Consider the following 85,653-nt stretch of genomic DNA (forward strand, 5'->3'; position numbering starts at 1 on the left):
TTTAAACTCTATAAAACTCAAATGTATTTTTTTCTAGACATATTGCTTCATCGGAATTTTTGATAATAATATCAAAACATTGACTGTATGGATGCTCTTTAAAAAAGCATCCATTTTCAGGTTTTACAATTGATTAATTTTTTTCATTTCCTTTTTACGCTCAGCTCGCAGTTGCTCTAAAAAGCCTAAAAGTCCTAACAAAGTAGCGAAGATAGCTGCTTCAGCAAAAACGCAGTTGAACCAAGTAACCGTGTCAAGAATTCACTGAAAAATATTTGTAATTATATGAATGATTAGATATTTATTTATCAAATCCTGGATATGTAATATTTTAACTGAATATGTTAATTTTTAAACGTAAGTAAAATAAAAATATTAGGAGGATTTGCAATGTTCAAAAAAATTATTTTATCTAGTACTATTCTTTTGGGAACTTTAGTTATAACAACTTTGTCTTTTCCAGAATTAAGTTTAACAAAAGCAGAAGCTGCGATTAATGATGCGAAGATTCAAAAGGTTAAGGTTGCTGGTAGAGATTATGAAAATGGAACTAATGTACCAGCTTATATGACAGGTTCTTTTTCTATGGTAGGAGATAAAGGAGTAACATATACTATTAAACAATATGAGTTTAATAAAGTTATTGGTACGACAAATGTTACTACAAAGGGGTTATCTTCTCCAGTTGTTTTCCCTATGCCAATCACAGAGGGAAATAAATATGAGGTAACTTACAATGGCCGAGTGATTAGTACTTTTGTTGTCCGAGGACATTAATTAATCAAAAAGAACTGAAGTCAATTTTGACTTCAGTTCTTTTTCTGGAACCTTATAATCCATTTTTTATTTAATTCGACCATATCCTGCAATATATTTACTCCAATACGTACTATCTAAGCTAGCTTCACCTACTCCGGAATTACTAGCACTATAAAACTTGTTATTACCAATATACATACCAACATGAGTAATACCTGATTTGCCCGCGACCGTTCCTTTAAAGAAAACTAAATCTCCTGGTTGAAGAGCCTTTTTTTAAAACGCGTATTGTTTGATTATATTGATATCGTGATGTACGCGGTAATTTAATCCCTTGTGTTCCATATCCCCATTGCATTAATCCCGAACAATCAAATCCAGTTTTAGGATTATTTCCACCATATTTATATGGTTTACCTTCATATTTTTTCATCTCTGCATAGACTTTGCTAAACTGGCTCGCAGTTATTGATTTTGTGGTGGAAGCTGATATAGATTGTATAGTGTTTCCATTTTGAGAAACACTATCAAGTTCATCTGCAGATGCAAAACTACCACCCGATCCTAGCATGACACCTAACGTTAATGCCCCAATAATAATTTTCTTCATAAATTTCTCCTCCTATAATCTTTTGCAAGAATTTATTCTTCTCACCTAATAGATTAATTGGGATATACGGAGAAATAAACGCAGAGAATTAGACAATATTCAACATATTTTTCATATTTTGTATACTTATTAATGTTTCATTTTCCTATATTTGTTTAAATTTGATAAATACAGGAACTAGATTAATGAATTATGCAATAAAAGCATAAAAATTTTTTATTAAAACATTCAGATATTAATTGAGAAATAAAAATAACTCTTTTATTTATTCCTTTTTATTTTTAAGAAAAAGCATTAATTCTATTGGCGTTAGTGTTACAGATTCATTAGCTCCAATAATATGTAATTTGGTTTTTTGTGTGGTTGTTTTTCCAACAACTACGAGTTTAAACCCTTCTCCGGTTTTTATACAATTTATGATAATGGCTATTTATCAACGATTGTTCATGAGATTTTAGTTTAGACTATTATGTCTTTCTACATCAGATGTAAAAAGATATGAAACTGGAAACTTTTCAGACAAGAAAATGGGTACTAAATAAACTGTCTCCGTTGATAATTCAGCATTTCACACTATAAAGTAAGCTCATTCTTTCATTTTTAAAAGACTTAAATTCTATAACATACGCTTTAAAACCTTTAATACGTAGAACAAAGACTATAATTACAGAAATTATACTATAACGTTTTTATGTTTTTATAAAATAAAAAATAGGTGAATTGTAATCCGTGTTTGGGTATACATCCACCTATTCTTTTAATTTAATTAGCATGACCTAGTATTTGTATGATTTTATCAGCTTTGGAGTTTTGAATATGATAGTAAATCTCTAACCCTTTTCTTTCAGCTTTCAGTGCTTTCCCTTTCATTTTGGATAAATGTTGCGATACTGTTGATTGTGGAATATCCAAAATATTAGTTAATTGTGTTACATTTAATTTCTTGCTCTTAGCCAATTCACTAACAATTTGTAGACGTATTGGATGAGCCATAACTTTTAATAGTTCAACGTTTTCTTCAGAAACTAAACCTTGTACATTATCATTATTAAATTTGCTCATAATACAACCTCGCATTCAATTTATATTTTATTCGAATTTTCAATGTATATTCCTAATATCATTATATTAAAATTCTCTGTGCGTTTAAATATGAATTAATTATATAATTTCAACTTGTGCTATGTGCGGAGTTAATATGTGTTTGTCGTGAAGTTTTTTAGATGTGTTTAGTAATTAAAAAATCTACAAAGAAATTTTATCTCTTTGTAGATTTGAATTAATGAATTATGCAGTAAAAAAATACTAGTGCCATCAATATACCCATTTTTAAAGTAAAGATAAGTGAATCCGATTTTATGATTTTAAAAATGAATGTGTCTGTTATACCCCTATAACGCTGACTGATATGACCAGTATCATGATGAGTCTGATAATCTACAAGTTGCTTCCTTCCAGTGTCTTGATGATGATGCCATGTATAATGCTCTGGAGTTTTTCCTATTTTAAATAATTGAATTTCTTCATCCGTAAATTTTAAAGCCAATTCAGTCTTTTCATAATCTATTATTTTAGGATTTTGAAAATATTTTAGTTTACTATAATCTAAATATGTATACTATATTTCTTGTTTTTTCATAATTTATTATAGTTTGATATGCTGTTTTTTATTATGTAAATTTCAAATAAAGCTTGTATGCTTTTTGATGTATTCCGCGATATATGTCTGCCCGAACTCTCTAGCATTCTCATAGGCCTACCAAGTTCCAAATGAAGTCTTTGTATTTATAATCCTGGGATCCTTACCTCTCATTTCTTTCTTTACACTTTTTTCAACTTAAATAAAACGCTCTTAAAATTATCTGTTATCTTTCCCTCTATTTTCTATATTATATATATAAACCCTTTTTTGTAATTACAATGAATTTTTTCCGGAACGGACCCGGAAAAACGACCTCTCAAATTCATCTGTAAACAACATTGTCATCTTAGGTAATGTATTTAGACCTGATAGTTAAAAAGTCTCTTAAAAATAAAAATAGACCACTTAGAACGTTTTTGTGTTTTCTAGGGTCTATTCTTACTAGAATTTCTATTCTTCTATGTCTTCTTTTACTTCTGCGGATAAAATGTCTTCAGCAAACTTCTTGTAGCCATTATATCCTTTCTTTGCAGCCTTTTTCTTTATTGCTTCTACTACCTTTTCATCAAGATATAGACTTAAATGCTGCTTTTTTTCTTTCGACTCCTCTTTTGATCTATTTTCAATTCTTTCTTTGAAAATTTCCAGATCGTTTTTTAAGTACAATCGTTCAGTAGATTTCCCTTTAGCAATCTCTTTAAAGGGCAATATCCCATCTTTAGCTGCATTATGAACGTAAGTCTTAGATTTATTTAGAAATTCAGCCGCTTCTTTTAATGTTAAAGAGTCTTTGTATAATTCCTCTAACCTTTTTACATCTTCTTGCTCAAAACGATATCCACCGTCTGCTTTCCAGGTATCCAGATTGATAGGTTCGATGTGTTTATACTTAATTAAATAGCCTAATTGATTTTTTGTTAAACCTACCCTATCGCATACCTCTTCTAAAGATAAATAGTCCATTTCTCACCTCATCCGAAACTTTCATTCTAGCTGTTGTTTAAATTTTTTTTGTTGATACTTTGTTAAACCTGTTTCTTTTACTACATCTGTGATTGAGTACTCCTTATACTGCAGATACTTAAATGGATTTTCCATATAACGTTCTCGTACCTTATTAAATGTACTCTTTTTCGATAAAGAATTCAATTTCTCTCCTTTCTCTCGGATGGAATCGAAAATGGGACAACCTTTGCAATGTTTATAGTTTCTTTGTTTTGCCTGTTCTTGCTCATCTGTACAATTCACTGATAGGTTGTTCAGAGGGCAAATTGAACAATGGGTATCTTCTAAATTATAGATTTCATGTAAAATTTTCCGACGAAGATTAGTCAAAAAAATCTCCTCCTACCGCACTTGGATTGAAATGTACAAAAAAACAAATTAAACATTTCCATTATACATCAACTAAACAGAAACGTTAAATATTAAGGGAAATATATATATTTAAACATTTCATTTTATACCACAATAAATAATGCATTTATTGTGGTATAATTAGAATCATAAAAATTTATATACAAATTATTTGTTTAATATTTCATTCTACTAAAGGTTGTGTTTAAATTTGAATATTATAAATTACGAACATAGTAACCAACTTGTAAAATCAAAATCAGATTTTTTTGATAGCAGTCATTTTGAAAAAATTATGGGTATGGGCATCAGGAATATTGACTATTCTAAATTAAGTGAAGAATCATTGGTTTATTTATTTCTACACGATGAACCTTCTTTAACGAAAAAAAGAAGTGAACGAACAAAAAAGATTTATCTGCATGATTTGTCTCATTTTCTTCGCTACATAAAAGAAACAATCGGAACAATTCACGATTTATCCCATAATGAGATGGAAATCTACTTCTATCAACTAAGTAAGAAGTATGCTGCCACTACATTACGTCGAAAGAAAACGGTAGTCCAGCAGTTTCTAAAATACGTTTATGATAACACGGGTCTCTCAGATGACTATAGTAGTCGTCTCAAAAAAGTATCTGTAAAAAAAGAAGATCTGGTCAATCGTGACCTCTTTCCTGAAGAAGTAAATGAAATACTAGATGCACTGAAGAAAACAAGTTTCTTTATGTATACATTGTTTTTCCTTCTTACGACTACTGGACTCCGGATTGAGGAAGTTGCAAACGCAAAATGGGCAGATCTTGTATTCCATTCCTCATTAAATGCTTATCTCTTGCGTGTAGTTGGGAAAGGAAATAAAGCCAGGGAAGTTCGTATTTTTGAAGATGTACTCGACGATATCTGTCGCCTTCGTCAATTGCGTAAACAAACAAGTGAATTGGACGCCTCTAGTACATCTGCTTTTCTACCTAAAGCCGATGGCTCTTACTATAGGGCCGACTACTTATCAAAATATGTAGCAGAAAAGATTGAAGAAACAAACTTACCATTTTTACGTTACCGAAAGGATAGAATTACCCCCCATACCTGCAGACATTTCTTTGCGAATCATTTGATGGGAAAAGGTGTCGAACTTAAGAAAATACGTGACTATTTAGGACACGAATCTATTATGACGACGGAACGCTATTTAAGGGAACGTACAAGACGTCAAAACTTGGCCACAATAGATATAGGAAATTCATTGTTTTAGTAAACATATATAATAGGAAGATTCTCGATTTGATGTATCGATTTCTTCCTATTTTTTCGCGTATAGAATTATAAATGGCTTTCTATTATCACAACATTAAGACTAACTATTACAAATAAAAATAATTTATGACTTATTATAAGTCATAAGGATGCAATTTAACTTTTCTGTTTTACACTAACGTTATAAATCAGAAAGGAAATGTGATGATATGTCTCAACTAAGTAAGCGACTTGCTGAGTTGAGAAAAAACAGGGGTATACTCAATTCGATGTAGCATATCGCCTGAATATCGCACGTACCACATATGCCAATTGGGAATATGGAAAAACTGACCCAGACGCAGATTCAATCATGAGTATTGCAGACTTATACAATGTATCCATTAATGAATTGTTTGGACGAAACGCACCTCTAGAAAGTAAATTAGAATCAATTAAAGTAGCAGCGTCAGATCTATCCCCTAAAAAACAACAGGAAGTTTTTGATGTTCTTATTGATTATACTAATTTCATTAAAAAACATTTCACTAAATGAATTTAAATTTTTCGTATAGCACCTTTTATAGGTTCTGGTGCAAAAACTTCAAAATATCTAAAAAAAGTCTTTCAGACTTGGACATACTGATATTATTACTCTAAAAAAGGATGTGATTGGTATGGAAAAGCAAAATCTATTCAAGTGGAAACATTATCAACCGAATGTTATTTTATTAACCGTGAGATGGTACCTACGGCACAACCTCAGTTTTCGTGATTTAGTCGAAATGATGGAAGAACGCGGGCTATCCCTGGCTCATACAACTATCATGCGATGGGCTCATCAATATGGTCCCGAATTAGATAAGCGAGTACGACGTCATCTTAAGTCAACCAATGATTCTTGGCGAGTCGATGAGACGTATGTGAAAGTCAAAGGTCAATGGATGTACCTATATCGTGCTGTTGATTCAAAAGGATATACAATTGATTTTCATTTAAGCAAAACAAGAGATCATAGGGCTGCAAAGCGTTTTTTCAAGAAAGCTTTGCAGTCTTTTCATGTTTCAAAGCCCCGTGTGATTACAGTGGACAAAAACCCGGCCTATCCTATAGCGATTGAAGAGTTGAAGACAGAGAAAAAGATGCCTGTGGGCATCCAAATAAGGCAGGTAAAATACCTTAATAACATTGTAGAGAAAGATCATCGTTTTATTAAAAAGAGAGTTCATTCAATGCTAGGATTGAAATCTTTTCGTACAGCTAAATCTATTCTTTCAGGAATAGAAGCGATGCATATCATTAAAAAAGGCCAACTTATTTTACGGGAAAAGTCTGTCAAAAATGAAGTGGAGTTTATTCATCAACTATTCGGAATGGCTGCATAAGAATAGATTCCATTAGGAATCTATATACCTCTTTCAAATAAATACAATCTTTGCACCAGAACCGTTTCAAATCTATTTCACCCCTTATCTTTCCTTAACAAAAAACAAGACGCCACCCAGATTACAGTAACGCCTACGATAATTGCTATAAACTTAATCAAACTCATTTATCCTTACACTATTTATTTCTTTGCCTCCATACCCCATTCTCTTTACGATAAGTATTCTTACCATTCATGAAGTCAGCTGTATTATCAGGAATGCTATATTTCTTATTCTTTTTCTTAGCCTTCTTCTTCAGCCTCTTCTCTTCTTGAACAGCTTGCAAGTCCGCCTTCCATTGTATCAACAAATCCTTTTCACGTCGCATCGAATTTGTACCCCTTGGATTAAAATGCACATCATATAATTAGATTCTACCTATTTATATAATTATTTAATTCAAATGTCCATTTTGTACAAAATAAAAGAGCACCCATAATCGATAGGTGCTCAAATATATGAAGTGGGGCAACCCCATACTCCAATATATGCTTGTCCTTATTAAAAGGTGCAAAATAAAAAGAGTACCCGTCATTAGGTACCCTTCAACAAATAAGTATGGTGCCCCAAGTTTCACCTCATATGATAACTCGTCACGAATTCATCATATGCTTGTCTTATTAGAATGTTCACTGTTTTAATGTGTAATTTCTATATAACAAAGAAAAAAGCACCCGTTTTGGATGCTTAATGTATACTAATATTAATATTGAATAGCTCTATTGATAGACTTTCTAGAACAATGAATATACTAGCTGAAGCTGATCTATATCCAATATTATTTCCTGTAACATTAATAGTAATCTCCGCTAAATGGGTTTGCACATCATCTTTTTCAAAAATTTTATCTTCAACCTTTTCAATTATTGCTACATTATCTACTTCTTTAAAAGTTTTCAGCAATTTTGTTTCTAATAAAGTAAAATCAAAATTTTCATCTTTAACTACATCAAATTTAATCTTCATTTTTATTTCCCCATTTTTAACCAGTTAATATATTTACATCAGTATAATTATATATACTTTTATTATATAATTCAAAAATTACGTTTTATAAAAATCCCCATAGTTCACATATTTAATAGAGAGAAATAAAAAAACAAATGGCAAAAGTTCCTCTTCCAAGGTCAAGATAACTCCCAACCTTCTCCAAGTCACCGCAACACTATATATTAGCTACACGCTTCACATTTGGTTAGTTCGGTGACTTGGAGAAGACTAAGAATCTTCTTGTTTATACTCCGTAGAGTCGGCTACTTAATGTCATTTTCGCCAATTCCCTTTACACAACGTTGAAAGAATGTATATCAAGACGCGTGTATTTCTTCCTGCAGGTTCTGGTGCAAAAATAAAGTAAAAGAGAATAAGGCATATATATTCCTAACGGAATCGTATCTTATGCTACAAGTCCAAACAATTGATGGACGAATTCTTTCTGATTTTGGATAGACTGGTTCCGTAAATTAATCTGTTCTTTTTTAATCATATGCATTGCTTCTACTTCAGAAAGAATGGATATAGCTGTGTCAAAAGATTTGAGCCCTAGCATAGAACGGATACGCTTCTTTATAAAGCGATGATCTTGTTCTACTATATTATTCAAGTACTTTTGTTGTCTAAGTTGCATACCATCAGGTATGCTTTTTTCTTTTTTCAACAGTTCAATTGCTATAGGATAAGCCGGATTCTTATCGACTGTTATCACACGTGGCTTTGATACATGAAAAGACCGCAAAGCTTTTTTGAAAAAGCGCTTTGCAGCCTTTCGGTCTCTTGTTTTGCTTAGACAAAAATCGATTGTGTTTCCTTTCGAATCAACAGCACGGTACAGGTAAATCCATTGCCCTTTAACTTTTATATATGTTTCATCAACTCTCCAAGAGTCATTGGTTTGCTTGAGGTGACGACGAATTCGTTTGTCCAATTCAGGACCATACTGATGAACCCAACGCATAATCGTGGTATGAGAAATAGATAAGCCCCGTTCCTTCATCATTTCCACCAAATCACGAAAACTGAGGTTATACCGTAGGTACCATCTTACCGTTAACAAAATTAAATCAGGCTGATAATGCTTCCATTTGAATAAATTTTCCTTTTTTATACTGATCACACACCTTTTCTAGAGTAGTAATATCAGTATGTCCAAGTTTTATAGATTTTTTGCACCAGAACCAGATCAAGTTGTAAGAGAAAAAAGAAAGGAATGAAGTGTTCTCCTCGTAGTAAACGACTCAGTGGTATCAATGTATATATGACCAACACCCCTATAGATATTGTCCCGATGGGACAGGTACATGACTGATATTCTTTGCGTTGGCAAATCGAAATTTTATTTAAAACGTGGAAGTCATTCTTTCAAATCCATCATTGTAAAAAGATAAAACCAGAACGATTGGAGTGATTTATATGGTCAATTGATTGCCATTCTACTCTGTTCTTCTATCATGTTTCAAATGCGCCAATTACTCCTCATGAAGAAAAAACGAGAGCTTAGTGAGTATAAAGCCATATATATGATTAAAGACTATTTTCTTCTTCTATTCCAAACTATACAAAAAAACACCCAAGAGCTATCAAAGGTGTTACTTCGCCTGTTCAATCTCCTACAGCAAAACGGGCGGAAATCCCCTAGGTATGAGAAGAAAACAGTCTTTGATATATTAGGTGTCGTTTATAATTGTACCATGTCTGATAACCAAGCAGCTTAATTCAAAAAAGGAAACCCGTTAGGGTTTATTTCGTATGCAAATCTTTAAAGCATCTACGTATAGACTTTCGAAAAAAAGAAACAATCTTGCTTATCATTGACGTTACACGGGCTTAGCTTGATAGCGATGTGGCGATACCCCTTTAAAGACTATATAACTATACTGATTTTTATAGTATGTATAGTAAATAATGAAGGGAGGAATAATTGGAAATGGAAATTATTCTGCTAACTGGCAGAATTAATTGTTGAAGATAGAAAAGGGAGATATAAAGATAAAAGATTCCCATTTAAGGAACCTTTTGTGGTGGCAATTTCATTATGTCTTCTTTTTTATAAAATATATAATGAAATTGATAAATTGCAAATTGACATTATTCATATCTTAACAAAACGTTAAACAAAGTTGCTCCAAAATCATATCAGCCGAATAGCCACGGATTTCTCTTTGAAACAAATAGAAATCACTGCTCAAAGCAGCCAGTAACATATCAGCTCTAAAGACGCTGTTAGGTTGGTTTTTCTCGGTTCTATGCATCTCGTCAAATAATTCTACGAATAGCTGATGCAATTCATAATATAAAGGACTCTTATCCTTTGATCGTGGATTACTTGAAGTAGAATTCTCTACTCCTGTAAGCAATTGTGCCTTTTTTTCTCTGAAACGGACAAATAAGCTGAGTACGCCTTTTATTCGTTGATTTGGCGGCTCAGTCTGGTTCTGCTTCAAGTATGCTTCGATATTCTCAAAAAGCATATCAATATTATCTTTGATCAAATCAAGACACAACTCACTTTTATTTCTATAACGGCGATAAAGCGTTCCTGCACCAATTCCTGCCTCTGTTGCTATTTGATTCATACTGACTTGTTCAACACCATTGTGTTCAAATAGCCTAAGAGCCGTATTTAATATACGTTGGCGATTCTCGGCAGCGTCACGTCGCTCAGTCCGATTATGGGCTGTATTCTGATTATTTGCCATACCATCACTCCCTAACATTTATATCCCTTGACAAACGGAGAACTCTCCACTTATAATTCTTAAACGGAGAACTCTCCACTTGATTTTAACCTATTGTAAAGGAGTTATGCAAATATGCAAAATCAAAATAGTAAACCCTCATTATTAGTTATGGATTTACAAAATGGTATTGTATCACGTTTCTCAGAAAATAAAGATGTATTACTTCCATTCCAGAAAGCTGTTGAAGCGGCACGCCAAAATAATATTCCTGTTATTTTTATTCGATTAGGATTTAGCGAAGGCTATCCAGAAGTGAGTCCACAAAATAAAGGATTCTCAGCCATTACTAAAATGGGCGGAATGACTATCTCGGATGCGTGGACACAAATTCACGAATCTGTTCAGCCTGAAGCAAATGAACCTGTTGTAACGAAGTACAGATTTAGTGCATTCGCTGGTAGTAATCTGGAGGTTATCCTCCGTGCACAGCAAATCGATTCGCTTGTTCTCTGCGGTATTTCTACAAGCGGTGTGGTTCTATCCACTTTAAGGGAATCAGCAGACAAAGACTTTGCAATAACGGTACTTTCTGATGCTTGTCTAGATGCCGATTCTGAGGTTCACCGCGTTCTTATGGAAAAGGTATTCCCTCGTCAAGCAGATGTGGTTACTGTTGACGCTTGGATTAAAACACTGGATTAATATCATAACTAAGCAAACGCCTCTCAAGGATTTTCTCCTAAAGTGGCGTTTGTTTGATTTTACTCAGAACATCATTTGTTATAGAAATAAAAAAATGAAAGGACAGGTTATACTCATGCCGATTTGGAAAAGAAATTTAATTGTTTGCTGGTTTGGGATGTTTGTCACGGGTGTGGGAATGAGTCAGCTTGCACCAGTGTTGCCGCTTTATATCAAGCATCTTGGAGTTGATAATGCAGCTTTAATTGCACAGTTGTCCGGATTTTCTTTCGGCATAACCTTTATTATTTCTGCCATTTTTTCACCAATTTGGGGGCTTGCTGCGGATAAATACGGACGAAAACCAATGCTTTTGCGGGCGAGCCTTGGTATGGCAATAGTTATAGGTAGTATGGGTTTTGCTTCGAATGTATATGTATTGATAGGATTAAGATTATTACAGGGTGTAATAACAGGATACAGTTCAGCCTGTACTACACTAATTGCAACTCAGACGGAAAAGGAACATTCAGGGTGGGCTTTAGGTACCCTTTCAACGGCAAGTATTTCGGGTTCTTTACTTGGACCCATGATCGGTGGCTTCATGGCGGAGAATTTTGGATTACAAAATGTATTCTTTATAACGGGGGCAATGATGCTTATTGCATTTATTATTACCGCTTTATTTGTAAAGGAGTCCTTCAACCGCGAGGACAAAAAAGTGCTTAGTGCCAAGGAAACATGGAGGAATGTACCTGAAAAGAGCTTAACTCTTACCATGTTTGTGACTTTTTTTATAATATATATGGCATTGTATACAATGGAACCAATCATCACAGTATATGTGACTCAATTGTCCCGTGATACTAGTCATATTGCAATGATAGCTGGTATCGTATTCTCTGCTTCAGGGATGGCAAATATAATTGCCGCACCAAGATTGGGTAAAATTTCCGATAAAATAGGGCCCCAGAAAGTAATATTAGTCGCCCTTGTAGTAGCGGGACTCATTTTTATACCAGAAGCCTTTGTGAAAAATCCTTGGCAGTTAATGGTACTTCAATTTTTATTGGGATTAACCACAGCTGGCTTGGCTCCTGCAGTCAACGTTTTAATTAAGAAAATCACACCATCTGCTCTAACAGGTAGGGTTTTTGGCTTTAACATGTCAGCAGGATATATGGGTGTATTTGGAGGTTCTGTTCTAGGAGGGCAAGTGGCGGCCCATATAGGTATCCGATATGTATTTTTTATTACAAGTACATTGTTACTGATAAATGCTGTGTGGGTTTACTACAGAGTATATAAAAAGCTTAATTTAAAAGAAGAAGACTTATTAAGAAGAAAAACAATCACTTGATGGTCTCTAAATAAAGGTATTCTAAATCCTTGTTCACGGGGTTCTATAGTTCGATAAAATAGTATAAAAGATCGATTATTATATAAACCAATTTTACTTTGAATACATGTAAATGATGTGAGAACCATTGTTATTCCAATAGTTCTCACATCGAAGTTAAGATAATCGCGTGATGTAGGAGGGACCCCATGCCCATCAACTTAAGAAAAGTAGACACCCCCAAAAAGAAAAAATGAGCTGAATTCTCAAAATAACTAACTGTAGAGAAAGATAATTTTCATATAGGTGTACATCAAAACCTTAGCTTGGTGGACATGGGGATGGTACTTAGTATTGTAAAAAATGTTCTAATAGAGTAGTATAAATTTATATTTATTGGTCGGTTGACCAAACTAAAAGAGAAGGTGAAATACAATGTCTAATTCTAAAAAAACAGCTACTCGGGATCAAATACTAATGGCTACGTTTGAATGCTTAGCTGAAAAAGGCACAACCGCTATTACATTACGAGATATTGCTACAAAAGCGGGAATTACTTTAAGTTTAATTCATTATTATTTTCCAACAAAGGAGGGATTATTAGTTAACGCTACCTCCTATGTCATGCAAAAACAGATTAAAGAAATTCAGAAGGAACTCTCAAATATACAAGATTTCTCAGAGAAAATGAAAAAACTAATATTTGTAGTACATCACCAGTTCAAAAGTTCTGAATGGAGAAAAGTGTATTTTAGTTTATTGGCAGCAGCAGCTTGGTCACCGAAAATTATGGAAGAAATTCGAGTTCTACAGAACCAATTGATAGACCTAATTCAAGAATATGCTCAAACTTCCACTGTAGAAATCCCAGATCTAGAAGCGTTTTCTAGGGCTTTATTGGCTTCGATGAATGGATTAGCGTTACAAGTTATGCATGGGGCTTCAGAAGAACAAATTGCTCCGGCATATGCGATTATAGAAAAAGTATTTATTAACATCTGCAACCCAAAAAACGCAATGAGTGATTATTAAACTATATAATTCCAAATTCATGTGCCAATCCATTATTCCATGACACCAAATGGAATGAAGGATTGCAAAACATTATAAAGTGAGGTTACAGCATGACCGCATATGGATCATTTTATTTTTTTGCTATAGTGGGGATTTTATTGATACCTACTATCGTAGCTGGATTAAGAGGTAAAATGTTGCGCAAATATAATGCTATCTTAACGCTTATTATGCTTGCTATTATCTTCTCGGATAAGTCAAATCAAGCAATGATGTTAGTAGTATTTATTATTTGGCAATATGTCCTTATTAAAGGCTATTTACTACTAAGAAAACAAAATAATAATACGTTCATGTTTTGCATGGCTATTATTTTGTCGATTTTGCCATTGATTTTGGCAAAAGTCGCACCATTTGTACCTGAATTAAAATTCATTGTTTTTACTGGTATATCTTATGTAACATTCAGAGCAGTACAAATGGTATTTGAAATTCGCGATGGCTTAATTAAAGAATGCTCATTTTTTAATTTCTGGGAATTCATTTTGTTCTTCCCTGCTATTTCGACCGGACCTATCGATAGGTATCGCAGGTTCCAAAAAGATATTCAAAAACCACCAAGCGCTGAAGAATATCAAAACCTACTATACACGGGAATTAACCGTATTTTCCAAGGTTTTCTGTATAAGTTTATACTTGCTTACCTAATAAAAGAAAATATTATAGATGCAACATTAGCTCACCAAAACACAATTTCATCAAATATGATTTACATGTATAGCTATAGTTTATATCTATTTTTTGACTTCGCAGGTTATAGTTCATTCGTAATTGGTGTCAGTTATATGATGGGTATTAAAACACCAGAAAACTTTAATAAACCGTTTATCAGTCGTAATATTAAAGATTTCTGGAATCGTTGGCATATGAGCTTATCATTCTGGCTCCGTGATTTTATTTACATGCGCTTTGTCTTTTTTGCAACAAAGAAAAAGCTCATTAAAAATCGCTATATGATTTCATATATTGGCGTCTTTTTAAACTTTTTTGTCATGGGAATTTGGCACATTACTGGTCATGATATTGCTCAATATATTATTTATGCTCTATATCATATTTTTCTGTTTATTTCATTTGATATTTTCGAACGGAAAAATAAGAAGCATAAATTTTGGCCCAACAATACGTTCATGCATGTCCTTGCAATTGTGATTACATTCCATTTCGTATGTTTCGGTTTCCTAATCTTCTCTGGTCACCTAAACAATTTTTTTTAATGAATGACCTCTTTTCTCACAACTAAGAAGTTACACATATTTGCGCTTGTAAACATGGGAGTCAGTTTATTATTTAGATATTCTTCTATAATTCTTTTAATTATGGCTCTTATGATACTATTAATAACTATTATGTTTTTTAGTGTAGAGAAGAAATTGAAAGTATAGTATAGTGAGAATAAATTTTTTTTATAAACAGTTATCCTCCATTATTATTAAATTAAAAAGAATTTCTATCCATATTACGAAAAAAAACATTATTCTTTTTGTAGAAATATGCAGAAAGGATGGCGTTTTTTTTATCAATAACACATATATTTTTATTAACATAATCCATTATTCTCTGTATTAAATATATCTAGAAAAACCCCCTTCAGTTTGCTTACTGAAGGGGGTTCGTATTTACATAATTCCCGTTTTCGGCAATCAAAAACATTCGAATTCTATTATGTTGCCTTCAGGATTTAGTTCATGACTTCTAACTTTCTTAAATAGAGGTAATACCAGTACACCCACATATAAGGGATGATATAGGAAAAAAATGTCCAAATAATATTCCAGCCGTTACCATATACGATTTCTCCACTTAAAACTAATGTCATTTCAAGAAGGGTAGTAAATAGGGATATGAAAAAGACCATCAAGTAAGGTCTTTTGGTTTTCTTTATAAAGAATATCAAGTAACTTGCCAAAATCGGATAAATTCCTATATTAAAGGGTAACGCAGAAAAAGTTTTTTGATCAAGGAAAGGAGCAATCCTCCAAAAACCACAATAAAAGCCGAATTCATTTACGACAAAAGCAACGACACAAAAGAATGAGCCAATCAGAGGGATAATTCTTCTCTCTTTTTTGTAAAGGTGAAGAATTCCAACAGTCCAAGGTAACACAAATGCAATTAGAATATTAAATAACATCTTGACTCTACCTTCCTTTCCTTATAACCATCTTCACCTTACTCCTTATAATTTAAACTAAAAAAGTTTTCCAAACCAACGCAACATGATAATTACAATCAACTGAGTTATGATTAAATTATAAGGCTGCTTATCTCTTATTTTGTTCTCAAAAATATACCCCATATACACATCTAGTTTACATAAAACCACTTATCAGCAGTCAAGGTATCTAGAAACCTATGAAAGTCTCTTCCGATCTTCTTAAGAGACTCTTCGTTCACATAATTACCGTTATCAGTAGTTAGTCTGCCTAATTTAAAATGAGAATAAGCTCCTTTATATTCTTTAAGCATAGCATGTAAAAGAATATGAACTATTTATAAAAAGTAGGTGAAAACATGACATTAGATTCTCATCGTATTATAGGTTTCCCTGGTACAGGTATGGGTGGTTTTCCTGGAATGGGTATAGGCGGTTTCCCTGGTACAGGTATGGGCGGTTTCCCTAGAATGGATATACCAGTTATCTATAGCCTTGATTTCTAATACTTTATAATTGAATATAGATGACAATAGATAAGATTAACCCTTGCATCATCGGTTAGAGTCATCTTACCTATTGCCATCTATTAACTTGTACCAACCTTCTTACATAACATCACTTATCCATAACAAACCAACAGGAACTAGAACTATATCTTTTATTGATGTACATTTTAGTTAATTTAAAATAATAATAGAAAAAGAATGTTAGTACATTCATACGTACAGCAATTATTCCTTTTCATGCTATCATGTTATTTGTACAAATAACGTAAAAAAACAAATATCTCCAATGTTAATTAAAAGAATAAACAATACAATTATTAAAATAAATAGGCCACCAAATCCATATTTTTATGAAAATAAAAAAAGAGTACTTTTCTTCAAAGCACTCGTTCAAAGAGATTTAACAATCTCGACGATCATCACGATCACAGTCATGATGATGATTACGTCTACGACGACAATCATCACAATCGCAGTCACGGTCACGTCTACAACGACAGTCATCAAAATCTCTATGTCTGCGTCTGCAAAACATTAAATCATCCCAAAATCTATTACAATCTCTGCAATGTCTGAAATTACAATTACATCCCATAAATATGATTACCTCCTCTTAAGAATAGAATTCCTCATATTCTATGATTAAAAGTTAAAAACAGCTTGTTTATTAGTCTACTTTCTGCATTTTAAAGTAATAATATTATTATCTAATCTTCAAATTGCAAGTCTATTTCAGCCCTTATCACCCCTTAACAACAAACAAGACGCCACCCAGATCACGGCAGCGCCTACGATAATTGCTATTGGTTTAATCATTATTCCGCTAATAATCCTAATTCGTGTTGAATCCCTGAGAACGAATAGCCATATGCAAATCCAACAATACGAATACCTGGAGCGTATCTATATTCTAAATCCTCGTTGTACGTTTTCCTATAATACTCTAACTTAGTATCAATATTTTGCTTATGATTAATAATTACTTCATCACTAGGGAATCCGTCCATTTCGATTTGAACAGCTAAATACTCTGCACCTTCATTTACAGCCTCATTAAAACACCGCTCTAATCCATCTAATGTTAAATCTATTATTCATCCTCCTCCAAAATAAAAAGCACCCGAATGGATGCTTTTATAGCAATTATTGATTTGTGTTTTAATTACGGTAAATGAAGTTTTATTCTTCTTCCAATCACCAAATGTCGCTACACTATTCCAACAATATTAAGTAACTGGAAGAAGAGCAAAAGCTCTCCTTAATAACGGTATCATTCAATCACTACCATCTGCTGGTTTCGGATTTTATGTGCCGTCATTATGAAACCGTTTAGACAACATATAGATTATAAAGGAATCTTTATGAGTTGTGTTTTAAGCCACTTCTCACAATACAAATATATCACGTTAACTCCAAAACAACCGGCACATTTACTGCCAAAAAGCGGTCACGACTCTGCCATGTTTTTAATTAATTGTTGCTTTAATTCTGTTTAATAATTTTTGGTATAATTCGTTTTCTGTTGACCACTTAATATGACTAAATTGTCTAGTATCAAAATGAATATCTTTAAAATCGTCATCTTTACATGTCCATATAACAGTCTTACCTAGTCCCATCGCATAACCAGCTTCGAAATAAACTCCACCTCTGTGTCCGGTAAAATCTGCAATTACAAATTTACTTTGTCTTATTTTGACTATAATTTCATCAGTTATGTCATTATTATGTTCCGCTTCTTCAATTCTGATAGGCTGGTATCCTGCCTCTTTTATAGCTTTTGTGATTGCATTCTTATATGGACCATCCATTTTTGGACTAAACGACATCGCGACAAATGCCTGCTTATTATCCGCTTCTCTTCCTTTTTCTAATTCTGCAATACGATTCCACCCTTTCGCTGTAACTGTAATATGTGCAGGGAAATCTGCTGCCGATAGCTTAGATATCTCAATCAGTTCGTCCTGAAATAGTTGGGTCGCTATATATTTCATTTCCAACAAGTGAACACTCTGTACAAAAAATAGAGATTTATCTGATTCACGAATATATACTGGGTCACCTGGAAATTTGGACAATTTAGCTAAGTTTATTAATGATTCATCCAACCTATCAGAAGCACTATCTGGATATTCACTTAATAGATCCTCTAAAAGATAAATAGGATACGGAAATTCTGAAAGATTTTTATCTGGTCGATTAAGAAAAATCATTATTTTCCCCATCCCTCTAATGGTTCTCTTTCTTAAAATTGCAGAAAGTTTTCTCTTCTGCTCTACATTTAATTCAAATCTCGCTTCTTCAGCCATGGAAAATGTACCACAATTCTCACATTTATATTGCTCTACACGTCCTCCTCCCACTCCCACTAATTGTTGTTCCTCAATAGAGTTTTGACAAACCGGACATCTTTCACTCATCACAATCACTACTTTCTTTTTTATAGTATAATCTTAACATATAAATAATCGACTTACCCATATCTTATATTGTGCGTAACTGCCCCCTTCGCTAAATCCCTTGATATCATTGATTTCATTTAACTTTCTCTTTTGGGTTACACAGTACGAAAATTATGAGTAACTGTATAGGGATACCACCAACATTTTGTAAAATAACCTACGCTATGCGGAAAAATAAAATAAGCTGCCCATGTGGACAGCTTATTTACATAATTATCGATATGGGAAGTGAAATTTATACTTTTTCATTGGTCTTTTTTAATCTACTAGCCCTTAATTCTTTGAAATTCTTGATTAATTCTTCTCCGAAAATATAAATAACTTTTTCCCATGGATGCCCTAAATAACCCCACTTAAAGTCTTTTTGCAAAAAGAAATAATAATCTCCATCCGGAAAAAATGGGATTTTCCATTGATGAATCCTAGTTTAAATTTAAACTAGGATTCATCCAGTAGCTATCATGATGCCAATCTAACGCATATATATATTCATGTTTCTCGGTACATAAAATAAGAGCTTTCAATAATATATGATCAAAAATATAATCATCGTCATCAGTCCATTTTCCTTCAAAATAATTAGGTAAATCATAAGTAATATATGGACAAGAAAATTTAAATGACTGTTCACCATCTATATTAGGATTAAAAGCAAATTCATCATAAAATCTATCCCAAACATTCTCATATTCTTGTTCATTTAACAAAATCCATTCTTTCAAACTCCGTACCTACTTTCTAATATTATTATATAATTAAAATACCACGATGAAATTGTATATTTTATTCATTGCTAATTTACATAACACATTTTATTGGTAGCAAGGAAAAGGGAGGAAACCGTACTCTCACCAAGGAACCTTCTTTTTTTGTTCTATGGATCTATGCACTTTTTTATACATTCCTATCCTAGCACGGTTTTTGGATTCTTGTTTGTTACTAGAACTGTATAAAATCTTGCATACTCTTAGCATGAGTTTTTCCAAAATGCTGCAATACCCTAGATTTAAAAAGAAATAAGCAGTGATTAGATTTTAAACCTAGTCATTGCTTTATCCATTGCATCTTGATTTACACCTATATAACGTAACGTGACCTTCTCTGACGAGTGATTGAATATCTCCATAAGTAATGCTATGTTTTTCGTTTGCATGTACATGTGATACCCGTATGTTTTTCTTAACGTATGTGTTCCTATTTCATCTAACCCAAACTCTGCCGCTGCTCCGCTTAATATCTTATATGCCATGCTACGACCAATTGGACGATTCTTACCTTGTCTGCTTTGCAATAAATACTCATTGTCTTCTCTTTCTACAATAAACCATTTAAGTTCTCTTTTCAGCGCTGCAGTAATTTGTATTCGTTTCTCTTTCCCTGTTTTCTTTTCCCGCATAGATATATGGCTGCCTTTAACATCCCCTACCTTCAATTTCAAAATATCTGAGATTCTGAGACCTGTATTAATACCCATAATGAAGAGAATGTAATTACGTAAGCTCTTTTCCTTAAAATACTCTTTTAGCTGTTGTATTCGCTCTGGATCACGTATTGGCTAAACAAAATTCATTATTCATTACCTCCAGATTCTTCAGTCTCATAAACTTCTAATCTAAGAGCAAATGCTAATTTATAAAAAGCATTTGATTTATTTCTTCTATATGTACGTTCACTCATACCAATATCGTTATAAACCATATAATCAAAGACTTCCTCATCTTCCAAATATCGTTTTACAATGATATCTCGTTGATTTTTGCTAAATCGACTTAATGTTTATCAATTTGAAAAGATAAACGTTGTAATTTTAATTCTCTTTCACTCATTGCAACATTTGCTAAAGCAACATCTTCAGCTGGCTTGCCTACCATGTTTGTTGGGCCATGATATCTTACCTCGCAAGAAGCTGTGACCTTCACCTCATTTCTAATCATCCCAAATTTTCTATAAATACGAACATTTTCAAGAATCTCTTCTAAACGAACTTGTGTTGCTTTACGATCAATTTTAGGTAAGAAAGTTAATTGCGTCATATATAAAAACACTCCTTATCTATTTTATTAATAAAAAAACAAAAAGCGGACACCAAACCATAGAGCACTATCACTTATGCTCTTTATGGTTTGATGTCCGCTGGTTCTTCCAGTAGGACTAAATATTTAATTGGTATTATTATATCATTTTCTCATATTTTAGTAACTTTGTTATTTGAAAAGGATTATTTTATTAAGTCCTCTATGAAATACTTTCTTCTATCTCTTGGCTTTCTTCTCTTATTTGACCGATTAATGAAACTACTGAACCGACCGCTTGGACCCAACTCCCCGTAATCACTATAAGCTGCCCATCCTCCTCATCGTCTTCCGAAATTCCCTCCACTTTATCCCGACTAGCTTTCAATTCATCTATTCCACCTATTGCCTGTAATGAATTACCAGTCGCTTGTAACACATTCCCGATAATGATATACGATTCATCCATATTGGAACTATCTTCTATTTCCCCACCTATTGATGTAACACCACCTAATGCTTGTATCCAATTTCCTGCAATTACTAATTTTTTTTTTGTTTCATCTTCAAATTCTATAATGAGTCCTGTTAGAACCGTTACATTACCAATTGATTGGATTTCGTTCCCAATCAATTCAAGGGATATTTCTCCTTGTCCATCAGCTTCCAGACCATTCCCCGTTGCCTGTAATACATTCCCCCATACGCTCAAATCTTTTCTTAATTCGCTGTTCAATCTTTTTAAAGGTGTACTCCCAATCGCAGCAATAATTGTCCCTACTGCAACAAACCATGCGCCAACTATCTCCTTAATCGGATCATCCATTCTCAATCTACCCCGTCATTAATTTACTACTTGCAAGATATGTATTGGAGCATCTTCATGTTAATGGCCTACTTCTCTCCCTCCTGAATAAAGCTCAATATTTCGTCAATACTATACATACATCTAGAGTTACATCACTGTTTGGAGCAGTTAGCTACTTCAGCTAGCTGCTTTGTTGTGCCAAATTAATTTTGGGTTCAAATAATTCACACCTTTTGAAAAATACAGATCCGATATTACGTATTCTTTTACAGTAATGGTACTGGTCATAAGAGCATCCTCAAAGGTTGCTCTTTTAAATTTAATCTTCTCTTTAATCTTCTCTTTAATCTGTTCACAATTTTATGCGGTAGACATATTATTAACAAGACAAGACATAGTTTATATATAGTGGTGCACAAAAAACTTTGTGCACCATTTTTCATCTCGATAACTTAGTATTTAAATAGCTTTTTTGTTCAAATACTTCACGCCCATGAAAAAATTTCATTTGGTATCACGTACTCTTTTACACTAAGAGCTTTGATACGAAGAGCACTTATATATAGTGCTCTTTTTGGTATGGAATGCGAAATAAAGGCTTGCTCTTAAAACCTTTTATGTAATTATTATAGGTTTCCTCCTTACACCCGTGCGTCTGTTTACTCATAAGTTGTTAAAGTATAAATATAAATTGGTAGTTAATTTATAAGGGAGGTGTAAAAATGAGTAAATTTAAAAAGAATTGTCACATACCTTTTCCATGTTCCTTTCCTTTGCCTCAAATAGGGCCTACTGGAATAACTGGAGCTACTGGACCTTCTGGGCCAACCGGCATAACCGGAGCTACTGGACCTTCTGGTGGACCTCCGGGGCCTACTGGACCTACTGGACCTACTGGAATAACTGGAGTAACCGGACCTTCTGGTGGACCTCCGGGGCCTACTGGACCTACTGGAATAACTGGAGTAACCGGACCTTCTGGTGGACCTCCGGGGCCTACTGGACCTTCTGGAATAACTGGAGCAACCGGACCTTCTGGTGGACCTCCAGGGCCTACTGGACCTTCTGGAATAACTGGAGCAACCGGACCTTCTGGTGGACCTCCAGGGCCTACTGGACCTACTGGAATAACTGGAGTAACTGGAGTAACCGGACCTTCTGGTGGACCTCCGGGGCCTACTGGACCTACTGGAATAACTGGAGCAACCGGACCTTCTAGTGGACCTCCGGGGCCTACTGGACCTACTGGAATAACTGGAGCAACCGGACCTTCTGGTGGACCTCCGGGGCCTACTGGACCTACTGGAATAACTGGAGCAACCGGACCTTCTGGTGGACCTCCGGGGCCTACTGGACCTACCGGACTTACAGTATCTGGGTTATCTCATTATGCTTATGTTTTCAATACAGCAGCTCAAGTTGTTGCCTTAGAAGCACCTATTCTTTTTAATTCACATGGTAAAATGACACCTGGTTTTACTCATACGCTTGGAACTTCTCAATTGATGGTTCTTAATGCAGGAGATTATAAAATTTCTTTTTCTATATCAGGAGTTGAGCCTAATCAATTCACACTTTTTTTAAATGGTGCTCCGGTTACCAGCGCAGTTTATGGATCAGGTGCAGGAACTCAACCAAACAACGGCCAAACAATCCTCACTTTAGCTGCAGGTGATATTATTACCCTTAATAATCATACTTCCGCTGCTGCAGTTACTTTGCAGACTTTGGCAGGTGGAACACAAACAAATATAAATGCTTCGATTGTAATTGAAAAATTAAATTAATTTAATCATTTATTTCTTGAAACTCTGGCAGTAAATAACCTAGAGTGGATTCTTTTTTTAACAAGCAGTTAGCTTTTGCTAGCTGCTCTTTTAATTAAAATAACGATTTTATTTTAAAACTACACAAAGCGAAAGAAATACGCATACAATGTCGCGGATTCTTTTTCAATGTAAGTTTGGGTAGAAGAGCACCTTGGTAAGCGCTCTTTAATTTCTACTGTATATTTTTATACGCAATTCATATACTTTAAATAACCTGTTATGTCTTCAACAAATATTTTAGTGACATTCCACTTTTTTGAGACAACAAGCCCTCCGGTTGTTGTCTTTTTTCTCTATTCAAATAAGGATTTTGTTTTAAAATTGTACCTACCTAAATAGCACGTATACAATATCGTGTGTATTCATATTCAATATAAATTTTAGTCAGAGAGCTCTTTCCAAAGAGCTCTCTATTTTTCAAATCAGGACCTTGTTCTATTTTTTATTTAAAACGTATAAATCAAAATGGTGGTAAGTAATTATCTTGACAATTGAATAATTCTTATTTCGGCACCTATACGAAGTGCTCTTTTTTGATTATTACAAAATAACTATTTTATTAAAATCTTCACGAGCAATAACTTCGAATTCTTAGATCAAAATGAACCTCTAGATGATTACAACATATGCTAATTTAAATACTTTCTAGGAAATTAGGTGCGTACTATGCCCTCAGTTGTAGCAAACCTTGTCGCACAAAATAGTACTGGTTCTTTCAACTTAGGCGATTTTTATAATGTTTCTCCAAAAGAGAATACAAAATCTTATAATGGTTCAGGATCATCAAATGTTGGTTTTGTTATCAATACCTTTAGCGGTGTTAGGTTCGTTGTGTTATTATTTTTTATAATAAATACGGTACATGAAATTATTTTATTGATTTTAAAAAAAGCCCCTTGTAAGGGCCACTTATTTTACAAGGTACTGTTTTACTTCTTTTATTAATAGTTCCGCACCTTCTGGATTTAATGTTATCTTACCATTTGCTAATACTATGTTACGATTTGACACCTCTTCTGTTAATGCACAAACACCACCAGGCTGATACTTCTGTAAAACAATGTCTTCACCTTCTACAAAGATCTCTAATGGTGATTTTTCTTTCATACCTAGCGTATTTCTAAGTTCCTTTGGAATTACCACACGCCCTAACTCATCTACTTTTCTAGTTACTCCGGTTGCTTTCATCTAATATCTTTCCCCATACATGAAAATTTAGTTTCATTTACAAAAGAACAAGTAAAATAAATAGAGGATTTTTGGCACGATAACAAGATAAGTAATTGAAATGAAGCAATTCGTCAGCTAGTAGAAAAGGGTTAAGTCTTAAATAATGACTAGCCTTTTTATTCCCCCTAAAAACCCCAAAAACACATTTAAAGTCCTTATCTGTCTTTACATATGTTTTTAAAATGAACAAGACCTATTTTAACTTGTCCATCGAAACGCAAAATAAACAAACCTGAAAAGTCGTTTTTAAATTAAACTTCCTTTTTTTAATACACTCTTTAAAAAATTGAAAAAGAGCTGAATTTTTATCACAGCTCATGTATTTATTAGCTCTGTATGCGTACATGTAGAGTGTTGAGAACATCCAAAAATCTTGCTTCCTGTTTTATTTGATGTACAAAATCAGTCTTTTCTAAATCAGAAAGATTTAATTCACAGAATTTTTGGACTTATAGTATAAAATACGATTCCGTTAAAAATCTACTATCGTTCCTCTTCATATATTGGCACCAGAACCTCCTTTTTAACCAAAAAAGTTGAGGATTCCCCCAACTTTTTGATTCATCTATTGTCTTATTAGTCCTGTAGATGTAACCTGATATATTCTCTTCTTACCCATATATTCCTGTTTGCCATTCTCAAGGTTAGTTAAAGTAGCTCGTATCTTTTCCTTTTCTGCTTCCCCTTCTATATGGGTAAGTTCAATGTAATCCCCAACTTTTACAGGAACGGTTTGGGTTTCAGCAGTTCGTTGTCTATTTCCCACAATTTCTTTATTGTACACAACGCTACCCGATGAGTTCTGTACTTTTATACTTGCATACGTACTATTAAAGTAGGAATGTGGTATACCAGCTTCTAATTGTATCTGCATTTTTTCTATCTCTTTATTCAATGATGTTTCAACAGAACCTGTATTTTTCACCTTTAATATTTTTATTTTTCAACCATAAGTATACCTAGAAATATTCTAAAAACTAGTTGAAAATCTTTTAGATTCTAACTTTCTTATAATACCACTTGCTATTTCTTCAATATTTTCATTTAGAAAGAAATGATTACCTTCAAATGAATTGAAGGTACACGATTTACTTGTGTATTGTTTCCATTTTTTTACCTCATCATATGTAGTTAATTCATCTTTTTTTCCGTTCAATACAAGAAAATCAATGTCACATGCTCGTATATTGTTGTTATAGATATATGTCTCTACAATTTTAAAATCTGCTCTTAGAATGGGGAGAAAAATTCCCATTAATTCTTCTGATTGTAGTACCTCGGTTGATGTTCCCCCCATTGCAATAACTTCATTTTTGAATTGTTCATCGGGTAGGTTATGTCGAATATTTTTTATCTTACTATTAGGATGATTTCTACCGGATAAAACAAGAAATTCAGGCAATACATTATTAGAATCCTGTATTTTTCTAGCTAATTCATAGGCAATCAAGCTTCCCATGCTATGCCCATATAAAATATAGGGCGAATTATCTAGTTGCTTGACTATACTATTGTAGACATCATTTACAGCCTCTTCCATACTCTGGTACAGGCTTTCTTCAATTCTATATCCTCTACCGGCTAACTCTATTGGAACTACTTCAATATGTGGATTAAAGTAATTTTTCCATTTTGAGTAACTAAACGCAGAGCCACCAGCATGTGGAAAGCAAAAAAGTTTAGTCTTATTCATAGATTTTCTCCTTACTTTAAAATTTGTTTATATTTTGGCCAATTGTATAAAAGTCTTTAATTATTATCTCATTCGGTAATTCATCACGTGTTGCACAAGCAGATATCTTATAATTTGGATCAATATTATATTGTCTAAAGTAAAAGTTTTGAGGTATATTCGTGTATGAAATTAAAGTTCGTGACTCTTTTTTTACAGAGAATGAATTTAACGGGATATAAAGTCCTTTACCAATCATTTTTATATGGCTTTCTTTTAATGTCCATAAATCAAAAAAATAATTGATTTGTTCATCAGAATTCATATTAGATAAATCATAAAATTCTTCCTCTGAAAAAAATTCATTTGCTAATTTAAGAGCCTCTATGTCTGAAACTCTTTCAATATCAATACCTACATTAGAATTAGCAGTGGCACAGACCACCCATTCTCCTGAATGCGAAATATTAAAGTGAAAGTCAGAAAAATTTTGAACAAAAGGTTTTCCGTACTCATTATATATAAATTTAATTTCTTCATTATTCATTTTATATTTTTGGCAAACTAGGGAACGGATTAATAAATCTCCTATCAAAGTCCTATTAATATCACATAAATTTAATAAACGCTTCATTCGTTCTCTCTTCTCATTTGAAATCAAGTTACTAAATTGATTAAACAAATGATTTTCAATATTTTTTGGTATTTTCACAGCATGAATTTGTATGATAAATCACTTCCTTTTTAAAAGGATTTCTTCCTATGTATACGTTATAGAAATTCAATTTCATTTTCTAACTTGCATTTATTCAAGTGCAAATATAATAGAAAAGGTGCATATTTACATATCAATGAAAATATACACCTTTCCTCAGCAATATCATCAAAGCATTCGCTTCTGGTACAAAAACTTCAGAGAATTTACAGCATACTATGAACAACTCATATATGTTTCTATGTCCCTATCAAGCAAGCCCCTTAAAAAGTAATGCTCTTGATATATATATACATAATCTCCTACACTTGATGTGCAGTTATTGGACTGCTCTCTTTATTTACACTACTACTCACAAATAACAACTTTAATAATAACAATGTTTGTTTATAAAGTTGCCTCTTTTGTGCTCTCTACTTTTCCGTTAGCGAAAGGGATGTCTCTTTTATTCCTTCTAATTCATTTAGTAGATACTTAGCTAACTTTTCAACTGCGGGGGAAGCTACTATTTCTTCGTGTGATCCAGGGACCGAATACATATTCACTCTTCCTTTTAATAAAGGCTTCCAATCCGTAAACAATTCTTTACCTTCCTCAGCACTAAAGTAAATAACTTCCCCAAAATATGGTGTTAAATCATGCTCTGCCATTAAATTCAGACATTTCCTGTGAGCATTGATAATTTGCTTCAAATTCGTAAGATTTGCATCAGGCGGGAGCACTCCTTCCACAATTAATTGTTCAACAAGCATGTCCTGTTGATGAACAAGCTCTTCTTCCTGGTCCACTAGCTCTATATGGATGAAATGCTCCAATATATAAGATAGCATTTCATCCTCTGTCTTGTAATCCCGTTCTGAAGGCACCTTGGTATCCAATAGTACCAACACCTCAACTTCTTCTCCCTGGTTCCGTAGCATAGTTGCGATTTCATAGGCGATGGCACCGCCCAGAGACCATCCTCCCAGACGATACGGCCCCTCTGGCTGAGCCCGCTTCATTTCCTCGATGTAGAGTTGCACTACTTCCGATAAAATCAACCCGTTCATTCCTTCTTTCTCTACGAGAGGATTCTGTAGACCATAAAATGAGCAGTGATCCTTGAGTAACCTTGCTAGCTGAATGTAACAGAGTACATTACCCATAAATGGGTGAACACAGAAGAAAGGTCTTTTCTCTGATTCTTGTAATGGAACCAGAACCGATAATGATTCTTCCATACGATGATTCTCACGGATGAGACAAGCGATTCCTTCCACTGTCGGATTCTTAATTAGTGCGGGCACCTTAATCTCTTTTCCAAATTTCTCTCTGACCTTTGAAATCAATTTGATTACAAGGAGAGAGTGACCTCCTATATTGAAGAAATCATCGTTTACATGGATATCTTCTAACTGTAGCAAATCCTGCCAGATTGTAATCAGCTGATACTCGATTTCATCCCGTGGGATGATTGGTGTAGAAAAGGTACTTTCTCTTTGAATCGTTAAGCTGTTCAGTGCCTTTCGATCAACCTTCCCATTTGTTGTAAGCGGAATCGCATCCACCTCAATAAAGTGTGCAGGAATCATATAATTCGGTACTTGCCTCTTGAGATGCTCACGCCATTCATGCATACTTCCTTCACCCACCACATAGGCAACCATTCTCCGATCTCCTGGTTGGTCCTCTCTTATCAAGACTATAGCCTCTTTCACCGATGGATGACTTTCTAAATTCGCTTCAATCTCTCCAAGCTCAATCCGGAATCCTCGAATTTTCACTTGATTATCGATTCTTCCCAGATAATCCAAATGGCCATCAGCTAAATAGCGGACTAGATCTCCCGTCCGGTATAACCGTTCCCCTTCATTAAATGGATGAGGAATAAAACGTTCTAACGTTAACTCTGGACGATTCAAGTATCCTCTCGCTAGGCCTGCTCCACCGATATAAAGTTCACCCGTTACACCAACTGGAACAGGTAACAACTTCTCATCCAATACATAGGCTTGAACATTTGGCAACGGACGCCCAATGGTTACTCTCTTACTATCTTTTTTGATACGATAGCATGTCGCATCAACCGTACATTCCGTAGGACCATATACATTATAAAAATGGATATGGTCATTCTCTACTAGTTGTTCCCACAGTGATGGCATAATTGCTTCTCCACCGACCAGTACCTTGCTTGGAACATGAACACTATCGTTTTTTTCTAACAACCCCTCATCTATGAGTAATTGGAGTAGTGAAGGTGTTATATCAAACATTTCCAACTTATTCTCCCGAATATAAGATACAAACTTTTGAGGATCACTGCGAACTTCTGTTGAAATAATATATAAACTAGAACCATACAAAAGCATTTGTAATTGTTTAACGGATGAATCAAAGGCGATTGAGGCATTTAGACCAACGCGCATGTTATCATGTGCCCGATGTGAAAAAACCTCTTTCTGTAAACCATAGGATAGATTTAATACCGAATGATGCTGCACCATAACCCCTTTGGGATTCCCGGTCGAACCTGAAGTGTAGATAACATACGCCAAGTTTTCTCCTGTTACTTTACATATTGGTGAAAGGGTGTTTTCTTGCGAAATCATTGCTTGATCTCGGTCCAAACAAACTGTTTCAACTTCTTCAGGTATCCAACCTTGTGATACTTTGTTCGTAACCAATATTTGAATTCCTGTGTCCTCCAGAATATATCGTAGGTGACTTTCTGGATACGATGGATCCAGCGGAACATAGGCTGATCCAGCTTTCAAGATTCCCATGAGACCGACAATCATCTCAACTGAACGTTGGAAACAAAGCCCGACCAATGACTCCGTCCCAATCCCACATTTCTGAAGATAATGGGCCAATTGGTTTGCTTTCTCATTCAGCTCTCGATACGTCAACTGCTGCTTTTCATCTACCACTGCCACCGCATCAGGTGTACGATCCACTTGATCTTCAAACAGTTTGTGGATCACACTCTCACGTGGATACGCTGCTGCATTATCATTCCATTCTTCCAGTAGTTGTTTCTGTTCTATTTCCGTAACATACACCAGCTCCGACAGAGTTTGATCAACGTTCTCGATCATTTGCTTTAACACCTGGCTTAAATGACCCAGTATCCGTTCAATGGTGAGGCCATTAAACTTGCTACGATCATACTTCAACTTTAACAACAACTGGCTTTCTGGGACAACTGTCAATCCTAATGGATAATGAGTTTGCTCTACTCCTTCCAACCCACCAATTTCTAGATTTCCTGAGGACTCCTCTTTCACTGGGTAGTTTTCAAACACATACAAGCTATGGAACAGCGGGGTTCCTCTAGGAACTTCACTCCATCCTTGAATCTCTGTCAAAGAAGCATATTCATATTGTCTTCTTTCTATCTCTTCCTCTTGTATCTTCTGCAACCAATCCATTATTTTTATATTATCTATCAACTGAATTCGCGTCGGTGATGTGGTAATAAAAGGACCTACAATGTTTTCAACATCAATAATCTCCGTAGGGCGTCCTGAGCTAGTTACACCATAGACAATTTCATCTTCTCCACTATACCGGCTCATGAGATACGCCCACGCACCTTGAATTACTGTATTCAAAGTGAGCCTATTGCGCTTCGCCCAGTTTTGTAACGCTTGGGTTTGCTCTTCTGATAAATAAGTTACCTTCTCTGTGTAACCTTTTTCTTGCTCTTTACTTTCTAAGCCCAGCAGGGTTGGAGCTGTAAAACCTTTAAGTTTCTCTCTCCAGAATTGCTCCGCCTGCTCCTGATTCTGTTCTCTTAGCCATTGAATATATTTCTTGTATGGCGATGAATTAGGTAAATGCACGGCTTCTCCATTCATTCTCTTCTGGTACACTGTAAGCAATTCGTTAAAGACCAGTGGTAGGCTCCATCCATCCAACAGAATATGGTGATGTGTCCAAACAATTCGATATTCTTCCTCACCTTCTTGAATGACAGTCACCCGCATCAATGGCGCTTTATCAAAAAGAAAGGCTTGTTTTCGATCCAATGCCAAAAAGGCTTTTCTTTTCTCTTCTTTTTCTTCAGCAGTCAGCGTACGCCAATCTTCTACATTCACCTTAAATGGAACACTCTCATACACCACTTGTAAAGGCTCCTCAACTTCATTCCAAAGGAAAGCTGAGCGGAAAATTTCATGCCGCTGAATTATCGATTTCCACGCCTGTTCGAAAGTAGCAATATCCAATTCTCCTCTAATCATGAAACTTAATTGCACTATATACGGCGCTACATGTTCCTCCCCTTGGTCATGCAATGTATGGAAAATCATTCCTTCTTGCAAAGGCGATAGTGGATATAAATCGGTAATCGGATAATTATTTCCACGATTCATCTTGGTTAATACTTTTGTCAAACTGGCTTGGTCAAGATTAGCCATCACAAAATCTGAAACAGTCAGTGCAGATTCTCCATCCGCAGATTGAATCAATTTACTTAGTTGATGGAGCATATTCTCTGCAATACTTTGAATCGTTGATTTCGCATATTGTCCTACATTGTATACCCAAGTGAACTGAAGTTTCCCATCCGTTACCATTCCAATTACATCAATTAAATGCAATCGCTTGGAACCAGAAGCATGATCTAAGCGCTTAAATCCGTTCTCTGGAATAAGTATTGCATCGTCAGAAAACATTTGGTCAAATTGTCCAAGATAGTTAAAACTAATAGACGGTGTATGTTGAGACCCCCATTGCTCACACATTGTTGTGTTCAGATACCGCAAAATCCCATGGTCAACACCCTTATTAGGAATTTTACGCACTTGTTCTTTAACTGCTTTTAATGCTGCAATTGGCGTGTCGGCACCGGTAATATTTAAGTGAACAGGATAAATACTTGTAAACCACCCCACGGTTCTAGATAGGTCAACGTCTTCGATGATCTCTTCCCGACCATGCCCCTCCAAATCCACGGTCAGCGTCGGATGACCTGTCCATGCTGCCGTAGCCTGTACCAATGCTGTCAATAGTACTTCATTGATTTGGACACGATGAGTGCTTGAAATCTCTTTCAATAACGTACGGGTCTCTTTCTCATCTAGCACCACGGTAATCTCCTCGTTTCCTGTGTTTGCTGGAACTTCGAGGGTGGTATCCACTGGTAGCATAGCCACTTCTTGTTCGGATTGCTGCTCCCAGTAATCACGCACTTCTTGCACAATCCCAGCTTCAGCGTAATGATGCAATTTCTCCGACCACGCTTTAAAGGATGTACTCTTTGTAGGTAATTGGATCATCTGATCCTTGCTCGCTTGATTATACGCCGTTTGCAGATCCTCCAGTAAAATCCGCCAAGAAACACCATCCACTGCTAAGTGATGAATCACCCAGAATAATCGGCCGGCTCTTTTTTCACCTTCATCAAAATACACCATTCTCATTAGCGGTCCTGCGTGTAAGTGCAAGCTTGCTTGTGCAGTGTCAATCTCCGTTTGAATCACTTGATGCCATTCTGCTTGTGACACTTCGTCTAATGAAATAACGGTCAGCGTCGATTGTTCTTCGATTCCTTCGTTCCGCTGTTTCCATACTCCATTCGGTAACCGTTCATATCTTAAACGCAAAGCATCATGATGGATTAGAAGGGTACTCACAGCTTTCTCCAGTAATACTATATCCAGTCGCTCTTTTGTTCTAAAAAACATGGATTGATTCCAATGGTGTGGGTTTGGATGATCTTGTGCAAAAAACCATTGCTGGATTGGTGTAAGGATCAGTTCTCCAGTTACAACTCCCTGCTCTGCTTGTACACCCCGTTCTTCATTGACTACTTGCGCCAACTCGGCAATCGTTTGGTGTTCAAACATTTGCTTTGGCGTCAATTGCAAACCTGCTTGCTTCGCACGAGAGACAATCTGAATGCTGAGAATTGAGTCTCCACCAATTTCAAAGAAGTTATCATGGATTCCCACCTTTTTAATCCCTAATACTTGCTTCCAAATGGTGGCCAGTGTTTCTTCGTTACCATTCCGCGTGGCAACACATTCACTTTCGATTTTCCTCTCCTCTGGTACAGGTAAGGCCTCACGATCAACTTTTCCGTTAGCAGTTAGTGGAATGGCTTCCATCATCACAAATCCTGAAGGAACCATATGGCTTGGTAGTTCCGCCTTGAGATAATCTCTCCACTCACCTACATTCCCGTCACCCACGACATATGCCACCAACCGTTTATCACCCGGCTGATCTTCTCGAACAATTACAACAGCCTCTTTTATGGAGACATGTGCGTTTAAAGCAGATTCAATTTCTCCGAGCTCAATTCGGAAACCACGGATTTTCACCTGGTGATCAATCCGCCCAAGATAATCCAGATTTCCATCAGGTAAGTATCTCGCTAAGTCTCCTGTCCGATATAATCGCGCTCCTGGGTCACTACTGAATGGATGAGGAATGAAACGCTCTGCAGTCAATTCGGGTCTGTTTAAATATCCACGTGCAAGTCCTGCTCCACCAATATATAGTTCGCCAGCTACGCCAATAGGCACAGGTTGTTGACAAGTGTCTAGTACATACACTTCTAAATCTGGAATCTGTTTTCCTATATTACTTCTTGAAGCATGCTGCACATCATCTTGAGTAATTGGATAATACGTAACATGAACGGTAGTTTCTGTAATTCCATACATATTAATTAACTGTGGTTCCTGCTCTCCATACCTTTGAAACCATGGTACCAAGCTGGTAGGATCGAGTGCTTCCCCACCAAATATGACATAGCGCAGATGCAAGTCTTTCTTCTCATCTTCTTGTTCACACACTTGTATCAATTGTCGAAATGCGGATGGTGTCTGATTAAGAACCGTAACCTTTTCCTTTACTAACAGTTGATAGAAATCCTTGGGCGATCGACTAATCCAGTAAGGAACAACAATCAATCTTCCGCCATGGAGTAATGCCCCCCAAATCTCCCATACCGAGAAGTCAAACGCATAAGAATGGAAAAGCGTCCAAGTATCTTTTTCATCAAACTGATACCAACATTCCGTCGATTTAAATAAACGAATCACATTGTGATGCTCTACCATAACTCCCTTCGGATTCCCTGTTGATCCCGAAGTATAGATTACATACGCCAAGTTTTCTCCTGTCACTTCACATATTGGTGAAAGGGTGCTTTCTCGCGAAATCATCGCTTTATCCCGATCCAAACAAACTGTTTTGATTTCTTCAGTTATCCAACCTTCTAATGCTTCGTTCGTGACCAATACTTGAATCCCTGTGTCCTCCAGAATATATCGTAGGCGACTTTCTGGATACGATGGATCCAATGGAACATAGGCTGCCCCAGCTTTCAAGATCCCCATGAGACCGACAATCATCTCAACTGAACGCTGGAAGCAGAGACCAACCAATGACTCGCTCCCAATCCCACATTTCTGGAGATAATGTGCCAATTGGTTTGCTTTTTCATTCAGCTCTCGATAGGTTAACTGCTGTTTTTCATCTACCACTGCCACCGCGTCAGGTGTACGATTTACTTGCTCTTCATACAGCTGATGAATCCCAAATTCCTGTGGATATGCTACAGCATTATTATTCCACTCTTCTAACTGTTTTTGCTGTAATCCTGACAGTATCGGCAACTTAGCTAATGATTTATCAGGATGTTCCACGATTAAATTCAACCAGTTTCCAAAATTTTCGGCTATGGATTCAATAGTTAAACTGTCAAATAAATCAGTCCTATAAACAAAAGTAAGCAATAAGCCCTCTTCCACTTCTGCGGCAGTTAAACTTAAATCAAATTTGGCGATTGAAGCGTGGCTGTCCATTACTTCTATACTTCGTCCATGTAGCTGTGGTAGCTCTTGTCCCGTATTTTGCAAAGTAAACATGGTTTGGAAAATCGGAGAATGACTTGTACTTCGTTCAGGTTGGATAACCTCCACAATTTTCTCAAACGGAACATCTTGGTACTCATATGCCTTCAATGCTTTTATCCGCACTTGAGACAACAACTCTTTAAATGCCGGTGCGCCACTTAAATCAGCCCGATAGACTAACGTATTGACAAAGAAACCAATCAATCCTTCAATCTCTCGATAATTTCGATTCGCAATTGGGCTTCCAACAAGAATATCTGATTGTCCTGTATAACGGGCAAGGAAACTTTGATAAGATGCCAATAAGGTCATGAAAAGCGTTGCCCCTTCTTGACGACTAAGTTCGTTTAATTTATCCAGTAATGAGCGTGACAACAACACATTATGAGTTAATCCATGGTGGGTTTGTACCGGAGGACGGGGACGATCCATCGGCAACATTAAGACTGGTAACTCACCAGACAGTTCTTCCTTCCAATATGCAAGCTGTTGATTTAGTACTTCCTCTTTTAACCAATCCCTTTGCCATTGAGCAAAATCGGCATATTGAACTGGTAATGGTGCGAGCTCTGCTGGTTTTTCGCCAATCGCCTCCTCATAAAATACCATCCATTCTTGGAGCAAGATTTCCATCGACCATCCATCCGAGATAATATGATGCATATTACACAGAAGAACCCATTCTTCTTCTGAAATTTTCACGATTTGTCCACGGAACAATGGCCCTTGCTCTAAGTCAAATGGGGATTCGACTTCAGTTTGAATCCATTGCTCCACTTCTCTTTCTCTCTCTTCTGGAGAAATCTTAGTTAAATCAATTTGTGGAAGGGAACGGAAAGTATACGGTTGAATCTTCTGCACAGGATGACCGTCCACTTCATGAAATACTGTCCGCAATGATTCATGACGCTCTATCAACTGATTCCATCCCAACTCCAATGCTTCTAGTAACCAATTTCCTGTAAGACGGCATACCATCGGCATATTATAAAGTGCACTATTAGGTGTAAATTGATCGATAAACCATAAGCGCTGTTGAGCATAAGAAAGTGGAATGGCATTTCCTCGTTCCATAGGCATCAATGGTGGAGTTTCTCGTTTTTTGCCTCCCTTACGTAACTGATCTACTCGCTTCGCCAGTGCCTCCACCGTTGAATACTCGAACAGTTCACGCACCAGTAGTTTTATTTGAAAGACTTCTTGTAAACGTGAAACCACTTGAGTAGCAAGTAGAGAATGACCACCAAGTTCAAAGAAAGAATCCTGAACACCTATATTTTCTATTCCTAGCACTTGACTCCACACTGAAGCGATAAGTTCTTCTAGCGGAGTTCGTGCGTGAACGGTATTTTCAGTAGATAATTTGCTAGGTATTGGCAATGCCTTTAAATCAAGTTTTCCATTCGGTGTAAGTGGTAAAAATTCCATCTCAATAAAGTTTGTTGGGACCATATAATTTGGTAAATGTATTTGTAGATGCTCTCGCCATTCTTGGACACTTCCTTCACCAACTACATAAGCTACTAATCTCTTGTCGCCTGGATCATCCTCTCGTACCAATACAACCGCTTCTTTCACAGAAGAATGTGCCTGCAAAACTGCTTCTATTTCTCCCAATTCAATCCGGAAACCACGAATTTTCACTTGGTCATCTATACGACCATGGAACTGGAGAGCACCATCAGAAAGATAACTTGCTTTGTCTCCGGTGTAATAGAGACGCTCTCCTGACTTGAATGGATGCGAAATAAATTTTTCCTTTGTAAGGTCCGGACGATTAGCATATCCACGAGCAAGACTCTTCCCTCCAATATAGAGATCTCCAATCACACCACTTGGTACTAGCTGAAGATGAGAATCTAACACATAAACTTCTGTATTCGCAATCGGTCGACCAATCGATGGCGTACCTGTTGTCACTCCTACAGGTACATAACAATCCGTGGTAACAACGGTATTTTCCGATGGACCATACTGATTGATTACCGCAAAAGGAATATCGTTAGATGGATACTGCGTTAATTGATCCCCGCCGGTAATGATAAAACGAAGATCCGTTTTACCTGGCCAAGATAATTTCAAGAGTCTTTCCAGAATAGGCGTAGGTGCAAAACTAGCTGTTATTCGCGAATCAATGAGCCAGTCTCTTAGTGCTTCTGGATTAATTCTCAGTTCCTCTGTTGACAAGTAGAGTGCTGCACCAGCAGTTAGATACGGCCAAATCTCCTGGACAGCCGAATCAAAAGCAATCCCTGCAATCTGAGTCGCACGATCCTCTGCTGTAATACGATAAACTTCTTGATGCCAAGAAACCATATTCATTAATGAGCGATATTCAATCATGACACCCTTTGGCTTTCCTGTAGAACCAGAGGTATAGACAATGTAAGCTAAGTTCTCTGGATTTATCTGCCGTGTAGGTGCGATTACGCTTTCCACTGTTAACTCTTCTAACCTCACCATTTCGACCTGTTCGAAAAGGCCTTCTTGTCCTTCCGCCGTCACTACAAATTGAATTCCTGCATCTTCAATCATGTATTCTAACCTTGATTTTGGATACAACGGATCTAAAACGACATAAGCTCCACCAGCTTTTAATATGCCTAGTAAACTTACCATGAGCTCAGCCGACCTCGGAAGATAAACTCCCACGACTGACTCTGGAGCAACTCCTTTTCGCTGTAAAACATTTGCCAACTGATTTGCTTGTGCATCCAGTTCACCGTAAGTCCAATCTTTTGTTTGATCAACTACCGCAATCGCTTCAGGACGCTTTGCTACTCGTTCCTCAAATCTGTCGCAAATAAGACCCTGTGGGGGCATTTCCATTACAGTGTCATTCCATGTTTCTAATAACAAAGTACGCTCAGGTTCCGATAGCATGCTCAGACTATGCAACGGATTTTGCGGGTAATGGGAAACTTCGTGTAGCCATTTCTCAAAGTGCCCTGCCATCCGTTCAATAGTTGTGGCATTGAATAAATCCTTATTGTATTCAAAAGTAAAACGTACTCCCTCTTCCGTCTCAGCTACCATTACGCTTAAATCAAACTTTGCGATTGGACTATGGGTTTCTATCATTTCAATACTTCTACCAGATAACACCGGGAACTCTTGTTTCATATTTTGCAAGATGAACATAGTCTGGAAGATTGGCGAATGACTTGTACTCCGCTCTGGTTGTACAACTTCCACAATTTTTTCAAAAGGGATATCTTGATACTCATACGCCTTCAATGCTTTTTGACGAACCTGAGACAGAACATCCTGAAATGTCGGTCTACCACTTAGATTAGCCCGATATACCAAGGTGTTGACGAAGAAACCAATAAGTCCTTCAATTTCTCTATAATTTCGATTAGCAATTGGACTTCCGACCAGAATATCTTCTTGTCCCGTATAGCGGGATAGAAAACTTTGATATGCAGCTAACAGGGTCATGAAGAGTGTAGCCCCTTCTTGACGACTAAATTCATTTAATTTGTCATGTAGCGTGCTTGGCAGAACCAGGGTGTATGTCGACCCGTGATGAGTTTGTATTGCGGGACGCGGGCGATCCATAGGAAGTTGGAGTACAGGAAGCTCCCCAGACAATTCTTCCCTCCAATATTGGAGTTGTTGATCAAGCACTTCCGCCTTCAGCCATCCTTTTTGCCACTGAGCGAAGTCGGCATATTGAACCGGTAATGGTTCAAGTTCTGCTATCTTTCCATCCGTAGCTTTCTCATAGAATGCCATCCATTCTTCAAGTAGGACTCCCATTGACCATCCATCTGAAATGATATGATGTAAAGTACAAAGGAGAATCCATTCTTCCTCTCCCACTTGCAAAATACTTGTCCTGATTAGTGGGCCCTCTGTTAAATCAAATGGCACTTCTGTTTCTTGTTGAATCAAACGTTTAACTTCTTCTTCTCGGTCTTCTGGAGAAAGCATAGTTAAATCCGTTTTCGGAATTGATCGAAAAGCATACGGTTCAATTTGCTGCACGGGCTGACCGTTCACTTCATGAAAGACCGTCCGCAATGATTCATGACGCTCTATGAGCTGATTCCATCCCTTTTCCAATGCCTCAGGTAGCCAACTCCCTGTAAGGCGGCATACCATTGGCATATTGTAAAGGGCGCTATTAGGTGTAAATTGATCGATAAACCATAAGCGCTGTTGGGCATAAGAGAGCGGAATAGTTTCCCCTCTTTCCATCGGCATTAGTGGCGGAATCTCTCGTTTTCTATCTCCTTTACGTAACTGATCTAATCGCTTTGCCAGTGACTCCACCGTTGCATACTCAAATAGTTCACGTACCGGTAATTCGATTTGAAAGATTTTTTGTAAGCGTGAAACTACTTGAGTAGCTAGCAGCGAGTGACCACCAATCTCAAAAAAAGAATCCTGAACACTTATATTTTTTATACCTAACACTTGGCCCCATACGGAAACAATGAGCTCCTCTACTGGTGTTCGTGATGAAGTAGTAATATCTTCACTTATGAACTGTGCCTCCAATTCCAATAAAGCTTTCCGATTCACCTTACCATTTGGAGTGAGTGGCATCCCTTCAACTTGGAAGAAGTATGCCGGAACCATATAATGTGGCAATTGCTTCTTAAGATATTCACGCCACTCTCCAGTATCCCCTTCACCCACTACATAAGCTACTAACTGCTTATCTCCTGGTCGATCTTCCTTCACCAACACGACAGCCTCTTTTACAGATGAGTGATCATGTAAAGCTGCTTCGATTTCTCCCAGTTCAATTCGGAATCCTCTGATTTTGACTTGGTTATCCATTCTTCCAATATACTCCAAGTTACGATCATTCATATATCTCACCAGGTCACCCGTTCGATATAATCGTTCCCCTTCCTTAAAGGGATGCGGAATAAAACGCTCAGTAGTTAACTCTGGTCGATTGAAGTAGCCACGTGCCAATCCTACTCCTCCAAGGTAAAGTTCCCCCGCCACACCAATCGGTACCACCTGTTGATGTTGATCTAACACATACAACTCTGTATTATCAATTGGACGACCAATTGGAATAAGCATAGGTTCTTTTTCTAAATCACAATTATAATAAGTCACATCCACAGTCGCTTCGGTAGGACCATACAAGTTAATTAACTTTGTTTGCTGAACATCGTAAAATACCCCCTTAAAGCGGCGAACCTGTTCAGTATTTAATGCTTCTCCACTAGTAAAAACCTGATTTAAAGACGCTACATCCCTTTTCGAATTATATTGTTCCATATAATCCAAGAAAGTAGATAACATCGACGGAACAAAGTGAATGGTGTTCACACGATATCGTTCGATATACTCCTCAATCACCGCAGGATCTTTCTCTCCTCCTGGTGGAAGCAAACAAACACGTGCTCCTACAAATGACCACCAAAATAATTCCCAGACAGAAACATCAAACGAAAACGGTGTCTTTTGTAGAATTGTATCCTCCTCAGATAATGGATATTTTTTCTGCATCCACTGTAGGCGGTTGATAACCGAATGGTGTTCAATCATTACTCCCTTCGGATTTCCCGTCGAACCCGAAGTGTATATGATATAGGCTAAGTTATTTGCAGTTACTCCACTTACCGGAGCCAAATTACTCTCTTTAGAAATCATTACTTGATCCCGGTCTAAACAAATTGCTTGAATATCTTTAGGTAACCAGTCCTGTAGTGCCTCGTTTGTTAACAGCACTTGAATTTGTGAATTCTCTAAAATGTATCTCAGACGGTTTTCGGGATAACTTGGGTCCAGTGGGACATAAGCCCCTCCTGCTTTCAAAATCCCAAAGAGACCAATAATCATATCAGGAGAGCGTTCAACACATATACCAACCAATGATTCAGGTCCTATACCTCGTTTTTGTAGATAATGTGCCAATTGGTTCGATTTTTCATTGAGTTCTTGATACGTTAACTTTCCACCCTCATAAACTACCGCCACTGCATCAGGTGTACGTGCCACTTGCTGCTCAAATAGCTCATGAATCATACACTCATGACCATAAACTATGTCAGTATCATTCCATTCTTCTAGGAGTTGTTTCTGCTCTGTGTCCGATAACATTGACAGCTTTGTATATGATTCATCTGGATGATACGCGATTTCATTTAACCAGTTCTCAAAATGGCCTGCCATACGTGCAACGGTACTACTATCAAATAAATCCGTGTTGTATTCAAATGAGACAAATAGACCTTCTTCCACTTCGTAGGCAGTTAAACTCAGATCAAATTTTACAATAGACATATTACTTTCTACCATTTCGATACTTCTACCAGACAAATCTAGTCGTTCTTGTTTTATATTCTGTAGTGTAAACATGGTCTGAAAGATAGGAGAATGACTCATACTTCGTTCAGGTTGCACAGCTTCTACCACTTTTTCAAATGGTATATCTTGATATTCGTAAGCTTTTAACGCCTTTTTCTTTGTTTGGTTCAAAATCTCCCGAAAAGTAGGGGTGCCACTCAAATCTGATCGGTAAACCAACGTATTAACAAAGAAACCGATTAATCCTTCTACTCCCCTATGATTCCGATTTGCAATCGGACTTCCGACTAGAATATCTTTTTGCCCCGTATAACGAGCAAGAAAGCTCTGGTATGCAGCCATTAAAGTCATAAATAAGGTAGATCCTTCTTGTCGACTTATATCCTTTAATTGATTGAGTAATCTATAAGGAACAATCACGTGATGCGTATCCCCAGCGTAAGTTTGCGTAACCGGTCGAGGTCGGTCCACTGGCAGTTGTAATATAGGAAGCTCCCCAGACAATTCTTCCTCCCAATACGTAAGTTGACGATTTAACACATCACCTTGCAACCACTCCTTTTGCCACTTCGCAAAGTCTGCATATTGAATGGATAGTGAAGTTAATTTAGCAGGATTCCCGCCCGTTTCTTCTTCATAGAAAGTAAGTAATTCATTCATGAGTATACCGATGGACCAAGCATCAGAAATAATATGATGCATCGTACATAGTAATAACCATTCATCCTTCCCTAATTGAACAAGCTGATTACGAATTAAAGGGCCATTCATTAAATCAAATGGTTCTTGCGCTTCTCTCGCAATTAAACTATCTACCTCTTTTTCTTTTACTTCTAGAGGAAGTTGCGAGTAATCCCTTACAGGTAATGCTCTAGGAAGGAATTCGACAATTTGTTGTACAGGTTGTTCTCCTACTTCTTTAAAAACGGTTCGTAATGATTCATGACGTTCAATGAGTCGATTGAATCCCTTTTCTAATGCTTCAGGAATCCAATTTCCTTTTAGAAGCCATACCGTTGGAATATTATATAAAGAACTGTTTGGGTTAAATCTGTCCATAAACCACAAACGTTGTTGTGCATAAGACAACGGAAGTGCTTCTTTATTCTCCTTTTTTTGCATTTTCTTCTGAAGCCAAGCTCTTTTCTCAGGAGAAAGTGAACTCAGCTTTGCATGTAAATCACTTCTCATTTTTTTACCCCTTCCTCAACTAAATTACTCTCGAATATTCCTTGTGCTTCTTCCTCTGATAGCTCTTCTAATTGCTTAAGTAGTTCAAGTAATTCTTCATCATTACTCACTTCTGCTTCTTTTTGAATATAGTCTTGAAGACTTACATTCTCCTTACTATCATTCTGTATTTCTTGATTTTTGTTATAGAACAATTGATCAATCTGTTTTGCCAATTGTTGCACCGTATGAAACGTAAATAGATCATGCAATGGTAACTCGATTCCAAAAGCCTCTTTAAGATTGGAAACAGCTTGTGTAGCAAGTAATGAATGCCCACCTATTTCAAAAAACGAATCCTGCACTCCAATATTTTCTACACCTAAAACTTGATGCCATATTGAAACGATTGTTTTTTCCGTAGGTGTACGGGGAGCAATATACCCCCTTACTATCTCCTGTCTCTCTGGTACTGGTAAGGCCTTCCTATCAATCTTTCCATTTGGAGTGAGTGGAAATGCATTCAATCCGACAAAATAGGCTGGAATCATGTAATTTGGTAGCTGGTCCTTGAGATAATCACGCCACTTATGAGCATCCCCATCTCCCACAACATAGGCAATCAAACGTGGATCACCAAGATAATCTTCCCGCACCATCACAAGAACTTCGTTAACTAATGTATGCTTTTGCAATGTCACTTCAATTTCTCCTAGTTCAATCCGGAACCCACGAATTTTTACCTGATGATCGATTCGGCCAAGATACTCCAAATTTCCATCTGGCAGATACCTTACTAGGTCTCCAGTCCGGTATACTCGCTCTCCTTCTTTAAACGGATGCGGTATAAAACAATCTTGCGTTAAGTCAGGACGGTTTAAGTATCCACGTACTAATCCTGATCCACCAATGTAAAGCTCACCAACTACACCAATTGGAACCATTTTTTGTTCAGCACTCAGTACATATACTTCTGCATTGAAGACTGGTTTACCAATTGGTGGTACCCTATACATGACACCCTTTTCTAATTCCATATATGTGGAATACGTAGTATCTTCGGACGGTCCATATAGGTTGTACACCTTCTCAATCGTACTTCTCTCGTATAAATCTTGAACGAGTGAATATGGTAATGGTTCTCCAGCCAAATTCATCACCTTTACCGAAGAAGGAATTGTTTTTGCGCGAACCAGTTCCTTCGCTGCCGATGGCACAGTATTGACCAAAGTCACACCCTTGGTAGACAACTTGTCTAGATGTAGAGCATTTTCAGCGACAATCACCTTACCACCCATCGTTAAGGGAACAAACACTTCAAAAACGGATAGATCAAAGGATAGCGAAGTTGAAGCTAATACTCCCGCTAATTCCTTTTGGGAATATGTGTGATGCGCCCAATGAATCATTGTTACTGTATTCCTGTGCTCAATCATTACCCCCTTTGGATTTCCAGTGGAACCTGAAGTATAGATAATATAGGCTAAATTATCGCCCGTCACTTCACTGGTACACACTGTAGTTACTTCTTGTTCTATTTCTTCTCGATCACGATCAATACAAATCACGGCAACGGATTTAGTTATAACCATTTTTTGTTGTAACTTTTCCTGTGTCACCAGTACCTTTATTTGAGCATCCTCTAAAATGTATTGCAGTCGACTTTCCGGATACGCTGGATCAATTGGGACATATGCTCCTCCTGCCTTCATAATTCCTAAGAGGCCGACAATCATCTCGGATGAACGTGTAACGCAAATCCCAACCAATGATTCGCATGCAACACCATTTTTCTGTAAATAATGTGCCAGCTGATTCGAGCGTTCGTCCAACTCTCGATATGTTAGTTCTTCATCTTCGCACACTACTGCAATTGCTTCTGGTGTTTTTTTCACTTGTTCTTCAAACAATGTATGAATCGTGCTTTCTTGTATATCTACAACACCTGATTCATTCCATTCCTCTAGTAATTGCTTATATTCTGCTTTCGATAACATATTCAGTTCAGATAATAAATATTTTGGATGAGAGACACTTTGATTTAACCAATGTTCAAAATGACTTGCCATGCGTTCAATGGTTGTATCATTAAACAAATCAGTATTGTATTCAAAGGTTAGCGATAATCCTTCTTCCGTCTCAGAAGCAAATAAACTCAAATCAAATTTCGCAACAGAAGCATGACTTTCCATGAGTTCCATGTTTCTTTCAGATAGCTGAGGAAACGCTTGTTTCGTATTCTGTAAAGTAAACATGGTTTGAAATATCGGTGAATGACTTGTATTCCGTTCCGGTTTTACAGATTCCACCACTTTCTCAAATGGAATGTCCTGATACTCGTAGGCTTTTAGTGCTTTTTTTCGTACCTGCGACAAAAGTTCTTGGAACGTCGGATTTTCACTGAAATCAGCTCGATAAACCAACGTATTTGCAAAGAAACCTATTAATCCCTCAATCTCTTTAACATTTCGATTTGCAATTGGGCTTCCAACCAAGATGTCGTCTTGTCCTGTATAACGAGAAAGGAAGCTTTGATACGCTGCCATCAATGTCATAAATAAAGTGCATCCTTCTTGCAGACTTAAATCTTTGAGCTTTTCCAGTAGGGAATTCGCCACTAATAAGGATTGACTCGCACCACGGTGGGTTTGAACCGCAGGTCGAGGACGATCCATCGGTAATTGTAAAACCGGTAGCTCCCCAGACAATTCTTCCTTCCAATATTGGAGGTGCTGATCCAAATTCTCTTCATTTTGCCATGCCTTCTGCCACATGACAAAGTCTGCATATTGGACAGATAACTCCTTCAGTTCCGCCGGTTTTCCACTTAGTGCTCCTTCATAAAAAGCCATCCATTCTTCAAGTAAGATTCCCATTGACCACCCATCCGAAATAATATGATGCATCGTACAAAGGAGAATCCATTCTTCCCTGTCCACTTTCAATATTCGTGTTCGAATCAGAGGACCTTGTCCAAAGTGAAATGGCTCCTCCGCTTCGTTTTGAATGAGCCGTTTCATTTCTCTTTCCCTATCTTCCGAACAGAGGTCTGTTAGATTCGTTTGAGGGATGGGTCTGAATACATGAGATTGAACCTGTTGAAAAGGTTCACCTTCTTGTTCTAGAATTATCGTCCGTAATGATTCATGACGTTTCAACAACTGATTCCATCCGGCCTCCAATGCTTCAATTGACCATTTTCCTGTTAAACGACACGCTGCATGAATATTGTACATCTCACTATTTGGCATTAATTGATCAATAAACCATAGGCGTTTCTGTGCATAGGAAAGTGGAATAAATTCTTCCCGCATCATAGGTACAAGGGATGGAACCCCTCGTTTTTTATCTTCTTTGCGCAACTGATTTACTCGTTTCGCTAATGCTTCCACTGTATCGTGCTTGAAAAGTTCACGTAGCGGGATTTTAATCTGGAACAATTCTTGTAATCGAGAGACGATTTGAGTAGCGAGTAGTGAGTGCCCACCCCGTTCAAAAAAGGAATCCTGAATACCGATATTTTCTGTTCCTAACACTTGACTCCAAACCGAGGCAATAAGCTCTTCCGAAGGCGTCCGAGGTAGAACATTTAAATTCCCTATAGGTCGCTCATCAGGTGCTGGTAAGGCCTTTCGATTGATTTTCCCATTCGGAGTAAGCGGGAACTGTTCTAACTCTACAAGGTGCGCTGGAATCATGTGATTTGGCAATTGGTTTTGTAGATACTCTCGCCACTTTCGGGTATTTCCATCGCTTATTACATATGCAACCAATCGTTGATCACCTGGACGGTCTTCTCTAACTAATACGACAGCCTCTTTAATAAACGAACATTTTTCTAAAGTCGCTTCAATTTCTCCTAATTCAATCCTAAAACCGCGCATTTTTACTTGATGGTCCATTCTACCTATAAATTCTATATTTCCATCAGTTAGATATCTTACTGAATCTCCTGTTCGATATAGTCGTTCCCCCAATCGAAATGGATGCGAAACGAATTTTTCAGCAGTAAGATTCGGACGATTTAAGTATCCACGTGCTAAACCAGCACCACCAATATATAACTCACCCTCAATTCCTATTGATTGCAAGCGTTGATTTTGGTCTAATACATATAATTGCGTGTTCTGTATTGGCTGCCCAATAGAAACAAATTCTTGATTAGGCTGAATATCAAATGCATTTACATAAATAGTGGCTTCAGTTGGTCCATAAAAGTTGGTTAATTTCACTTGTCCACTATAATTCCATTTCTGTTGAAATCGTCTAACTAACCCTGAACTTAGTTCTTCTCCACCAGAAAATACATGGCGTACGGACGAACAATTCATGTTCAATTCAATATGATTGAAGTGATCTAAGAAAACAGATAACATCGAAGGTACAAATTGAACTATAGTAACCTGATGTTTTTTAATCACTTCAGCTATAATAGAAGGATCTTTTTCTCCACCTCGAGGTAGGAAAGATACACTTGCTCCAACGTGAATACCCCAAAATAACTCCCAAACAGATACATCAAATGAGAATGGGGTTTTCTGCAAGACCACATCCTTTTCAGAAAGTGGATATTTATGTTGCATCCATTCTAGGTAATTGATTACTGAATGATGCTCAATCATCACTCCCTTTGGATTACCTGTAGATCCTGAAGTATACATAACATACGCTAAACTTCTCCCTGTTACACCACTTATACATGGGATTGATTCTTCTTTTTTAATTGCAGTATAATCTTTATTCATACAAATCGTTTCAACATATTCAGATATATATAAATTTTTTGAATTTTCTTCCGTCACTAGTACTTCGATTCCAGCATCCTCTAATATATAACGAAGCCGACTCTCTGGATAAGTAGGATCAAGTGGAACATACGCCCCTCCTGATTTTAGAATACCTAATAACGCTATCATCATTTGTAATGAACGTTCCATATATACCCCGACTAGAGACTCTGAACCTACACCACGCTTTTGTAAATAATGTGCTAGCTGATTCGCACGCTCATCCAACTCTCTATAGGTAATTTGTTCATTTTCGTACATTGCTGCGATTGCTTCTGGATTTTTCTTGACTTGCTCCTCAAACACCGTATGAATCATGCCTTCAGCTGAATATTTTACTTGAGTATTATTCCATTCCTCTAGTAACTGTGTCTGCTCTTCCACTGTTAAATGAGTAATTTCAAAGAGTTTTGAATCTAAGCTCTTCGTCATCTGAATTAATATTTGCAATAAGTGACCCTGAATCCGATTTATTGTTTTTTCATTAAAATAGCTTCGATCATACATCAACTTTAAAGTAATTTTCTTACCGGGCATTACAATGAGTGTTAAAGGATAATTTGTTTGTTCCGCGCTTTTAACATCTAGTAATCTTAAATCATCATTTCTCTTACCTTGAATTGGATAATTTTCAAACACATACAAGGTATGAAATAAGGAACTATTCCGCGGAACCTCACTCCACCCTTGAATATCAACCAACGAATTATGCTCATATTGTCTTCGTTCCATTTCTTTCATCTGTATTTTACGAAGCCAATCTACTACTGATGTATCATCCGTTAATTGAATTCTCGTAGGTAATGTGTTAATAAATAGACCTACCATATTCTCTGCTCCTATCAAATCAGTAGGACGTCCAGAGCTAGTTATGCCAAATACGATGTCACTTTCACCGCTATACCTACTCATCAAATAGGCCCATGCGCCTTGTACTAACGTATTCAATGTTAATCGACTATTTCGTACCCACTCTTGTAAATTCTCAGTGAGTTCCTCAGATATCTGATAAACACACTCTCCATAGCCCTTCTCCTGTTCTTGATCCTTTCTTTCCATCGCTAATGGCGTAGGTGCATAAAACCCCTTTAATTCTTCTGTCCAAAATTCCTCTGCTTGACTTTGATCTTGTTTATTTATCCACTGGATATATTTTTTATAAGGAAGAGATTTAGGAAGATTCAACAATTCTCCCTTTATCATCTTGAGATAAACTTCCATCACTTCACTAAAGACCAATGACACACTCCACCCATCTAGCAAAATATGATGATGTGTCCAAATGATTCTCGTTTCCTCTTCTGCTTCTTTAATCGCAGTGACTCTCATCAACGGTGCTTCATCCAATAAAAATCCTTTTCTACGATCTGCAGTCAAAAACTGGTGTAATTTCTTCTCCCTCTCCTCATGCGAATGGGCACTCCAATCCTCTTGATGAATAGTAAAAGGAAGACGTTGGTAAACTGCTTGCAGAGGTTTTTCTACTTCCTCCCACACAAATACTGAGCGTAGAACTTCATGTCGATGAATAACATATTCCCAAGCCTTTTCAAAAGTAGCAACATCCAATTGCCCCCCGAGCAAGAAGCCTACTTGTACAATGTAGGAAAAAGAATGTTCATCATCTTGATCGTATAAAGTATGAAACAATATTCCTTTTTGCAAAGGTGATAATCCATATATATCTATAACGTCTCCCATCTTTACACCCTCTTCTTTGTTAATTTAAGTAATACTTTGCTCAAGCTTTCTTCCGTAAGATCCTCAGCATCAGCAAAATCTGATACTGTAAAAGCTGACTCTGTTGTTGGTTTATTAATAAGTTGAAGAAGATGCCTCAACATACCATCTGCTATCGCTTGAATTTTTAATCTAGAAAACTGTTCTCTACTATATATCCAAACAAAATGTAACTTCTCATCTTTTACCATACCGATAACCTCAATTAGATGAGATGGCTTGGAATCTGGAGCATGATCTAAAAATGTAAACCCTGTCTCTTGCATAAACAAAGATTCTTTTGAAAACACTTGATCAAATTGGCCCAAATAGTTAAAGCTTATTGAAGGCTTTTGCTGATAAAACGGAAGTAATTCTTTTTTCAAGTAACGTAAAATACCATAATCAACTCCGCGATTCGGAATTTGACGCAATTGATCTTTTACAGCCTTTAATCCTTCAATAGGTGTTTTAGTTCCTTGAAAATTCAGATGAACAGGATAAATACTCGTGAACCAGCCCACTGTCCGTGATAGATCAATACCTTCAACCATCTCTTCTCTCCCGTGTCCTTCTAGATGAATAGAAACCGTTTGCTGATTTGTAAAATCGACGATAGCTTGTCCTAATGCCGCCAATAGTACCTCATTAATCCTTGTCTTATGAGTCACTGGAACTTCTTGTAACAATGCATGTGTTTCTTCTACTCCTAAAGTCCTCGTCACTTGATCAATCGATTCTTCTGTTGTTTCTTGCATTGGATAGTCCATTGGAATTTTCATCGTTTCTTTTTCTACCCGTTCATTCCAATAATCTTGTACTTCTTTTGAAATACCCGAATCACTGTATGCCTGCAGGCGTTCCGACCACTCTTTAAAAGATGTACTTTTCGCAGGTAGGCGAACTCCTTGACCTTGTTTCATCTGGTTATATACCGCCTGTAAATCTTCCAATAGAATTCTCCACGATACTCCATCTACTACTAAATGATGAATCACCCAGAATATTCGATCATTTCCAGACAAGGTGTCCTCAAAGTAAACTACTCTCATTAACGGACCTGTAACTAAATTGAAACTAGTTTGAGTAATGTTCATCTCTTCTTGTATTACTTTATTCCACGCTTGTTCATTAGCTTTGTTCCGTTTTACCACATGAAGTACAGAATGCTCATCAGTCCCTTCATTTCTCTGCCTCCACGTTCCATTTGGTAACTGTTCGTACCGGAAACGTAAAGCATCATGATGTTTTAGTAAGTTTAAGATCGCTCCTTCTAGTAACTTCACGTCCAATCTCTCTTTTACTCTTAAAAGCATCGATTGATTCCAATGCTCCGGACGTGAATGTTCTTGCTCGAAGAACCAGTACTGAATTGGAGTAAGGGGCACTTCTCCTGTCACAATTCCCTGCTCCGCTTGTACTCCCTGAGTTTCTATAGCCACTTGTGCCAACTCGGCAATGGTTGGGCATTCAAACATTTGCTTTGGAGTAAGTTTTAATCCCTCTTGACTTGCTTGAGATATGATTTGAATACTGAGAATCGAGTCGCCACCAATTTCAAAGAAATTATCATGGATTCCTACCTTTTTAACACCTAATACTTGCTTCCAGATGGTAGCCAGTATCTTTTCGTTACTATTCCGAGGGGCAACAGCTTCACTGTTAGTCTGCTCTTCCTCCGGCATAGGTAAGACCTCACGATCAACTTTACCGTTAGCTGTTAGTGGAATGGCTTCCATCGTCACAAATCTCGAAGGGACCATATAGCTCGGTAGTTTCGCTTTAAGATACTCTCGCCACGCACCTACATTTCCATCTCCTACAACATATGCTACTAATCGTTTGTCACCCGGTTGATCTTCTCTAACAATTACAACAGCCTCTTTTATAGATGCATATGCATTTAAAGTAGACTCAATCTCCCCAATCTCAATTCGGAAACCACGTATTTTGACCTGATAATCAATTCTTCCACGATAATCCAGATTCCCATCTGGCAAATACCTTGCTAAGTCTCCTGTCCGATATAATCTTGCTTTCGGATCACTACTAAATGGATGAGGTATAAAGCGCTCTGCAGTTAATTCAGGTCGATTTAAATACCCACGTGCAAGCCCTGCCCCGCCAATATAAATCTCACCATCTACACCTATAGGTACAGGTTGTTGATAAGCGTCTAGTATATACACTTCTAAATCTGGAATCCGCTTTCCGATATTACTTCTTGAAGCATGCTGCACATCATCTTGAGTAATTGGATAATATGTAACATGAACGGTAGTTTCTGTAATTCCATACATATTAATTAGCTGCGGTTTTTTCTCCCCATACCTTTGAAACCACGGTAACAAGCTAATAGGTTCTAACGCTTCTCCACCAAATATCACATAACGCAGCTGCAAGCTTTTATTCTCATCTTCTTGTTCACACACCTGTATTAACTGTCGAAATGCGGAAGGTGTTTGATTTAGAACTGTGACTTCTTCCTTTACTAACAGTTGATAGAAATCTTTGGGCGATCGACTAATCCAGTACGGAACAACAACTAATTTCCCACCATATAATAATGCTCCCCAAATTTCCCATACTGAGAAATCAAATGCATAAGAATGAAAAAGCGTCCAAGTGTCTTTTTCATTAAACTGATACCAACAGTCCGTCGATTTAAATAAACGAATGACATTGTGATGCTCTATCATAACGCCCTTTGGATTCCCTGTTGATCCCGAAGTATAGATTACGTAAGCTAGGTTTTGAGAACTTACATCAGAAAACGGTAAGGTCTTACTTTCTTGCCCAATCTCATCTCTATCACGATCCAGGCAAATCGATTTAATATTTTCTGGTAACCATTTCAATTCTTTTAAACTTTCTTGCGTTACGAATAACTGAATGCCAGCATCCTCTAAAATATATTGAAGTCGCTGCTCTGGATATGTTGGATCAAGTGGAACATAGGCTCCACCAGCCTTCAAAATCCCTAAAATACCTACAATCATTTCTAGAGAACGTTCAACACACAACCCAACTAAAGTATCAGGTCCTACTCCTTTTTTCTGCAGATAATGAGCTAACTGATTTGCACGTTCATTTAGCTCCCTATAAGTAATTTTTCCTTTTTCATACGTAACTGCAATAGAATTTGGATAAATCATCGCTTGCTGTTCGAACAATTCATGAATAGTTACTTGAGGTGGAAAATCAAGCTTAGGATTGTTGAACTCTACTAAACTTTTTCTTTTATCTTCTTCTGAAATAATTTCAATCTCAGAAACCTTTTGCTTTGGGTTTTTAAATGTATTTTCTATTATTGCTAACATGGTTTTAAAAAAGCGGTTTATCTCTTCTTTAGAAAATAGCTCTTTACGATAGTCAATATGTACTTGTAAAGAGTCTATATCAGTCAAATTCTCAATATGTACTGCAAAATCTTGCATTTCTTCACCATTTGGAATCCAAAGTGAGTCACCACTTTCATCACGATCTCTATAATCAATCGTAGTTCCGAAAAGCCTAACATTGCTGTTATTCTCTTTATTAATCTGCTTTAATAACAAATCAAATGGGTATTTCTGATGTCGTAATGATTTACTTTGTTTTCTGGACACCCTACCAATAAATGAAAGTACTTCTTCCTCTGGATCCATATCCATTCTTAGAGGAACCGTACTCACCATCATTCCAATTAATTCCCGTTCCATTTTAGTCATACGATTGCCATAAGCCATTCCTAATGCAATATCAAGCGATGAGGTCCACCGATACATAGACAATGAGAAAGCAGCAACAAAAAGAGAATATACACTTAATTTATAATCTTCAGAAAATAACTCTATCTTTTTCTTCAAATGCTCCGATAATATAAACGTTTCACGTGATGCTTTGGTACTAACTTGGTACGTATTATAAGGCTTCAATCCCGTCACAGATGGAATTGTTTTAAATTCCTCTAACCAGAATTTTTGATCTTTTTGAAAGCGAATACTATTCAAGTATGTTTGTTCATTGGCCAGAAATTGAACATATGAATTTCTAATTTCGCCTTCCTCAGTCTCGTTATGTATCTCATAATAATATTTTGCAATCTGACTGGTAAATATTTGGATTGATAAACCATCCATGATAATATGATGAACATTCCCAAAAACTGCACATTCATTATCGTTTAATTTTATTAAAGCGAAATAGTATAAATCTGAATTAAATAATGTAAACGTTTCTTTTGTTTTCTGCTCAATCCATTCCTCAAGCAAATCTGAATCCTCCACGGAACTGAAATCGAAAAACTCAAATTCTTGTTCTTCATGTTTAATAAAATATTGTTCAGGTTCCTGATGCCCATTTTCTTTTAATCTGATGCAAAGACCATCATTTTCACTAATAACACGATTCACAACTCGATTTAATTTTGAATAATCCATTTTTCTATGAAGTTTAAACAAAAACCTTAAATTACATATCCCTTTACCGGAATGAATAACTTCTGTATACCATATTCTCCTCTGTGGATGACTTAACGGATAACATTCCTCATTGGCCATAAAAAATCTTCCCTTCAAAAATTATTTACTCTTACAGGTTCTTGTTTATGTGTAACCCATAAATATTTCTGTAGTGCAACCCCAATTACTGCAATGATGATGAGCCCAATACCCACATAAAAATAGAGTTCAATTACTCCGAAAAAGTGAACCAGTGGACCGCTCATAGCAGGAGAAATAATGAGGGCTGCATTTGCTAAACTGCTTTGAATCCCAAATACTCTTCCGACCTGTTCTTGATGAGATTCTATTTGTAGAATGACTTGATTGGATACAAACATAAGTCCACTTCCAATACCAGCTATAAAACTGATCAGATAGGCAAAAATGAGGGATGCATCAGGACTTATCAGAGTTATCAGACTGATTCCTCCAAAGCCAATTCCCATTAAAGCAATACCTCCACATATTATCCAACCATATTGAAAATGTTTTAATTTCTGAGTTAAGAATGCGCCAATTATTCCCCCAAGACCAATAATAGAAATGATGTATCCCATTTTACTCTTATCATTTGGGAACAAGCTCTTAAATAAAGTAGGGAACTGTGAGTCTACTAATTGTAATACTGCCATAGCTATTGTAAAGAAAATCATGGTTGATAATATCATCCGATTGGATAATACATAACCCCAGCCTTGTAACCAAGCAGTCCAAGTACTTTGCTGTTTCTTTTCTATATGTTCTCTTGACAGAGATTCCTGTAACCTTATTGTGGGCAACAGAACCAAAGCAGCTAGTAAACAGCATATTGCCCTTATAATCAGACAAAACTCTGGCTGAAACCAGCTCAGTAACATTCCTCCTATAAGTGGGCCCAGTATCTTGGTTCCTTGCTCAACTATCCCATTGATACTTACTGCTTTGGTAAGCAGATCAGGAGAAACAATCTGTCGTGTTAGTGTTTGCTGTGCAGGATAGTAAAAAACGGTGAAAATGGAACGAACCATTAATGCTAACAAAAGCCAATGAATATTTTGGACAAATAAAAGAACAATTGTTAATAAACCAACCATTAGATTACAAAACATCATAATTGGAATTTTTCTAAAGCGATCAGCAATCACGCCTGCCCATGAACTAAATATAATCCCAGGAAGTGCATACGCAACAGGAATTAATCCAATCATGGTGGGGTCTACTTCCCATTCAAAACTAACAATGGTCATAATGGCTAACATGTCAATAAATACTCCGAGCATAAGCAGTGAATACGCAGAGAAAACTTGTAAATAAATTGTATTTCCCCATAGACTTTTTGATTCGGTAATTTTCATAAAAACGAGCTCCTTAAGTTTACTAAATAGGGACGATAGAAACTAATTGGGTGGAATAAGAGACTTCTCCCGCCTCTTCAACCCTATTCTTTTTTTGCAGTTCGTTTGTGATGGTAATGAAATCAATAGCTTGCTTAGACTTTCTCAAAGACACTAACGCTCTAAAAGTGAGATATTGACTAACAATTAAATCATAACACTCCTATTAATGGGATTATTTTCTAAAATTAATATAGAAAACAATGAATATTCCAATTATTTCTTCTGAAAACCAGATATATTTCTATAAAACAACTAAATCAAGATTAAATCGTATCGCAGATTTTAAATAATATTAATAAATAGAATCTATTTTGAACGTAAGAAATTTGTAAGGAATGGATAAGGAAAAAGAGAGTTTCATTGTATAGGATAAAAATATTACGAGGCGTGAAAGGTGGAACAGATATGACTTATATATGAAAAACAAACTAGTAACAAAAGTGTTTCAAGGAAAAGAAGTAATTTCTGTGGTTTACAAACATGTGAAAAAAGAGAGATTTACCGTTTGTTAGGGCAGAATGGCGTTGATAAAATCATACTTATGAAGATGATTACAAATTCAATGTTGACCTTTTGTAATCGGTGAAGATGATAGCTGTGTGGTTAGTATGAAACAGCAAGCAACCACCTATACAATATGAATAGAGGAGAGGAATGCCTTATGAAAACACGTAGTCAAATTACATGTGCAAGTCTTGCCATTTTAATAGCTGGGAGTTCCCTGTTATACACAACACCAACATCAATTGTAACAGCAGAGTCCACTGAAAATGTATCTAGTTCGTCACACACAAGCACTAAACGAGATCGTAATTCCGTCAAACAAGCAATGCGAGATACATTGCATCTTGGATTCCCGGGGATACTTGTTAAAACCTATGAGGGTGGAAAAACGTGGGGTTATGCCGCTGGGGTAGCGAATCTGAGCACCAAGAAACCAATGAAAACAGATTTTCGCTTTCGTATTGCCAGCGTAACGAAGACGTTCACCGCAACGGTTGTACTTCAATTAGCTGGAGAGAATCGCCTGAATCTAGACGATTCCATCGAAAAATGGTTGCCTGGTGTTATTCAAGGAAACGGATATGATGCTAAACAGATTACTATCCGGCAGATATTGAACCATACAAGTGGTATCGCTGAATACTCAAGGACAAAAGAAGCTGATTTTTTTAAGAATAGAAATAAATCGTTTACTGCTGAAGATCTAGTGAAGTTGGGACTTTCGCTGCCCCCAGACTTTGCCCCAGGAAAGGGCTGGTCTTATTCAAACACAGGATACGTATTACTGGGTATCCTTATCGAAAAAGTAACTGGAAACAGCTATGCGGAAGAGATTGAAAATCGAATTATTGAACCACTTGAATTGTCAAATACATTTCTACCTGGCAATTCAAGCGTTATTCCAGGCACCAACCATGCCCGTGGATATTTCCAACCAGACGGAGCAAGTGAGCTAAAAGACATTACGTATTATAATCCAAGTATAGGTAGCTCAGCTGGAGATATGATTTCTACTGCTGACGACTTAAACAAATTCTTCTCTTACTTACTCAGTGGTAAATTACTGAAGGAACAGCAACTAAAACAAATGCTTACTACAGTTTCTACAGGAAGTGCTGAAATCGTCGGATATGGTCTTGGAATCTATGAAACTAGGCTTCCAAACGGTGTCTCGATATGGGGGCACTCAGGTGGCATTCCAGGGTTTAGTACTTTTGCTGGAGGTACACTTGGAGGTAAGCATACGTTAGCTGTCAATTTTAACAGTTTAGGAAAAGCTGACAATCCTGATCCTTTTAAAAATATTTTACTTGCTGAATTTAGCAAGTAGGAAAAAAGGAAAAATCTATCGTAGTTTTCATAGTTAAAAATATACTTTTCTGGTTCAAGAGCCCCAATTTATTTTCAAGAAAAATTTGGGACTTTTTTTATTTTGGTGGCGTTTATTCTTCTTAAGTTGATGGATGTACGGTGCTACCCCATGCCCCTCAACTTAAGAAGTTGGTTGTTCCCCAAAATGAAAAAATGAATTGAACTTTCATAAATAACTGTAGGGATATAAAATTTTCGTTTTGGGGGTTATTTCAAAGTCTTAGGTTGATGGGTATGTGGTAGGGCCCTGTATTTGACTCTTTTTCTACACCTAGATATTCTAGTGTTCGTTCTAACATAAGTGCAGCCTGTTGATGTGTGAGTGTGCCATGTTGGTTAAACTTAGTAGCCGAAATACCTCGGATAATTCCTGCATCGTATAGGGCTTGTACATCATAATGCCGGCTGCGAACGTATTTACACCGAGAAGATGAGTGGGGCAAAAGATGATTGCCCAGAACTGGTATGCTAGCTGTTCTTGCAGAGTTTGAGCGTGATATTATTCGTGGAAAGCCTCTTCGTAAAGATCATACGTAAATACAAACAAAACCAGCAAAACACCTCTTCTGTGTCGTACTGGTTTTGTTGAAGTCCATCTAGAATTGTAGCTAGTTCAACGTGATTGCAAATTCCGAGGTCGGCGCGCCAGCAAATACAACCGTTCCGTTCTTCGGCAGTTTTACTTTGTTATTGCCGCTCACAACGGTAAAATTGACACATACTCCCTTCTCATCATACACCGCGAACGAACTCTTCGATGGCAAAGCCACGGTCATCGTTTTCCCCGCTGCCGCTTGTGGGATCGTAAACCATTTCGCATACCCATTTGCTTGCAGCGTTACTTTGGATGATTGGCCTGCATCAAGCGGTTTTACATTGCGTGACTGCTATATGCGTTATATTCGGCTTAAACGCTCACAATTATTTAACTTATATAAAGCGGAAAAAGATGTTTTACTTCGAATACAAAAGGTCCTTCATTATATTAGTACAGAATATCATCAAGATCCTTTTGTTTCTACACTCTTTCAAGAATATAAAGAGTACCATTCACCTGAAATCACAGCTTGTTTTAAAGAATCTGAAGAAGAGGCAAGTGAACTACCCGCCACTTAACGTCCTAACGGACTGTTTGAAGTGGGGGCTTCTCGGTTAGTCGTTACTTTTGATAGCTAACGAATTCGTCCTAATATAGCTGAGTTATTGTAGCTGCTTACAATTGACTACATAATCGAACGAGATAATCACTCGCTGTACGTTGACTTACCCAAATACAGAGGATAGCTACTTCTCTTTCAGAAAATAGTTGTAATTCATCTTGAATCGAAAGATTCATAAAAAAACGTTATTTATTCTATATAGCTTTTTAGAAAAAATAACGTTTTTTACACTCGGGTGATGTGAAAATTCTTAAACTGTCGGGCATGTGACAGAAAACCCAGAAGAAATTAGCTGAAAAATCAAATAAATAATTTCCTTATTAATACCAAATCCATTGATTATTATTAAATGTAAGTTATCATCAATCGATATGTATACAAAAAAACCTTTCTTACGAAAGGTTGAGCAGAATAATTCATTTCCTACTTATCACTGAGCTTTTCCCTTTACAATCTCGAAGTAAGAGTTTTTAGGGCTTTCGAGCGACTAATATACCATTAGCCCCTGGGGAATGAAATGTAATTCTTTGGATATCTATAAATCCAATATTTTTTAACCAACCCTCATATTCTGACCAACTGTAGTTTCGGCCTTTTATTGTTTCAATAAGCATATTTAATGACATGAGAGCCGCGGATATAGGTCCAGTTTTATCATCATCAATCATTAGTTCACTTATAATAATACTTCCACCTTCAGGAAGTACATTATAACATTTTTGTAAAATCTCATGATTTTCCTCAGGTGACCAATTTTGAAGAAGCATTGAAAGAAGAATAACATCTGATCCTTTAGGTAACTCCTCTTTAAAAAAATCTCCAGTATGCGTTTTAATTCGATGAGATAATTCTGCCTGTTCAATTTTTTCTTTAGCAATTTTTAATGCAGGTGCTAAATCGAAAACTACTGCATGTAAATCAGGGTATTTTTGTACTGCTTCTATACAATATGCCCCAGAACATCCACCGACATCAAGAAGTTGCGTATTTTGGGAGAAATCAAAAACCTTAGTAAGCTCTTTCCCTGTTTGAATACTCCAGCTATGCATACCCTCTGTAAAAATCCGCTGTTCTTCAGGGTTAACAGAAATAGACTCGAAAATCCCTAGAGAATCATCTTTTAATACTTGCATCTGATCGGTTTTAATAGCTTCTGTGAGCCTACTCCAGGGGATATATTCTCTTTTATCCAACATAGTTATAACTCCACCGAAGTAATAAGGTTCACCTTTAACTAAAAATTTATTTGATAAAGGGGAATTATAATACAATTCTCCTTTCTTTGTAAGTAAACCTAAAGCAGTACATGCAGTTAATAACATTTCGGCAGGACGAATCTGAATTTCTAGTTCCTTTGTTACTTCTTTTATATTTATACCTTGTTTGGGCATTATATTAAAAATCTCTAATTCTACAGCTGATGCAAGTGCTTTAGAAGCCCAAAAACCAGTTGCAATATTCAGTAAATTATTAACTGATATATCTTCTATTTTATTTTTAATCTGACTATTCATTTCTCCCACTCCTTATTATAGATAGTTATACATATTACAATTTCAAAAGAATAAGAATATAGTATCAATCATAAATGATACAAGCGCGATGTAGAAGTCTCTTCTATGATTTCATCAAGTTGGATACGAAGTTGCTGTAATCGGTCTTCTCCTTCTATAGTCATTCCTGTAGAAAGATACTCCTTTTGTGGAATGTTTTTTTCAGATAAAGTGAATACAGCTCTCGATTTATGCATGATTCGCCAACGTTTTACTGTATCTATACATACATTAAATTTGTTAATTAATTCTTCATTGGTAACTATTATAGGTTGTATTTCTTTAGCTAGTTTTTCGATTAACTCTATGATGCTTCTTTGTTCATATGTCATATACATACGAGATTCTTGTAATAATATTCTCATAGAAGATTTACCAGAAATCTGTAGTATAGCATCAACAATGTGAACAATTGGGGACATTGGACCACTTGCTCCTGTTAGTATCTTTCCGGATTTTGAAGCGAGGCCCCAAATCATGAATGGTTGAATAGATGATAAAAAACTTTCTCCGCTAAAACTTCCCTTTTTCAAAGTGCTTGCAAACATTTTTGTTATATTTATTACTATCTTATGAAGTTCATCCAGTAGGATAGTAATAGATTCTGTTGTGAGTCCACTTAAAATTACATTCTTGATTACTGGAAATATGGATGCACCGATAGCTTCCATTCGAACAATGGTCATTGAAAAGTTTTTATGATGTTCTCTGTGCTCTTCAGTTGCCCAACAGAATATCGGTTGTAACCCTTCACCTTTAATTACATTTTCTATATTATAAATTTGATTAGAACCAATGTTATCGACCTTCCAGTTATAGAGCATTAAATTGTGAAGAGTACCGACTGGTGGCATTCCAAGTTTCTCATTAATATATTGCCAGTATTCCAAGCAATATTCCGGAATATCTAGTGTTTTTCTAGCATATTCGCCGGATTTAGGTGGAATAGTATCCCATCTGAAACTATGAAATATAATTGCTAATCGAGTACTTAGATTATTAAGTTCATAGTTATTTAATGATTTTACATTATTTACATCAAAAAGTTTCTTATGCTTTGCAAAAAACTCTTTCACTAAATTTCGCGCACCTAGATAATGTAATTCCTGTATACATTGATTTGCTAAAATATCAAATTCCGATAAGTAATTAGGAAGTTGATGTAATTGTAATGGTGTAGTATTAGGTAAAAAACCATGAGAATATTTATCTAATTTTTGAATATCTAACTCATTAAAAGCTTTTGACATTATGATTCCTCCATAAATTGATTCGAAATGCTTTATTAAAACTTTTTGGGATTTCTATAAATAGTTGGTATAGTATATATTTTCTTATTGGAGATTACTTGTCTGTAAACAGAGCGAACTTGCTTTATAAGTGTTAAGGGGACTTCCTTACTTTTGAATCGATATAGAAAATATGATATTCTCAGGACTTAGTATAATTTGATAATCATACTTTCACAATATAATAATTGGAATTAATTAGAATCTGTGTATTGAGAAAGTTTTTATGTATATTTTGATCCCTCCATTTCCTAAAATAAAAAAGGTTATGTTGGAGACAACAGGGCCTTTTTTTCGTAAAATGATTATCCCATTAAATTCCCACAAGCTACTTAATCAAAAAAATGGACTATATGCTGGATTCACTCCTTCATAATCACAACACAAGCAAAATCGAACCCACTTTGGATGTTCGTTAAACGTATCCCTGAATGATTGCTTTTTACATTTGGGACATGCTGATATTTCATTCCCCTTATTACGCTTCTGACTCTCCACATTCTCAAAAGATACATTTGTAGTTGGTATTTCATTCGTACACAATATACCTTCCCCCTCTCTTTTTTCAGGAATTTATAGACAACGAAAAAAGGACACACCTATGGCATATGTATGCGTAGGTGTGTCCTTTTGCAAGATAGATTTAGAGGTATTTTGTTACTTTCATCACATCATATTTCTTATTAATTTTATATACAGAATTTAAATTTTTATGATATTATTTCTTTTTCTCATATACAAAAGTAATCCTCTTCTGTTCGGAGTCATATGTTAATTTCGCACCAAACATTTTTCCTGTTTTCTTCGATACAAATCCTTTAATTGTATCCATCATATGTATCAAACCTTTCTTTTTTGGTGTAAAAAGTGTTTTATTACATGATAAAAAGCACCCTACACAAGGATGCTCTTAATGTGATAAGGAGTTAGATATGAGTGAATAAGGAACAACGCAGGGTTGTTCCTATACTTGTCCTTATCAAAAGGTGACATAGTAACAGCACCCGTTTCCACGAGTACTTTGGTAAAAAAGGGATTAGATGAAATATAACTTGTTTTATACTATATGCTTGTCTCTTTTAAAGTGTGAAAATGAAAAAGAGCACTCTCCTTAAGTGCTCTCTCGCAAAGAATATTGGTAATTATATTTGCAACCGTTCTATATAAGTGTATGCTTCTCAATTATCTTTATGTCTGAAATTGTTATTATATAATCCATTACGGTATGTCATATTTCGTATAAAAAAGAGTAACCATACATCACTTGCTCTCATATTGTTTACTTTTAATATATATTATTATATTTTAGTAAGCATAACTACTAAAGGAGGAAATCTATGATTAACGCAATAGGTATAGCTTTCATTATTTCCTACGATTTGGCTAATACAGATAGTTTTTAAATCGAACAAAGTAATGCGCTTATTGAATCCATCAGTTCTCGAAAAATGATAAATAATGAAGGAAAGCCTGTATTAGAAATAACATGTAAATATAACATTCTAATGAATGAAGATACTGAATGCATAACTATTAATAATTACACAGGAAAGATATCACCTTTTCTTCGTTCAATAGTAGGACCAGGTCTTGTCATAACTGAAAATTATTATTTAAACCATGTTGATAAGCCCACTAAGCATATAAAAGAAATTATAAAGGAACTTTTAGAATAATAAGGGCAACCATGCATTCGTTGCCCTTTCGTCAAATGTCTATGTTATTACTATAAATCATTTTTTCAATAGGTAACATTCACGGAACCCAACATTGGAAAACCACTTTATTTTATTGGCTGTAATTTCCGTTTTGTAGGCACTTCAAAATGTTAGCTTAATGGGAATGAGGGAAACCCCATAATTACCATCAACATTTTGGCGTAGTTTCAATATATATTAGACCCCTATGTTAGTGGCTTCCATAATGCCAAAGCGAATATCCAATTTGGGTCACCATTTCCTTGATGATTTTGAACAGCTTCATACACTTTCCCTTGATGCTCTACTTTGTCCCCCTTTGTATATGCCTTCCTCGGATCCCATTTTTCATAAGATACATTTTGATCTTTTGTTTTTATCAGAAGAATGTTACTTTGATTTGATGTATTTCCAGCTGCATCTACAGCCTTCACTGCATATTTATATTCCTTACTAACTTTTAGGTTTTGATCAGTAAACGTCGTTCCTTGTACCGTTTGAATCAATTGTCCATCACGTAATACCTGATATTCTTTTACACCTACATTATCTGAAGAAGGATTCCATTTTAGCTCTACACTGTTAGAAGTAACATTGCTTGCATATAATCCTTGTGGCTGTGTTGGAGCCTCTGTATCTGGCTTAGGATTAACAATTTGATTTACTTTCTTCAGGCCATCCTTTGTAACCTCATACATTACCTTTTTATCAAAGCTTTCGTGCTTATTATTATCTAAATTTATTAACGTTGCTCTCTCTTCACCTTCTAGGTGTGTAAGTTCAATAAAATCGCCCACTTTTACTGGGACTGTTTTTGATTCAGCATTTTGCTGTTTATTCCCATAAACTTCTTTGTTATAGACCACTTTACCTGATGTGTTTTGCACTTTAATACTTGCATATGTGCTATCAAAGTAATGGTGTGGTACACCTGCTTTTAGATCAATTTGCATTTCTTCTGTTGATTTATTTAAATTTACTTTTGCGAATTCAAAATCTCCAATCCCTTTCAGTGACCATGAAAACTGTTTTCCTTCCAAGATATCATCTGCATTTGGTACATGGCTTTTTATTTGAGTAAGAAGATCCTTCAACGGTCGCTGTTCATTCGCAAAAGCAGAAATGATACTGTTATTTAATTCTCTCCACTCAGCATCTGTTACATTTGGATTTTGTAACATAAGAGAAACGTAATCTTCCCATACTAAAAAATTGATTGGTAAAATATTGGTGGATATTTTATAAATTTCAATTTTATTATCTGCTGAAGTCATCGCTTTCGCTAACCAGCGTAATCGCTCTGATTGATCTAGTTTTACTGGGTCACGTTCAGCATTTTCAAATAGTAGCATATACGGCACTTGATTTGTCGGGCTATTATCTGACCAAGGAATAACAGTTGCATCATGACGGCTCGATCCACTCCATCCAGATATATCATTTCCTAAATTCCAAGAAGATGGCTTATTATTCCATATAAGTGCACAATGTCCAGGTTGTCCAACAGGCATAGCTGCCACTCCAAATGCTTGACTTACTTGCGTACCAAACTTCGAAATATTACCGCATACCCCGCCAAATCTGTAAATGGAAGAAAGATTCCAACCTAAACCGTAGAATGCATCATTTCCAGCGTGAATGCTAACTCCATCTTTGTTATGGGTTACATAATTAACCAAATATGCACTTTCCCCTACCTTATCTTGATTTTTAAGTTCTGGATGTTCCGTATTAATCATATTTCTTGCCCAAGTTAAATCTTCTTCTGGTGACCAAGTATTCACTACTAATCTTAAATGCCAAACATCATATGTTCTAAAGCAAGGAAGTAACTCATTATTTTGATCTGCTGATTTATAATGTTGGTACCTTGTTAATGGATTAATAGGTTGATTGTTTGTCCAATATTTTATAGGTTCAGCATGAGCTAACGATGTAGCTATCGCTAATTTTAAATACAATCCTTCGTGAGAATTTGCATCCGCATTCCAGATTGTATTCCATATCTCAAGTGCATTTACAGGATTTTTTCCAGTTGGACTACCACCTTCAAGATAGGTATTCATCACATCTGTATTTTTCATAGCCCAGCCAAGAAATTTCTGATGGTCAGCATCTTTTTTAGCAAATGTAGCCATTGTTGCAGCACCTGTTTGTGATATGAATTGCCACTGAGCCAAAGCTGCTGCAAATACTGGGTCTGCAAGCTTCTTTTTCAAGTTCTCTTCAGTCATACCCCCAACATTTCCATTCAAATATGCTGTGAGATTATTCAAATGAGCTTCAAAATTACCATTTGCAATTGCTTGATCCGTCTGTTGGTCCAATGTTTCTAAAGTGAATGTCTCTTGATTGAATGACATTGTTTCAGCTGAAACCTTTGTATGCGGAATCGTAGCAATACTTCCTAAAATAATCGGCATTGTTAATAATAAAGATGAAATCCTTTTCAAAATAATTCCCCCTTTTTTGTTTTTGACCTTTGACTGCTGCATGATTCTCGTTTATATAAAATAATTTCCATACTTAAAGGCATGAGGAATTAAACAGCCAACATGAATATAATTTGGTAGTTTCCTAACCTTTCGCAACTGGCTGACATAGTGGAATGCACCTTAGTCCCTATAACTTTCACTAATTTTACCTTTATCGAATTTCATTCTCAGATGAAATCATAACAAATTTCATTTTATAACGTGGTATTCCCACGCCCATCAACTTAAAAATTCAAAGTAAGTGGTTTCCATAACGATAAGGCAAATATCCAATTCGGATCACCATTTCCTTGATGATTTTGAACAGCTTCATACACTTTCCCTTGATGTTCTACTTTGTCGCCCTTTGTATATGCCTTCCTCGGATCCCATTTTTCATAAGATACATTTTGATCTTTTGTTTTTATCAGAAGAATGTTACTTTGATTTGATGTATTCCCAGCTGCATCTACAGCCTTTACTGCGTATTTATATTCCTTATTAGCTGTTAGATTTTGATCAATAAACGTCGTACCTTGTATTGTTTGAATTAGTTGTCCATCACGTAATACCTGATATTCTTTTACACCTACATTATCTGTAGAAGGATTCCATTTTAGTTCTACACTGTTAGAAGTAACGTTGCTTGCATATAATCCTTGTGGCTGCGTGGGAGCTTCTGTATCTGGTTTCGGATTAACAATGCTATCTACTTTCTTCAATCCCTCTTTTGTAATCTCATAGACTGCTTTATTACCAAAACTTTCCTGCATGTTCTTTTCCATATTTGTAATAGTAGCTCGGTTCGCTCCTTCTAAATGTGTGAATTCGATAAAATCGCCTACTTTTACCGGAACTTTGGCTTGCTCAGCATTTTGTTGCTTATTTCCATAAATCTCTTTGTTATATACTACTTTACCTGATGTGTTTTGCACTTTAATACTTGCATATGTACTATCAAAGTAGTTATGTGGTACACCTGCTTTTAAATCAATTTGCATTTCTTCTGTTGATTTATTTAAATTTACTTTCGCAAATTCAAAATCTCCAATCCCTTTTAGCGACCATGCAAATTCGTTACCTTCTAAAATGTTTGGAGATTCATTTTTGATTTGTACCTTTTTCTCAACAGTTTGGTCAAATAAATCTGTTAATATAATTTTTGCATAAGCATTTGTAGATAATAGTATAGATTGACTAATCTCACTTTGATAAGATTTAATATTATCAATTATCTCGATTGGTTGTCCTGTCATATTTTCATCATTATAAATTTCAATTTTACCTTTAAATTGTGGTGTGCTATTTTCTTTTAGTTTCCAGGATACATTTAATTTTTCATTTTCATAATATATAGATTGTATATCAAAATCTAGTTTTCCTATTTCAGGTTGAGTAGGTTGATTTAGTGTGAATATTTTTCCTGTTCCAATGGTAGATTGAGTATTACCTCCTGCTTTGACCCATACATATTCTGAAGTCGCTCCTCCATCATATTGATAAGAAGTATCATGCTGTCCAGAAATACTTTGATTATTCCAAGAATTCCATTTTTTATCTAATAACTTTCGACTATAACCATTTTTTAGGCGTGCTTCTCGAACATCCTGTCCATTACCAGCCCAGTCTTCTTGAAACATTCCTAATCCATGATTAAATGCAACATTAGCAACCGGAAAGTCCATAATTGCAATTAGATGCCATTTATTCTTTGTTACATCTTTCATCCATTGTCCAAATTTAGTATGACCATTTTCTTGCCATGAACGCATTGTCATTCTGTACCAATTGTGGTCTTTCCAACCATAAGTTGTTTGAACCTTCAGTCCTGTTCCTTCTCCTCCAAAGAGTCCAGCTTGTGAATTCGGAGATAAGTATTCGGCCTTTATTGCTTCTTTAGAGGCAATTGGATCCCATAAGGCAAAATGTAAAGTACGCTTTCCTTTTTCATCAGACCCACTTTGTTGTTGAAAACCAGCATATCCTCCAGCTTCACCACCTGCATTCCAGTTGTGTACAGCCCAATACGTATAAGGTGCAGTCTGAACTGGTGACCAGTCTATACTAATAATATCTGAGGAAGCTGTATTTTGTGGACTCACATAAACTGAAGGAGCAGCTGAACGTGTTACTGCTTTAGTGTGCGAAATAGACGTTCCAAACATAGAAAACATGCTACATGCTGCGGTAATTATAATAACTTTATTAAATCTTTTTTTCGTTTTCTGACTAATCACTAATCTACTTCCTTTTCTAATTTTTATTTTTAAATAATAACTTAGTAGAGAAATCTATCAAAATTCAAGTAACATCCAGTAATTCTTTAAAATACTGACCCAATCTATGATGTTCTATATTCACATCTGATTCTTACATATTAATTGATTGTAAGTGGTTTCCATAAAGATAACGCAAATATCCAATTCGGGTCACCATTTCCTTGATGATTTTGAACAGCCTCATACACCTTCCCTTGATGTTCTACTTTGTCGCCCTTTGTATATTCCTTCTTCGGATTCCATTTTTCATAAGATACATTTTGATCTTTTGTTTTTATCGGAAGAATGTTACTTTGAATTGATGTATTTCCAGCTGCATCTACAGCCTTCACTGCATATTTATATTCCTTGTTAGCTGTTAAGTTTTGATCAGTAAACGTCGTTCCTTGTACCGTTTGAATTAGTTGTCCATCACGTAATACCTGATATTCTTTTACACCTACATTATCTGTAGAAGAATTCCATTTTAGCTCTACACTGTTAGAAGTAACGTTACTTGCATATAATCCTTGTGGCTGTGTGGGAGCTTCTGTATCTGGTTTCGGATTAACAATGTTATCTACTTTCTTCAATCCCTCTTTTGTAATCTCATAGACCGCTTTATTCCCAAAACTTTCCTGAATGTTTTTTTCCATATTTGTAATAGTAGCTCTGTTCGCACCTTCTAAATGTGTGAATTCAATAAAATTGCCTACTTTTACCGGAACTTTTGCTTGCTCTGCATTTTGTTGCTTATTTCCATAAATCTCTTTGTTATATAACACTTTACCTGATGTGTTTTGCACTTTAATACTTGCATATGTACTATCAAAGTAGTTATGTGGTACACCTGCTTTTAGATTAATTTGCATTTCTTCTGTTGATTTATTTAAATTTACTTTCACAAATTCAAAATCACCAATCCCTTTCATCGACCATGCAAACTGGTTTCCTTCTAAAATATCCGAAAAATTCGGTGTATCCGGTTTAACCGGATTAGAATCTGTACTTTTCCAAATTTCAGCCGTTAAATTTGGATACCCTAGTGCCGCTACTTTTTGGATTGTATCATTATTTGGGCGTAATCCCCATTTCTCAAAAAACGGAATTAAATTTTGTTTTGCTGCCTTTGATGCTGAAATCATAAATAATTGTTTTTTCGTTTCATCAGTTTGTGGAATCTCATTTGAAGGCATGTCTCTATACAGCTGATGCAACTTAGGATAGAAGTCTTCTCCGTACGCTAGTTGTAATTGCCAAAGCATTACAACTTTAACAAAAAGGTCACTAATGTCATCATAATTTTTATTAGATTGTTCTAAGTATTGAAATGCCTTAGTATAAGCGCCCTCTTGTTGCAATCTAAAAGGTTGATTAGATGTAAATGCTTTTTCTACAGCAAGGCTGTAAAGATTGACTTGTACCTCTGTCATATTTTTAAAGTTCCAAGGCGTTTGTTGTCTCATATGTCCTGCCTCATGCCAAGGTCCCCATCCATCATTTGTAAATTTATTAATGTCTAATACATGTTGGATTGCATCTCCTACATATGCAGTTCTGTGAGGATATGCATACATATAATAATCCAGAGAATGGTTATCCTCCACATAATGCAGATAATGTTTATCTACTTGTTCTTCAGATAATCCAGATATTTTATCTTGAATTCTAGTAGCCTCATCCATTTTTTTTAAGAGTTGTACAGGATCTGTGTTAGAGTCTATCAAATATTTTTTAACACGAACTGGGCTAGCAGTAATCAATACGCGCTCCCCTTTTAATTCCACCGCATGTGCATTTGGATATTGATTGAGCATATTTATTAAATCTTGTTTCGTATGCTTTCCAAGTTCAAAGAGAGGAGTAGCCGTTCCGCCTGTTATTACTGTTGTTTGAATGGTACCACCTTGTTGTTTATTATAAAAATAAATCATTCCTCCATTTGGAGATTGAATTGTGTTTGTACCTGGATTTAAAGTAAATGATTTAATTTTGGAATCTTCCCTCCAAGAAGCATCGAACGAGAAAGTTCCAATATATGCTTGTATACTTTGATTTCCTTGTACCTGAATTGTTATTTGTTCATTTGGCTTAGCATATAACCCTGTTGGCTCGTATGCACTAAAATTTCTTTCCCTTCTTTCAATATTTTGAAGTTGGGAGACATCTCCTTTTCCTGGAACTGCAAATACTCGATTTTCCACATTAACAGAATTTTCATTCTGTAACGTTGTAGATACTTTCTTTTGCTGTGCTTGTTCTTCCGCAAAGACTTCTAATGAAGGCGTTATTCCAGTAGCAAACATAGATAATGTGGCAGTTATCATCACTAAATTTTTTGTTTTTTGTTGCTGTCCCCTTTTCATAATATCCCCCCGCTATATTTCCAAATACTTATAATATGAATATATAAGTAATAGATATTACTTATATATTCATATTATCTATTGACACATATTTACACAATTTAACATAAATATACTCATTTATATAAGATAATGAACATATTTCAATTCACTTGATAAGAAGAATAATCAAATGAATGTATGAGAAAAAGAAGGATTTTAATACGTTTATTATTAAAAACGTATTAAAATCTTTAAAAATGTCAAAATATTAATACATTATGTTTTGGTACAAAAACTTCCAAGCAGTTGTAACTAATCACCTAAACCCGGATATACCAGTACTTTTAACAAATTCCTCGAAAAAATTCTCCTTCCTCAAGCGCGTGAAGGGCGTAGCCCAGCGGTAGGTGGGTGATGAATTTCGGTTTGGCGTAGCCAAAAGGCTTTGCTTTTTATTTTGCCTCTGATATAATCAGTCTTATAAAGTATAAGGGTTGGTATATCAATGAAATTAGATAGCAATAATCATTCAGTATTCTCGTTGTATTATCATCTTGTGTTGGTCGTAAAATACAGAAGAAATGTGTTTGATGATGATATGTCAGATTATGCAAAAGACATGTTTATCAGGTTATCCGAGAATTACAACATAACACTGGTAGAGTGGAATCATGATGTAGACCATGTTCATATTTTGTTCAAGGCACATCCGAATACAGAAATGACAAAATTTATTAATGCTTATAAAAGTGCAAGTTCTCGACTAATCAAGAGAGACTTTCCACAAGTGAAAAAGAAACTTTGGAAAGAGATGTTTTGGTCAAGAAGTTTTTGCTTACTAACTACTGGTGGTTCGCCAATAGATGTAGTAAAGAAATATATTGAAAACCAAGGTGAAAAGTGAGGTGAAATGATATGACAAAGCATAATAAAGCATATAAATTCCGTTTGTATCCAACAGAAGAACAAGCATATCTTATGCGTAAAACCTTCGGTTGTGTACGTTTCGTGTATAACAGAATGTTAGCTGAACGGAAAGAAGCGTACGAAAAATACAAAGATGATAAGCAACAACTAAAGAAACTAAAGCTTCCAACTCCTGCGAAATATAAAGCAGAATTTGAGTGGTTAAAAGAAGTTGATTCATTAGCTTTGGCAAATGCTCAACTAAACTTGCAAACTGCCTATAAGAATTTCTTTAGTGGTCAAAATGACTTCCCAACATTCAAAAGTAAAAAAGACAGAAAGTCTTATACAACGAATGTAGTAAACGGAAATATTATGTTGCTTAATGGTCATATCAAATTGCCAAAACTGAAAATGGTACGTATCAAACAGCATAGAGAGATACCACAAGATTATATGATCAAGTCATGTACGATTTCTATGACACCTACTGGTAAATACTATGTGTCCATCTTGACTGAATACGAAAAAGAGATTGTACAAAAAGAAGTAGAAACAGTTGTTGGATTAGACTTTGCGATGGATGGATTATATGTTAGTTCTGAGGGTGAGAAAGCCAATTATCCTAAGTTCTATCGTAACATGTTGGACCGATTAGCAAAGGCACAACGAGTATTAGCAAGACGAAATAAAGGTTCTGAGCGTTGGAATAAACAACGTATTCGTGTAGCTAAGTTACATGAGAAAGTAGCTAACCAACGTAAGAATTACCTTCATCATGAGTCTAAAGAGTTGGCTACTCATTTTGATGTTGTAGCTATTGAAGACCTAAACATGAAAGGAATGTCGCAAGCACTTCATTTTGGAAAAAGTGTCGCTGACAATAGTTGGGGAATGTTCACTTCTTTTTTAGCTTATAAACTATACGAACAAGGAAAACAATTTATGAAAATAGACAAATGGTTTCCTTCCACAAAAACATGTAGCAGTTGTGGGAATGTAAAAAATATGTCATTGTCTGAACGAATATATTCTTGTATATGCGGTGTAAATCTCGATAGAGATTATAACGCAGCTATCAATATCAAAAATGAAGCAATACGCCTATTAGCGTTAGCATAAATAGCAATAAAATAACCTTTGGAACAAGGGAGTTAGCTCGGCTGTCTTAAGACGAATTCGTTAGCTATCAAAAGTAACGACTAACCGAGAAGCCCCCACTTCAAACAGTCCGTTAGGACGTTAAGTGGCGGGTAGTTCACAGGTATACTTCTATAAGAATTTTTGAGGGAAATGAATAAGTTGTGATAAACCTAATTAAATAAATGATTTGAAAGTAAACTAAACGGCTAAAAGTTTACTTTCATTTTTATTAAAAAAAGAACATGTAGAAATTACTACATGTTCTTTTTGATTTGATGGCAATATTACAACTTGTTTATATTAGTTTGCTACTTTCATACTTTTGTAAAACTCGTTTTCACTATATGGTGCCCCTAATATCCTGTTTACATTTATACATATTAACAGATTGGTATTGCATAGATCGTAAAATTTGCCTAGGTAGAGCTAAATACTTTATGGTATTACTTAATGATTGTAGAGATGGCTTGTTTGTATACCAGTTGTTGTTTACCATGAACCATCATTAAGACAGTAAATTTATCTGTTGCAAGGATCTGCCCACGTACTGGAACGCCATTCTTTAAAAATACAGTAACTTCCCCTTTTTTCTCTTTCAATTGTTCATACATATCTTCTTGTAAATTAAACATGAAATGCGCCCCCTGGTTTGTTTGTATTTACTTTTCTTCTCATACTTGCTGCTTTTCACTGTTGGATATATGTGATTCCCATTCACTTTCTATTTTTCTAAACCATTTTCCTATTTTGCTTAGATAATATCTTTTTACTTCACCATAAAGAATCCAAATTTCACGTTCCTGCATTTGAATCATCACTTCATGAAGAATCTCATCATGTTCATACTTTCTAGGTTTTCTATGATGTGTTTTTAAAAACTGTGTATATTCTCTACGTAACCAATTAGAAATATGTTCTTTTTGTTTTCACTTGAGATGTGACCATTTTTTATTTGTTTGAAGGATTTTTTCCATTTACTTTTTTGTGGTTTTTCATCGAAACTCATCTCCTTTTACTAGTAAAACGAATATATAACTATCGTATCACATTTAAATTGAAATACTGCTTTAGGGACATATTTCGCAAGAAATCTATGCAAAATAAACAATACATGATCCATTTAGCGAATTAATTCAACATAAAAGTAAATGTAGACTATTTGTGTGGTGTTTTATCTTTTATTAATTATTACGGTACGTGAAATTATAATGTTAAACCTAAAAAAGCCCCTTGAAAGGAGCTTCTTATTTTACAAGGTATTGTTCTATTTCTTTTATTAATAATTCTGCACCTTCTGGACTTAATGCTATCTTACCATTTGCTAATGTTATGTTACGATTTGACACTTCTTCTGTTAACGCACAAACACCACCAGGCTGATACCTCTGTAAAACAATGTCTTCACCTTATACAAAGATCTCTAATGGTGATTTTTCTTTCATACCTAGCGTATTTCTAAGTTCCTTTGGAATTACCACACGCCCTAATTCATCTATTTTTCTAGTTACTCCGGTTGCTTTCATCTAATATCTTTCCCCATTTCATTATCAATTGTACCCAAGCTATTCTTTACTATTGTAACAAGCTTTTCCCATACATGAAAATTTATTTGCATTTACAAAAGAACAAGTAAAATAAATAGAGGATTTTTGGCACGATAACAAGATAAGTAATTGAAATGAAGCAATTCTTCAGCTCGTAGAGAAAGCGTTAAGTCATAAAAAGCAAAGCCTTTTGGCTACGCCAAACCGAAATTCATCTCCCACCTACCGCTGGGCTACGCCCTTCACGCGCTTGAGGAAGGAGTATTCTTTCGAGGAATTCGTTAAAATTTCGTTCTGGGGGTGCCACAAAATTTCAAGTTGATAGCGATGTGTTGCTATCCCAATGAATAAAATTTGATTATATAAAAATAATAAAAACACGACCGTTATACGTAAAGAGGTGTAAATCATGTCTTTAAATGAAAAGACCTTAGAAACCATGGAAAATACCATTGTTGAAACTATCCAGACAAATAATTTACAAGAACTTAAGAATACATTAGAACAGATCTTTGATATTTGTGCCGATTTAGTTGAACATCCATTACAATTAAAAACAAAAACGAATGTTTTACTATATTATTTTGAAGGTCTGACAGATGGTTTTGCACTAAAAGGAAATGTCGTTACACCATTATTACAAGAAGTAAATGAAGACAGGCAAGTATTTAATTCTAATATTATTGCTACTTATACAAAAACAGTATATACATGGAATGAAATTAAAAAAGGGCTGCTCGAGGGACAATGTGTACTGTTTATGGAAGGAGAAAAGAAAGCCCTTCTCATAAATACAAAGGGATGGGCAGAAAGATCGATTCAGGAACCTATTTCAGAAGTTACCATTAAAGGTTCTCATGATGGGTTTATTGAGAATGCCACTAAAAACATAGGTCTCATTCGTAGATATATTCCTTCTACTGAGTTAAAAATCAAAAAATTGACAATCGGAGAACGGGCCACTACTTTTGTATATTTACTTTACTTAGGCGATGTAGCTAACGAAGATGTGGTACAGGAAGTGGAGACAAGAATCTGTAAAATTAAAACTGATACAGTATTGAGTGTAGGAGAATTGTCCAACTTTACAAAAGATCAAAATTGGACTCCCTTTCCACAGGCTTATTTAAGTGAACGCCCAGATGCTATTTCTAATCATATTCTTGATGGTAAAGTAGCAGTGTTAATTGATAGATCTCCTGGTGCAATGATCGTTCCAATGAATTTAATTGGATTTTTTCAGACTCCCGATGATTATAATGTACATTGGCTGATTGCATCATCTTTTCGCTTATTACGATTTTTAGGATTTATTATAGCTATATTTTTACCCGCGATATATATTGCAATGGTTTCATTCCACTTTGAAATCATTCCTTTAGATCTATATACTTCTATTGCAACGTCAAGAATTAAAGTCCCTTTCTCGCCTTTATTGGAAGCATTTATTATGGAAATCACATTAGAAATGCTTCGTGAAGCGGGTATTCGTCTACCACAACCAATTGGACAAACAATTGGAATTGTTGGAGGTATTGTAATTGGACAAGCAGCTGTTCAAGCAGGACTTGTGAGTAATGTTATGGTTATTATCGTATCTATTACTGCCATTGCATCATTTGTTGTTTCTAATTATGATTTATCAAGTTGTATTCGGCTTATTCGTTTTCCAATGATGTTATTTGCCTACTTTTTTGGAATTGTAGGTATTGTTAGTGGATTAATGCTCTTATTTGCTCATTTTGTTTCACTAACTTCCTATGGTTCACCATATGGATTGCCAATTGCACCATTTCGTCTCCAAGAGTTAAAAGATTCTTTTGTAAGATTTCCCATTTCTATGATCACCACCCGCTCAAGCACAGGACAGCCGAAACAAAGAAAGAAAAAAGAAGGTGGCTCGCATGGGGAGTCTTAAATTCCAAAGCATAACCTTATTCGAATATATTGTTTTCATTCATTCACTGCAACTTGCATCAGGTATGTTAATTATGCCAAGCCCTCTTGCCACTACCGCTGGTACAGACGGCTGGATTTCTATCATTCTGGGATGGATAATTACTTCTATAATTGGTGTAATTATTATATTAATGTTACAAAAAAATCCTAACAAAAATTTCTCTCAGATCTTAAATGCATACTTTGGTAAATGGCTAGGGACAATTTTTCTTCTTTTATATGCCTTTTATCTATTTTTTGCTGGTTTTAATACTTTATTAAAGGCAACTGATATTGTAAAAGTGTGGATATTCCCTTCCACTCCTGCTTATCAAATTGCCATATTATTACTATTACCTTTTATTATTTTATCACTGAGTGGGATAAGGGCTCTTACTAGTTACTCTATGCTTGTTTTCTTCTTCACTACTTGGATGCCAATCTTTCTCCTTTTCTCATTACAGAGTATTTACAATCCTTTACACCTACTACCTATTTTTAAAGATGGCTTATATCCTATTGTAAAGGCAACAAAAGAAACCATTACTCCTTATGCGGGCTTAGAAATTGCATATTTTATTTATCCGTTCTTACAAAAAAAACAAAAAGCCATAAAAGGAATACTAATAGCGAATACTGGAACCATGTTTTTCTATCTATATGTGACTATTCTTTCTTATATATACTTTAGTCCGGAGGGGATAAAAGACGTAATTTGGCCAGTATTTCATCTGTTAAAAGGGGTTCGTTTTTCTTTCATAGAACGATTAGAAATTTTATATATCGCTTACTATTTGATTGTATTTTCCACTACAATATATCCGTATTTATTTTTCAGTTTCGAATCTGTGACCATTTTATTTCAAAAAACCGTTCGCAATTGGGTGCTGGTTGGTTTTATGGTATTAATAGTCGGCTTATTCGTTTTTCTAAATCCCGATGTGGATCAATATTTATTTATATATTCTCTTATGGATATCTTAAATATCATTTTCTTTATTCTATTACCAATCTTCTTTTTCGCTTACAGCATTGTTTTTACTTGGTTTACTAGGAGGAAACAGCTTTGATTCGAAAATGGATATGGATTGTAATCTGTTGTGTATGTTTAATTGGTTGTGGTCAGAGAATTCCTCTTGAAAAAGTTTCTTTAATCCTTTTAATCGGCTTAGATAGTACTTCTAATGGAAACATAAAAGTGGGCACAAGCATACCACTCTTTCATCATAAACAGCAAAGCAGCACTGTAGAGCATTGGGTTCAGGCGTCAACCATATATGATGGATTTAGCAAAATGGATACGAAATTAACAGGGTATGTGACATCATCCAAAGCTGAAGTTATTTTAATTGGGGATAAATTAGCACAAGAAGAAAATTGGATACAGGCGCTCGATTCCTCTTACCGTGATCCTTACGCTACCATCAATGCTAAAGTGGTGCTTGTTGATGGACCGGCAGAAGATATGTTTAAAGTTAATAGGCCTGATAAGCCATCACTTCCATCTTATATAAATGGTGTAATCGAGTCTTCAATTCAAAATAATCAATCCGTCTCTTCTACAATTCAACAATTAATGAGAGAAAAAAATGAACAGGGAATGACGCAAACTGTTCCCATTATCAAGAAAACAAATAATGAAATTGATACGGTAGGAATTGCATTTTTAAATCATCAAGGAAAGTACTTAACGAAGATTCCTAAAACCGATGTGAAGTTTTTCAACCTTATTAATAAGTCAAAAAATACAGGTCGGATGATACTACACCTTGTTCTTTCTCCAAAAAAATCTGATAAAAAGCCAAATACGTCTGTTTTCGTACAAAATGCAAAGAGAAAAATTAGTGTTGATTTCCAAAAAGGTAAATTTATTTTTAATATAGATGTAAGTATGAATGTATCCTTAATTGAAAAAACCAACGGAAACTTAACTAAAACTCGTTTACATGGTAATAAGAATATAGGTAGATTGGAACATGAAATCCAGGAAGAGTTCAATAAAAAATTACAAGGCATGTTACAGGATATGCAGAGAAATAAAATTGATCCAATTGGTTTATCGTTACACGCTAGAGCTTTTCAATATAAAGAATGGAAAAAGGTAAAAGAAGATTGGTTGCGCGCTTTTTCAAAAGCTAAAATACGTGTGAATACACATGTTAAAATAAAAGATACAGGAACAATTAGGAATTAAACTATCTAGATTATTTTTAGCCAAGAAAACTTCCCCCTCAATTTGGGTGAAGGTGCAAAGTTTCTCAAGAGATAAACAGAGGCATGAATATATGAGGAAATATTATGAGGCTACTAGTAATTCCTGTAATTCATGATATACCGAAAAGGCGAAGTCTCCAAAGAGACTCCGCCTTTTCAACGTACAATGAACTTCAACAAAATGGTTTAGTTTTAAAGCCATCGATTAAACTTCCTAATGTATATTTTCTTTATAATTTCAGTAACTAGAGCATATATTGTTAAAATTCCAAATAACCACGGGAAATAATACAACGGAAGTGGAGTTAAGCCAATTTGGGTACTTAACCTGGTAAATGGAAGGGAAATCCCTATAATCATAACTAAACCTGTAAGTATCAAAACAGGTCTAGCAGCCGTACTTTGTAGAAAAGGAATATGTTGAGTACGAATCATATGCACAATTAATAATTGTGTTAGTAACCCTACTACGAACCAACCCGTTTGAAATAAGGATTGCATTTCAGGAATATTTGCACCAAATATATTCCACATTACAATAAAAATGATTATATCAAAAACACTACTTACCGGCCCAATAAAAATGATAAAACGAAATAAATCTTTTGTATCCCAACTTCTTGGTTTCACTAAAAATTCATTGTCTACTTTATCCCATGGAATTGAAAGTTGGGATAAATTATATAGTAAGTTTTGACATAATATTTGAATTGGTAACATTGGAAGAAAAGGAAGAAATGCGCTAGCAATTAATAAACTTAATACATTTCCAAAATTTGAACTTGCTGTCATCTTAATATACTTCAGTATATTTCCAAACGTTGTCCGCCCTTCCACAATAGCATCTTCTAATACATGTAAATTCTTTTCTATAAGTATAATATCTGAACACTCTTTAACGATATCATCTGCTGTATGGATAGATACACCAACGTCAGACTGTTTTAAAGCAAACACATCGTTAATTCCATCCCCCATAAATCCAACTGTATGGCCATTCATTTGAAGTGCCTTAATAATACGAAATTTTTGACTAGGATTTAATTTTGCGAACACACTTGTTTTACTTGCAAGTTTTACTAATGCTTTATCAGGAAGACTATCAATTTCATAACCCAGTACTGGTTCTCCTATATACAAGCCCATTTTCCTACATACATTTCTTGTCACGGACTCATTATCACCAGTTAAAATTTTCACTTGTACCCCTTTCTTTTGTAGAGTATGAAGTGCAGCCATAGCCGATTGTTTGGGTGGATTTGAAAAACCAACATATCCAACAAGTATCATATCTGATTCATCATCAATAGAGTAACTCCCCACTTTATCACTCTTTAACTGCTTATATGCAACTGCAACAACACGCATCCCCCGTTCCTGCCAGAGTTCAATTAAGTGTTTATTTTTACGTTGGATTTCATCTGTAATAGGAATTATCTTATTATTTTCTTTTATATAACTACAAATTGATATAACTTCTCTAACAGCACCTTTACATAGCATTATTCGTTCGTTAGCATTTGTTTCTACAACAACTGAAACTCGTCTTCGATTAAAATCAAATGGGCATTCATCTATTTTTGAGTATTGAGATATATCATATTCACTACTATCTCTTACATAACGCATAACCGATAGATCAATTTCATTTTTATATGCTGTATGAAAGTAGCCATTTAAATACGCTAATTTCAAAACCTCATCCGACTTCTCTCCATTAGTATCTGTATGGCATACCAGGTCCATTTTATCTTCTGTCAATGTGCCTGTTTTATCGGTACAGAGAATATCCATAGCTCCGAGATTATGGATAGAAGATAGTTGTTTTACAAGTACCTTCTTTTTACTCATATTAATAGAACCTTTAGCCAAATTAGCGGTTACAATCATTGGAAGCATCTCTGGAGTAAGTCCAATCGCTACAGCTAAAGCGAATAAAAATGCCTCATACCAATTCCCATTTATAAATCCATGTATTATCATAACAATAGGTGTCATGATAATCATAAATTTAATTAATAGCCAGCTAACTTTGCTTACCCCTTTATCGAATCTAAAATCAGATTTCTTGTTCAGTTTAAACTGATTCTTTGCTATTGAACCAAAGTAAGTATCTGTTCCAGTACCCACAACTATTGCTTTTGCGGTACCACTTATAATATGAGTTCCCATAAAACAGAGATTTTCCAATTCGATCAAATTTTGGATTTTTCTAATTTTACGTTTTTTGTACATATGGAAATACTGATTTGTTTTAACAATGGGTAATGCTTCCCCTGTTAGTGATGATTGATTTACAAGTAAATTTTCCGATGAGATGATTCGTACATCTGCAGGTACAATATTCCCGCCAGATAATTCTATAATATCCCCTGGTACAAGATTCTCAAGAGCAACTTGTACCTTTCCACTTTCTTCTAATACCGCCCTCTTATTTTCCTTATATAAAACATCTCCCCCCCTGAGAACAGTTACCTTTTCATATACAAGATTTTTTAATTTTTCTATAGACTTCTGAGAACGAATTTCTTGTATGAACCGAATTAAAACACTTACAGCCACCATAATGCCTACAATAATAGTACCCTTTATATCATTAGTAAGAAAAGATAACATCCCTAATATGATTAGAAGAGAAATAAACGGACTTCTAAAAGAATTAAATAATGTAATATACCATTTTATCCTTTTTTGATAAATCACTTTATTTTCCCCATATACTTCAAGCCGCTTAGTAGCTTCTTCCTGAGAAAGTCCATGAGACGATGTTTTAAAAAAAGCAAACGTCGACTCAACATCACTTTTTGCAATTTCACTTAGCATTTTATAATTTTTGCCTAGTACTTCCTGATTATAAAAAGATTTTTTTTTATTAGATCGCAACAACTTAACCTCCTACCCATTAAATAAAATCCCCCTGTTTTTTCAAAATATAATTTTAAAGCTACATTTTTATAATCATCCTGAATTTTTAATCAAATTTAGAAGTGCAATTGCACTTAAATAGTATTATTCTCACCGTAAAAAGTAATTTTTATTTATCAGTTTCCTCTTATTAGCAGCAAAACTTTTGAATATAATGTGGTCTGTCGCAAGTATAATAGTGTAGACGCTTTATTTATTATTTTTGAAGTTAGTTTTAACTATATAATGGATTATGAAGGCCCATAAAAATCCTAAAACAGCTCCTATTAATACATCCAGCGGATAATGTACTCCTACCCAGACCCTTGAAAAAGCAATTAAAAAAGCTAACAATAAAAATGCTTTCCCTAAACGTTTTTCATATAAGCATAAAGTTATAGCTATTGCGAAGGCACTTGTAGCATGATCACTAGGAAAAGAGGCATTAGCCGTATGCTCAACAAGTTGTTTTATATTCAACTGAGAAACAAATGGTCGTTCTCTATAAAAAAACAATCCAATAATTCTATTCAACACAAAAGCAAAACAGCATGCTATTATAGCTTGAATTACACAGGTTCTATTTTTATATTTTTTGTTTAACCAAAGAATCATAAATAATAGTATGAACATATACTGAGCATATTCAGCAAAAAAGATCATTAAATAATCGATGTATACATTTCCTTTCACATGCTCATTTATATACCGAAATCCATTATAATCTAGATTGTTTATTAAATTTAACATTTCTCCTCCATAAGCAAATATATTATCTGCTTTTTTATTGAAAATTGAGATATTTATTAACAGTCCCATTGCTATTAAATTAGCCATTAAAGAACTTCCGCCAAAACCAATAAATGGAAGGAGGGTACCTGTAAGAGGGAACATTCCCGTGTCACCTCCTAAATTAACAATAGATTGAAGACCTATCATACTCCCGATTCCTATTGATATTAGACTTCCAAATTGACTTTTACACTCTTGAACAATCTTAAAAGAGCGAAGTACTATAGTTAATAAACCAGTTAATATGATTAGTACCCCTATAATTCCAAGCTCCTCAGATACAATTGACATAATAAAATCAGTATGAGGCTCAGGTAAAAAACCTTCCTTTTGAATACTATTTCCATATCCACGTCCACTAACTCCACCAGATCCTATGGCAATAAATGAATTTACAAGTTGGTAACCATCCCCTTTTGCATCAAGAAATGGATTGAACACCGTTGTAATACGTGCCATTTGAACATCAGATAAACCAAACCTAAAAAGAAAGTATAAAGTCGGTACCCAAACAATTGAAGTAACAGCTATCCATTTCATTAAAATAGAAATGTTTATTCCAGAACATATAAACATACTTGCCCCTATTCCTGAAATTAATAATGCAGAACCTAGATTGGGTTGTTTGTATATCAAAAAGAACGTAAACATTAAAAACAAAATAACTTTACCACTGCCTTACCAATATGATTTTTGCACCTCTTGACGCTTTGAAAAAAAACCTGCTAGTACAATAATCACACCCAGTTTAATAAATTCTGCAGGCTTTATTCCAAATATCCAAGATTGTGCATTATTAACAACTTTCCCTTTCCATAAAACTAAAAATAGTAATACAATACTTACCATTACAATACACACGGAAACGATGCGTTTTTTCCATATATGAAAAGGTAGTCCTATACAAATTATTAACCCTATTACTCCTAAAAAAGTTTATTTAATTGAGAGCGAAAAAAGAAATCACCACTATAACCATAATTTTTTACTGCAACAATTGAGCTAGCACTATACATCATCATAATTCCAAATATAATTGTAACGATAAGCGAAAACACCAACGGATAATCCAGTAACTTGAATATTTTTTTCATTTCTATTCTCTCTTTCTCCATGCTTCCAAGAATCTTGTCTACAAACTTTACGGGAACGAACCTAGGTATAAAAACTTAATATAAATTTTTTATAAGCCTAATAACGTTTTTGCAATGGTAAAGTACAGAATTAACCCCGTCCCATCGACTAATGTCGTAATGAACGGACCTGAAATAACAGCTGGATCCAACTTTAACTTATTTAGAATCAAGGGTAATACAGATGAAACAATAGACGACCAAATAACAATGAATAATCCAGTTATAGCTACAACTTGTGCGACTTCTGTACCTACGCCTAAAGTGTACGCACGAATTAATGCCGCCACGGCTAATGTAAGCCCAAGTAAAATACCTACTAATGCTTCTTTTTTCATAACACGAAATATATCTTTAAATTTCACCTCATTTAGAGCTACAGCTCGAACCAATGTAGTTACGACCTGTGTACCTGTATTTCCACCAGTTCCAATTAACAAGGGAATAAAAAAAGCCAGTGCAACTACATGAGTCAAAGTTTCTTCATAATGTCGAAGTACAGAACCAGTATATGCTTCTGCTACAAACAGAAGTAATAACCAACCTATACGTTTACGGTATATTTGCCAAATAGAGGTTTCGAAATACGGCTTATCTAATGGGGTGCTCCCTCCTAATTTTTGAATATCTTCAGTTGCTTCTTCTTCGAAAACATCCATTGCATCATCGAAGGTTATGATACCTATCATCCGATTATCCATCGTTGTTACAGGTATAGCGGATAAATCATAATCCATTAGCTTTTGTACAGCTTCCTGTTGGTCTAGGTCCACTGAAACTGAAATAACATCCGATGCCATTATTGATGATAAAGTTTTATCATCTGAAGCTAGCAATAATTCACGAATAGAAACAATTCCATTAAGCTGACCACGCGTATCAAGAACATAAATATACGAAATTGATTCTACCCCTGCCCCAATTTTTCTAATATGCGACAGCGTATCTTTCACTTTCCAATTTTCCCTGGCAGCAATATAGTCAATTGTCATCAAACTACCCGCTGTTCCAGATTGAAAAACCAACAGACTTCTAATTCTTTGTTGAGATTCTTTAGACAAAAGTTGTATCAGTTTTTCAGCCTGTAGTGGATGAATTGAAAGAATTACATCAACAAGGTCATCAATAGATTGCCTAGCTAATAGCTCTTCCCCTTTATCCACAGGCACGTTGGTGCAAATATTATATTGCTCCTCTGGAGTAAGGTAACTAAGAATTTTCGCACCTTTTTCAGCAGGAAAATATTTCATTAAAGATATCTGATCTTTATGGTGAAGATCTTTCATTTCCATCGCAATATCATAGGATTGAATTTTTATTAGCTCTCGCACTAAATGTATATCTTTTGTTGCTAATAATTGTTGTAAGCATTTTTTCATCGTAATTCCTCCTTAAGGACAGTGGTACTTGTTATCATTTTCCCACTTCTGGGAAAACAAATTTCTTAATAAATATGGGATCAATATCATCAATCATTAGTTTTCCCCCCTTTTATAAGAGATTTATTACAAATAAAATTTTGCATATAAAAAACCTCCCCTAGTGATTCAACTAAAGGAGGTTGATTTAAAAAAGACATAGCTAAATAAAGCTCATTCCCCCTAGTTGAGTTTTGGCACTATACAACGTAAAGGATGAATCATTCATCACTTAGCTATCTTAAGAAGAGCCTTAATCCGACAATTCCTGTTCTACCCATTGGCATCTTTCGATATTTTTGGGCAATAGCCTGTGTTTGTATAGGAGCCTCACCTAACAGGTTATAAATATTTAAAATTTTTGTTCGTTTCGTGTTAAATCATATCCACTATTTTTGAGCTTGTCAAGTAATAATAAAACTTATTTCTTCATTTTTTGATATCATACCATTCCCAAATCATAGATATAAACAACTGTATACTAATTTATATTTATACAACGAACTTTACAATTCATGCGCTAAATTTTCTAAACTATAAACTATTAAATTAATTTTTTTTTATTATTACACGTGTCCTGACGCTTTATAATTGAATATTGGTGTAAAAATAAAATATTTAAAACAAAAACGTCCGATAGATAACAAAAATTTCAACTTGATTTCCTCTCACTTTCGATATAATCTGTATCTTGAAAAGGGATGAATTTTAAACTCATTATTTTCACATTAGATAAACACACAACATTTAATTTGCTTATTAGTGCAAATAAAATATGTCTCTGTTAGGTGAGGCTCCTGTATAGAGAAACGCTGCTACCCAAAAATGTCGAGAGACGCCAATGGGTCAACAGGAACGGTCGAATTAAGGCCCTTCTTAAGGTAGCTGGTTTTAAACCTATGCTGTACAGTGCTAAAACTCAATGAGGGGGACCTTTATGATAAAACGACTTGTTTAGCTTTTTCCTAACAAGGTTTCTTTGTCTTGAAAAAGGCCTTTACTCATATGAGTAAAGGCCTTTTAAATGTGAATATAGTACAAAAAGAAAGGGTGAATCTTCATGAAAAAAATTGAATCTATCAAAATAAAATAAAAGTTCTCCCTCCTCTTCCCATATTCATATTTCTAATAATTACACGCATTTTAGAGTAGCGTATAAAAAAAGAACTACAATGATAAAGAATAATTTACCTCTTGAATTTCAGAGTTTAACAAAATTTTATGCAGTGAATATGGGGAAATTATGTCCGTTATTCGAATTATAATATTTATTTATATTAATTATATATTAAAAATAAAATTAACTTATTCAAAACAATATGTAAAATTATTCAAAGATATCATAACCACATTTTTTACTCAATACGCGTGAGAATTGCTCAATGTTTAGAATTAATAATTGAAGTACATATTATCTATGAGGTGCCTGTTCACTCTATTTAGTATGTTTTTTGATTTTCATTATTTAGAGACCTCATAAGCAAGTGGTGATAACGATCACTTGCTTTTAACATTATTATATTCTTAATATGTGATTTATCACATTGATGATACTGCTCACCAAATGTTCACAAAAATACTTACACAGTATTTTTTCGTTCAACTGGGCTTACAAATAAATATATAAATAATATCAATTTTCCATCCCAATTTATTATGTCATTTTTACTTAATCACTTAAAGAAAGCGAAATTACAGCCAACTAGCCAATCCATTGAATTCGCCTCTTTTTGCTCGAAAATTGTTCTACAACTATTACTCAAAATAACGTCTATCAAAACATTTCATTATCGAGCAGTTACATTCTACATGAAATTCCTTTCTAATATTCCTCGGTATTGTTTTGTATTCTTCTGCTATAATTCCCTCACTTATGAATGTAATTATCCGTTCTAATTTTAGGTTTTTTTGTAAAAAAACAAAAAATAAGAGCGTATATTGCAAAATAATTCAACATACACTCTTATAAAACCTTATGTGTTTTAATAATTTCAATAATTTAAGGGTATACCAAAATTTTACATTTTAAATCCACCTATTAACTCCTGTAATTCTTCGGCCATTTGTGCTAATTGAATTGCTGAAGAATTTATCTCTTCCATGGAAGCATGTTGTTCTTCGGATGAACCAGCTATAGTTTGCATAC

At 35.4% G+C, this 85,653-nt stretch carries 47 protein-coding genes, 15 pseudogenes and 2 riboswitches; of the genes and pseudogenes, 19 read left to right on the plus strand and 43 right to left on the minus strand.

Annotated features, from left to right (window positions below):
* Nucleotide 1 precedes the first annotated feature (1 nt).
* Nucleotides 2–94 (minus strand): annotated as a pseudogene (locus ABH959_RS26590) (phosphoribulokinase); the annotation flags it as partial.
* Nucleotides 95–390: 296 nt separating this feature from the next.
* Here ABH959_RS26590 and ABH959_RS26595 point away from each other — a divergent pair.
* Entirely contained in the window at nt 391–777 is a 387-nt protein-coding gene (locus ABH959_RS26595; RefSeq protein WP_404493380.1) for a hypothetical protein, read from the plus strand.
* A gap of 66 nt (nt 778–843) precedes the next feature.
* On the opposite strand, the pseudogene ABH959_RS26600 reads toward ABH959_RS26595, so the two are convergent.
* From ABH959_RS26600 to ABH959_RS26620, 5 genes and pseudogenes are all read right to left on the minus strand, one after another.
* Nucleotides 844–1,369: pseudogene (locus tag ABH959_RS26600) on the minus strand (C40 family peptidase).
* A gap of 762 nt (nt 1,370–2,131) precedes the next feature.
* Nucleotides 2,132–2,431, minus strand: coding sequence for an ArsR/SmtB family transcription factor (locus ABH959_RS26605; RefSeq protein ID WP_404493381.1), 300 nt, complete (start codon nt 2,429–2,431; stop codon nt 2,132–2,134).
* A gap of 346 nt (nt 2,432–2,777) precedes the next feature.
* Nucleotides 2,778–2,918, minus strand: a pseudogene (locus ABH959_RS26610) (HNH endonuclease); the annotation flags it as partial.
* Nucleotides 2,919–3,461: 543 nt separating this feature from the next.
* Entirely contained in the window at nt 3,462–3,974 is a 513-nt protein-coding gene (locus ABH959_RS26615) for a helix-turn-helix domain-containing protein (RefSeq protein WP_002187134.1), read from the minus strand.
* Nucleotides 3,975–3,995: 21 nt separating this feature from the next.
* On the minus strand, nt 3,996–4,346 hold the full coding sequence (locus ABH959_RS26620) for a zinc-finger domain-containing protein (RefSeq protein WP_098633261.1): 351 nt from the start codon (nt 4,344–4,346) through the stop codon (nt 3,996–3,998).
* Between the two features lie 232 nt (nt 4,347–4,578).
* Here ABH959_RS26620 and ABH959_RS26625 point away from each other — a divergent pair, with 232 nt between their 5' ends.
* The 3 genes and pseudogenes from ABH959_RS26625 (at nt 4,579) to ABH959_RS26635 (ending at nt 6,988) form a co-directional block, all read left to right on the plus strand.
* Nucleotides 4,579–5,622 carry a tyrosine-type recombinase/integrase gene (locus ABH959_RS26625; RefSeq protein WP_016093774.1) on the plus strand — a complete coding sequence of 348 codons (1,044 nt, stop codon included), beginning with the start codon at nt 4,579–4,581 and terminating at the stop codon, nt 5,620–5,622.
* Between the two features lie 211 nt (nt 5,623–5,833).
* A pseudogene (locus tag ABH959_RS26630) lies at nt 5,834–6,159 on the plus strand (helix-turn-helix domain-containing protein).
* A 121-nt stretch (nt 6,160–6,280) separates the two neighbouring features.
* Nucleotides 6,281–6,988 carry an IS6 family transposase gene (locus ABH959_RS26635; protein ID WP_113937221.1) on the plus strand — a complete coding sequence of 236 codons (708 nt, stop codon included), beginning with the start codon at nt 6,281–6,283 and terminating at the stop codon, nt 6,986–6,988.
* Between the two features lie 178 nt (nt 6,989–7,166).
* On the opposite strand, the gene ABH959_RS26640 is transcribed toward ABH959_RS26635, so the two are convergent.
* The 3 genes from ABH959_RS26640 to ABH959_RS26650 all read right to left on the minus strand — a co-directional run bounded on the left by ABH959_RS26640 (nt 7,167) and on the right by ABH959_RS26650 (nt 9,134).
* On the minus strand, nt 7,167–7,358 hold the full coding sequence (locus tag ABH959_RS26640; RefSeq protein WP_016093776.1) for a hypothetical protein: 192 nt from the start codon (nt 7,356–7,358) through the stop codon (nt 7,167–7,169).
* Nucleotides 7,359–7,717: 359 nt separating this feature from the next.
* The gene (locus ABH959_RS26645) at nt 7,718–7,996 is read right to left on the minus strand and encodes a hypothetical protein (protein ID WP_002187120.1); all 279 of its coding nucleotides are present in this window, start codon (nt 7,994–7,996) and stop codon (nt 7,718–7,720) included.
* A gap of 430 nt (nt 7,997–8,426) precedes the next feature.
* Nucleotides 8,427–9,134 (minus strand): IS6 family transposase, encoded by a 708-nt coding sequence (locus tag ABH959_RS26650; RefSeq protein WP_049946777.1) that lies wholly within the window; start codon nt 9,132–9,134, stop codon nt 8,427–8,429.
* 84 nt (nt 9,135–9,218) lie between these two features.
* Here ABH959_RS26650 and ABH959_RS26655 point away from each other — a divergent pair.
* Nucleotides 9,219–9,741, plus strand: a pseudogene (locus ABH959_RS26655) (transposase); the annotation flags it as partial.
* Nucleotides 9,742–10,125: 384 nt separating this feature from the next.
* Here ABH959_RS26655 and ABH959_RS26660 read toward each other — a convergent pair.
* Nucleotides 10,126–10,725 carry a TetR/AcrR family transcriptional regulator gene (locus ABH959_RS26660; RefSeq protein WP_113937317.1) on the minus strand — a complete coding sequence of 200 codons (600 nt, stop codon included), beginning with the start codon at nt 10,723–10,725 and terminating at the stop codon, nt 10,126–10,128.
* A gap of 114 nt (nt 10,726–10,839) precedes the next feature.
* Here ABH959_RS26660 and ABH959_RS26665 point away from each other — a divergent pair, with 114 nt between their 5' ends.
* The 4 genes from ABH959_RS26665 (at nt 10,840) to dltB (ending at nt 15,018) form a co-directional block, all read left to right on the plus strand.
* Entirely contained in the window at nt 10,840–11,409 is a 570-nt protein-coding gene (locus ABH959_RS26665) for a cysteine hydrolase family protein (RefSeq protein WP_078178481.1), read from the plus strand.
* Nucleotides 11,410–11,524: 115 nt separating this feature from the next.
* Nucleotides 11,525–12,748 carry a multidrug efflux MFS transporter gene (locus ABH959_RS26670; RefSeq protein WP_113937316.1) on the plus strand — a complete coding sequence of 408 codons (1,224 nt, stop codon included), beginning with the start codon at nt 11,525–11,527 and terminating at the stop codon, nt 12,746–12,748.
* Between the two features lie 414 nt (nt 12,749–13,162).
* A complete protein-coding gene (locus ABH959_RS26675) occupies nt 13,163–13,759 on the plus strand; it encodes a TetR/AcrR family transcriptional regulator (RefSeq protein WP_113937219.1) in 597 nt (198 codons plus the stop codon).
* Nucleotides 13,760–13,851: 92 nt separating this feature from the next.
* A complete protein-coding gene (gene dltB / locus ABH959_RS26680) occupies nt 13,852–15,018 on the plus strand; it encodes a D-alanyl-lipoteichoic acid biosynthesis protein DltB (protein WP_113937218.1) in 1,167 nt (388 codons plus the stop codon).
* A gap of 464 nt (nt 15,019–15,482) precedes the next feature.
* Here the strand turns inward: dltB and ABH959_RS26685 are convergent, their stop codons facing one another.
* Entirely contained in the window at nt 15,483–15,935 is a 453-nt protein-coding gene (locus ABH959_RS26685; protein ID WP_002191492.1) for a CBO0543 family protein, read from the minus strand.
* A 380-nt stretch (nt 15,936–16,315) separates the two neighbouring features.
* Here ABH959_RS26685 and ABH959_RS26690 point away from each other — a divergent pair, with 380 nt between their 5' ends.
* A complete protein-coding gene (locus tag ABH959_RS26690) occupies nt 16,316–16,462 on the plus strand; it encodes a hypothetical protein (protein ID WP_181777923.1) in 147 nt (48 codons plus the stop codon).
* Between the two features lie 403 nt (nt 16,463–16,865).
* On the opposite strand, the gene ABH959_RS26695 is transcribed toward ABH959_RS26690, so the two are convergent.
* From ABH959_RS26695 to ABH959_RS26725, 7 genes and pseudogenes are all read right to left on the minus strand, one after another.
* Nucleotides 16,866–17,060, minus strand: coding sequence for a hypothetical protein (locus ABH959_RS26695; protein WP_113937217.1), 195 nt, complete (start codon nt 17,058–17,060; stop codon nt 16,866–16,868).
* 220 nt (nt 17,061–17,280) lie between these two features.
* On the minus strand, nt 17,281–17,556 hold the full coding sequence (locus ABH959_RS26700; protein ID WP_003193761.1) for a hypothetical protein: 276 nt from the start codon (nt 17,554–17,556) through the stop codon (nt 17,281–17,283).
* 375 nt (nt 17,557–17,931) lie between these two features.
* Entirely contained in the window at nt 17,932–18,885 is a 954-nt protein-coding gene (locus ABH959_RS26705) for a nucleoside 2-deoxyribosyltransferase (RefSeq protein WP_016093785.1), read from the minus strand.
* A 277-nt stretch (nt 18,886–19,162) separates the two neighbouring features.
* Nucleotides 19,163–19,649 (minus strand): annotated as a pseudogene (locus ABH959_RS26710) (DUF2716 domain-containing protein).
* Nucleotides 19,650–19,954: 305 nt separating this feature from the next.
* The gene (locus tag ABH959_RS26715) at nt 19,955–20,479 is read right to left on the minus strand and encodes a site-specific integrase (RefSeq protein ID WP_235661835.1); all 525 of its coding nucleotides are present in this window, start codon (nt 20,477–20,479) and stop codon (nt 19,955–19,957) included.
* Between the two features lie 17 nt (nt 20,480–20,496).
* Nucleotides 20,497–20,960, minus strand: a pseudogene (locus ABH959_RS26720) (ArpU family phage packaging/lysis transcriptional regulator).
* Between the two features lie 202 nt (nt 20,961–21,162).
* Nucleotides 21,163–21,765 (minus strand): DUF6944 family repetitive protein, encoded by a 603-nt coding sequence (locus ABH959_RS26725; protein WP_404446751.1) that lies wholly within the window; start codon nt 21,763–21,765, stop codon nt 21,163–21,165.
* A 704-nt stretch (nt 21,766–22,469) separates the two neighbouring features.
* On the opposite strand from ABH959_RS26725, the gene ABH959_RS26730 reads away from it, so the two are divergent.
* A complete protein-coding gene (locus ABH959_RS26730; RefSeq protein WP_404493382.1) occupies nt 22,470–23,534 on the plus strand; it encodes a BclA C-terminal domain-containing protein in 1,065 nt (354 codons plus the stop codon).
* 708 nt (nt 23,535–24,242) lie between these two features.
* Nucleotides 24,243–24,398 (plus strand): annotated as a pseudogene (locus ABH959_RS26735) (spore germination protein); the annotation flags it as partial.
* 87 nt (nt 24,399–24,485) lie between these two features.
* Here the strand turns inward: ABH959_RS26735 and ABH959_RS26740 are convergent.
* The 10 genes and pseudogenes from ABH959_RS26740 to ABH959_RS26785 form a co-directional block, all read right to left on the minus strand.
* Nucleotides 24,486–24,764 (minus strand): AbrB/MazE/SpoVT family DNA-binding domain-containing protein, encoded by a 279-nt coding sequence (locus tag ABH959_RS26740; protein ID WP_016093792.1) that lies wholly within the window; start codon nt 24,762–24,764, stop codon nt 24,486–24,488.
* 357 nt (nt 24,765–25,121) lie between these two features.
* A pseudogene (locus tag ABH959_RS26745) lies at nt 25,122–25,199 on the minus strand (restriction endonuclease); the annotation flags it as partial.
* Between the two features lie 172 nt (nt 25,200–25,371).
* On the minus strand, nt 25,372–25,746 hold the full coding sequence (locus ABH959_RS26750) for a putative mucin/carbohydrate-binding domain-containing protein (protein WP_258550635.1): 375 nt from the start codon (nt 25,744–25,746) through the stop codon (nt 25,372–25,374).
* Nucleotides 25,747–25,776: 30 nt separating this feature from the next.
* Nucleotides 25,777–26,499: a thioesterase II family protein gene (locus ABH959_RS26755; RefSeq protein WP_113937214.1), complete on the minus strand. Its 723-nt coding sequence runs from the start codon at nt 26,497–26,499 to the stop codon at nt 25,777–25,779.
* A gap of 16 nt (nt 26,500–26,515) precedes the next feature.
* Nucleotides 26,516–27,190, minus strand: a complete 675-nt coding sequence (locus ABH959_RS26760; RefSeq protein WP_003192751.1) for a 4'-phosphopantetheinyl transferase family protein — start codon at nt 27,188–27,190, stop codon at nt 26,516–26,518.
* A 416-nt stretch (nt 27,191–27,606) separates the two neighbouring features.
* Complete coding sequence (locus ABH959_RS26765) at nt 27,607–42,516, minus strand: non-ribosomal peptide synthetase (RefSeq protein ID WP_404493383.1); 14,910 nt, start codon at nt 42,514–42,516, stop codon at nt 27,607–27,609.
* On the minus strand, nt 42,513–48,983 hold the full coding sequence (locus tag ABH959_RS26770) for an amino acid adenylation domain-containing protein (RefSeq protein WP_404493384.1): 6,471 nt from the start codon (nt 48,981–48,983) through the stop codon (nt 42,513–42,515). Before ABH959_RS26770 ends, ABH959_RS26765 begins: the two co-directional genes overlap by 4 nt.
* A 2-nt stretch (nt 48,984–48,985) precedes the next feature.
* Nucleotides 48,986–53,542, minus strand: coding sequence for an amino acid adenylation domain-containing protein (locus ABH959_RS26775; protein WP_404493385.1), 4,557 nt, complete (start codon nt 53,540–53,542; stop codon nt 48,986–48,988).
* 14 nt (nt 53,543–53,556) lie between these two features.
* Nucleotides 53,557–54,819: an MFS transporter gene (locus ABH959_RS26780; protein ID WP_002069669.1), complete on the minus strand. Its 1,263-nt coding sequence runs from the start codon at nt 54,817–54,819 to the stop codon at nt 53,557–53,559.
* Between the two features lie 22 nt (nt 54,820–54,841).
* On the minus strand, nt 54,842–54,973 hold the full coding sequence (locus ABH959_RS26785) for a DnaB-like helicase N-terminal domain-containing protein (protein WP_003192741.1): 132 nt from the start codon (nt 54,971–54,973) through the stop codon (nt 54,842–54,844).
* A 549-nt stretch (nt 54,974–55,522) separates the two neighbouring features.
* On the opposite strand from ABH959_RS26785, the gene ABH959_RS26790 reads away from it, so the two are divergent.
* Nucleotides 55,523–56,695, plus strand: coding sequence for a serine hydrolase domain-containing protein (locus ABH959_RS26790; RefSeq protein ID WP_113937210.1), 1,173 nt, complete (start codon nt 55,523–55,525; stop codon nt 56,693–56,695).
* Between the two features lie 649 nt (nt 56,696–57,344).
* On the opposite strand, the pseudogene ABH959_RS26795 reads toward ABH959_RS26790, so the two are convergent.
* Nucleotides 57,345–57,614 (minus strand): annotated as a pseudogene (locus ABH959_RS26795) (serine hydrolase); the annotation flags it as partial.
* Here ABH959_RS26795 and ABH959_RS26800 point away from each other — a divergent pair.
* Nucleotides 57,613–57,840, plus strand: a pseudogene (locus ABH959_RS26800) (TetR/AcrR family transcriptional regulator); the annotation flags it as partial. The pseudogenes ABH959_RS26795 and ABH959_RS26800 overlap by 2 nt on opposite strands.
* A 526-nt stretch (nt 57,841–58,366) precedes the next feature.
* Here the strand turns inward: ABH959_RS26800 and ABH959_RS26805 are convergent.
* The 6 genes from ABH959_RS26805 to ABH959_RS26830 all read right to left on the minus strand — a co-directional run bounded on the left by ABH959_RS26805 (nt 58,367) and on the right by ABH959_RS26830 (nt 69,533).
* The gene (locus ABH959_RS26805) at nt 58,367–59,410 is read right to left on the minus strand and encodes a methyltransferase (RefSeq protein WP_113937209.1); all 1,044 of its coding nucleotides are present in this window, start codon (nt 59,408–59,410) and stop codon (nt 58,367–58,369) included.
* Nucleotides 59,411–59,478: 68 nt separating this feature from the next.
* A complete protein-coding gene (locus ABH959_RS26810) occupies nt 59,479–60,699 on the minus strand; it encodes a PrnB family protein (RefSeq protein ID WP_016097103.1) in 1,221 nt (406 codons plus the stop codon).
* Nucleotides 60,700–61,456: 757 nt separating this feature from the next.
* The gene (locus tag ABH959_RS26815; RefSeq protein WP_002203966.1) at nt 61,457–61,573 is read right to left on the minus strand and encodes a DNA topoisomerase I; all 117 of its coding nucleotides are present in this window, start codon (nt 61,571–61,573) and stop codon (nt 61,457–61,459) included.
* Nucleotides 61,574–62,641: 1,068 nt separating this feature from the next.
* The gene (locus ABH959_RS26820) at nt 62,642–64,888 is read right to left on the minus strand and encodes a putative mucin/carbohydrate-binding domain-containing protein (protein ID WP_113937208.1); all 2,247 of its coding nucleotides are present in this window, start codon (nt 64,886–64,888) and stop codon (nt 62,642–62,644) included.
* A gap of 266 nt (nt 64,889–65,154) precedes the next feature.
* On the minus strand, nt 65,155–67,146 hold the full coding sequence (locus tag ABH959_RS26825; RefSeq protein WP_404493387.1) for a DUF3472 domain-containing protein: 1,992 nt from the start codon (nt 67,144–67,146) through the stop codon (nt 65,155–65,157).
* A 140-nt stretch (nt 67,147–67,286) separates the two neighbouring features.
* Nucleotides 67,287–69,533, minus strand: coding sequence for a M60 family metallopeptidase (locus ABH959_RS26830; protein ID WP_404493388.1), 2,247 nt, complete (start codon nt 69,531–69,533; stop codon nt 67,287–67,289).
* 487 nt (nt 69,534–70,020) lie between these two features.
* On the opposite strand from ABH959_RS26830, the gene tnpA reads away from it, so the two are divergent.
* Nucleotides 70,021–70,419: an IS200/IS605 family transposase gene (gene tnpA, locus ABH959_RS26835; RefSeq protein WP_354656534.1), complete on the plus strand. Its 399-nt coding sequence runs from the start codon at nt 70,021–70,023 to the stop codon at nt 70,417–70,419.
* A gap of 11 nt (nt 70,420–70,430) precedes the next feature.
* On the plus strand, nt 70,431–71,543 hold the full coding sequence (locus tag ABH959_RS26840) for an RNA-guided endonuclease TnpB family protein (RefSeq protein ID WP_404493389.1): 1,113 nt from the start codon (nt 70,431–70,433) through the stop codon (nt 71,541–71,543).
* Between the two features lie 464 nt (nt 71,544–72,007).
* Here ABH959_RS26840 and hfq read toward each other — a convergent pair whose 3' ends face one another.
* The 3 genes and pseudogenes from hfq to ABH959_RS26855 all read right to left on the minus strand — a co-directional run bounded on the left by hfq (nt 72,008) and on the right by ABH959_RS26855 (nt 73,087).
* Nucleotides 72,008–72,196: an RNA chaperone Hfq gene (gene hfq / locus ABH959_RS26845; RefSeq protein ID WP_002203963.1), complete on the minus strand. Its 189-nt coding sequence runs from the start codon at nt 72,194–72,196 to the stop codon at nt 72,008–72,010.
* A gap of 39 nt (nt 72,197–72,235) precedes the next feature.
* A pseudogene (locus ABH959_RS26850) lies at nt 72,236–72,560 on the minus strand (transposase).
* 248 nt (nt 72,561–72,808) lie between these two features.
* Nucleotides 72,809–73,087: pseudogene (locus tag ABH959_RS26855) on the minus strand (AbrB/MazE/SpoVT family DNA-binding domain-containing protein).
* A gap of 430 nt (nt 73,088–73,517) precedes the next feature.
* On the opposite strand from ABH959_RS26855, the gene ABH959_RS26860 reads away from it, so the two are divergent.
* From ABH959_RS26860 to ABH959_RS26870, 3 genes are read left to right on the plus strand one after another with little or no spacing between them, the layout of a single operon-like run.
* Nucleotides 73,518–75,026 (plus strand): spore germination protein, encoded by a 1,509-nt coding sequence (locus tag ABH959_RS26860; protein WP_113938456.1) that lies wholly within the window; start codon nt 73,518–73,520, stop codon nt 75,024–75,026.
* Complete coding sequence (locus ABH959_RS26865) at nt 75,013–76,116, plus strand: GerAB/ArcD/ProY family transporter (RefSeq protein WP_113938457.1); 1,104 nt, start codon at nt 75,013–75,015, stop codon at nt 76,114–76,116. The genes ABH959_RS26860 and ABH959_RS26865 overlap by 14 nt, the downstream gene beginning before the upstream one ends.
* On the plus strand, nt 76,113–77,240 hold the full coding sequence (locus ABH959_RS26870) for a Ger(x)C family spore germination protein (protein ID WP_002203957.1): 1,128 nt from the start codon (nt 76,113–76,115) through the stop codon (nt 77,238–77,240). The genes ABH959_RS26865 and ABH959_RS26870 overlap by 4 nt, the downstream gene beginning before the upstream one ends.
* Nucleotides 77,241–77,452: 212 nt before the next feature.
* Here ABH959_RS26870 and mgtA read toward each other — a convergent pair whose 3' ends face one another.
* From mgtA to ABH959_RS26895, 5 genes and pseudogenes are all read right to left on the minus strand, one after another.
* A complete protein-coding gene (gene mgtA, locus ABH959_RS26875) occupies nt 77,453–80,146 on the minus strand; it encodes a magnesium-translocating P-type ATPase (RefSeq protein ID WP_113938458.1) in 2,694 nt (897 codons plus the stop codon).
* Nucleotides 80,147–80,374: 228 nt separating this feature from the next.
* Nucleotides 80,375–80,914: an undecaprenyl-diphosphatase gene (locus ABH959_RS26880; protein WP_016126998.1), complete on the minus strand. Its 540-nt coding sequence runs from the start codon at nt 80,912–80,914 to the stop codon at nt 80,375–80,377.
* A 33-nt stretch (nt 80,915–80,947) separates the two neighbouring features.
* Nucleotides 80,948–82,050, minus strand: a pseudogene (locus tag ABH959_RS26885) (FtsW/RodA/SpoVE family cell cycle protein); the annotation flags it as partial.
* An 89-nt stretch (nt 82,051–82,139) separates the two neighbouring features.
* On the minus strand, nt 82,140–83,468 hold the full coding sequence (gene mgtE / locus ABH959_RS26890) for a magnesium transporter (RefSeq protein ID WP_061675983.1): 1,329 nt from the start codon (nt 83,466–83,468) through the stop codon (nt 82,140–82,142).
* Between the two features lie 211 nt (nt 83,469–83,679).
* A riboswitch (M-box (ykoK) riboswitch) is annotated at nt 83,680–83,856 on the minus strand.
* A 424-nt stretch (nt 83,857–84,280) separates the two neighbouring features.
* Nucleotides 84,281–84,444, plus strand: a riboswitch (M-box (ykoK) riboswitch).
* Nucleotides 84,445–85,525: 1,081 nt separating this feature from the next.
* Nucleotides 85,526–85,653: pseudogene (locus ABH959_RS26895) on the minus strand (methyl-accepting chemotaxis protein); the annotation flags it as partial.

Source organism: Bacillus sp. RC51 (assembly GCF_044908115.1).
GTDB classification, from domain to species: Bacteria; Bacillota; Bacilli; order Bacillales; family Bacillaceae_G; genus Bacillus_A; species Bacillus_A mycoides.

Coding starts and splice junctions, on each gene's coding strand:
- ABH959_RS26595 (WP_404493380.1), top strand. CDS start 391: ATGTTCAAAAAAATTATTTTATCTAGTACTATTCTTTTGGGAACTTTA.
- mgtE (WP_061675983.1), bottom strand. CDS start 83,468: ATGAAAAAATGCTTACAACAATTATTAGCAACAAAAGATATACATTTA.
- ABH959_RS26615 (WP_002187134.1), bottom strand. CDS start 3,974: ATGGACTATTTATCTTTAGAAGAGGTATGCGATAGGGTAGGTTTAACA.
- ABH959_RS26690 (WP_181777923.1), top strand. CDS start 16,316: ATGACATTAGATTCTCATCGTATTATAGGTTTCCCTGGTACAGGTATG.
- ABH959_RS26740 (WP_016093792.1), bottom strand. CDS start 24,764: ATGAAAGCAACCGGAGTAACTAGAAAAGTAGATGAGTTAGGGCGTGTG.
- ABH959_RS26770 (WP_404493384.1), bottom strand. CDS start 48,983: ATGGGAGACGTTATAGATATATATGGATTATCACCTTTGCAAAAAGGA.
- ABH959_RS26790 (WP_113937210.1), top strand. CDS start 55,523: ATGAAAACACGTAGTCAAATTACATGTGCAAGTCTTGCCATTTTAATA.
- ABH959_RS26605 (WP_404493381.1), bottom strand. CDS start 2,431: ATGAGCAAATTTAATAATGATAATGTACAAGGTTTAGTTTCTGAAGAA.
- ABH959_RS26840 (WP_404493389.1), top strand. CDS start 70,431: ATGACAAAGCATAATAAAGCATATAAATTCCGTTTGTATCCAACAGAA.
- ABH959_RS26665 (WP_078178481.1), top strand. CDS start 10,840: ATGCAAAATCAAAATAGTAAACCCTCATTATTAGTTATGGATTTACAA.
- ABH959_RS26645 (WP_002187120.1), bottom strand. CDS start 7,996: ATGAAGATTAAATTTGATGTAGTTAAAGATGAAAATTTTGATTTTACT.
- ABH959_RS26805 (WP_113937209.1), bottom strand. CDS start 59,410: ATGAATAGTCAGATTAAAAATAAAATAGAAGATATATCAGTTAATAAT.
- dltB (WP_113937218.1), top strand. CDS start 13,852: ATGACCGCATATGGATCATTTTATTTTTTTGCTATAGTGGGGATTTTA.
- ABH959_RS26775 (WP_404493385.1), bottom strand. CDS start 53,542: ATGGCCAATGAGGAATGTTATCCGTTAAGTCATCCACAGAGGAGAATA.
- tnpA (WP_354656534.1), top strand. CDS start 70,021: ATGAAATTAGATAGCAATAATCATTCAGTATTCTCGTTGTATTATCAT.
- ABH959_RS26860 (WP_113938456.1), top strand. CDS start 73,518: ATGTCTTTAAATGAAAAGACCTTAGAAACCATGGAAAATACCATTGTT.
- ABH959_RS26670 (WP_113937316.1), top strand. CDS start 11,525: ATGCCGATTTGGAAAAGAAATTTAATTGTTTGCTGGTTTGGGATGTTT.
- hfq (WP_002203963.1), bottom strand. CDS start 72,196: ATGTTTAATTTACAAGAAGATATGTATGAACAATTGAAAGAGAAAAAA.
- ABH959_RS26660 (WP_113937317.1), bottom strand. CDS start 10,725: ATGGCAAATAATCAGAATACAGCCCATAATCGGACTGAGCGACGTGAC.
- ABH959_RS26810 (WP_016097103.1), bottom strand. CDS start 60,699: ATGTCAAAAGCTTTTAATGAGTTAGATATTCAAAAATTAGATAAATAT.
- ABH959_RS26830 (WP_404493388.1), bottom strand. CDS start 69,533: ATGAAAAGGGGACAGCAACAAAAAACAAAAAATTTAGTGATGATAACT.
- ABH959_RS26635 (WP_113937221.1), top strand. CDS start 6,281: ATGGAAAAGCAAAATCTATTCAAGTGGAAACATTATCAACCGAATGTT.
- ABH959_RS26780 (WP_002069669.1), bottom strand. CDS start 54,819: ATGAAAATTACCGAATCAAAAAGTCTATGGGGAAATACAATTTATTTA.
- ABH959_RS26675 (WP_113937219.1), top strand. CDS start 13,163: ATGTCTAATTCTAAAAAAACAGCTACTCGGGATCAAATACTAATGGCT.
- ABH959_RS26880 (WP_016126998.1), bottom strand. CDS start 80,914: ATGTTAAATTTAATAAACAATCTAGATTATAATGGATTTCGGTATATA.
- ABH959_RS26730 (WP_404493382.1), top strand. CDS start 22,470: ATGAGTAAATTTAAAAAGAATTGTCACATACCTTTTCCATGTTCCTTT.
- ABH959_RS26685 (WP_002191492.1), bottom strand. CDS start 15,935: ATGTTATTTAATATTCTAATTGCATTTGTGTTACCTTGGACTGTTGGA.
- ABH959_RS26705 (WP_016093785.1), bottom strand. CDS start 18,885: ATGAGTGAAAGATGTCCGGTTTGTCAAAACTCTATTGAGGAACAACAA.
- ABH959_RS26815 (WP_002203966.1), bottom strand. CDS start 61,573: ATGATGGATACAATTAAAGGATTTGTATCGAAGAAAACAGGAAAAATG.
- ABH959_RS26640 (WP_016093776.1), bottom strand. CDS start 7,358: ATGCGACGTGAAAAGGATTTGTTGATACAATGGAAGGCGGACTTGCAA.
- ABH959_RS26765 (WP_404493383.1), bottom strand. CDS start 42,516: ATGAGAAGTGATTTACATGCAAAGCTGAGTTCACTTTCTCCTGAGAAA.
- ABH959_RS26865 (WP_113938457.1), top strand. CDS start 75,013: ATGGGGAGTCTTAAATTCCAAAGCATAACCTTATTCGAATATATTGTT.
- ABH959_RS26725 (WP_404446751.1), bottom strand. CDS start 21,765: ATGGATGATCCGATTAAGGAGATAGTTGGCGCATGGTTTGTTGCAGTA.
- ABH959_RS26755 (WP_113937214.1), bottom strand. CDS start 26,499: ATGAATAAGACTAAACTTTTTTGCTTTCCACATGCTGGTGGCTCTGCG.
- ABH959_RS26695 (WP_113937217.1), bottom strand. CDS start 17,060: ATGGGATGTAATTGTAATTTCAGACATTGCAGAGATTGTAATAGATTT.